Below are 104829 nucleotides of genomic sequence, written 5' to 3'. Positions count from 1 at the left end.
TGAATCACAAATCAGCCCGCAAGGGAATCCCTCATCGATTCAAAGCGGTCGAAAACCGCTCTAATTTAGTGCTTCCCCGAGGCTCGGTGGGGCAGCACCGGAGCAGCACCAAAAGCACACTTACCCGGTTCCCGTGATTTGCGTCTCGATGCGCAGGGGCGGGCGTCGTGGAACTTGGGGTCGGTCACACTATGACGTGCCGGGCGCGGGCCGCCGATGTCGAGCGGGTCGGTGCCGCTGTTGGAGATGCAATTGTGAGCACTCATCCGAAGCACACCGGCGAATACGCTCGCGGATGGAAAACAAACATCACTCTCATAGGCAGCAGAAAATCATCGCCTGCCTACAACCGTGCCGAAATAGTAAAGATCAAATCGTCCGATGTCGGTTCCACCATATCGAGACGAATTAAAGATATAGCCGAATTCGGCTCCTTGGGGTCCGAAGAACCCGCCTCTGATTTGGGAAATCTCTTGAGGATCGGGATTCAAGCGCGCGCCACCAAAGCCTGCAGTCGAAGCGTCAATCCCGGCTTCGTAGTCGATCGGACCGATTTCGACGTGCGCACCGTTCGCGTCGATCCCCCGCAAGGTTAGGCGGCTTGTGACAGTGCCGGTATTGAGATCGACGCGCAGGGTCGCGGTTCCACCATCCACATCGTAGACTTTCGCCGTTCCCGAACGCCGATCATAGATGACGCCATCGAAGGCGAAGGAAGTGAAATCGATGATCGGTTGGGTAGGTCGATCGTCAATGCGGGTGGGTACTCCAAGAATGCAAAAGGCCCGGTCACTATCCCGATGTGTCCCATCGGAATTCAAGGTGAGATCAAAGTCGGATCGACGGGCATAGGTGAGCAGCGATCCAGGATTCTCGATGGTAAACTCGGCCGACAAATTGTCGGGCATCGCTTTTTGGAACCTGATCGCTCCGGCTTCCGAAGCAATTCGATCCTCGGGAGCGAAGCTATAGAATGTAGAGGAATTGGGTTGGAGGAGACTATAAACCTGCGAGGTACTATCATAGCGGATGCGTCCCTCGGGTTCGAAGTCGGAAATTCCGCGCGGAATTGGCATATCCACCGCATCGAGTCCGGAAATCGAGGCACATGAAGTCGCATACCGTTGATCGCCGGTAAGTGAAGCAAAGATTGGATATGATTGCGTAGGTGTCGGCGTCGGGACCGGAGTAGGCGTTGGAGACGGTGTCGGTGTCGGTGTTGAATCACTGTCACCTCCGCCGCAGCTCGCAAGCAGGCAGATCGCCGCTGTCGCCGTGAGCAATCGCGTAAGCGCCATCAATATATTCTCTTGTCGTTTAACCCCGGTCCGTGTGGTGGTAGGGCCTCACGGTTGACAAAGAAACCCCCGCCGAAGCGGGGGGCTATGTTCGGAATTAGGTGTAGATCCTCGATCGGGGCGATATACTCCCACGACCTTGCCCACAAAATCCATGCCGACCGCCCAATCGCACAGGGGACCGTCGCAAAAGCCGCTCTGCAAACGATAGTGCCAGGTCGAACGCAGCCTTTCCTTTCGATACGAACCGCTTGGATCACCTCTCGGGTCGTCACCAACTGGCTGAACGGCCCAGCTCGCTTCAGGCCAAGGTGCCCGAATTCATCGCCGCCATGGACTTTTCATATGAAGACGCATCGGGAGTCTACCAAAGCAATGGGGTGACCAGTTGGGCAGCCTGTCCTCTCGCTTTGCACGACCAAATCTGAGGGTCACTACCCGGATGATATTGTGTCGTTCCGTCGCGCCTAGAGCCTTATAATGCGCGCTCCGTTTCGCCTCCGGCTGTGTCTTCAAGCTACCCGAGCGAAGGGGTCGGCGTGACGTGCGGCACGGTATGGCTCGACCTCCAGTTCCTTCTCGTGCCCGCGCGCCTTTGCCATATCGAAAGTCGTCTGCATGCGCATGAGCGTATCGGCGCTGATGCCAAAGGCCTTCTCGACGCGGATGGCCATGTCGGCGGTGAGCCCCTGGCCGGCGTTCAGCAGCTTGCTGAGGGTCTGGCGCGAAACGCCCAGGTGACCAGCCGCCTCGCCGACCTTGAGGCCGTGAGCCTCAACAACCTCCGTCTTGAGCCAGTCGCCCGGATGCGTCGCGAGCGAATGATGCATCTTAAGCGCCATGATAGTCCTCCAAATCCATATCGACGATCGCGCCATCTTCGTTGAACTTGAAGGTCATTCGCCAATTTTTCGTCGAGGTCATCGCGAAAACTCCGGCGCGGTTGCCGGTGAGAGGATGAAACCGGAAATTCGGCGGCGGCTTCAAATCCTCGATTGATCCAGCGTCGTTGACGAAGGCGAGCATCTTGCGCAGCCGTTCCAACTCCATAAGGCCCTTGGTCGTGCCGTTGGCAAAATAGTTCCAGAGCGCCTTATACTTGATGCTCTCGATCTCCATGCAGTCAATCCAGCGCAACTATGCTTACTGTCAAGTGTCGGCCGACAGTTTACGAGAACGTTGGCGAGGCGTGACGACATCGCCTCAGAGCTTGTCTTTCGGCTTGCGCATGGCTGCCATCACCGGCGTGGCATCGGCCAGGGCGATGGGAGCGGCGGGCTTGGTCTTGGATGCCTTGGGTTTGCGAACCTCGCGGTTGCTGCGTTTTTGCGATTTGGCCATGTCAAAAGGTCCTTGTGTCGTTGCGCGGATGCGAAAGTCTGGCCGGGCTGGGATTGCCATGCGGCAACGTCGCGGACGCTGGCACACTGCGAATAGCGTTGCAGCGCAAGCGTTTCGTGCCCGGGAACTGATCGAGACGCATCTTGTGCGCTCCTGCATCAAGCGGGGGCGCATTCCATCCCTCAGCCGCGAGAAGCTCGGATCGAAGTCTCGCGATGAAGCGCCTGTAGCATGGATGGGGGCGGCCCCGGCACGAAATCGCTGGCCTGTCTCGCCCGGTCAAACACCTTCCTGATTACAATCGGGGTCAATCCGCGTTTTCAGGGCGAAGGCTGCGGATTCGGCCTGTGATGAAAAGTTGGCTTTCGCGTGAATTCGCAAGAATTTTTTCTCTAATTATCTTGCCTGTTAACGAGATTAAATATTCAACCCTCATATATTTATAAATATAATTCGTAGAATTTCAATTTTCTAAATTATAAATAGGAATAAAGAAATATAAAATGGCACAATTTGGTGTTGTGCTTACTGCGGATTTGACCATTCATTAATCCGCATTGGATAGATCCGGCGTTCGAAAGCAACGTTCGGAAATGCGATGAACATCAGGAAGAAGATCGGGATCAGCACGCTGTTGGCGGCGCTGGGCATGTTGGTTCTTTCCGGGATCGGATTGTGGCGGATCAACACCACGATGCACAGCGATATCGAGGCGTCGACTCGCCGCAATGTGGAGACCGCCTCGGGCATCCTCGACCATTTCCACGCCATGGAAGCAGACGGCCGCATGACGCGCGAGCAGGCGCAGCGGGCCGCGCTCGATGCCATCAAGGCGCTGCGGTACAACGGGCAGGACTATTTCTGGGTCAACGACATGCGCCCGGTCATGCTGATGCATCCGCTCAAGCCCGAACTCGATGGCAAGGATATCAGCACGAATACCGACGCGACCGGCAAGGCGATGTTCCTGGAGATGGTCAAGGTCGTCCAGTCGCATGGCGAAGGCTTCGTCGATTACCGCTGGGACAAGCCGACCGGCGAAAAGGCCATGCCCAAGATCAGCTATGTAAAGGGTTTCGCGCCCTGGGGCTGGATGATCGGCACCGGCGTCTATGTCGATGATATCGACCGGGCCGTGCTGCAGCAGGCGCTGATCCTGGCCGTGCTCACCCTGGCGATCGCCGGCGGCGTGCTGCTGGGCAGCCGGCAGCTTGGCCGCTCCATCGTCGTGCCGATCGAGACGCTGACCGAACGGATGCGCTCGCTGGCCGAAGGGGATACCGATTCGAGCATTCCCGGCCTCGATCACAGCGACGAGATCGGCCGGATGTCGCAAGCGCTGGAAGTGTTCCGGCAAGCCGCGATCAGCAAGCGTGAGGCCGAACACAACCAGGCGGAAGCCATCGACCGCATCGGCGAGCACTTGCGCCAGCTCAAGGACGGCAACTTGTGCGGCCGCGTGGATGCAATGCCCGAAGGCTATGGCGAGTTGCGCGACAATCTGAACGACGCGCTCGACGGTCTGGCCGAGGCGATGGGCGCGGTGCGCAGCAATTCCGATGCGATCGCCTCGGGCGCGGCGGGCATCCGCGATGCCTCGCTCGATCTGGCGCGCCGCACCGAACAGCAGGCCGCTTCGCTGGAAGAGACCGTCAATGCGCTCTCTGCGGTGACGCAGGCCGTGCGCGAGACCGCGTCGAACGCGTCCCACGCCAGCGATGTCGTGACCGAGACCAACACCGATGCGCAGCAATCGGGTGAGATCGTGCAGCGCGCGATCGCGGCGATGGGCCAGATCGAACGGGCTTCGGCCGACGTGTGCGAGATCGTCGCGGTGATCGACGGGATCGCTTTCCAGACCAACCTGCTGGCGCTGAACGCCGGGGTCGAAGCCGCGCGGGCGGGGGACGCGGGCAAGGGCTTTGCCGTGGTCGCCGAGGAAGTGCGCGCGCTGGCGCTGCGGTCGGCCGATGCGGCGGGGCAGGTCAAGGCGCAGGTCATGGCCTCGGCCGCGCAAGTCAAGAACGGCGCGGCCCTGGTGGGCGAGGCCGGTGCCGCGCTGCAGCGCATCAGCGGCCGCGTGTCCGAGATGAGCACGCTGATCGGCACGATCGCCGGATCGGCCGAGCAGCAGGCCAACAGCGTGGTGCGGATCAACGAGTCGATGGGCAGCATGGAGCACATGACCCAGCAGAACGCGGCCATGGCCGAGGAAGCGACCGCCGCCTGCGCCAGCCTTTCGGCCAATGCCGACGCGCTGATGAACGAAGTTAGCCGCTTCGAGCTGGACGACGCCCGTTCGCACGCCGGGGCCGACACCGGCTGGTTCGCCGCGCGCGCCGCCTGAGCGCGCGTTTCCCGACACCTTGCCAAGCCTTTGATATCGCCGCCGCATCCGAAGCGGAATTGACACAACCGCGTCAATCCCCCTAAGCGATATCCGGTCGCGGCGAGAGTATCATGCGTAAAGGTTTGTTTCGTACCGAGCTTCCCGGAATCGGCGAATGCGCGCGAGTCGATATGAGCGCGGGAGACGCCGCCCCTTACCTGGAGCGGTCGTTCTACGAACTCCTGCACTTCCGTCCCCCGTTTGAGCAGCTTCCGAGTCGCCAGCAATTCGAAGGTATGCATGGCCCGGTCGGCGCTTCGGCCGTGCGCGGTTACTGAGCGCCCGCCCTAACTTTCGGCGCTCCCGACTTTCGACGTCTTCAGCTTTCGACAAAAGTGCCCGCCGCGCGGTCCTTGCGCGCCGTCAGGCCATTGAACACCGATCCGTTCATCGTGATCCACACGCCCGGCGGCGCCGACTGGCAGCAGGCGAAAGCCATGCCCAGATTGAACGAGGCATCGCTCTCGCTGAACCGCGCCGGGGCAAGCGCGCCGGCCAGCACGATCGTCTTGCCGGTGAGATGACCGAGCGCCCGCGCGGTCTGCGTCATCGTATCGGTGCCGTGGGTGATGACGACATGCGTTTCCGGGGCATCGGCGATGGTGGCGGCGATCAGCGCGCGATCCGCGTCGGTCAATTCCAGGCTGTCCTTGCGCATCAGTTCGATCACCCGGAACGGATGCGTTACGCGCGCGATCTTGAGCAGGCGGCCAATCACGCTCTCGGCGATCTGGTACTCGCTGAGCGCATCGAAATACTGCTTGTCGATCGTGCCGCCGGTGGTGACGACGAGGATGGGGGGAAGGGCCATGGTGCCGGCTTAACCCGGATGCGCGGGCCGGGGCAATCGGCCGGGATCAGCAAATGGGAAAGCAGATAGCCTTCTCCCCTTCGGGGGAGAGGGTTGGGAGAGGGGGGCGTATCGGCACACGCCCTCTCAACTTCGGCCAGCGAGCCATGCTCGCAAGCCTGCGTATCTCTCCCCTGAAGGCGAGAGAGTGGGCGACAAGCGTCACCTCTTCGCCATCTCGCCCATCGTCACGTAGTCCAGCTTGCCGGTGCCCAGCACCGGCAGCGCATCGAGCGGGCGGATGTCGCGCGGGAGCATCAGTTCGGTCACGCCGTTGGCACGGCCCCATTCGAGCAGGGCCCGGGGATCGGCATCCTTCGCGGTGGTGAACAGGACGAGCTGTTCGCCCTTTTTCGCGTCCGGCCGCGTGACGACGGCGTGCTCGGCGCCGGGCCAGACTTTCGCCGCATAGCCTTCCACCGCGGGCAGAGAGACCATCTCGCCGCCGATCTTGGCGAAGCGCTTGGCCCGGCCGCGAATGGTGACGAAGCCCGCCTGGTCGATGGTGACGATATCGCCGGTATCGTGCCAGCCATCGTCGGGCGGCTGGAGCTTGCCGGGCGCGCTGGCGAGCAGGTAGCCGGCCATGACGTTGGGCCCGCGAATATAGAGCCGCCCGCCTTCGGCGATGCCGGGCACATCTTCCAGGCGCGCCTCGATCGCGGGCAGCAGGCGGCCGACCGATCCGGCCTGGAAATGCATCGGCGTGTTCACCGCGATCACCGGCGCGGCCTCGGTCGCGCCATAGCCTTCCAGGATGCGCAGGCCGAACTTCTCCGCATAGGTCCGACGCGTCTCGTCACGCACCTTTTCGGCGCCGGCGAAGATGTAGCGCAGGCTGTAGAAATCATAGCCGTGGGCCATGCGGGCATAGCCGGCCAGGAACGTGTCGGTGCCGAACAGGATCGTCGCATTGGTGTCATAGGCGAGCGCGGGGACGATCCGGTAATGCAGCGGGCTGGGATAGAACACCGTGCGGATGCCGTTGAGCAGCGGCAGCAGCGTGCCGCCGGTCAGGCCGAAGCTGTGGAACACCGGCAAGGCATTGAGCACGATGTCGGCCGAGTTGAAGTCTATCCGCGCGGCAAGCTGCGCGCAGTTGGACAGCAGGTTGCGGTGCGTCAGCACCACGCCCTTGGGCGTGCCTTCGGAACCGCTGGTGAACAGGATCACCGCCGGCGCATCCGGGCCGATGCCCAGCTTGCGGTGCCGCGCGGCGGCGCGGCGCCCGGTCAGCATGGCCCACAGCTTCGCGCCCGCGCCGATCCCGGCGGCGAGATCTTCCAGGTAGAGCAGGCGGCGTCCGTCCGCTTCCAGGGCGGCGATCACCTCGCCCAGCTTCGCCTGCTCGACGAAGGCGCGGGCGGTGACGACGGTGCGGATATCCGCCGTTACGCAAGCCGAACGCAAGTTCGCCTGGCCCACCGTGAAGTTCAGCATCGCCGGCACCCGGCCTTGCGATTGCAGGCCGAAGAAGGCGACCGCGACGCCGCTGACGTTGGGCAGCAGCAGGCCCACGGCCTCGCCCTGCGTCGTGCCTTGCGCCAGCCGCTGGCCCAGCAGGCTGGCGGCGAGGATCAGCCGGTCATAGGACAGCGGCTCGCGTTTCACGTCTTCCACCACCAGCGCCTTGCCGCCGTGGAGATAGCGCGCCTCGCACAGCGCTTCGAACAGGGTGCGGTCGGTGTGCGAGGTGTCGAAGATCATCCGGCTCATCTCGTCATAGAGCCGGCGGCCGGCGATGGCGCGGCGCTCGCGCGCGCTCATCTCGCCCCCATGCGCATTGGCGATGGCAAAGCGGCGCGGCGCCAGCACGGTGAGCGTGATTTTGGGGAACCAGCGCTGGCGCACCTTGCCCTTCATCTTGGAGAAGGGCGAATATTGCGGCCCGTCGAGCCGCACCGGGATGATCGGCGCGTCGGCCTTGTCGGCCACCATGCCGGGCCCGTCGAACACTTTCATCAGCGCGCCGGTCACGGTGATGCGGCCTTCGGGGAAGATCACCAGCGTGCGTCCCTCGCGCACCGCCTTGACCATGGCCTTGGCCGCCATCGGATTGGTCGGATCGACCGGGAAGGCGTGGAACAGCTTGAGGAACGGCTTGACCCACACGCTCCGGGCGATCTGCGTGTTGATCGCGAAAGTCGGCTTGCCGGGCAGGAACGCGCCCAGCAGCACGCCGTCCAGGAAGCTCAGGTGATTGACCACCACCACCGCGCGCTCGCCGGGCCTGGGCATATGTTCGATGCCCGTCACCTCCACGCGGTAAAGCAGCTTGAGGACGATGCGGATCACCGCCTTGAACAGCGTTTCGGGCAGCAGCCAGATCGAGATCAGCGCCACCACCAGCGTCAGGAAGCCCAGCAGGCCGATCACGCCGGGCACGCTCAGCCCCGCCCCGAGCAGCGCGGTGATCGCCAGCACGACCACGACGGTGACGCCGGCATTGACGATGTTGTTCGCCGCGATCACTTGCGATCGCTCGTCGGCCGAGGGGCGAATCTGCAGGATCGCATAAAGCGGCACGATGAACATGCCGCCCGAAAAGGCGATCACGACCAGGTCCGCCATGATGCGCCATGCTCCCGGTGCCGCCACGAAATCGCGCACGCTGGCCCCGGCCGCGCGGATCTCGAAGCCGCGCGTGGAAAGCCACAGGTCGATCAGCCCCAGCGCCAGCACCAGCGCGCTGATCGGCACGAAGCGCGCCGAGACCTCACCCTTGAGCAGCCGGTTCACCGCCAGCGAGCCGACGGCGATCGTGACCGAGAAGATCACCAGGAACAGCGAGACCACTTCCTGCCGCGCGCCCAGCGATCCGCTCACCAGCGGGGCGAACATGCTCACCAGCACGGCGCCGGCGGTGAAGAACCAGCTTATGCCCAGGATCGCCAGCCACACGCCGCGCCCGTGCCGGGCCGCGCGCAGGATGTGCCAGGTGCCCTTGAACACGTTGTAGTCGATCGGATGGCCCCCGCGCGTCGGCGGGGCGACGGGAACAAGCAGGCTGAAGCCGAAGCCCGCCACGGCGATCGCCATCGCCGCCAGCCCGGCTTCCCAGGCCGGGATCACGCCCGCGAGAAGCTGGCCGCCCAGGATCGCCAGGAACGTGCCGCCTTCGATCAGGCCGGTGCCGCCCATGATCTCGTCCCGGTGCAAGTGCTGGGGCAGGATCGAATACTTGACCGGGCCGAACACGGTCGAATGCATCCCCATCAGGAACAGCGCGGCCAGCAGGATCGGAATCGACTGGAACCAGAAGCCGGCCAGCCCGATCGTCATGATGACGACCTCGGCTAGCTTGACCCAGCGCACCAGGCGCGCCTTGTCGATCCGGTCGGCCAACTGGCCGGCGAGCGCCGAGAACAGGAAATAGGGCAGGATGAACAGCCCGGTGGACACCACCGCGAGCAGTTCGGCCTTGTCCGGCTGCGCCGCGTAGAGGCCGAAATTCGCCAGGAACAGCAGTGCGAACTTCAGCAGGTTGTCGTTGAAGGCGCCGAGGAACTGCACGACGAACATCGGCCCGAAACGCCTTTTCGCCAGCAGCGATATGTCATGAGCGGACACGAATTTCTCCTCCGACTGGCTTTGTCAGCATTATGCGGCCCATCCTCAAAAGTCGTTAGTCGCACGGTTGCGAAGGCGTTGGCGAGGCGCAGGTGCGCCAGTGTGGCAAATCTCACCAGATCCCTGCGGCAAGCGTGCCGCCCATCTCCCTGCCCACGGCGCCGATTCTCCGTGCGCAGCGAGAGTTCGCATAAAATTACACAACGATCAATTAGTATATTATACATCGTTCAATTAACCCCCGCGCTTGCGCTTTGGCGCGTGCGCGGACATGCGTTCGGGCAAGGCGGAGTGAAGGTGAAAACATGGCCGTGAACGGATTTCCGGGCGAATTGCGGCTGGCGCCCTGCGGATGGGGCTGCCTGGCCGGCTGTCTGTTACGCGAAGGCTGAGGGATGGGCCGCCGTTCCGACCATACCCGGCCCGAACTGCGCGAGATGATTCTCGCCGAAGGGCACCGGCAGATCGCGCAAGTCGGCTTCGCCCGGTTTTCCGCGCGCGAGGTGGCCAAACGGATCGGCTATTCGATCGGCACGCTCTACAACGTGTTCGGCTCCTACGACCAGCTGATGCTGGCGATCAACGGGCGCACGCTGGATTTGTGGCTGGCGTTTCTGGAACAGCGGCTGGCGGATGTGGCTGACAGGCGGCTGGCGGCGGCGATATCGGCCTATTTCGATTTCGCCATGGGCCACCGCAACGCCTGGACCGCGCTTTACGATTTCCGCCTGCCCGAAGGCGAACCAATGCCTGATTTCTACCGCGAGAAAGTGGAAGCGATCACCGGCGTGATCGTGCGCGAGATCGCGGCGGCCTTGCCGGCGGGCCGCCAAGGCGATGCCCCGGCGCTGGCCCGCTCGCTGCTTGCCACGGTGCACGGGCACTGCTTCTTCACGCTGAACGGCACGTTCCGCGTGCTGGGCGAGACCGATCCGGCCGGCGCCGCGCTGGCGCGGGTGGAAGACGCGCTGGCGCGCTATGCCGGCTGAGACGGTCCGGCCTGATCGTCAGGCGCCTCGCCGTGGGCGCCATCAAGCTTCAGGAAAGCGATGAAATTGTCGATGAAGCGCTCGGCATCGCCGGGCGGGCGCGGGCAGGGGTCCATCAGCGCCTGCGAGCGATAGCCGACGATCGTGGTGATGGTGATCTGCGCCAGCGCGCGCGCCTCGTCTTCGGGAAAGCGGGTGGCGTAAAAGTCGGTAACGTGGCCCACCATCTTGGCCGGGCCGCGCGTCCAGAACACTTCGCCCAGTTCGGGAAAGCGCTCGCCCTCGCCCATGATCAGGCGGAACAGCCGCGCCGCGCTTTCGCGCAGCAGGCAATCGACGAAGCGCAGGCAGAACCGGCGCAGGGCGGGAACCGAGAAGCTCTGGCTGGTCAGTACGTCTTCGATATCCAGCGCGAACTGCGCCACCATGCTGTCCACCACCGCGCTGAACAGCTCTTCCTTCGAGCCGAAATGCGCCCACATCGTGGCTTTCGATCCGCCCACCGCATCCGCGATCGCCGACATGCTGGTGGCCGCATAGCCTTTTTGGAGGAACGAATCCTTGGCGACCTCCACGATCGCGGCGCACCGCTTGACTCGGTTCAGTTCCCGTTTGCCGACTTTCTCACCCATATGCGTACTAGCTGGTACACTTTTTGATTGACATCCGCAAGAGCCGCCGCGATTAAAACCGTACTGATGAGTACGAACATTTCCTTGCGAGTCGCCGCAGGCTCGATTCTCGCCCTGGCGGCGGGGCTCGCCGGGTGCACCGCGCCCGATCTGGGCGCCCGCCCGGACATGCGGGCACCCGCGACGCTGGAAAGCGCGCGCTCGCTTGCCGGCTCGGCGGGCCGGCAAGCGGCGGAATGGCCGCGCGAACGCTGGTGGACGGCCTATGGCGATCCGCAGATCGACGCGCTGGTCGATGAAGCGCTGGCGGCATCGCCCGATGTCGCCGCCGCCGCCGCGCGCATTCGGCAGGCGCGGGGCGCGGCCGAAATGGCCGGGGCCGAGGGATTGCCACAGATTTCGGGCCAGGGCTCGACCGGGGCCACCAAGCAGAGCTATAACAACGGCGTGCCCGCCGAATTCGTCCCGCGCGGCTGGAAGAGCACCGGCACGCTGGCGCTTTCGGGCGAGTTCGACCTCGACTTGTGGGGCAAGACGCGCGCCGCACTGGCTGCCGCGACATCCGAAACGCAAGCGGCCGAGGCGGATGCGCATCAGGCCGCGCTCATGCTTTCGACCAATGTGGTCTCCTCCTATTTCGATCTGGCCCGCCTGATCGAGCGCGACAAGGCGTTCGAGGCGGCGCTCGCCGCGCGCGAGACCGTCGCCGAGCTGACGCAGCGTCGCGTCGCCCAGGGCCTTGATAACCAGAGCCCCCTGCGGCAGGCGCGTGCCGCCGTGGCCAGCGCGCGCGTCGATCTGGCGGCCAATCGCGAGCAGATCGCGTTGCGCCGCCACGCGCTGGCCGCCCTGCTCGGCGCGGGGCCGGACCGGGGGCTGGCGATCACGCCGACGGCGCTGGCCAGCCTGCCCGAAACGCCGATCCCCGCCGATGCCGGCATCGCGCTGGCGGGGCGCCGGCCCGATATCGTCGCGGCCCGCCTGCGCGCGCAGGCGGCGGGATCGCGCATTGATTCGGCGCGCGCCGCCTTCATGCCCGATATCTCGCTGCGCGGCCTGATCGGCCTCACTTCGCTGGGCCTTTCCAACCTGGTCGACAGCGGATCGACTTACGGCAACGCGGGCGCGGCGCTGACGCTGCCGGTGTTCGAGGGCGGGCGGCTGCGCGGCCAGTTCCGCCAGGCGCGCGGCGGCTATGACGAGGCGGTCGCGGCCTATAACGACACGGTGATTTCCGCGCTGCGCGACGTGGCCGATGCGATCGCCAGCCGCGATGCCGCCGAAGCGCAGGAACGCGACACCCGCCAGGCGCAGACCGACGCGGAGGCCGCCTATGCCCTGGCCCTGCAACGCTATCGCGGCGGGCTTTCCAGCTATCTGGAAGTCCTGAGCGCGCAGCAGGCCGCGCTTGCCGCGCGCGAGGCGGCGATTGATGCCCATTTCCGAACCCTGGCCCGCGAGGTCGCGCTCAAGCGCGCGCTCGGCGGCGGGTTCGTTGACGCCACGAACGAAGAGGCTTCCCCGACATGAGCGAGAACGCGCCGGATGCACCGGCCGAAGACAACGGTGGCAATGGGGGCGGCAACGGTTCCGGCCGGGTGCTGAACGCCAATCGGCGCCGGCCGCTGCTGACGGGCCTGGCGATCGCGGTGGTCGTCGTCGGTCTGCTCGCCTGGCTTTACATCACCTTCATCGGCAGCCGTTCGGTTTCGACCGATAACGCCTATGTCGCGGGCGAAAACGCGGAAATCACGCCGCTCACCTCGGGCAGCGTGATCGAAGTCGCCGTGACCGACACGCAGCAGGTGAAGCGCGGACAAGTGCTTTTGCGGCTGGAAGACGCGGATCAGCGGATCGCCGTGGCGCAGGCCGAGGCGATGCTGGCCCTGACCCAACGCCGCTATCGCCAGTCGCTGGCGCAAGGTTCCGCGCTGGGCGCTTCGGCGGACGCGAAGGACGCGGCGCTTCCCGCGGCGCAGGCGCGGCTGGCCTCGGCGCAGGCCGATCTCATCAAGGCGCAGACCGATTATCGCCGCCGGGCCGCGCTCGTCGATGGCGGCGCGGTCTCGGCCGACGAAGTCACCGCCGCGCGCAACGCGCTGACGGCGGCGCAGGCGGCGGTCCAGGCGGCGCAGGCCGGCATCGGCCAGGCCCGCGCCGACGCGATCAGCGCGCGGCGCGACGAGACGGCGGCGATGGCGCTCGTTTCGGGCACCACGACCGATACCGCGCCCGAAGTCCGCGCTGCCCAGGCCCGGCTCGCGCAAGCGAAGCTCGATCTGTCGCGCACGGTGATCCGCGCGCCGATCGATGGCGTGGTGGCGCGCCGTTCGGTGCAGGTCGGCCAGAAGATCGAGGCGGGCAACGTCGCGATGGTGATCGTCCCGGTCGGCCAGCTCTATGTCGATGCCAACTTCAAGGAAGACCAGCTCGGCAAAGTGAAGCCGGGCCAGCGCGCGGTGCTGACTTCGGACTTCTATGGCAGCGGCGTCGAGTTCCATGGCCGCGTCGTCGGCTTTGCCGGCGGCACTGGCGCGGCTTTCGCGCTGATCCCGGCGCAGAACGCCACCGGCAACTGGATCAAGGTGGTGCAGCGCCTGCCGGTGCGGATCGCGCTCGATCCCAGGGAACTGGCCCGGCATCCGTTGCGCGTGGGCCTTTCCATGGATGCCGAAATCGACCTGACGGACAACGACTGATGGCTTCGGCCGCGCGGCCCGGCATGGCGCAAGGTGCTGGCGGCGCCACGAGCTTTTCGGGCGTCAGGCTGCTGATCGCGGGCCTGATCCTGGCATCGGCGAACTTCATCGTCGTGCTCGATCTGACGATCGCCAATGTCTCGGTCCCGCATATCGCCGGCGGCCTTGCCGTCTCGGTATCGAGCGGAACCTGGGTCATCACCTCCTATGCGGTGGCCGAGGCGATCTGCGTGCCGCTGACGGGCTGGCTGGCCAATCGCTTCGGCACCTTGCGCACGTTTATCGTCTCGCTGCTGGGCTTCGGCCTGTTTTCGGTGCTTTGCGGGCTTTCCAGCTCGCTGGAGATGCTGGTGCTGTTCCGTCTGGGGCAGGGGTTCTGCGGCGGCCCGCTGATGCCGCTGACGCAGACGCTGATGCTGCGCATCTTCCCGCGCGAGATGCATCCCCGGGCCATGGCGCTCTGGGCGATGACCGTGGTCGTCGGGCCGATCCTGGGGCCGATCTTCGGCGGCTGGATCAGCGACAACTGGTCCTGGGAATGGATCTTCTTCATCAACCTGCCGATCATCGGGGTGATCTTCTTCGGCGTGTTCAGCATGTTGCGCGGTATCGAGACGCCGACGCAGAAGCTGCCGATCGACGTGGTGGGGCTGGGCCTGCTGGTGGTCTGGGTCGGCTCGCTGCAGCTCATGCTCGACAAGGGGCGCGAGGAGGACTGGTTTTCCTCGCCCTTCATCGTGACGTGCGCGGTGGTTTCGGCGATCTTCTTCTGCGTCTTCCTGATCTGGGAACTGACCGAGGAACATCCGATCGTCGATCTCAAGGTGTTCCGCCATCGCGGCTTCACCGCCGCGACGATCTCGCTCACCTTGGCCTTCGGCACCTATTTCGCCTCGGTGGTGGTCATTCCGCAATGGTTGCAGACCTCGCTCGGCTACACCGCGACGCAGGCCGGCTATGCCATGGCGTTTAGCGGCGTGCTCGCGGTGATCGCCTCGCCGCTGGTGCCCCGGCTGATGCAGCGGGTCGATCCGCGCCTGCTGGTTTCGCTGGGCATCGGCTGGATCGGCATGGTCGCGTGCCTGCGGGCGATATGGTGGTCCACCGACGCGACGTTCTGGACGATCGCCATGCCGCAGTTGATCCAGGGAATGGGCGTGGCCTTGTTCATGGTGCCGCTGACCACGATCAGCCTGAGCTCGGTGGACCCGCGCGAGACCGCGTCCGCCGCCGGCATCGCCAATTTCGGCAGGACGCTGGCGGGCGCGATCGCCACCGCGACGATCACCACGCTATGGTCGGACATGGCGCGATCGGACGGGGCGGACATGGTCGGCTCGCTCAACGGCGCCGATCGGACCGTGTCGCTGCTCGAAGCGAACGGCTTCACCCCAGGGCAGGCCAAGGCCGCGCTGGCGCAGATCGTCGAGCAGCAGGGCATGGCGCAATCGACCACGCATGTCTTCGCGATCGCCTCGGTCGTCCTGTTCCTGGCCGCGCTGACGATCTGGCTGGCGCCGCGCCCGCGCCGGGGCACTCCCGCCGCCGCCGGCGGGCATTAGGGTTCTGCGCTGCTGACGGGGCTGCGGCGCCGGCCGCTCAGTTCGCCGCGCAGGCGCTGAGCACTGCCGTCGCGAGATCTTCCAGCTTGAGTTCGGCATCGACCGCGCCGGCGGCGACGGCCGCCGCCGGGGCCTGCGGCACGGTGGCGCTGTTGCGGTCCTGCGCGAGCGTGCGGCAGCCGGCGTCGCGCAGCAATTTCAGGCCCTTCGCGCCATCCTCGCCCATGCCGGTCAGCACCGCGCCGATGGCGGGCCGGCCGCCACGCGCGATCGAGCCGAACAGCAGCGTCGCCGAAGGGCGGAAGCCTTCCACCGGATCGCGCTCGACCAGGCGCAGCACCGCCGGATCGCCCGGTTCGACGACCACGTGCTTGCCCGGATCGCTGGCGATGTGGACAGTGCCCGGCGTCAGCGCCGCGCCGTCGGCGGCTTCCTTGACGGTGCAGGCGTAGTCCTTGTTGGCGCGGGCGATGAACGCCTGCGCGACGGCCGGCTCGGTCTGCAGCACGATCACTGTCGGCGGGCAGTTCGCGGGGAATTGTGCGAAGACCTCGGACAGCGCGTCAACCCCGCCCATCGAGGCGCTGAACGCCGCGATCGTGCCGTTGCACTGGAAGCTGTCGACATTTTCGGCCCGAACCACTTTGGCGCGCGGCTTGTCGCGCACGTTCGAATTGGCGGCCGCGAGCACGATCTTGCCCAGCTTGCCCACGGTCTTGGCGAATTGTTCGGGCGTGGCCTTCAGGGGCTTGGGAAAGCATTCGACCGCGCCCAGCTCGAACGCCTTGAGGCTGGTTTCGGTGCCGCTCTGCGTCAGGCTGGACAGCATGACCACGGGCAGCGGATTGCTGGTCATGATCTCTTCGAGGAAATCGATTCCACTCATCCCCGGCATTTCGACATCGAGCGTCAGGACATTGGGCATCACTTCGGCGATCTGGTCGCGCGCCTCGGCGGCGTTCGCGGCCGTGCCGACGACGCGGACATTCCGGGATTGTTCCAGGACGTCGCAAAACAGCGCGCGCATGGCCGCCGAATCGTCGACCACAAGTACGCGAGCATCATGCATGACGAAGACCTTTCGAGTTTGATTACGCGAAAGTGAATCTAGGCCCAACGCCATAGTAAATGCCTTCCGGTCGGTACGCGTTTCACCAGAGGCTGCTCGTAATCGCGCCTTTTCGCGCGATGGTTAATCCATGCGTCCCAGGCCGCGCTTCCGGCCGGGAAATGGAATGGACTGGAGAATCCCATGCTTGACTGGTTCGAGAAGACGGCCCCGATTCGATCCAAATTCAAGGCGCTGTTGATCGTCCAGTCGTTGCTGGCCGTTGTTGGCGTGATGACGACCTGGCTGGCCGGCGGCGGCCTGGGCCTGATGGTGATCGCGCTGGCGGCCATGGCGCTGACGGTGGCGACGATCGCGTTCGCCTCGGCCAAGATCTGCACGCCTTATGTCAACACCGTGGTGCGCATGGAAGCGCTGGCTGCCGGCGATACCGACAGCGTGATCCGCTACACCGAGTATGCCGACTGCGTTGGCCGCATGACCAAGGCGATGGCGCAGTTTCGCGACAATGCCGTCGAAGTCCAGCAGAGCCGCGTCGCGCAGGAACAGATCGTCGCCGCGCTCGGCACGTCGCTGCGCAAGCTGTCGGACAACGATCTGGATTGCGCGATCGGCACGGAATTTCCCGGCAAGTACGATGATCTGCGCCAGGACTTCAACCGCGCGGTCCATTCGCTGGCGACGACGATGAGTTCGGTGCGCGGCGCGGCGTCCAGCGTTTCGACCAGTGCTTCGGAAATCCGCGCCGCGTCGGATGATCTTTCGCTGCGCAACGAGCAGCAGGCCGCCAGCCTTGAGGAAACCTCGGCGGCGATGAGCCAGGTGACCGAAGACGTGAAGTCCACCGCCGCCAGCGCCAGCGAAGTGCAGCAGTCGATCGCCGACGCGCATCGCCAGGCATCCGAAGGCGGCGCCGTCGTGGCGCGCGCCACCGAGGCGATGTCCGCGATCGAGCGTTCGGCGCAGGAAATCACCCAGATCACCAATGTGATCGACGGGATCGCGTTCCAGACCAACCTGCTGGCGCTGAACGCCGGGGTGGAAGCGGCGCGCGCGGGCGATGCCGGCAAGGGCTTTGCCGTCGTTGCCAACGAAGTGCGCGCGCTGGCCCAGCGCTCGGCCGAGGCGGCCAAGGACATCAAGGCGCTGATCACCGCATCGACCGAGCAAGTCGCGGGCGGCGTCACACTGGTGGGCGAGACGGGCCGCGTGCTGGAAAAGATCGTCAACCGGGTGGGCGAGATCAGCGACCTGATCGGCGATATCGCCAGCTCTGCCGGGCGCCAGTCGATCAGCCTGCAGCAAGTCAATTCCGCGGTCAGCGAGATGGACCGCATGACGCAGCAGAACGCCGCGATGGTCGAGCAGTCGACCGCCGCCGCGCGCAGCCTGGCCAACGAATCGAGCGAACTGTCCACGCTGGTATCGCGCTTCCGCGTGGGCGGCGGCGATTACGAGCCGACCCAGGCCAAGCCGCGCGCCCGCGCCAGGGTCCGCGCGGCGCCGATGCCGGTGGCGGCGCCGGTGATGGGCAATCTCGCGCTGAAGCCCACTGGTCCGTCGAACGAGGACTGGAGCGAGTTTTGAGCGCCGCGCGTCAGAGGGGATCGGGATCATGACCAGCATTTCACTTCCGGCGCGCTGCGACCGGGCCGCCGCCGAAGCGCTCTGGCCGGAACTGGTCGCGGCGATGGGATCGGGCGCGACCGCGATCGACGGCAGCGCCGTCGCGCAGATCGGGCAGGCCATGCTGCAGCTTCTCGTCAGCGCCCGGCGCAGCGGCAACGGAGCGACGATCATCGCGTCGGCCGCGCTGCGCGAGGCGGCCCAACTCACCGGCCTTGAGGCCGAGCTGTTCGATGAAGGTGATCTATGAGCCCTGAGGAAATCCAGCAGATCTTCTTCGTCGAGTGTGAGGAATCGCTTGCCGCCGCCGAAACCGGGCTGGCCGCCTGCAAGGCCGGCACGCAGGACGCGGATACGATCAACGCGGTGTTTCGCGCGATTCATTCGATCAAGGGCGGCGCGGGCGCGTTCGGCTTTGCCGCGCTCCAGGCCTATACCCACACGTTCGAGACGCTGCTGTCGGATGTGCGCGAAGGGCTGGTGCCGCTGCGGCCCCAGCTTGTCGACTTGCTGCTGCGCGCGCTCGACACGCTGAGCGACCATGTCACCGCCGCGCGCGGCGGCGGCGAGGCGCCTGATGATGCCGCGCTGATCGTCGAGATGGAAGCGGCGCAGGCCAATGGCGGGGGCGCGGCGGGTGATGCCCCCGATGCGCCCACCCCGGACGCCGCGAGCCCGGCAACCGCCTCTGACGAGGCTGCCGATGACGAACCCGCGCCGATCGACATGATGGACCTCGACGCGCTGCTGGCCGATATTTCCGGCGGCTTCGAAAGCCAGCCCCAGGCCGCCGACGATCGCTGGAACGTCCACCTGCGCCCGCGCGCGGGTGCCATGCGCAACGGCAGCGAGCCGTTGCTGATGCTGCGCGAGATCGTCGCGATGGGCGGCGAATGCGTCGATTGCGATGTCAGCCAGGTTCCCGCGCTGGACGGGTTCGATCCGGCGCAGGGCTATCTCGGGTGGACTTTCGCGATGCCTGCCGAGGTGAGCGAGGACGCGGTGCGCGAGATTTTCGATTTCATCGGCGACGATTGCGCGCTGGAGATCGGCGAGGATGCCGTCATGCCGCCGGTGGTGATCGAGCCGGGGATGGCCCGGCCGGCGCCCGCGCCGGTGGCGGCCGAAAGCGCGCCGGTCGAAGCGCCGCCGCCCGTGGTGCATGAGGTGAAAGTGGAGGTGGAGGCCGCCCACGCACAGGCTCCCGCCGGCGCCGCGCCCGCCGCGCCGCCCGCGCCCGGCCAGTCGATCCGCATCGACCTGTTCAAGCTCGATCGGCTGATCGACCTGGTGGGCGAACTGGTGATCGCGCAGGCCATGCTGGTGCAGCGCCTCGATAACGCCAATGTCATGGCGTCCGAGGAGCTGGGGCTGCTCGAAAGCCTGACGCGCGATATCCAGGAAAGCGCCATGTCGATCCGCGCGCAGCCGATCGGCAGCGTGTTCAGCCGCGTGCCCCGGATCCTGCGCGATCTGGCGGCGAGCACGGGCAAGCACGTCAAGCTGGAAGTCATCGGCGAATCGACCGAGCTCGACAAGACCGTGATCGAGCGGCTGGGCGAGCCGCTGACCCACCTTATCCGCAACGCGGTCGATCACGGCATCGAAAGCGCCGAAGACCGCATCGCCGCCGGCAAGCCCCCCGAAGGCACGCTGACGCTTTCGGCCGAGCACCGTTCGGGCCGCATCCTCATCGCGATCGCCGATGACGGCGCGGGCATCAACCGCGAGCGCGTTTTCGCCAAGGCGGTGGAAAAGGGCATCGTCTCGCCCGATGCGCAGCTTTCCGCCGAGGAGATCGACAACCTGATCTTCGCGGCCGGCTTCTCCACCGCGCAGACCGTTTCGAACATCTCGGGCCGGGGCGTGGGCATGGATGTGGTGCGCCAGAACGTGAAGGAACTGGGCGGGCGCATCACGATTGAGAGCACCGAGGGCAAGGGCACCACCTTTACCCTGACGCTGCCGCTGACGCTGGCGATTTCCGATGGCATGATCGTCAATGTCGGCGATCAGACGCTGGTGGTGCCGCTGGCCCACGTGGTCGAAAGCCTGCGCCCCGGCGCGGACGACGTGCAGGGGCTGGGCGCCAGCCGCCACATGCTGAACGTGCGCGGGCGGTTCATTCCCGTGCTGTCGCTGCGCGAGGCGCTGGGCGCGTCGCAAGGCGCGACTTCGCCCGAGGAGGGCGTGCTGATCGTCGTCGATACCGAATCCGCCGGGCAGGCGGCGCTGCTGGTCGATGATATCCAGGACCAGCGCCAGTTCGTCATCAAGAGCCTCGCGACCAATTTCCGCCCGGTCGAAGGCGTCGCGGGCGCGACCATCCTGGGTGACGGGCGCGTCGCGCTGATCGTCGATGTCGATGGCCTGGTCGCCTGCGCGCTGCCCGCGCACGAAAGGCAGGCCGCATGAGCCGGGCCGCCGCCCTCAGCCAGTCGATCCCCGGCGTCAGTCCCGAGATCTATTGCCAGGCCGATTTCGAGGCCGTGGCCAGGATCGTGCATGACAACGTCGGGATCGTCCTGCCGCAAGGCAAGGCGCTGCTGGTCTATTCGCGGCTTGCCCCGCTGGTGCGGGAATCGGGCTGCGTCACGTTCGGCAATTTCGTCGAGCGGATGCGCGCGGACGAGGCCGAGCTGAACCGCGCGATGGCCGCGCTGACCACCAACCACACGTTCTTCTATCGCGAGGCGCATCACTTCGAGCATTTCGAGCACGAGTTGCGGCCCGATCTGATCGCCCGGCTCAAGGCGCATCAGCCGGTCCGGCTCTGGTCGGCCGGGTGTTCCAGCGGCGAGGAAGTGTGGTCGCTGGTGATGACCATGCTCGGGCCGGACCGGGCCGCGGGCCAGGCGCTTGCTCGCGCGGACTTGCGCGTGCTGGCCAGCGACGTCGCGCCCCACGCGATCCGGCGGGCCGAGGAAGCGGTCTATCCGGCCAAGGATCTCAAGCCCGTGCCCGACGCGCTGCGCCGCGCCTGGACCAGCGAAAGCGACGGCACGGCGGCGATCGGCGAGACGATGCGCGCGATCGTGCGCTTCCGTATGCTCAACCTGCTGGGCGAGTGGCCGATCAGCGGCAAGTTCGACGTGATCTTCTGCCGCAACGTGATGATCTATTTCGACAATCCCACCAAGGAGCGGCTGGTGCAGCGCTTCCTGGACGCGCTGACGCCCGACGGCTTTCTCTACATCGGTCATTCCGAGCGCGTCAGCGGCCCGGCATCGCGCCAACTCCAGCTTGTCGGCCCCACGATCTATCGCCGGAGGAACGCATGACCATCCGCGTCCTTGTCATCGACGATTCCCCCACGATGCGCGCGATCCTGATGTCGCGGCTCAGCGAGCAGCCCGATATCTCGGTGATCGGCACGGCGTCCAACGCCGCCGACGGGCGCGAGATGATCAAGCGGTTCAACCCCGACGTGGTGACGCTCGATATCGAGATGCCGGGCATGAACGGCCTCGATTTCCTGGAGAAGATCATGACGCTGCGGCCGATGCCGGTCATCATCGTCTCGGGCGCGACGCAGGAAGGCAACGAGACCACGGCGCGCGCGCTCGCGCTGGGCGCGGTCGATTGCTATTCGAAGTTCGATCCTTCCGGCAAGCTGGATATCGGCGACAACGGCCGCCTGGCCGCGCTGATCCGGCTGGCCGCGCAAGTGACGTTCAACCGGGGCCAGCAGGCTGCCGTGGCCAGCGTGGTGGAGCAGAGCCGGCGCTCGATCGACGGCGATATCAAGCTGATCGCGGTCGGCTCGTCCACCGGCGGGGTCGAGGCCTTGCAGATCCTCCTGTCCGAATTTCCCGACGATTGCCCGCCGACGATGATCGTGCAGCACGTCAATCCGCGCTTCGCTTCGGCGATCGCCCGCACGCTGGACAGCGCCTGCCCCGCCAGGGTGCAGATCGCCGAGGCGGACATGCCGGTACGCCCCGGCAATGTCTATCTCGCGCCCGGTGGGGACCAGCACCTCAAGGTGGGCGGAACCCGCACGCTGCGCACCAAGCTGCGGGCCGGAGAGCCGGTTTCCGGGCATTTGCCGAGCGTCGATGCCTTGTTCCTCTCCGTCGCCGAAGTGGTCGGCGCGCAGGCCGTGGGCATCCTGCTTACGGGCATGGGGGCCGATGGGGCCAAGGGCCTGCTGGCGATGCACCGGGCCGGCGCCCACACCATCGCGCAGGATGAGGCGACCTGCACCGTCTTCGGAATGCCCCGCGCCGCCATTTCGCTGGGCGCGGCGCGCGTGATCGCCCCGATCAACCGCATCGCGCGCCATGCGCTGACCAAGGCTGCCTGATCCATGGAACCGACGAACCTGACTCCGGCCAACACCACCCGGATCACCGTGCTGCAAGGGCAGTTCCGCGTCAGCGCGGGCCCCAGGGTGGAACTGAGCACCGTGCTGGGAAGCTGCGTCGCCACCTGCCTGTTCGATCCGAGCAGCGAGGTGGGCGGGATGAACCATTTCCTGCTGCCCGAGCCGCCCGCCAGCCATGCGCGCGGCGAGGTGGACGTGCACTACGGCGTCTACCTGATGGAAATGCTGATCAACGAGATGCTGGCGAACGGTGCCCGCAAGGAACGCCTGCGCGCGCATCTGTACGGCGGCGCCAATATCCGGTCGGGCATGGCCCGGATCGGCACGGCCAACGCCGATTTCGCGCGCGGCTTCCTGGAGCGCGAGCGGATCGAGCTGGTGCGCGAGGATCTGGGCGGCAACTGCGCCCGCCGCGTCGATTTCCGTCCGGCATCGGGCCAGGTGCGCTGCCGCGTGGTTCCGGCCAGCGATGCCCCCGATATCCAACCCCAACCCCGCCTGGTGGCCCAGCGCGGCGAAGTCGAACTGTTCTGAAGGAAAGCGAGACGTTCATGTCCAGGACAACGCGAATTCTGACTGTGGATGACAGCGCGAGCATGCGCGCGCTGCTCAATCATGCCCTGACCTCCAGCGGCTTCGATGTCGCCCAGGCCGACGACGGCGTCTCCGCGCTGGAATGGCTGGCGGTGAACGAGGTCGATGTGGTGATTACCGACATCAATATGCCCCGGCTCGACGGGTTCGGCCTGATCGAGCAGGTGCGCGGCGGCGCGCGCCATCGCGACCGGCCGATCCTGGTGCTCACCACCGAGAGTTCCGATGACAAGAAGGCCCGCGCCCGCGCCGCCGGCGCGACGGGCTGGATCGTCAAGCCGTTCGATACCGACAAGCTCGTCGCGGCCGTCCGCCGCGTCGCGCACTGATCCCGCAGGAGGACAAGGACATGCACCGCGAACTCATCACATTCGAAGTCTCCGGCCAGATCTTCGCGCTCGACATCATGGCGATCCGCGAGATCCGCGCCTGGACCCCGGTCACGCCGATGCCGCGCGTGCCGCACTACGTGGCCGGCGTGGTCAATCTGCGCGGTACCGTGCTGCCGGTGATCGATCTGGCCGCCCGGCTGGGCTGGGGCGCGACCGAGGCGACGCCGCGCCACGCGATCATCGTCTGCCAGGTGCATGGCCAGGCGCAGGGCCTGATCGTCGATTCGGTGAGCGATATCGTCACCATGCAGTCGGAGAATCTCCAGGCGCCGCCGACCGCGGGCCAGGACGAGGTGGTGCCCTTCATCGAAGGGCTCGCCGCGATAGAGGACCGTATGGTCATGGTGCTCGACCTGCCGGCGCTCAGTTCGTCGGGGGACGTCGCGATCGCGGCATAAACGCCATGACGACCCTCCCCAAATTCGTCGCCATGGCCGACGTCCTCGGCGAGCTTGGCGTGGAGATCGAGGCGCTGGGCGAAGTGCTGTGTCGCGATCCCACCTTCGCCGCGCAGCACTTGCGCGAGCTGCAGGCGATCGATCTCATCGCCCAGAAGCAGCGCGCGCTGGCCGCGCTGCTGGCATCGGGCTTTTGCGAGATGGAGATGCGCAAGATCACCATCGACACCCTGCGCCACCGCTTCTGCGGCTTCCTGGAAGAAGGCACCACGACTTGCCCGCTCGAATTCGATGACGATGGCGACGGCGAATTCGTGGCCTTCTGGGAGGAGGACTGAGGGGGAGCGCGCCGGTGCCGCAGCGAAATGCGCTCTTTTCGCGCATTTCGCGTACGCGCCGCCCGCGTTCGTGCATCGCAATTGACACACGCGCTTGCTATCGCGCGCGCATGACCGACGATGCCCGCCTCCACGCTCCGGCCACCGCGCGCAATCGCGGGCCGATCCTCGACGTGCTGCGCGGCGTCTTGCCGGCCGATGGGCTGGTGCTGGAAATCGCCAGCGGCTCGGGCGAGCATGTGGTTCATTTTGCCGCCGCGCTGCGCGATCTCGTGTGGCAGCCGTCCGATCCCGCGATCGAGGCGCGGCGTTCGATCGCCGCGTGGATCGCGGCGGAAGGGTTGAACAACGTGCTCCCGCCGCTGGCGCTCGACGCCGCCGTCGATCGCTGGCCGATCAACGCCGCGGACGCGATCGTGTGCTGCAACATGATCCATATCAGCCCGTGGGAAGCGACGCTGGGCCTGATGCGCGGCGCCGGGCGCGTGCTGGCGGCAGGCGCGCCGCTGGCGCTCTATGGGCCTTTCCGGCGGGGGGGCCGTCCGCTCGAACCCGGCAACGCCGCGTTTGACGAGGACTTGCGGCGGCGCGATCCGCGCTGGGGCCTGCGCGCCATCGACGATGTCGCGGCGGTGGCGGACGAGCACGGGCTGGTGCTCGATCGCGTCGTCGACATGCCGGCCAACAACGTCATGCCGATCTTCATCCGGCGCTGAGAGAGGGTTTGTTGGGGAATGCGCGGAAGAGCGCATTTCGGCGCGGCACCGGCTCACGCGCCCACCCGGCCGCCCATGCCAGTATACTTCCGTGGGAGGCCGGGTGGGCGCGTGGGCCGGTGCCGCCCTGCGCCAATAGCCGCATTTCCCAGCAAACCCCGATACCCGCCGCTCAGGCGGCCGGTGGGCTTTTCGGCGCGCGCAGCAGCAGCACCAGCGAGGAGGCGAAGATGCCGACCAGGCACAGTCCCCAGAAGGCATCGACATAGGATACCATCATCGCCTGGCGCACCACTTCGGCGCCGACCCGCGCGGCGTTTTCGGGCAGCGAGAAGTCGGTATCGGGCATGGCCATGCGCACCGCGGGATTGTCTGGCCGCAGCCCTTCGGTGAGGCGCGACTGCACCACCGCCTCGTTGCGGTAGATCAGCACCTGGATCAGCGCGATCCCCACCGCGCCGCCATAGCTGCGCACCAGCGTGTTGAGCGCGGCGCCCTCGTTGCGCAAGTGGGCCGGCAGCGTCGCGAAAGTCATGGCCGAAAGCGGCACGAAGATCATGCTGGAGCCGACCCCCTGGATCACGCCGGTGGTCACGACGATCCAGCTGTCGGACTGCAGCGAGATGTAGGAAAGGTGCCACATCGAATAGGCCGTGAGCAACATGCCCACGCCCACCAGGACGCGGAAATCGACCCGGTTGATCAGCCGCCCGATCGCCAGCATCGCGATCAGCACGCCCAGCCCGCGCGGCGCCATGGCCATGCCCACGTCCATCGTCGGATAGCCGAACAGGCTTTCCAGCATTTCGGGCAGCAGCGACATCGGGCTGTAGATCAGCACGCCCAGGAAGAAGCCGACGATCGAGCACAGCACGAAGTTGCGATCGGTGAACACCGCCGGGCTGACGAAGGGGTGCCTGGTGGTCATGCTGTGGACGATGAACAGGTAAAGCGTGATCGCCGCGATCGCGGCCTCGATCCAGATCTCGGTCGATCCGAACCAGTCGAGCACTTGCCCGCGATCGAGCATGAGCTGCAGCGATCCGATCGCCACCGCGAGCAGGCCGAACCCGGCGAAGTCCAGCCTGGCCGTGCGCGTGCCGGGATATTCCGGCATCGTCGCCGACAGGCCGATCCAGGCCATCACGCCGATCGGCAGGTTGATGAAGAAGACCCAGCGCCAGCTCAGGTGCTCGGTCAGATAGCCGCCGGCCAAGGGCCCGACCAGCGGGCCGGTGATCGCCGCCAGGCCGAAGATCGCCATGGCGCTGCCGTGCTCCTCGGGCGGATAGGCATCGAGCAGCGTCGCCTGGCTCATCGGCACCAGCGAAGCGCCGGCGATGCCCTGGAGAATGCGGAAGGCGATCAGCTCGTCAAGGTTCACCGCCATGCCGCACAGGCCCGATGCCACGGTGAAGCCGATGATCGAGAACAGCACCACGCGCTTGCGCCCGAAACGCCCCGCCAGCCAGCCCGTGAGCGGCGTGAAGATCGCCAGCGCGACGATATAGGACGTCAGCACCCAGGTGATCTGCTCGCGCGAGGCGGACGTGCTGCCCTGGATATGCGGCAGCGCGACGTTGGCGATCGTCGTATCCACCTGGTTCATGATCGCCGCGGCCATGACGAAGAAGGTCATCAGCCGCCGCGTGGCGGGGGGCATATAGTGCTGTGTCATCCAGGCTTCGGGGCCTCCGGCGCCGGGCCTAGCCGACCGTGGAGCGTACCGCAATCGTCCCCGCAAGCCACCACCTGCCCCCGGCCCGCCCGCCAACCGGCCGGTGCGACGGCCTCCCGCACCGGCAGCCTTGGCGCATTGCTTCGCGCGGCAGCGAGAGCTGCCCGGCCCCTGGCGCTGTTCTCATCCTTGCCGGCTTGTGCTTTGCTGGGCACCGAGATCGCATGACTGGGAGAGGCACGCCGCGATGATGGACAAACGCACACTTGGACAAGGGCTGGAGGTCGGCAAGCTCGGCCTTGGCTGCATGAGCATCAGCGGGGCCTATGGGCCCAGGCTCTCGCAGGAGGAAGCGAACGCGCTGCTGCGCGCCGCGTTCGATCTTGGCGTGACCCTGTTCGATACGGCCGAGATCTATGGCCCGTTCATTGGCGAGGAAATGGTCGGCCAGGCGGTGGCGCCGTTTCGCGATCGGGTGGTGGTCGCCACCAAGTTCGGCTTCAGGCTCGATCCGGCGGACGGCAGCAACCAGGGGTTCGACAGCCGGCCCGAGCATATCCGCGAAGTGGTCGATGCCTCGCTGCGCCGGCTGGGCATGGATCATATCGATCTGCTCTATCAGCACCGGGTCGATCCCGAAGTGCCGGTGGAGGATGTCGCCGGCACGGTGAAGGATCTGATCGCGGCGGGCAAGGTGCGCTGGTTCGGCATGTCCGAAGCCGGCGCCGACGATATCCGCCGGGCCCACGCGGTCCAGCCCGTGGCGGCGCTGCAAAGCGAATACTCGTTGTGGACCCGCTATATCGAGCCGGAAATCCTGCCCACCTTGCGCGAACTGGGCATTGGCCTGGTTCCCTACAGCCCATTGGGGCGCGGGTTCCTGACCGGCGACTTGCGGCCCGGCGCGATGGACCTCAAGGACTGGCGCGCCAATATGCCGCGCTTCAAGGATCAGGCGGCCGAAGCGAATTACCGGCTGGTGCAGGCGCTGCTGGCACTGGCCGAGGCGAAGGGCTGCACCGCCGGCCAGCTCGCGCTCGCCTGGGTGCTGCACCAGGGCGAGGATATCGTGCCGATCCCCGGCACGCGGCGGATAGAGCGGCTGGCCGAGAACGTGGCGGCCACCGCCATCGCGCTGACCCCGGCCGATCTCGCCGCGATTGAGCGCGCCTTTCCGGTCGAGCACGTGGTCGGCGGGCGCTACGCATGAGCGAGGCGATCGGGGAGGATGCCGATCCGGCCGAAGTGCTCGCCGCGCTGGAAGCGCGCGCCCGGCGCGTCGATACGCCTTGCGGCGAAGGCACGATGGCCTGGCGCATCTGGGGCGAGGGCGAGCCGCTGGTGCTGGCCCACGGCGCGCAAGGATCTTGGACCCACTGGGTGCGCAATATCGCGCGGCTGGCGGCATCGGGCCGCATGGTGATCGCCGCCGATCTGCCTGGCCATGGCGATTCCGCGATGCCGGAAACGCCCGATCACGCCGGTATCTCCAAAGCGCTCGCCACGGGCCTGCGCGCGATCCTGGGGGAGCGGTTGCCCGTCGATCTGTGCGGCTTCTCGTTCGGCGGGGTCGCTTTCGCCTATCTGGCGGCGCTCCACCCCGACGTGGCGCGGCACCTTGTCCTGATCGGCTGCGGCGGGCTCGATACGCCCAAGGGACAGATCCACCTCGGCCGCGTCGGCGGGCTCGCGGGCGAGGAGCGGATCGCGGCGATGACCGCGAACCTGCTGGGCCTGATGCTGCACCATCGCGAAAGCGTGGATGCCATGGCGCTGCACCAGCTTATGCCCAATGCCCGCAAGGCCCGGCTCAACGTGCCCGATCTGGTGGTGCCCGACCGGCTCGTGCAGATCCTTCCCGAAGTGCGCGTGCCGGTCGATGCGATCTGGGGCGAGCTGGACCGGCCGCATCCCCATCCGGCGCTGCAGGAAGCCGTGCTGCGCCGCATCCAGCCCGAAACGCAATTTCGCGTCATCGCCGATGCCGGCCACTGGGCGATGTACGAGCGGCCCGAGGCGTTCGAGCGGGCTCTGGGCGAAATCCTGAACGCGCCGCCCAGAACGGTCGGCTGAATTCGTCTGCGAATGGGCCGTCCGGCGCATGGCGGCACCGGCCCGTTCCCCCACCTGCTGTTCTTCCACAGTTAAATCGCGGGGTATCTTGCGTTGTATTGCGCGCTGGTGTTGATCGCTACTTGGGGAGAACGCCAATGACCCACAAGACTGACAATGGCGTTGACGCCGCTCAGAGTAAAACGCCAAAGCACGCCGCGCGCGAAAAGCCCGCGCGGCAGCCGCTTCGCCGCAAGTCCGGCAAGCCGGCCGCGCCGGATCAGGCAGCGACCATGGAAATGGCCGAAACCGCCGCGCCCGACAGGCCGGCCCGCAAGCGCGGCATGGGCAAGATGACCGCTCCCAGACGCAAGCGTGCCGCGCCGGTGCCCGCCGCGCATCCCTTGCCCGTTCCGGCCAACGATCCCGATGGGCCGCTGCCGCTGGCCGCCGTGGCGCCGGGCAGGGGCGTGCTTCTGGGCCCGGCGCCGGAGCCTCATGTGATGCCCGATGCGGCGCGGCCGATTCCGCGCAATCGCGCGCCGGTGCTGTATCGCAAGGGGCTGGTGGCCAATTTCGGTGACTGGCTGCGCTCCGCGGCCGAAGGGGTGGCCTGGCTGATGCCGCGCAAGCGCAAGCCGCAGCGGGTCGTCCAGCCCGCCATGCCGGCGATCGCCCGCGCCAACCGCGAGATTTCCAGCCTGCGGATCGAGAATGCCCGCCTGCGCCGCAAGCTCGACGCGCTGGAAGCGATCGAGCAGGGGCGCCAGGCGGTGGAGACCGCGCGGAAAGAGCCGGCGGAAGGTTAGGGCGGGGGCCGAAGCCCCCGCCCCCGCTTACCAGACGAGCGGCAAATGCTCCGGGCCGACGACGCCGCCGGGGCGGTATTCGATGTGCGCGCCCGGCTTCAGCGCGAACTGCGGGACGCGTTTGAGCCATTCCTGCAGCGCGATCTTCACTTCGAGCCGGGCCAGGTGCGCGCCCATGCAGCTATGCACGCCCACGGTGAAGGCCAGGATGGTCTTGCGCGGACGGTCGAAGTCCACTTCCTTGGGGTTGGGGAACACCTCGGGGTCGAAGTTGCAGGCCGGCAGCAGGCAGGTGATGCGATCGCCCGCCTTCATCTTCACGCCGCGCATCTCGTAATCCTGCGCCAGCACCCGGCCCGAGAACGTCACCGACCAGCGGCGCAGCAGTTCTTCCACCACCTTGTCGATATCGTCGGGCCGCGCGATGATCTCGCGCACCTTTTCGGGGTGCTCGGCCAGATAGAGCCAGACGTTGTTGAGCGTGGCGAACACCGTGTCGAGCCCGCCGATGAACAGGAAGCAGACGAAGCCGAAGATTTCCTTGTCGGACAGCGGCACGCCATCGGGCGCGGAATTGGCGATCAGGCTGACGACGCCGTCGTCCGGGTGCGCCTTCTTCTCGGCGATCGCCTGCTTGAGATATTCGGTGATGCTGCGCATCGACCGGCCCATGATCTCGCGATCGTTCGAGTGCAGCAGGTCCACCGCCCAGCTCACGAAGGTATCGCGCATGTCCTGCGGCAGACCCATGATGTCGAGGAACACCGAGACCGGCAGCGGCCGGCCGAATTCGGTGGTGAACTCGCACTCGCCCTTGTCGGCGAATTCGTCGAGCAGATCCTTGGCGCGCTGGCGGATCAGGCCTTCGAGCTTGAGCACGCCCTTGGGGCTGAACGTGGGATCGACGATGTTGCGGTACTTGCGGTGGTGCGGAGGATCGATCTCGATCGGGATGAAGTAGAAGTAATCATCCGGGTCGCGCGGGAAGGGCGTGGCGCCCTCGTTCGAGAAGATGTCCGGGTGGCGCAGCACGAACAGCGCGTCTTCGTGCTTGATCGCGGTCCACATGTTGCCGAAGGGCGAGACATCGTAGAACAGCGGCGGATAATCCTCATGCATCGCCGCCATGAAATCATGCGGCGCCTTCAGGAAATCCGGCCCGAACGTGATGCCGGCGGTGCGGATCAGCTCGGGCGGAACATGGTCGGGCACCTGGTCCATGCCAACGCGGCGGGGCAGGTTGGGCGGAACGGGGTGGGCTGCGTCGATCGCCATGGTTCAATCCTCTTCCGTTATGGTTTCAGTATTGGGTTTCGGGCAGGTGGACGACGAGCCCGTCGAGCGCCTCGGTCATTTCGATCTGGCAGCTCAGCCGGCTGTTCGGCTTCACTTCGGCCGCCGCCGATTCGAGCAGTTCCTCCTCGGCCTGCGAGGAAGGGCCGCCGACCCTGCCGGTCCAGGCTTCGTCGACATAGCAATGGCACGTCGCGCACGACAGGCCGCCGCCGCATTCGCCGACTATGCCTTCGACCCCGTTGTACAGCGCGCCGCGCATGACGTTCTCGCCCAGCGGCACGTCAAACACCTGCGATCGGCCGTCATGCTCGATATAGGTTACTTTCGGCATCCATCCCTCCTACCAGTTCCTGTTCTTGAGAACAGTGTTCTCGAACTTAGCCGCTCCGCCGGCGACTCGTCAATCCGAAGTTACCGCCCGTGTACTTTTTTGCGCAAGCAGCGCTTCATGCGCTGGACCGCGCCGAAGACTGCGCGTACGCCTCGTGACATGGAGAGGGGCAAAGCAAAAAATGCAGGAATACTGCACACGATCGGCGAGGATGAGCCGGATCGCGCGCGGATGATCCTGAAAGCGGCTTATGAGCTGCTTGACGAAGGCGGGCTCGAAGGGCTGACGATCCGCGCGGTGCTGGGCCGGACCGGGCTGGCGCGGCGGGCGTTCTATGAACGGTTCGGGTCCAAGGACGATCTCGTCCTCACCGTGTTCGAACAGACCCTGCACGGCGCGGCCCGCGAATTCCGCGAAATGGTGGGCCCGGTGGCCGATCCGCTGGACGGGCTGCGGATCATCGTATCCAGCCTGGTGCTGGGCCAGCTCGGCTTCCAGGGGACGGAAAGCCCCGGCCGCAGCCGGCGCAGCGCGGCGTTGAGCCGCGAGCACTTGCGCCTGGCGGAATCGCGTCCGCACGAATTGCAGCAGGCGCTCAGCCCCTTGCGCGGCCTGATTGCCGAGCAGGTCAGGAAGGGGATCAGCCTCGGGACGTTCCGGGATGCCGATGCCGATCTCCAGGCGCGGCTGATCTACAACCTGGTGGCCACCACGGTGCACACCGAACTGCTGGCCGAGGAAGGCGGCTGCCCCAATCTGGTCCACCGCGAGAGGCTGCTGGAATCGATCTGGGAATTCTGTCGCCGCGCGATCATCGCCTGATATCCGGGGCCTGATATCCGGGCGGTGGCTCACCGCCCGGACCAGCACTGCCCTGGACCAGCACCGGCAGCTTCAGGCCACGACTTCGGGAATCATCGCGAACATCCGCTTGATGTCGGCGGGATGGGCCAGCCCCGTGCCCGCGTTCAGCACTGCCGCCGATCCGGCCGCCATGCCGAAGCGGAAGGCCTCCACCTCGTCCTTGCCGCACATCAGCGCATGGACCATCCCGGCCACGAAGCTGTCGCCCGCGCCCACCGCGCTGGCCGCCTCGATCTCCAGCGCCGGCAGGTAGATCGTGCCTTCCTTGCGCGCCAGCACCGCGCCTTCATGCCCCATGGTAACGGCCACCAGCCTGGCCTTGCCCGATGCGATGATCTCCATCGCGGCAGCGGCGACCGCGTCGGCGGTGTCCAGATCGTAGCCGACGAGCTGTTGCAGCTCGCCCTGGCTGGGCTTCACCAGCAGCAGGCCGCCGGCATCGATCGCGGCGGCAAGCGCCTCGCCCGAACTGTCGACCACCAGTTCGATGCCGCGCTCCTTCATCAGATGCCCGGCGCGCGCGTAGAAATCGATGGGGACGCCGGGGGGCAGCGATCCGCTCATCACCATGACGCCGCAGTCCGCCTCGCCCAGCGCATCGAGGCAGGCGTGCCATTCGTGCTCGGCCACGGTGGGGCCTTGCGGCGTGTAGCGATATTCCTTGCCGGTCTCCATCTCCAGCACGGCGGAGGCGACGCGCGTCGGCTCCTCGATATGGATGCGCGTGCGGACCAGCAGGTGCAGGTCGATCAGGCCGTCCAGCGCGGGCCCGGTCGCGCCGCCGGCCAGATAGAAGCAGCGCGCGTTGCCGCCCAGGCGGACGAAGACGCGGGCCACGTTGATCCCGCCGCCGCCGGGGGCGTACTGCTCGTTGCGCGTGCGGATCTTGTGGGTGTGGCGGACGCGATCGACTTCATAGGAAACGTCGATCGTGGGGTTCATCGTCAGTGTACCAAGGCTTTGCATCGTGACCAGTCTGATCCTTTCGAGAGGCTGGAGCTTGCCGCGCGATTGGGTCACGTTCCTTGCAATAGGTCAAGAACCCGCCTGATTGGGCAGGGGGCCGAAGCGGCATCGCAATGCGCGGCAGGCGCATCGCGCCGGCCAGGCCTCAGGCCGCGTCGCGCTTGGCGGCGAAGGAGAGCTTGTCGGCGGGTTCGGCCTTGCCGAACAGGTAGCCCTGGCCTTGCGCGCAGCCTTCGCCGCGCAAGTATTCGCACACGCCCTCGCGCTCGATACCCTCGGCGGTCACGGTCAGCCCCAGGCTGCGGCCCAGGCTGATGACCGCGCGGATCACCTCGCGCGAATTCATCTCGTGCTCGAGGTTGAGGATGAACGACTTGTCGATCTTGATCTTGGTGAAGGGGTAGTTGAGCAGATAGCTCAGCGAGCTGTAGCCGGTGCCGAAATCGTCGAGCGAGATGCCGATGCCGAACGAGCGCATGTTGCGGATGATGGCCGAAGTGCGCGGCCCCTTTTCCATCAGCACCGCCTCGGTGATCTCCAGTTCGAGCCGTTCGGCGGCAAGGCCGGTGGCAGACAGCACGTTGATCACGGTGGCCAGGATATTGCCGTTACGGAACTGCAGCGGCGAGACGTTGACCGCGAGCCGGATATGCGTGGGCCAGTGCATCGCTTCGCGGCACGCGGTTTCGAGCACGAACTTGCCCACCGTCTCGATCAGGCCGACTTCCTCGGCCAGCGGGATGAAGACATCGGGCGAAACCTCGCCGCGCACGTCGTGGCGCCAGCGGGCCAGTGCCTCGTAACCCACCACTTCGCCCGATTCGAGATCGACGAAGGGCTGGTAATGCACCTTCAGGCGATTGTGCTGGATCGCTTCGCGCAAGTCGAAGATCAGCTTGATCTTTTCCTGCGCCGCCACATCGAAGCCGGATTCGAAGCTGCGGCAGGTGCCGCGCTTCTCGCCCTTGGCGGCATAGAGGGCAAGGTCGGCATAGCGCAGCAGGGTTTCGGCGTTGGAACTGTCCTGCGGCGAAATCGCGAAGCCCACCGTGGCGCCGATATGGATCATGTTGCCGCTGACATAGAATGGTTCCGACAGCGCGGTGATGATCGCGCGCGAGACCAGTTCGGCCTGGGTGCGGCTGAAATTGCGGAAGATCACCGCGAATTCGTCCCCGCCGATCCGGCAGAGCAAGGCATCGGGCGGGATCAGCTCGCGCATCCGGTGCGCCGCGTCGGACAGCAACCCGTCGCCGAACTGGTGGCCGTAGGTGTCGTTCACCGCCTTGAAGTGATCGAGATCGACCAGCGCGATCGTGACGGTCTCGTCGAAGGAGGCGGTCGCGAGCACTTCTTCGAGGTGCTCGCGGCAGTGGGAGCGGTTGGCCAGGCCGGTCAGCTCGTCATGCCGCGCCATGTGCGCCATGCGCCGTTCGATGCGGCGGCGCTCGGTGATGTCGAAGACCGAGACGATCGTGGTCGCATAGCCTTCGAGCCGCGACAGCCGGGTCGACAGGACGCATTCCACTTCCGACCCGTCTGAGCGGTTCATCGACCAGATGCGGCTGGATTCGGCGCAGTCGCAAGCCAGCGCCTCTTGCGCCTCGGGCCAGTCGGCCTCGCCGAACAGCGCGCTGGCGTGCATCCCGGTAAGCGCTTCCAGGCCGAAGCCGAAGAAACGGCACGCCGCCTCGTTGGCCTGGCGGATGATCCCGGTGGTCAGGTCATAGACGATCAGGACCACGGGATTGCGTTCGAACAGCAGGCGGAAGGTTTCCTCCTGCTTGCGAATCTCGGTGATGTCGATGCGCACGCCGATGGTGCCGCCGCTTTCGGTCTTGCGCTCCTCAATCATGATGCAGCGCCCGTTGGCCAGGCGCTGTTCGTGGCGCGTGCCGGGCCTTTCCATCAGCGAGAGACGGTCGGCGATCCATTCTTCCTCGCGGCCGGTCGCCTCGGGATAGTCGCCGCGCTCGACGCCGATCCGCAGCGTATCGGCCAGCCGTACGCCCGGAGCCAGAAGATCCGCCGATCTCTCGTAGATCTCGGCGTATTTCTGGTTCCACAGGATGTAGCGTCCTTCTTCGTCAAGAAAGACGATGCCTTCGGGCAAGACGTCGATCGCCTCGCGCAGGCGTTGCTCAGCGCGACTTGCCGCCCGCATCGCTTCTTCCAGCGACTGGAGCGAACCCTGGTCAAGCTGACCGCCACAATTGCTTTCCGTCAGTTCGATCTTCACGTTTTCGCCCCGCAATCAGGGTATCTACTAGGGCAGAGCGGTTAATATTTCTGCGATGTGACTGGGTGCGTGATACGTATCGCGAACAAATCGCATTTATGCGCCCGGCAAGCGCGTGGCCCTGGCGAGAATCCCCAGCAATCCGGGCCACAGGCCGAGCAAGGCAAGGCCGCAGGCCAGCGTCGCGCGTCGTTCCGTCGCCCGCTGCAGCAGCATGGCGCGGCGGACCTGCGGGGAAAGGATGCGCACGATCCGGCGGTGATAGGCGGCTGGCGGCAGGCCGGCGGCCAGGCTTTCGGCCGCGACGAACGCGCCGCGCAGCGCGGCGGCCATGCCGTCCCCGGTCAGCGACGCGGTCATCGCCGCCTGGTCTCCCAGGCGATAGGCGTGATCGCCGGTGGCATCCGCGTCGCACAGGTAGCCGTAAGGCAGGTTGGCGATGGTAAGCGGCCGGGCGAACAGCGGTTCGGCTTCCGCCAGCCGCCGTTCGAGCCAGGGCTCGCGCAGGATGCGGGCCAGCACGCCGTCCCAGCCGCCGCCCAGATCGGCCAACGCCGCGCTGCGCAGGATCAGGCACAAGTTGAGCACGCCGGGCGCCACGCGCTGCAATCCGGCATAGCCGCCGTCGAATACGACCAGCTCGATCGCGCTTCCCACCTTGCCGGCAAGCGCGGGCGGCGCGCGCCAGTGCATCTTGAAGCCGACATAGCCGCCGCGCGTGGCGGGCGCGCCGCGCGCCACGCCGCGCACGTCATGCTTGCCCGATGCCAGCAGGATCGCCGAGGCGGGCAGGGCGGCATCGCCCACGCGCACATGCCCGGCGGCGATGCCCGAGACGCGCTGGCCACGCCGCACTTGCGCGCCCGCGCGCGCGGCCAGTTCCAGCAGCGCCTCGTCCAGCACGCGGCGGCTGAGGCCGCGCGCGGCGAAAGGCAGGGGCGCTTCGATCAGGCGATGGCCGGAAGCGAGGCGGATGCGGTCCATCGCCACGGCGCCGAGCCGATCGAGATCGAGGCCAAGGCATTCGAGATCGCGGCACGCCTCGACCGAGAGGAATTCGCCGCAGACCTTGTCGTGCGGGCCGCTCTCGCGTTCGAGCAGCACCACGGGCCGGCCTTGCCGCGCCAGCAGTGTCGCCGCCGCGCCGCCGGCCAGCCCGCCGCCGACGACGATGCAGGGGTTCACCATTTGCGCCGCGCGACGCAGTAGCGGAACGGAAAACGCCAGCGCACTTGCGTCACATGGCCCAGCCCGGCCTGCCGCAGCAGCGCGTCCCAGTCGGCGCGGCGGAAGCTGCGCGCCACCGACAGCGGCCCGTCGTGCCGCACGAAGCGGTGCCAGCGCATGGCCCCGGAAAGCAGGCGGAAGCCGTGATAGGCCAGCGCATGGCGGTGGAGATCGTTGACGAACCAGCCCAGCCGGCTGTTCGCTTCCATCCAGCCGAGGAAACGGACGATTTCCGCATCGGTCATGTGGTGGGTGACAAGCGAGCTGATGACGAGGTCGGGCGGATCGCCGGCCGGCCAGGCGAAAGCGTCACCAGTGCGATAGGCGATGGCAAGGCTCTGTGGCGTCAGCGCGCGCGCCGCGGGCTCGCTGCGCGGGTTGAGGTCGATGCCGACCAGCCGCGCCTTCAGGCCGCGCGCGGCCAGCCGCCGGGCGATCGCGCGCAGCATGTCGCCCGCGCCATAGCCGACATCGAGGATCAGCGGCACGCGGTCCGCCGGCGCATGGGCGAGGCCGGCGGTCACGAAGCCGAGCGTCGGCCCGCGCGCCAGGGTGAGCGTGTTGACTTGCGCCAGATCGGCCATGCAATCGGCGAAATCCGCGTAATCGACATCGGGCGCGTCCATCATCTCGGGAGCGCGCGAGCGGTGGGTGAAGCGGGCCATCGTCACACCATGGTGAAGCGGAACGTCTCGGCGGCAAGGCCGGGACCAAAGGCCATGCCCAGGCCCCTGCGCCCGTCGCCGCCCTCGCGCCGCGCGGCGATCATCGCGGCCAGCACGAACATCAGCGTTGCCGACGACATGTTGCCATGGCGGCGTAGCACCTCGCGCGAGGGGGCGAGCGCTTGTGCGGGCAGCTCGAACCCGCGCTCGACCGCGTCGAGGATCGTGCGGCCCCCGGCATGGACCGCCCACAAGTCATAGTCCGCCGGCGAATGGCCGCGCAGGATGCCGCCATCGTCGTTGCGCGCGCGTTCGTGCGCCAGCGCCTCGGCGATGCGGCCGGGCACGCGCCCGTCAAGATGCATGACGAAGCCCTGATCGCCGATCCGCCAGATGATCATGTCGTCCGACGCCGGGATCGCCGCCGCGCGAAAATCGGTCAGCGCGATGCCGTGCGGCCGCGCCGTGACCAGCGCCGCGCTGGCCCCGTCGCCGAACAGCAGCATCGCCAGCAGCTCGTCCAGCTTGCGGGTGTGCCGCAAGTGCAGCGAGCACAGCTCGACGTTGACGACGAGGACTTGCGCCTCGGGCCGCGAGCGTACCGTGTGATGCGCCAGCCGCAAGGCGTTGACTGCGGCATAACAGCCCATGAAGCCCACCATGGTGCGCTCGGCGGCAGGGTCGATGCCGGACTTGCCAATGATGATCTGGTCGAGCCCCGGCGCGACGAAGCCGGTGCAGCTTGCCACGATGACATGGGTGATGCCGCGTGCGGCGATATCCGGGTCCAGCGCGGCGATCGCCTGCAGGGCAAGCGCGGGGGCCCATGCCTCATAGCGTTCCATGCGCCGCGCGGTGCCGGGGTAATCGCCCGGCCGGTAGAAGCCCAGCGTATCGGTGGCGCCGCCTTCCGCAAGCAGCACGGGTTCAAGGAACGAATAGCGCGCTTCGATGCCCGATCGGGCCGCCATCCGCTCGTAAAGCGAAAGCAGCTTGGGATCGTCGAGAAACTGCCGGGCGGCGGCATGGAAGGCGCCGTGCACCTCGTGCGGGGGAACCGCCGTGCCGATGGCGTTGATATGCGCCACGGTCATGGCAGGCGGCACGGCAGGGCGGTTCGCATTCGGTCTCGATCCTTGCCCCGCACTCGTTCCGGCACCATGCACCCGAACGCGGCGTCAGGCAATCGCGGCCCGAAGGCGGGCCGCGCCGCTCAGGAATTGGCCGCGCGGCTGACGCTCAGGCTGGGCGCCCGCGCGGGCCGCCCGAAGTAATAGCCCTGCGCTTCCTCGCAGCCTTCCTTCTGCAGCACTTCGAGCTGGCGTTCGGTCTCCACCCCTTCGGCCAGCACCGGGATCTCCAGGCTCTTGCCCAGCGCCAGCACCGCGCGGATGATCGCCCGGGCCTGCGCGCTGTTTTCCGCGCGCAGGAGGAAGGACTTGTCGATCTTGATCTTGTCGAACGGGAACGAGTGCAAGGTATCGAGCGAGGAATAGCCGGTGCCGAAATCGTCGATCGCCACGCTCACGCCCATCGCCTTGATCTGGCGCAGGCAGTGCAGCGCGCGCAGCTTGTCGGCGATGATCGCGCTTTCGGTGATCTCCAGTTCGAGCCGGCGGGGCGAAAGGCCGGTTTCCAGCAGGATCGCGCGCACCGTATCGGCCAGGTCGGCCTGGCGGAACTGCACGGGCGAGAGGTTGACCGCGACTTTCTGCTCCTTGGGCCAATGCTGCGCCTCGATGCAGGCCTGGCGCAGCACCCAGGCGCCGATTGTCAGGATCTCGCCGGTCTCCTCGGCGATCGGGATGAAGTCGTTGGGCGATATCACGCCGCGGCGCGGGTGGTGCCAGCGCAGCAGGGCTTCGTAGCCGCTCAGCTCCCCGGTCTGGAGCAGGCGCTGCGGCTGGTAGAGCAGGGTGAACTCGTGCCGGTCGACCGCGTTGCGCAAGTCGTTGGCCAACTGGCGGCGCTGGCGCGCGGTTTCGTCCATGCCCGGCTCGTAAGTGCAGATCCGCTCGCCGACAGCGCCTTTCGCGCGATACATCGCCAGGTCCGCGTTGTTGAGCAGCGTCTCGCGATTGGGCCCGTCCGACGGATAGACCGCGATGCCCAGGCTCGCCCCCAGCGAAAGCCGCTGGCCGTTGCATTCCACCGGCGCGATCAGGCAGGCGTTGAGCCGGGTGATGAAGTCGGCCAGTTCGTCGTCCCGCGCGAACAGCTTGTAGGCGGCGAATTCGTCGCCGCCCAGCCGTGCCGCCAGCTCGCCTTCGCGCAAGTCGTCGGTCAGGCGGCGGGCGATCGTCTGCAGCACGAAATCGCCCGCGGCATGGCCGTGCGTGTCGTTGATTTCCTTGAAGCGGTCCATGTCGATCGCGACCACGGCGACTTGCGCGCCCGCGCGCATCGCGGCCTCGATATCGCCATCGAGCGCGAGGTTGAACCGGGTGCGGTTGGCCAGCCCGGTCAGCCCGTCGTGCAGCGCCATGTGGGTGATCTTCGCTTCGGACTGGCGCTGTTCGCTGATGTCGTCGAACGTCGTCACCCAGCCGCCGTCGGGCAGCGGGCGGTTGGCGATCGAGAGATAGAGCGATTCGCCGAAGCGGCTGACCGTGGGCGGGCTGCGCGGATCGGCCAGCGAATCGTGGATCATCTTGCGCGCCCGCCGGACGCGCTCCTCCGTGGCGGGAATGCCAAAGCGCACCCGGTTCGAGACATGGATGAAGTCTTCCAGCGAAAGGCCGATCGGGCAATCCGCCTCGCTGAGCCCCCACAGTTCGAGGAACCGGCGATTGCGCAGCACCAGCCGCTCGCCCGCATCGAACACGCAAAGCCCCTGGTGCATGTTGGACAGCGCCGCATCGAGATGCCGCGTCGTTTCGGCGATCAGGTCCTGCTGCTGCTTGAACTGCGATATATCGCGCGTGATGATCGCGAAGCCCGGATCCTGCCCTTCGTCGCCGGCGATCGCCTCGATCAGCGTGCTGGCCCAGAAGCGGCTGCCGTCGCGCCGCAAGTACCAGCCGCTGCCGCTGAAGCGGCCTTCGGCACGCGCCTGCGCCAGCATCTGCGAAGGCAGGCCGGCGGCGCGGTCTTCCACGGTGTGGAGATGCGCCAGCGCCAGGCCGATCGCCTCCTCGGCGGCATAGCCGGTCAGGCGCTCGGCCCCGGCATTCCAGTTCGAGATGCGGCCGTCGCGGTCCAGCATGTAGATGGCGCAATCGGCGATGCCTTTCACCAGCAGGCTGAACTGCCGCTCGCTCGCCTCGATCGCCGCGCTCGACCGGCGGCTGATCAGCAGCGTGACGATCGACAGCACGAACAGCCCGATCGCGACCGCGCCGATCCACCCGGCCAGCGTTTCGGGCGAGATCGCGCCGCCGGAAACCGCGCGCCGCGCGGGGATCAGGACCAGCGCGGCCATCGCGGTGAAATGGTGCAGGATGACGGCAAGGCCCAGCAGCAGCCCTGCCGTCACGGCGCTGGGCTGGCCGCGCCGCCGCAGCGCGAAGCGCAGCGCGGGATAGATCGGCGCGATTGCCAGCGGCAGCGAGACGAGCGCCAGCGCCACATGCCAGGCGAACCTCACGGGGATGTCGAGCGCGGCCAGGCCAAGGTAATGGGTGGCAGCGATGCCGGTGCCGATGACGAGCGCGGCGAGCAGCGCGCCGCGCCGGCCCGGCACGAACAGCGCCGTGAGGAAGCCGATCGTGGTGGCGGCGATGGCGGCGGCCAGCGAGGCCAGGATCAGGCCGATCAGATAGCGCGCGGCAAAGCCGGAATCGAAGCCGAGCAGTGCGATGAAATGGGTCGCCCAGATGCCGAAGCCGGTAAAGACGCCTGCGCCCAGTCCCCAGTTGCGCCGCGCCGCGCCGCGCGAAAGCCGCGCCTGGCGCAGCAGCATCACCGCGGTCGTGGTCGCGAACAGGCAGACGAGCAGCGCCAGCGGGAGCATCCCGTGGCGGTGGTGATCGTGCAGGGATAGATAAAGGTCGATCACGCGGGGGCCCAGACTGGATGATTGCGGTCTTGGCCCTAAGCGGATCGGATTGACACTTGCGTAAGCGGGACTTTCGGTAACTACCGAACCGGCGGATAAGATTGGCCGGCGATCGCGGGCGCGGCGCGGCACAAGCGAATGGCCCGCCGCGCGCCATCAGGGCGACACGCGACGGGCCACGTTTTCCTCCCCAGGAAAACTCTTCGCGGGGCCTCTGCCCCGCCTCAGCGGCGCACGGCGCTGCCCAGGCGATGGTAGAGGTTCGAATACTTCGATGAGACCGGGTCGTCCTCATGCGCTTTCAGGTAGAACAGCACCGCTTCCTGCAGCAGCTTGAAATCCTCGTTCGAAAGCACGGCGCGCGAGCGGGCCGGTTCGTGCGTAGTGGTCGTCATCATACGTCTCCTTCCTTGGCTCGCGCGGATCAGGCCGCGAATTGGTTCATCGTGTTGTGGGCGCCGCCGGCCTTGAGGGCCGCCTCGCCGGCGAAGTATTCCTTGTGGTCGTCGCCGATGTCGGAGCCGGCCATGTTCTGGTGCTTCACGCAGGCGATCCCCTGGCGGATCTCCTGGCGCTGGACATGCTTGACGTAGCCGAGCATCCCCAGCCCGCCGAAGTATTCCCGGGCGAGATTGTCGGTGGACAGAGCCGTGGTGTGATAGGTCGGCAGCGTGATGAGGTGGTGGAAGATGCCCGCCTCGCGCGAGGAATCGCGCTGGAAGTGGCGAATGCGCTCGTCCGCCTCGATCCCCAGATCGGTGCCGTCGTAATCGGCGCTCATCAGCCGGTCGCGGTCATACTCCGAAACGTCGTGGCCTTCGGCCTTCCAGGCATCGTAGACCTGCTGGCGGAAGTTCAGCGTCCAGTTGAAGCTGGGCGAGTTATTATAGACCAGCTTGGCGTTGGGGACGACTTCGCGGATGCGGTTCACCATGCCGCCGATCTGGCCGATGTGCGGCTTCTCGGTCTCGATCCACAGCAGGTCCGCGCCGTTCTGCAGCGCGGTGATGCAATCGAGCACGCAGCGATCCTCGCCGGTTCCGGGGCGGAACTGATAGAGGTTCGAAGGCAGGCGCCTGGGCCGCATCAGCTTGCCGTCGCGGCTGATCAGGACATCGCCGTGGCCAAGCTGGCTCGCGTCGACTTCCTCGCAATCGAGGAAGCTGTTGTACTGATCGGCGATATCGCCCGGCTGGCGGACATAGGCGATCTGCTTGGTCAGCCCCGCGCCCAGCGAATCCGTGCGGGCGACGATCAGCCCTTCATCGACGCCAAGCTCCATGAAGGCATAGCGGACCGCGCGGATCTTCGCGAGGAAGTCCTCGTGCGGGACCGTGACCTTGCCATCCTGGTGGCCGCACTGCTTTTCGTCCGAGACCTGGTTCTCGATCTGGATGCAGCAGGCACCGGCCTCGATGAACTTCCTGGCGAGAAGATAAGTCGCTTCCGCGTTGCCGAAGCCCGCGTCGATATCGGCGATGATCGGCACGACGTGCGTTTCATAGGTGTCGATCGCGTGCTCCAGCCGCTTGGCCTCCATCTCGTCGCCGGTCGCGCGCGCCTTGTCGAGCGCGCGGAACATCATCCCCAGCTCGCGCGCGTCGGCCTGCTTGAGGAAGGTGTAGAGTTCCTCGATCAGCGCGGCGACGCTCGTCTTCTCGTGCATCGACTGGTCGGGCAGGGGGCCGAACTCGCTGCGCAGCGCGGCGACCATCCAGCCCGACAAGTAGAGGTAGCGGCGCTTGGTGGACGCGAAGTGCTTCTTGATGCTGATCATCTTCTGCTGGCCGATGAAGCCGTGCCAGCAGCCCAGCGACTGGGTGTAGTGCGCCGGATCGGCATCGTAGGCGGCCATGTCCTCGCGCATGATCCGCGCGGTATAGCGGGCGATGTCGAGGCCCGTGCGGAAGCGGTTCTGCAGGCGCATCCGCGCGACCGATTCGGCCTCGATGCCGTGCCAGGTCGGTTCATGGCCGATCGCGCGACCGGCTTCGGTGATGGTTTGCTGGTAAGTCACGATTCGCATTCCTTCGGGCGGGTGTTGTTCCGATGGACGCGTTCTATGCGCGGAAATCCGCGAAAAAAACGGCTGGCGAAGTGCGTCTGTCAAACCTTACAAATAATTGTTGTAAAGTTGTGTGCCTATGACATCATGACAAGGTATGGCGGAAACCAGACCTCTCTACCTCGGCCCCCGCTTGCGCCGCCTGCGGCGCGAACTGGGCCTGACGCAGCAGGCCATGGCCGGGGATCTGGAGATCTCGCCATCCTATGTCGCGCTGCTCGAACGCAACCAGCGCCCGGTCACGGCTGACCTGCTGCTGCGGCTGGCGCGGTCCTACGGGCTCGACATCACCGACCTGGCGAGCGAGGATGGCGCGGATTATGCCCGCCGGATCGAGGATGTGCTGCGCGATCCGATCTTCGCCGATATCGATCTGCCCTCGCTGGAAGTGGCGGACCTGGCGATGAGCTTCCCCGGCGTGTCCGAAGCGCTGCTGCGGCTCCACGGCGCCTACACGCGCGAGCAGCAGGCGCTGGCCGAGCAGCGCTTCGCCGGCAGCGATGCCGAGGAGACCGATCCGGTGAGCGAGGCCCAGCGCTTCCTGGCGGCCCGGCACAACCATTTCCCCGATCTGGATGCCCGCGCCGAGGAACTGGCGGCCGAGATCGCCGCCGAGGGCGGATCGCGGCCCTGGCTGGCGAAGAAGGGCGTGCGCGTGCGGTTCGTGCCGCCTGATGTGCTGGTCGATTCGGTGCGGCGGTTCGATCGGCACAACCAGCAATTGCTGATCGCCGACACGCTCGATGCCGCCAGCCGCCATTATCAGCTTGCCGCGCATATCGCCTATACCGCGATGCGCAGCGCCATCGCGCAGGCCGCGCGGGCCGGGACTTTCGCCAGCCGGACGGCCGAGACGCTCGTGCGCCGGGCACTGGCCGGCTATGGCGCGGCGGCGCTGATCATGCCTTATGCCCGCTTCGCCAGGGCAGTGGGGGAACGGCATTACGATATCGAGGCGCTGAGCCGGCTGTTCGGCGCGAGCTTCGAGCAAGTCGCCCATCGCCTCACCACGCTGCACCGGCCGGGCGAGGAGGGCGTGCCGTTCTTCTTCATCCGCATTGACGAGGCGGGCAATGTCTCCAAGCGGCTCGACGGCGCGGGCTTCCCTTTCGCCGCGCATGGCGGCGGCTGCCCGCTGTGGAGCGTGCACCAGGCGTTTCGCCGGCCGGGCGAGATCATCACGCAGTGGCTCGAATTGCCGGACGGCCAGCGCTTCTTCTCGATCGCGCGGACGGTTTGCGCGGGCGGTGGCAGCCATGACCGGCCGCGCGTGCTGCGCGCGGTGGCGTTGGCCTGCGGGGCCAGGGAGGCGGGCCGGCTGGTCTATGCGCAAGGCGTGGACCCGGCGCAAGCTGTGGCGACGCGGGTGGGCGTGACCTGCCGGCTGTGCAACCGCCCCGAATGCACCGCACGCTCCGCCCCGCCGATCGGCCGTGAGATCGTCAGCGACGAATATCGCCGCACGGTCCAGCCTTTCGCCTTTGCCGACAGCTAGGCGGCGGGGAGTCCGTCGCCGGACAAAAATACGCAATTTCGATAAAGTATTTGCCATAGCGAATTTATCGGCCAAATTCAGGGGCCCCGCGCAGGCTGGATCGGGTCGCTCCCGCGTCGTGCCGGCACGCGAAGGGCTTGGCTGACGCGAATGGGCAAGGCATCAAGCGCGCAAGCTGGGGATGGAGAGAGGACGGATCGAGGTGAGCAGCGACAGGGCGGTTGCCCCGGAACCGGCGGAAGCGAAGACTTTCCCGCAACTGATTCGCGCGGCGGCGGCGGCTTACGGCGATGCGGTGGCGATCGCCATCGAGGATGACGCCGCCGATGCCGAAGCCGCGACATTCGCCGAACTCGATTCGCGTTCCGCGCTGATCGCGCGCGGCCTGATCGCCAAAGGCATCGGCAAGGGCGCGCGCGTCGGCTTCATTTTCCGCAACGGCCCGGATTTCGCGCTGATGCTGGCCGCGATCGGCCGGATCGGCGCCGTGGCCGTGCCGATCAGCACGATGATCCGCGCCAACGAACTGGTCCGCGTGCTGCGCCAGTCCGACATCCAGGGGCTGGTGATCCAGCGCGCCATGCTGGGCAAGGACTATGCCGAGCGGATCGGCGAGGCGCTGCCCGAACTGGCCGGTCATCCGGGCGGTGACTTGCGGCTGGGGCGCGTGCCCTATTTGCGCTGGATCGTATCGAGCGGGCCGGGCTTGCCGGCGGCGATCCGTCCCATGGCCTTCCTGACCGGCGCGGCCGAAACCGTGGGCGAGGATCTGCTGCGCGAGATCGAGGCCGAAGTCCACCCGACCGACCAGTTCGTCGAGATATACACGTCCGGGTCGATGGCCTTGCCCAAGGGGGTCAAGCACCTGCACGGCCCGGTGCTGTTCCGCGCGCGTACGCTGGCCGGAATGCTGGGGATCGCGGCTGGCGGGCGCTGCATGGCGCAATTGCCGATGTTCTGGGTGGGTGGGATGATGCTCTACCTGTTGCCGAGCTGGATGGCCGGGGCCACCACGATCTGCACCGAGCGCACGCTGAGCAACAGCCGCTTCGCCATGGGCAGCGTTCTGGCCGAGGAAGACCTCAAGCTGATCCAGGGCCCTAGGCCGTGGTGGGGCCTGGGCATGAGCGAGACGCTGGGGCCTTATTCCTGGGGCGATGATTTCCGCGCGCCGGGCTATCCGGTCTGCGCGCCGATGGACCATTTCGGCCCCGGCTACGAGATCCGCGTCGCCGACGAGAACGACCAGCCGGTCGGCGATGGCGAAGTGGGCGAGATGCAAGTGCGCGGCTATCCGGTCACGCCCGCGCTGCACAAGGTGGAGCGGGCGGAGCATTTCACCGCCGACGGCTATTTCCGCACGGGCGACATGTGCCTGGTGGAGGATCGGCCGCAAGGGCGGCGCATCCATTTCGTCGGCCGCAACGGCGACATGATCAAGGCGGCCGGATCGAACGTTTCGCCCGCCGAGGTCGAAATGGAGATGCAGCAGCTCGAAGGCGTGCACAATGCCTATGTCGTCGGACTGCCCGACAAGGAGCGCGGCCAGCTCGTCGTGGCGGCGGTGGTCCCGCGCGAAGGGGTGGAACTCGATTTCGCCGCGATCGAGCGCGCGCTGCGCCAGCGTCTGTCCAGCTACAAGGTGCCGCGCGCCTATGTCGCGATCGCGCGCGAGGACGTGCCGCTGCTTCACAGCAACAAGGTGGCGCGCCGCCAGATCGCGAGCATGATGGCCGAGCGGCTGGGCCGGGTGTGAAAAGTGGTTGGGAAATGCGCGGAAGAGCGCATTTCGTTGCGGCACCAACCCGATACCCCACCTTGCCTTTCACAAAGTATCATTCCGATGGGAAGCCGGGTGGCCCAGCGGGCTGGTGCCGCCATGCGCGTTTCGAAACACGCTTGCGGTGCTATTGACGGGGGGTGATGGAGCACCTAGGCCGCTAAATTCGAAATAGCGAAAGAGAATATGTCGCGTTCTTCGCCCGGTGTCCGGCGTGTTGCCGCCATCCTCAATTTCATCGCCGATCATCCCGGCCAGGCTTTCGCCCTGACCGATCTGGTCCGCGCGCTGAAGCTCAGCCGCGCCACGTGCCACGCGCTGCTGACCGGGCTGGTCGATGTCGGCTATCTCTATCGCACCGGCGACAAGACTTACGTGCTGGGCCCCGCGCTCGCCGCGATCGGCCGGACGGCGGCGGACCATTTCTCGCCGCTGCAAGTCGCGCAGCCGGAAATGCGCGCGCTGGCCGATGAATTCGATGTCGTGTGCGGCGCCTATTTCCTGGAAGGCGATGTCATCCACTTGCGCGACCGCGCGGCATCGCTCAGCCATGTCGGCTATCCGGTGCCGCTCGGCACGCGGATGCCCTTGCGCTCGGTCCAGGCCATCGCCTTCTACGCCCGCGCCCCGCGCGAGGCCGATGCCTGGCTGGACCGGACCGACCCGCGCCCCAGCCCGGAACAGGTCGACCTGATGACGCGCGGCATGGAATTCGTGCGCGAGCATGGCTTCATCGCGCTGGTGCGTCGTCCGGGCGCGGCGCAAGTCGATCCGGGCGCGACCTCGCTGCTCGATGCCAGGACCGACGAACTGCCGGTGATCCCGCTGCTCGAACTTCGGCCGGACCAGGCCTATTCGCTGATGGCGATCATGGCGCCGATCTATGACGCGCGCGACAAGGTGACGATCGCGCTGGTCATGGCGGGCTTCCACCTGTCGCAATCGGCCGGGCAAGTGGAACGGGCCGGACAGCGGCTGCGCGAGGCTTGCGAGCGCATATCCAGGTTCCTTTCCGGCAATCTTGGCGACGACTGAGCGCGGTTGTTCGAGAGGCGGCCGGGCGTCGCTGCAAATCCCGTCTTTTTTCGCGCATTTGGCATCGAGCGCGCTGTCCGGCGCCCGGCTTGACCGGCGAGCGCCCGCGTCTTATGCAAATAGCCGAAAATATATTCGCGATAGTGAATATGTATGAACGGCCAGCAAAGGCCGCCGGCTGGGAGAGAAATGCGTGTCCGATGTCATCGTTGCCCCCGAAACGCGCGATCTAGACGATCTGGCGCGCGATCTTGCCGCATGGCTGGCGACGCGGCTGCCGGGGGCATCGGGCATAAGCGTGGAGAACCTGGCCTATCCGCGCGGCGCCGGGCAATCGCACGAGACGATCCTGTTCGACGCGCGCTGGACGCAGGGCGGGCGCGAGCACCGGCAGGGCTGCGTCGTGCGGATTAGGCCCGATCGCTTCACCGTGTTTCCCGATACCCTGTTCGAGCAGCAGTATCGCGTGATGAAGTTCCTGAGCGATGGCGGGCATGTCCGCGTCGCCCGGCCGCTGTGGTTCGAGGAAGACCCGGCGATCCTGGGCAAGCCCTTCTTCGTCATGGAAAGGAAGCAGGGACGGGTGCCGGTCTCGATCCCGCCTTACGCGCGCAGCGGCTGGCTGGCCGATGCCACGCCCGAACAGCGCCGCGTGCTGTGGCGCAACGCGGTGGGCCAGCTCGCCGCGATCCAGAACGTGCCGCTCGATGAGCTGGGCTTCCTGGAAGGGCCGGAAGGCGCGCGCCGGGGATTCGCGCAGGAATGGAACAAGTATGAACGCTTCACCAGCTGGCTGGAGGAGGTCGCGCCCCAGCCGGTGCTGCGCGCGGCGCTGGCCCGGCTGAAGGAAAACTGGCCCGCGCACCGGCCCGAAGGGCTGGTCTGGGGCGACGCACGCATCGGCAACATGATGTTCGACGAGAATTTCGATGTCGTCGCGGTGATGGACTGGGAGCAGCCGTCGCTGGGCGGGGCGCTGCACGATCTCGCCTGGTTCTGCGTGCTGGCCGAGACGATGCACGGCCCGCGCTCGCAAGTCGGTGCCTATCTGGAAGGCATGGGATCGCACGACGAGACGGTGGCGCTGTGGCAGGCGCTTTCGGGCAAGTCGGCCGAGGACTTGTCGTGGTATGAGGATTTCACCCATTTCAAGATGACCTGCACCGGCATCCGGCTGAGCCACTTGCGCGGCACGCCGACGATGGACGAGCAGGCGATGGCCCGGCGCCTCAAGGTGGCCTGACGGCAGGCCCGCGCGCTAGTCCCGCTGCGCGCGGTCCAGCATGTCCATGAAATCGCGCGCGGCCTCGCGGTCTTCCTCGGTCTTGAAGGCGACGTCGAGATCGGGCGCCGCGCCGAACATGTGCATCAGCGTCCACAGCGCGAAGCGGCGGCCGCGATCCTTTTCCATGCCCAGGTCCACCGCCATGCGTTCGATCCCGGCGGCAAGCGCGGCGGGCGCGATCGCCGCGGGATCGGCGGTGCCGAAATAGCGGCGCAGCTGGTCGTCGAAATCCATGTCAGAACATCACCAGCACGGCGCGCGCCACCAGGAACATCAGGCAGAAGCTGGACAGCGCGAAGACGGCGAAACGGGCCATGACCTTGTTCACCGTCGCCTGGATCAGCGAATGGATCACGCGCAGCACGACATAAGCCCAGGCGATCTGGGCATTGAGCCCGTCCCCCGCGCCAACCAGCGCGAGCACGATGGCGACGGCGTAGAACACCGTCGGCGCTTCGTGCAGGTGGTTGTAATTGTGCGCTTTCCACATGACTTGCGGCGGCAGCACCTGATCCAGCCCCTTGGTCGGATCGTGGACCAGATCGTCGGGATCGACCTTGGCCGCGCTCAGCGCCGGAATGCGCGTGCCGTAAAGCCAGAACCACATCACCATGGTCCAGGCGGCGAGCGCGACCACGGGTTGCAGGATTGCCATGCCGATCATCGGGTTCCCCTCTCGTCAGGGGGCAAGCGTCGGCCCGCCGCTCCGGCTTGTCAATCGTCGCTCGCCAGCACCTGGGCGAAGGCGGCGCGATCGGTGTTCCCGCCCGACAGCACCACGACGCCGCGCGGCCCGGGCGTGACCTTGCCCGCCAGCACCGCCGCCAGCGCCGCCGCGCCGCCCGGTTCGATCACCAGCCGCAGCCGGGCGAAAGCCAGCCGCTGCGCCGCGCGGACTTCAGTCGGCGTCACCACCAGGCCGAACGGGCAGCGCGCCTTGAGGATCGCGAAATTGACCGGCTGGGTGGCAAGCGTCTGCAAGGCGTCGCAGGCGGTGGGCGGCGGATTGGGCCCCACCGGCACGATCGTGCCCGCTGCCAGGCTGCGGCAGACATCGTCCCAGCCCTCAGGCTCGACCGGCACCACCGCCGCGTCCGGGCAGGCCAGCGCAAGCCCGCCAGTCAGCCCGCCGCCGCCGCACGGCGCGACGATCAGGTCCGGCCCGCCGCCCGCGAGGCGTTCCATCTGGCCCAGCAGTTCGTGGCCGATCGTGCCTTGTCCCTCGATCACCCAGGGGTCGGCGAAGGCGTGCACCAGCGTTGCCCCGCTTTCGGCGCAAAGCGCGGTGGCGATCTCCTCGCGCGATTCGCTGTAGCGGTCATAAAGCACCACTTCGGCCCCCAGCGCGCGTGTCGCCGCCAGCTTCACCGCCGGGGCATCGCGCGGCATGACGATCCGCGCCGCGATGCCCAGCCGCCGCGCCGCCCAGGCCACGCCTTGCGCATGGTTGCCGCTGGACACGCCGACGACGCCGCGCCCGCGCTCGTCCTCGGAAAGGTCGCTCAGCCGGTGCCACGCGCCGCGAATCTTGAACGCGCCCACCGGCTGCAGGCATTCGGCCTTGCACCACACGGTCGCGCCGTCGATTTCGAGCGGCAGCAGCGGGGTTTGCGGCAGGATCGCCGCGACCTTTTCGGCGGCGCGTTCCACGCCGGCGCGGGTCGGTTCACGCATGTGTTGAGTTGTCATGGATGCCGCCTATATCCGGGCGTTCGTTCTGTCGGCAATGTCCGAGGCAAGGAGAGGTGCGAGTGAGCAAGGTTCTGGTGATCGGCGCGGGCGGGGTCGGCTCGGTCGCGGTGCACAAGATGGCGATGAACCCGGATATCTTCAGCGATATCCACCTTGCCAGCCGCACTGTCGCCAAGTGCGAGGCGATCGCGCAATCGGTGAAGAGCCGCACCGGCGTGGACATCACCCCTTACGCGATCGACGCCGACGATGTGGCCGCGACCAGCAAGCTGATCGAATCGATCGGCCCCGAACTCGTCGTCAACCTTGCGCTGCCCTATCAGGATCTGGCGATCATGGATGCCTGCCTTGCCACCGGCGTCGATTACCTCGACACCGCGAACTATGAGCCGCGCGACGTGGCCAGGTTCGAATACAAGTGGCAGTGGGCCTATCAGGAACGGTTCCAGCAGGCCGGGCTGATGGCGCTGCTCGGCTCGGGCTTCGATCCGGGTGTCACCAGCGTCTTCGCGATGTGGCTCAAGAAACACAAGTTGAAGACCATCCGCACGCTCGACATCCTCGATTGCAATGGCGGCGATCATGGCCAGCACTTCGCCACCAACTTCAATCCCGAGATCAATATCCGCGAAGTGACCGCGCCCGCGCGGCATTGGGAGAACGGCCAGTTCGTCGAGACCCCGGCGATGAGCACCAGGCAGAGCTTCGACTTCGAAGCCGTCGGCCCGAAAAACATGTACATGATGTACCACGAGGAACTGGAAAGCCTGGCCCGCTTCGTCCCCGAGATGGAGCGCGCGCGTTTCTGGATGACCTTCGGCGATGCCTATATCCAGCACCTGACCGTGCTGCAGAACGTGGGCATGACGCGGATCGATCCGGTGCTCTACAACGGGGTGGAGATCATCCCGCTGCAGTTCCTCAAGGCCGTGCTGCCTGAACCCGCCAGCCTGGGCCCGACCACGAAGGGCAAGACCAATATCGGCGATATCGCCACGGGCGAAGCGCTTGACGGCAGCGGCGAGAAGACGTTCTACATCAAGAACATCTGCGACCACGAAGACGCCTATGAGGAAACCGGCAACCAGGCGGTGAGCTATACCACCGGCGTTCCGGCGATGATCGGCGCGGCGATGATGCTCACCGGCAAGTGGCGGGGCGAGGGCGTGTTCAACATGGAGCAGTTCGATCCCGATCCCTACATGGCGATGCTCAACGAGCAGGGCCTGCCGTGGACTTGCGAGGAACTGGACGGGCCGCTGCCGTTCTGACCCGCGTGAACTGGAGCCTGATATTGCCCGTCGTGATGCTGGCGGGATCGAACCTGGTCATGAACGTCGCGTGGTACGGGCATCTCAAGGTGCCCGATCGTGCGCTCTGGCTGGCGATCCTGCTGAGCTGGGGCCTGGCCTTGTTCGAATATTGCCTTGTGGTGCCGGCGGTGCGGATCGGCTCGGCCGCCTATACGCTGCCGCAGTTGAAGACCATCCAGCTGTTCATGTCGGCCAGCACGTTCGTGCTGATGGCGTGGTATGTCTTCGGCCAGAAGCCGAGTCTCGCCCAGCTTGGCGGCTTTGCGCTGATCGTGTGCGGCGCCGCGCTGATCTTTTCGGGGAAGTAAGCCATGGAAACCAGAGCCGGCGATCCTGGGGCCTTCGCCCAGTTCGACCTGTCGCGCGTCGATAGCCCCGCCTTCGTGGTCGATGCCGCGAAGCTGCGCGCGAACTTGCGCGTGCTGGCCGAGGTGGGCGAGCGTTCGGGCGCGAAAGTGCTGTCCGCGCTCAAGGCCTTCTCGATGTGGTCGGTCGCGCCGATCGTGGGTGAATATCTCGATGGGGTATGCACGTCCGGCCTGTGGGAAGCGCGGCTCGCCAGCGAGTTCTACGATGGCGAGATCGCGACGTATTGCGCCGCCTACAAGCCGGAGGATCTGGACGAGATCCTGCGCCTGTCGGATCACGTCATCTTCAATTCGCCCGGCCAGATCGAGCGGTTCTGGCCGATCATCGAGAACGCGCGCAGCCGGGGCGAGGATTTCGATATCGGCCTGCGCGTCAATCCGCTGCACCCCGAGGGCGATGTGCCGCGCTATGACCCTTGCGCGCCGCATTCCCGGCTCGGCTTCCCGATCGACCAGCTCACCGACGCGCATATCGAACTGATCGACGGCATCCACATGCACACCTTGTGCGAGCAGGATTTCGAGCCGTTGCGGCGCACCTGGGACAAGGCGTTCGATTTCCTCGAACCATGGTTCGGCCAGTTCAAGTGGATCAACCTGGGCGGCGGCCACCACATCACCCGCGCCGATTACCAGCGCGACGAACTGGTCGAATTCCTGATCGACTTGCAGGACGATACCGGCGCCGAAGTCTATCTGGAGCCGGGCGAGGCCGTGGCGCTCGATGCCGGCATCCTTGTCGGCACGATCCTCGATGCCGGCTGGAACGGAATGCCGATCGCCATCACCGACATTTCGGCGACGTGCCACATGCCCGACGTGATCGAGGCGCCCTATCGTCCCGCCATGCTGGGCGAGGAGCCGATCCCCACCGACGATCTGGTGGACGAAGGGCAGGGCGGCCGGGTGCGCCTGGGCGGCCCCTCATGCCTGGCGGGCGACGTGATCGGCGACTATGCGCTGCCCGTGCCCTGCGAGCCCGGCCAGCGCTTCGCCTTTCTCGACCAGGCGCATTACTCGATGGTCAAGACCACGACCTTCAACGGCGTGCCGCTGCCCTCGATCTGGCTATGGGATTCCGCAACCGACGCGCTCGAATGCGTCCGCCGCTTCGAGTACGAGGATTTCCGCGACCGCCTGAGCTGACGTATATCCCTCCCCCTGGACGGGGGAGGGAGAGGCAGGCTTGCTCGCCAGCCAAACTCGGGAGAGGCGCGGCCACCCCCTCAGTAATTGCCCCGCGCGCGCTCGTTCAGCTCCGCGGCAAGGTCGGCCAGCGCGCCGAACTGGGTGATGGTGCGCTCCAGCAAGTGCCGGTCGTCCTGCGCCTCGATCGAGCCGCTTTCGAACAGGTTGCCGGTTTCCAGCAACACCACCAGCGATCCTCCGTCGAACAGCGCGCGGATGTTCTGGCCGGCATAGGCCTGCTCCACCGCCACCAGCCGCTCGATATAGGCGGGATGGACCAGATAGCGTGCTTCCACCGGATCGTTCGACCAGACGGTGAACTGGTCCTCGAACCGGGGATCGACCATGTCGCAGCGTTGCAGCGTGACATCGCCGAACGTCAGCTCGGTCTTGTCGCTGCCCAGTCCGAACCAGTTGCGCCGCGTCTGCTCGCGCTCCACCAGGGTGACGCCGTGGAAGCGCCGCGCGAAGCCGATGGTGATCACGCTGCCGCGAAACTTGGTGACGGTCTTGCGGTTCTTGCCCGAGCCTTCACGCCGCGTCAGGTGCGCTTCATAAAGCTGGAAAGAGCGATCGCCCACGGTGCCGCGCCACAGGTCTTCAAAGCGGGAAGCGTCATGGCCGGGCAGGAGCTGGAACTGGCTGGCGCGGCGGAATTCCTCGCCCGGCGTGGCTTCGGGGCTGTAATCCACGTCGAGCGCGCGGGCGATGGCGCCGTTGATGCCGCCCTTGATCGCGGCGATCACCGGCTGCTTGGCCATTTCGCCCCAGGCCCAGCCGCCCGCCGCGACCGCGCCGCCGAACCACAAGGCCTTGCCCAGATCGAAGCCGCTGAAGACCAGCACCGCGACAAAGATCACGCCCGCGCCGATGAAGCCCCAGCGCCGCCGCCGCTTCGCCGCGGCTTTCGCCGCCGCGCGGGCATCGCCCTGGCCGGCCAGCCACTGGCCCAGTTCGCCCGCCAGCAGCGCATCGGCATCGGGCCGCACGATCATGGGCGTTGCCAATCGCGGCGGACGTGATAGCGCCTCGGGGCGAAACGCTGAAGGATCTCGCCGAATGTCGACGATTATCGTCCTGGTTGTGCTCGCCGTGATCGCCATGGTGCTGATCGGCATCTATAACCGGCTGGTGGCCTTGCGCCAGACTTGCCGGCAAGGCGTGGCGGACATCGACGCGCAACTGCGCCAGCGGCACGATCTGGTGCCCAATCTGGTCGCCACCGTTAAAGGCTATGCCACGCACGAGAAGACCACGCTCGACAGTGTGATCGAGGCGCGCAACCGGGCCACGGCCAGCCCCTCGCCGGATTCCGAAGCGCAGTTCAAGGTCTCGCTCGACCGGCTGCTGGCGCTGGGCGAGGCTTATCCCGATCTCAAGGCCAATGCCAATTTCCAGGCGCTGCAGGGCGAGCTGGCCGACATCGAGGACAAGCTGGCGGCCGCGCGCCGGGCGCTGAACGCGGCGGTATCGCGCTATAACGCGGGGATCGAATCGTTCCCGGCGGTGCTGTTCGCCGGCGCGCTCGGCTTCCGGCATGAAGATTTCAACGGGCTCGACGCCAGCGAGAAGGGCGTCGTCGATCAGGTTCCGCAAGTCCAGTTCTGAACCTCGCGACCGGAGGCCGGCGGCTTGCCGCGTGGCCGGAAACGATTCGCCCCGGCCGTCCGCGCGCGCCGTTTCGGTGCCCGAATCGGTCACAAATCAGTCGCGCGCGGTTCATCTCTGTGTCATCGTTTAGCTCGTGCCAAGGCTATGACCTGCAAGGGTTTTCACGCAATTCCGGCCTTTCGTGGGCAAAGCGCTTCCGGCTCTGTGACAGTTTTATGAACTAGCGTGATTTTAACTTGCACTTCGCACTTGCACCCCTATATCCCCGCTCCGCTGCCCCAAGGGGACTTCCAAACCGCAAGGCAGCTTTTCGCTAACTTATCCGTTGGGGGTCCCTTGAGTTGCACAATCATCTTGATGCATCGGCTGTAGCCAGGGCGTTCGCGCCCGACGAACCCGTTATCCTGAATCGCCCGCACGCTGCTGCGCGCGCTGCCCGCTTCTTTGCCGAGAAGTTCCCGGGCCGCTCGCTCTATGCCGTGAAGGCCAATCCCTCGCCCGAGCTGCTGCGCGTGCTGTGGGATGCCGGGATCACGCATTTCGATGTCGCTTCGATTGCCGAAGTGCGGCTGGTCCGCGCCACGCTGCCCGAAGCGACGCTGTGTTTCATGCACCCGGTGAAGACCGCCGGGGCCATCCGTGAAGCCTATTTCGATCACGGCGTGCGCACCTTCAGCCTCGATACGCATGAGGAACTGGAAAAGATCGTCACCGCCACGGCCGATGCCTCGGGCGAGCCGGCGGCGGATCTGCGCCTGTGCGTGCGGCTGCGCGTCTCGTCCGAATATTCGGAGCTGAGCCTCGCCTCGAAATTCGGCATCGACCTTGCCGATGCTGCGCCGCTGCTGCAGGCCACGCGTCAGGTTGCCGACTGGCTGGGCGTGTGCTTCCACGTCGGCAGCCAGGCGATGACGCCGTTCGCCTATGTCCAGGCGCTCGTCCGCGTGCGCGCGGCGATCGTCGACGCATCGGTCACGGTCGATATCGTCGATGTCGGCGGGGGCTTCCCCTCGGTCTATCCGGGCATGGAGCCGCCACCGCTGGAAGATTACTTCGACGTGATCCACCGCGCCGCCGAATCGCTGCCGGTGTCCTATTCGTCGGAGCTGTGGTGCGAGCCGGGCCGGGCGCTTTCGGCCGAGTACAACTCGCTGATCGTCAAGGTCGAGAAGCGGCGCGGCAACGAACTGTACATCAACGACGGCGCTTACGGCGCGCTCTACGATGCGGCGCACGTCGGCTGGCGTTTCCCGGTGAAGTGCCTGGCCGATGCGCGTTCGGACGAGGAGGAAGGCTTCTCGTTCTATGGCCCGACCTGCGACGATGCCGATTTCATGGAAGGCCCTTTCATGCTGCCGGCGGACATCAAGGCGGGCGACTATATCGAGGTCGGGATGCTCGGCGCTTATGGCGCGGCGATGCGCACCGCCTTCAACGGCTTCGGCCAGGGCGGCGCGGTGGACGTGACCGACGAGCCGATGGAAAGCCTCTACACCGGCGAGCGGGCCGATCCGCGCGTTTCGGACAACGTCGTCAGCTTGCGCTGAAGCCGGGCTGCCGCTGAAAAGGGAAAAACCCCGCGAGGCCCATGTCTCGCGGGGTTTTTCGTCTGGCTGGATGCGCTTTTCGGCGCTGGTGCCATGCTCCAATGCGATGCTGGGCACATTTCCCAAGCGGCTCTAACCAAATCTTAACCCCGCGCCGCTGACCTGTCCGCCTTATCGGGAGACAGGCGATGGCCATCGCGGCGCATCTGGACGAGACCGCGCAGCCGGCTGGCGGACGGCGCGAACCGCGCAGGAATCTGCGGCTTGAGACGCTGGGCGCGCTCGCTTCGGGCGAAGCCGCCAATGTCCTTGTCCACAATGTCTCGACCACCGGCCTGCTGGTGGAAAGCGATATCGCGCTGACCGTGGGCGAGGCGATCGCGCTGGAATTGCCCGAGGCGGGCGCGACCCTGGCGCATGTGATCTGGACGAGCGGGCGGCTGTTCGGCTGCCAGTTCGATACGCCGATCGGCACGGCGGCCCTGAGCGCGGCGCGGCTGCGCAGCGCGGTCGGTGAGCCGATCGAGCTTGGCGAGCGGCCGGCGGCCGGGCCCGAGGAATCCTTCGGCATGCGTCTGCAGCGCCTGCGCGCGCAGGCACGGCTCAGCCTGGCGGCGCTTGCGGCCCGGCTGGGCGTCAGCAAGCCGACGGTCTGGGCCTGGGAGCAGGGCCGGGCGCGTCCGGTTGAAAGCCGGATGGCCGAACTGGCCGAGGCGCTGAACGTGTCGCTGGGCGAACTTCTGCCCGAACGCGACGATACCGGCCGGCGCGAACTGCTGGCCCGCAGCCGCGAGGACATCGCCACAGCCTTCGGGACGAGCCCCGACAGGGTCAGGATCCTGATCGAGCTGTAAGCCGCTGTCGGCGGCGCGCGTTCCGGTCACGGCATTGGCGATTCGGCTTCGTTATACGAGTCGCGCCGGCCGGGCGGCGACACGCGGCCATCGTCTTCGTTTTTCCGGCCGAAAAAGATGCCGGTTTCCCGTGTGTTTCGTCGAAATGTGTTCGCACGATCACGACTCATCTTCTCAAGAAATGGAATCGTGATAAATGGATTATTAATATGGCAGTTTGTTAGTTTAGTAAGTTAACAAAGCTAACGAACTGGTATTGGATTAGTATTGGGTCGCGAAGTATATTCTCTAAATAGTTTTCTATTCCAATTCATCTGGCTGGCCGGACCGGGCGGTGCGAGGCGTTGTCTCGATCCCGCTTCGGGCCGGGGGCAACGGGCGCTGGGGGGCGCTGGCGATTGTGGGTTTCGAGTTCACGCATCAGGAGGGCTCGGCCCTTTACGGACTGGTCGCGGCCGGCACGACGGACGTTATCCTGAAAACCGATCGCGAAGGCCGCATCCTCCATGCCTCCACGGCGCTGGAGCATCTGGGCTTCGCTCTGCCGGACACGGCGAACGCGCCGCACCTGCTCGATCTGGTCGCGCCTGCATCGCTCGCGGTGGTCCGCGCCGAGCACGAGGCCGCCGTCGCCGGGCACGAGAGCACCGACTGGGTCGAATTCGCCGCCCGGACCAACGATGGCCGCCAGCATTGGTATGCCATCCGTATGCGCCCGCTGTTGAACGACGCGCGGCAGGCTTACGGCGTGCTCAGCATCATGCGCAGCCTGGACGAGCGCCGCGACCTGGAAGAGCAGCTTTTCACCGCGGCGTTGACCGACCCGCTCACGGGCCTGACCAATCGCCCCGCCTTCGTGTGGATGCTGGGCCATTTGCTGGACACGCACGCCAGGGGCAGCCTGGCGCTGTTCGATATCGACCACTTCAAGGCGGTCAACTTGCGCTATGGTCCGTCGGCGGGCGATGAAGTGCTGGTGGCCATCGCCGGATTCCTGCGCAGCCTGGTGCGCCCGCAGGACATCGTCTCACGCGTGGGCGGCGAGACGTTCGGCGTGCTGCTGCCCGATGCGCCGCCTGACGAGGCCGAGGCGATCTGCCGCCAGATCGTCACCAGCCTTTCGCGGATCGGCCACAAGGCCAGCGGCAACGATGTGTGGCTGACGATCAGTTCGGGCCTGTCGGCGATCGCGGGCACGGCGGACGGCACGATCCGCCGGGCGGAGCTGGCCCTGTTCCATGCCAAGGCGCAAGGCGGCAACCGGCTGGAGCGTGACAGCGAGAAGCGCTTTCCGTGGATGGACAAGCTGCGCTAGGGGGCGATCCGCCGTGGCAAGCCCGTGCGGGCCGGCCGGATCGCCTGTCAGGCGGCCAGCCGCATTTCCAGACGGTCCCAGATCTCTACGAGCGCCTCGGTCAACTCGCGCATCATCGCTTCGGTGTGCGCGGGGCCGGGGGTGAAGCGCAGGCGTTCGGTGCCGCGCGGCACGGTCGGGAAATTGATCGGCTGCACATAGACGCCATATTCGGCGAGCAGGATGTCGCTGATCTTCTTGGCGCGCACCGGATCGCCGACCATCAGCGGCACGATGTGCGTGGTGGAATCCATCACCGGCAAGCCCGCTTCGCGGAACATCGTCTTCAGCGTCGCGGCGGCGGCCTGCTGCCCGTCGCGCTCCGCGCTTGACCCCTTGAGGTGCTTGACCGCCGCGAGCACGCCCGCGACCAGCACGGGCGAAAGGCTGGTGGTGAAAATGAAGCCGGGCGCGTAGGAGCGGATGCAATCGATGATCCGCTGGTCGGCCGCGATATAGCCGCCCATCACGCCGAACGCCTTGCCCAGCGTGCCTTCGATGATGGTCAGGCGGCTGGCCGCGTCGTCCCGCTCGGAAATGCCGCCGCCGCGCTTGCCGTACATGCCCACGGCATGGACTTCGTCGAGGTAGGTGATGGCGTTGTACTTGTCGGCCAGGTCGCAGATCGCGTGGATCGGAGCGACGTCGCCATCCATCGAATAGACGCTTTCGAACGCGATCAGCTTGGGCAGATCGGGATCGGTCTCGGCCAGCAGCTCCTCAAGATGTTCCAGGTCGTTGTGGCGGAACACCTTCTTTTCGCAGCCCGAGTTGCGGATGCCGGCGATCATGCTGGCGTGGTTCAGTTCGTCGGAGAAGATCACGCAGCCCGGCAGCAGGCGCGCCAGCGTCGAGAGCGTGGCATCGTTCGAGACATAGCCGCTGGTGAAGAGCAGGGCGTTTTCCTTGCCATGCAGGTCCGCCAGCTCGTGCTCAAGCTCGATGTGGTAATGCGTGTTGCCGCCGATGTTGCGCGTGCCGCCCGATCCGGCGCCGACATTGTGCAGCGCCTCTTCCATCGCGGCGATCACCTTGGGATGCTGGCCCATCGCGAGGTAATCGTTGGAGCACCATACGGTGATCGGCTTGGGCCCGTTATGCCCGGCAAAACAGCGCGCGTTGGGATAGGCGCCCTTGTTCCTCAGGATATCGATGAAGACCCGGTAGCGGCCCTCTGCGTGCAGGCGTTCGATCGCCTGGTCGAAAACTTGGTCGTAGTTCACGAAGGATTTGTCCCGCGTTGTCCGACGTTCCGCCGGCCCGAATTGCGCGGCCCTATCCCATTTCCATGCCTATTTCCAGCGCCTTATCGATGCCAAAATCGTGCCTTTTTGCGCTGGCTCAAATTGGAACCCGCGCACGAACCTGTCCGGCAACGAAACATCGTGGCCTTCGACGATCGCCAGCCCCGGCGCCTGGCGCTCCAGCGCGCGCACGGTCTTGAGCCAGTCGGCCATCGCGGCGCGATCCAGGCGCGGTTCGCCACTGGTCATCCAGCGCGCGGGAAGCGTGATTTCCTGCCAGCTTCCGGCGATCGGCGCGATATCGCCGGTGAACAGGTATTCGCGGGCATCGGCCGTCTGGACGAAGAGCATCCGGGTGCCCGCCGGCAAGCCCGTGGCCGGGATCAGGACGACGCCGGGCGCGACCGCCACCGGCGCCTGCCCAGTGGCCTTTCCGGCTGGCGGGCGCGGGCCTGCGCCTGCTCCGGCGCCGAGGGTCACGGTCATCGCCGCCTGGGCCACCGCCCGGTCGATGCGCGCTTGCGCGGCCGGCCGATAGCTTTCCACCGCAAGCCGGCGCGCGCGTTCGGGCGGCAGCCCCGCGTCGATCGTGATCGGCGCGCGGCCGGGCATGACAAGCTGGAACGCATAGATCGCCAGCGGAATGTCCCGCAGCCCCATGCCGGCGGCGACGAGATTGCCCGAAACCTGACGCGTGCCGACGAATTCGTAGCGGATCTGGCTTGGCCGCGCGCCGGGGATCTCCCGCGCCAGATCGCGCAGGCGGGCGATCGTGACCGGCCGGGGCCGGGCGCCGACGGCCGTGCTGTCGAGCAGGAACCAGTAATAAGGCCCGCCCGTGACGATGATCAGCGCGGTGAGCCAGCGGTTCACCGCGCGCATCAGAACACCTCGATCGCGCTGAGGCCGTATTGCGCCAGCGCGGGCGCATAGGCATGGATTTCCGGCGCCGCGGCGGTGAACAGCGCGATATCCGGCACGGCGCGGGCAAAGGGTTGCCCTTGCGTCAGCCGCGCGATCTGACGCGCGATCCCCGCCGCGCCATGGACGAAGCGCACGCCCGGGCCCATCGCTTCGGCAAGCTGGGCTTGGAGCAGCGGGAAATGCGTGCAGGCCAGCACGACGGTGTCGATTTCCCCGCCGCCCGGCATGGCGCGCAGGCCATCGGTGGCGGCGGCGATATGCGCGGGATCGACCGGCGCGCCGCGCAGCAGCGCCTCGGCCGCCTCGACCAGCCCCGGCGCGGCATGGCGCAGCAGGCGCTTGCCTTGCGCGAACTCGGCCTCCAGCCGGTCGACATAGCCTTGCCGGATCGTCGCCTCGGTGCCCAGCAGGCCGATCACGCCGGTGCGCGTCATCGCGGCGGCGGGCTTGATCGCGGGCACGGTGCCGACGATCGGCACTTCCAGCACATCGCGCACCATGCCCAGCGCAATGGTGGAGGCGGTGTTGCAGGCGATGCAGACGAGGCGCGGCCGTAGCCGCTCGGTCATCCGGCCGAGCAGGCCGGCCACCCGCGCGGCGACTTGCGCCTCGGTCTTGCTGCCATAAGGCAGGCCGGCGTTGTCGGCGGCATAGATCACTGGCGCCTGGGGCAGCAGCGCGCGCAGTTCGGCCAGCACGGTCAGGCCGCCCACGCCCGAATCGAACAGCAGGATGGGCGCCGCGGGATCGACGGGATTGTGCAAGTGACGCGGCATCCTCTGGTTTATCTGGACCCGCGCTCTGTTAGCGGCAGCATCGGGCCAAGAGCAACAACCCTTCGCCTATTCGCGACGAGCGGCTAAGGGATGCGCATGAACTGGATTCTCGCGCTGCTGGGCGGCTATGCCCTGGGATCGGTCCCTTTCGGCCTGATCCTCACCCGGATCGCCGGGGCCGGGGACTTGCGCGCGATCGGATCGGGCAATATCGGCGCGACCAACGTGCTGCGTACCGGCCGCAAGGGACTGGCGGCGGCGACGCTGCTGCTCGATCTGCTGAAGGGCCTTGCGGCGGTGCTGATCGCGGCGCGCTGGCTGCCCGGCACCGAGGTGGTCGCCGCGATCGCCGCCTTTCTGGGCCACTGCTTCCCCGTGTGGCTGCGCTTTCGCGGCGGCAAGGGCGTGGCGACCACCGCCGGCATCTGCTTCGGCCTCGCCTGGCCGGTGGGGCTGGTCTACGCCGTGACCTGGCTGGCGCTGCTGGGCGTGACGCGGATCTCCTCGCTGGCGGGGATGACGGCGGCGATCGCCGCGCCGATCGCGGCGTTCTCGCTGGGGCATCGCGCGGCGGCCGGCGGGCTGCTGGTGATCGCCCTGGTCGTGCTGTTCCAGCACCGCGCCAACATCGCCCGGCTGCGCGCCGGGACCGAGCCCCGGATCGGCGGTGGCAAATCCTGATGCGCGCGGCCTGATGAGCGAGGCCGCGCTATCGCGGGACGAGGCTTTCGCCCGGCTGCGCCTGCTGCGATCGCCCCATATCGGCCCGGTCAGCTATGCGCAGCTCCTGCGCCGGTTCGGCACGGCGGCGGCGGCGCTGGATGCGCTGCCCGATCTCGCGCGGCGCGGCGGCAAGCCCTATACGGTGGCGCCCGAGGCTCTGATCGCGCGGGAAATCGCCGCGACCAGGCGAGCCGGCGCGCGTTATCTGTTCCATGATTCGCCCGATTATCCCGCGCTGCTGGCGCGGGCCGAGGGCGCTCCGCCGATCCTCACCTTTCGCGGCGATCCGGCCATCGCGGCGCGGCCCGCCGTGGCCGTGGTCGGCGCGCGCAATGCCTCGGCGGCGGCGGTGAAGCTCGCGCGCGATTTCGCGGGCGGGCTGGCCGAGGCGGGCTTCACCGTGGTTTCGGGCCTGGCGCGCGGGATCGACGGCGCGGCCCATCGCGGCGCGCTGGCTGCCGGCGAGCAGGGCGGATCGACCATTGGCGTGATCGCCAGCGGCATCGACATCGCCTATCCGCCCGAGCACGCCGACTTGCAGGAAGAGATCGCCCGGTCCGGCCTGCTGCTGGCCGAGCAGCCGCCGGGGACCGAGCCGCTCGCGCGCCATTTCCCTTCGCGCAACCGGATCATCGCCGGGCTGGCGGCCGGCACGCTGGTGGTGGAGGCGGCGCCGAAGTCAGGCTCGCTCATCACCGCGCGGCTGGCGGGCGAGCAGGGGCGCGAGGTGATGGCCGTTCCCGGCTCGCCGCTCGATCCGCGCTCGCATGGGTGCAACCAGCTTATCCGTGACGGGGCCGTGCTGGTGCAGAGCGCGGCCGATGTGATCGAACTGCTGTCCGGCTTTGACGGCACGCCGCGATCGACGTTTCGCGAAGCCGCTCCGGCGTACCTTGCGGCGGATGAGCCGCTGGCCGACGAACCGGCCGATATCACCGGCCTGCTCACCACCGCGCCGGTCGCGATCGACGAACTGATCCGGCAGTCCGGGCAAGGCGCGGCCGCCGTGCAGCTGGCGCTGCTGGAACTGGAAATCGCCGGCGGGCTGGTGCGGCACGCCGGGGGACGGGTTTCGCTCGCCTCTTGACGCGAGGCTGGCGGGCGACCCACCTTGTACGTGTGTATATGCGGGCGCACGCGAGCGGACGCCTGGGGGTAGTCAGGAAGTTATTGATGCAACTGGTAATTGTCGAGTCGCCGGCCAAGGCGAAGACCATCGAGAAATACCTTGGCAAGGACTACAAGGTTCTTGCCTCCTACGGTCACGTGCGTGACCTGCCCGCCAAGGACGGTTCGGTGCGGCCCGACGAGGGCTTCGCGATGGACTGGGACCTTTATGGCGACAAGCAGCGCCAGGTAAAGGCGATCACCGACGCGGCCAAGGAGGCGGACCGGCTGATCCTCGCCACCGACCCCGATCGCGAGGGCGAGGCGATTTCCTGGCACGTGCGCGAATTGCTGGCCAAGCGCCGCGCGCTGCCCAAGGACGTGCAGCGCGTCACGTTCAATGCGATCACCAAGGAAACCGTCACCAAGGCGATGACCCAGCCGCGCGAGCTGGATCAGGACCTGATCGACGCCTACCTGGCGCGCCGCGCGCTCGATTACCTGTTCGGCTTCACGCTTTCGCCCGTGCTCTGGCGCAAGCTGCCCGGCGCCAAGAGCGCGGGGCGCGTGCAATCGGTGGCGCTGCGCCTGATCGTCGAGCGTGAGCGCGAGATCGAGGCGTTCACGCCGCAGGAATACTGGTCCGTCGCCGCGATGATGGAGCAGGATGGCACCGCGTTCACCGCGCGGCTCGTCACGTTCGAGGGCGAGAAGCTCGACCGGCTGAGCCTGGGCGACGAAGGCATCGCCATGCGCGCCAAGGCGGCGGTGGAAGCCGGCGCGTTCAAGGTCGAGGGCGTGGAGACCCGGCCGCACAAGCGCAATCCGCAACCGCCGTTCACCACTTCGACCTTGCAGCAGGAAGCCGCGCGCAAGCTGGGCTTTTCGGCCAGCCAGACGATGCGGGTGGCGCAGTCGCTCTACGAGGCGGGCGCGATCACCTATATGCGGACCGACGGCGTGCAGATGGACCCTTCGGCCATTTCCGCCTGCCGCAAGGCAATTTCCGACCGTTATGACGGCCACTACCTGCCCGAGCAGCCGCGCCTCTATTCGACCAAGGCGAAGAACGCGCAGGAAGCGCACGAGGCGATCCGGCCGACCGAGTTCACCCGCGACCGCTTCGGCTCGGGCGACGAGGCGCGGCTCTATGACCTGGTCTTCAAGCGCGCGATGGCCAGCCAGATGGCCTCGGCCAGCCTGGAGCGCACCACCGTCACGCTGCGCGACGGGGCCGGCCGCAACGAGCTGCGCGCCACGGGCCAGGTGGTGAAGTTCCCCGGCTTCCTCGCGGTCTACGAGGAAGGGCGCGACCAGAAGGACGATGACGACGAATCGGGCCTGCTGCCATTCATGAAGGCAGGCGACATGCCGGCCAAGAAAGGCGTTTCGGCCGAGCAGCACTTCACCCAGCCGCCGCCGCGCTATTCGGAAGCGAGCCTGGTCAAGCGGCTGGAGGAACTGGGCATCGGCCGGCCTTCGACTTACGCCGCGACGATCCAGGTGCTGAAGGATCGCAGCTACGTTCGCACCGAGAAAAACCGTTTCTTCGCGGAGGAATCGGGCCGGTTGCTCACAGCGTTTCTCGAACGCTTCTTCGAGCGCTATGTCGCTTACGATTTCACCGCCGGCATGGAAGAGGAACTGGACGACGTTTCGGGCGGGCGCGCCGAATGGAAAGCGCTGCTCGAAGCCTTCTGGCGCGATTTCAAGCCCAAGTCCGACGAAGTGATGGAGCGCAAGCCCTCCGAAGTCACCGAGGCGCTGGACGAGTTCCTGTCCGACTACCTGTTCCCGCCCAAGGCCGACGGCACCGATCCGCGCCTGTGCCCCAAGTGCGGCGAAGGCCGGCTGAGCTTGCGCGGCGGGCGCTATGGCGCCTTCATCGCCTGCTCGAACTACCCGGAGTGCAAATATACCCGCAAGTTCGCGCAGCCCGGCGGCAATGGCGAGGCGGGCGACGACGAAGGGCTGGGCAAGGACCCCGAGACGGGGCTGGAAATCACGCGCCGCGCCGGCCGCTTCGGCCCCTATCTCCAGCTGGGCGAGGGCAAGGAGGCCAAGCGTTCGTCGATCCCCAAGGATATCGACGAATTGACGCTGGAATGGGCGCTCAAGCTGCTGAGCTTGCCGCGCACGATCGGCAGCCATCCCGAGACGGGCAAGGAAATCACTGCCAGCATAGGGCGTTATGGGCCATACCTGGCCCATGATGGCAAGTATGCCAAGCTGCGTTCCACCGCCGAGGTGTTCGAGACCGGGATGAACGCGGCGGTTTCCATGCTGGCCGAAGCGGCCAATCGCGGCGGCCGGGGGGCGCGCGCCACGGCCGAGCCGATCAAGGCGCTGGGCCCCCATCCGACCAGCGGCGGCGAGATGAAAGTCCTGGCCGGGCGCTTTGGCCCCTATGTCACCGACGGCACGACCAACGCCACGTTGCCGCGCGAGATGAAGCCCGAGGATCTGTCCGAGGCCGAGGCGATCCGCCTGATCGACGAGAAGGCCGCCAAGGGACCGGCGAAGAAGGGCGCGAAGAAGAAGGCGGCGCCCAGGAAGGCCGCGACCAAGAAAGCCCCGGCCAAGAAGGCGCCCGCGAAGAAGAAGGCCCCGGCCACGGAAGCGGCCGAATGAGCGAGAAGTTCGCGCGGCACCGCCAGCCGTGGAAGCCGGAGGAGCTGCAGAAGCTGCGCGCGCTTTCGGGCAAGGGCAAAGGGCTGAAGGAAATCGCCAAGGCGCTCAACCGCACCGAGGAATCGACCAGGGACGCCGCGCGCGAGCACGGCATGACGATCGCGAAACTGCGTTAGGGCGCGTCCCTGCGGGATGCCCCGTCAGCGCCGGGGGCGCGGCGTGGTTTCGGGCGGCGGCCTGCTTTCGGGCTTTGCCGCGACAGGCGGTTTCAGCAGGGTTTCGGCGATGGCGGCGGCGGTGGCGCGCATCCCTGCGGGATTGGGGTGCCACTGGATGCCCAGCGCCGGGTTGTGGTCCGGCGGGGCACCGTTGGTCCACGGCTCGGGATCGCAAGGCGTGTGATCGCGTGAGGCTTCGTCCATGCGCACGATCAGCGATCCGGTCTCGCGCGCGACGCGGGCGGTGATCTGGGCGAGCCGCTCGGCCAGCGCGCGCGCGGCATCGGCCCTGACCGGCGCGATCGGCGTCGCCTTGCACAAGGTCGAGGGCACCAGCGTCAGGAACGTCACGAAGACCAGCCTGGCTTGCGGCGCGCGCGCGTTCACCTGCATGGCGATCTCGCGCAAGTTGCTTTCCAGCTTGAGGAATTCGGCCTCGGTGATCTGGCGCGCCGGCGGGCAGGGCGCGGCCTTGCCGGGATTGGCCCTGATCGCCAGCTCGCAGCTCGTCGCGCCGAACAGGCCGCCGACGTAATTGACGTCGTTGCCGCCCACCGTCAGCGTCACCAGCCGGGTCTGCGGCGTCAGCGCGTCGATCTGCGGCGGCAGTTCGTTCCAGCGCTTCAGCACGTTCTCGGTCGTCGCGCCGCTGCACGAGGCGTCATGCAGCGTCAGCTCCAGCTCGGTCGCCAGCAGCGTCGGGTAATTGACCATCGACTGGCCGCAGCGGGGCGGCACGCCGGGCCGGGGCATCGGCAGGCCGGGGCCGGCGGCGAACGAGGCGCCCATCGCGACATAGCGCGCGCCGCGCCAGGGATTGGGCTCGGCCCTGGCGAAAGCCTGGGTGATCGTCATCGGCAGCAGCGCCGCCAGCGCCAGGACGATTGCCGATCGTTTCATTTCACCCAGTCCAGCCCCATTTCCTCATAGATGTCGCGCGCGTCCGCCCAGGCTTCCTCAACCTTGACGTGCAGGAACAGGTGGACTTTCTGGCCAAGGATTTCGGCAAGTTCGTTACGCGCCGCCTCGCCGATCGCCTTGATCCGCGCGCCGCGCTTGCCCAGCACGATAGCTTTCTGGCTGTCGCGCGCGATGACGATCTGCTGGCGGATCTCCACCGAGCCGTCCTTGCGCTGGACATAGCTTTCGGGCCGCACCGCGCTGTCATAGGGCAGCTCGTCGTGAAGCTGGCGGAACAGCTGCTCGCGTGTGACTTCGCAGGCCAGCAGGCGTTCGCTGGCGTCGGACACCTGGTCTTCGGGATAGTGCCACGGACCTTCGGGCATCAGCTCGGCCAGCCGCGCCTTCAGCTCGGGCACGCCGTCGCCGGTCAGCGCGGAAATGAAGAACACTTCATCGAAGCTGGCCGCGCCGGTCAGTTCCTCGGCCAGCACCAGCAGCGGCTCCTTGTCGCCGGCATCCACCTTGTTGAGCGCCAGCAGCTTGCGCTCGGGCCGGTCCTTCAGGATCTCCAGCAAGGGCTCCAGCTCGTGCCGGCGCTGCTTGACGCTGTCCACCACCAGCAGGATCGCGTCCGCCGCCTGCGCGCCTTCCCAGGCGGCGGCGACCATGGCCCGGTCCAGCCGGCGCCGGGGCGCGAAGATGCCGGGGGTGTCGGCCAGGATGATCTGCGTCTCGCCCAGCAGCGCGATGCCCAGCAGCCGGGCCCGCGTGGTCTGTGCCTTGGCTGAAGTGATCGCCACTTTCTGGCCGACCAGCGCGTTGACCAAGGTGGATTTGCCCGCGTTCGGCGCGCCGATCACAGCGATGAGGCCACATTTTTGCGTCATGATCCGGGTGTTCCGTTAAGCCATTGCCGTATCCCCATGCCCGGCGCGCTCATGCGAACCGCCTCAGGAATTCCTCGGCCGCCTGCGTTTCGGCGTCCTGCTTGCTGTTCGATGTCGCCTGGGCCTCGCCCACGCCGTGGACCGCGACTTCCACGGTGAAGCGCGATGCATGGTCGGGGCCGGAACGGTCGACCAGGCGGTATTCGGGCATCCGCCGCTTGTTGCCCGCCGCCCATTCCTGCAACGCCGATTTGGGATGCTTGCGATTGCCTGTCTTGCCTTCGACCGCGCCGGTCCACAGCCGGCGGACCATGGCCCGCGCCGCGTCCCAGCCCCGTTCGAGGAAGCAGGCGCCGATCAGTGATTCCATCACGTCGCCCAGGATATTGTCGCTGTCCTGCCCGCCGTCGTCGCGTGCCTGCTTCCCCAGGCGGATATGCGGCCCCAGCCCGATCTCGCGCGCCATCGCCGCGCAAGTGGCGCGGCTGACCAGCGCGTTGAGCCGCTGCGAGAGGCGCCCTTCGGCGGCATCGCTCAATTCGTGCAGCCATTCCGCGATGGCAAGGCCCAGCACCCGGTCGCCCAGGAATTCCAGCCGTTCGTAATCGCGCTTTTCGCCCGTGCTGCCATGGGTCAGCGCTTCCAGCCAGAGCGCTTCGTTCTCGGGCTCCTGGCCGGTCTGGGTGATAAGGAAGGCGCGGGTCTCTGCCGCCAGCACCTAGAACGTCCCGCCGATCCGGCTCCACCGCGCCGAAGTGAACCAGGTCCATGGCTTGAGCCATTCGGACCCGCCATCGGTGGAGAACATCATCACGCTGGCCTTGCCGACCAGGTTTTCCTGCGGGACGATGCCGATGCCTTGCCCCTCGACCGCGGGAAAGCGGCTGTCCAGCGAGTTGTCGCGATTGTCGCCCATCAGGAACAGGTGGCCCTGGGGCACGGCATAGACTTCGGTATCGTCCTGCGGCGTCTGGCCCAGATCGAGCACGTTGTAGCTCTTGCCGCCCGGCAGCGTCTCGCGGAACTGGGGATACCGGCAGACCGAACTGCCATCGGGCAGCGTGGCTTCGAACTGGATCGCATAGCAGCGCGTGTTGGCGCTGACCGGCAGGAGAAAATCGCCGATCCGGCGCTTGGGCACGGCCTTGCCGTTGATGAACAGCTGGCCGCCGCGCACCTGGATCCGGTCGCCCGGCAGGCCGATGACGCGCTTGATATAGTCCACGTCGTTGCCGGGTGGCGCCTTGAAGATGGCGATGTCGCCGCGCGTGGGCTGGCTGGCGAGGATGCGGCCCGGAATCAGCGGCACGCTGAACGGCAGCGAATATTTCGAGAAGCCGTAGGACCACTTGGAGGCGAGCAGATAGTCGCCGTTTTCCAGGCGCGGCAGCATCGATTCGCTCGGGATGTTGAACGGCGAGAAGATGAAGCTGCGGAAGACCAGCACGATCACCACGAGCTTGAGCAGGAAAACCAGGAAGTTCTCCTGCTTTTCCTCGGGCTCGGCGTGATCGGCGGGCGGTTCCTTGGCCGGGGCGGGCGCGGTTTCTGTCATCGTCGAACCCATGTTGTCCGCGCACCCCCGCGTCAAGTGCATTGACCGCATCGGGGGGTGATCCGGCCCCGATCCGGCTTGGCCTTCGCAAGCGCAACATGCATAAGGCCGGCGCAGATCACGGCAAGGGGGTGTGATGAGCGAATCGATTTCCACGGCATGGCAAGCGCTGGCGAACCTGCCCAAGCCCAGGCTGGCCGAACTCTTCGCCGCCGATCCCGCGCGGCTCGCCAAGCTTTCCGCCCGGCTTGAGCTGCCCGAGGACGGGATGCGGTTCGACTGGTCCAAGACCCACCTCGACGATGCGCATATCGCCGCGTTCGAGGCGCTGGCCGAGGCGATGGATTTCGCCGGGCGGCGCGCGGCGCTGTTCGCCGGCGAGATCGTCAACGTGACCGAGGGGCGCGCGGCCGAGCATACCGCGCAACGCGGCGTCGGCAACGCGGAGAGCGTGGCCCGGGCCATGGGCTATCATTCGCGCATGGCCGCGATCGTCGAGGCGATCCACCGGGGCGCGATGGGCGATGTGAAGCATCTGATCCACGTCGGCATCGGTGGCTCCGCGCTCGGCCCGGCGCTGGCGGTGGACGCGCTGGCGCGCGACGGGGCGATGATGGACGTCCATGTCGTCTCCAATATCGACGGCTGCGCGCTTGAGGCGGCGTTCGCCGCCTGCGATCCGGCGGCGACGATGCTGGCGGTCGCGTCCAAGACCTTCACCACGATCGAGACGATGACCAATGCCGAAAGCGTGCTCGACTGGCTGCGCGGCAGTGGCGTGACCGATCCTTACGGCCGGGTCGTCGCGCTGACCGCCGCGCCCGAAAAGGCGATCGAATGGGGCGTGGACGAAACGCGCGTGCTGCCCTTTTCCGAAAGCGTGGGCGGGCGCTATTCGCTGTGGTCCTCGATCGGCTTTCCCATCGCCATCGCGCTGGGCTGGCCGGATTTCGCCGAGCTGCTCGAAGGCGCGGCGACGGTGGACCGGCATTTCCTGGAGACCGACGGCGCGGCCAACCTGTGCCTGCGCGCCGCTTTCGCCGACCAGTACTACACGCGCCTGCGCCGCTGCCAGACGCGCGCGGTCTTCGCTTATGACGAGCGTCTGGCGCTGCTGCCCGACTATCTCCAGCAGCTTGAGATGGAATCGAACGGCAAGGCGGTGACGGCCGAGGGCCAGCCCGTTGACGGGCCGACCGCGCCGATCACCTGGGGCGGCGTGGGCACCGACGCGCAGCACGCGGTGTTCCAGTTGCTGCATCAGGGCACGAACCTGGTGCCGGTCGATTTCATCGCCGCGATCACGCCGGGCGACGATCTCGCGCCGGCGCATCATCGCATCCTCCTGTCCAACTGCTTCGCGCAAGGCGCCGCGCTGATGGCCGGCAAGCCGAGCGAGGATCTCGCGCGCGCCTATCCGGGTGACCGGCCTTCGGCGACGATCCTGCTCGACGCGCTGACGCCCGCGAGCTTCGGCGCGCTGATCGCCTTTCACGAGCACCGCACTTTCGCCAACGCGGTGCTGATGGGGATCAATCCGTTCGACCAGTTCGGTGTCGAGTTGGGCAAGGCGATCGCCAAGCAGATCGAGCAGGGCGGCGCCTCGTTCGATCCCTCGACCGAGGCGCTGCTGGCGCAAGCCGGGATCGCCTGACCGCAAATCGGGCCCGATCGCTCAGGCCCGATCGCTCAGGCCCGGTATTCCAGGCCCTCCGCCCAGTCGCCGTGGCCCGGCGGCATCGCTGCTGCCGTCTCGCGCCGGGTGCTGGCCGCGCCGATCAGCCGATCGAGCAGGCGCTGGCCGAAACGCCAGTCACCCAGGCCGGAATCGGCATTGATATGGCCGCGCTCGCCCGCGTCGACGAATTCGCTGTTCCACCGCCGCGCCAGCGCCTTGGCGGTGTTGAAGCCCATCCACGGATCGTCGCGGCTGGCGACGAGGATCGAGGGGAAGGGCAGGGCATCGCACGGGGTCGGCGCGAAGCGGGCGATCCGTTCGTCGAGCGGGAAGAAATCGGCCTCGGGCGGCGCGACCAGCAGCGCGCCGATCACCGGATCGCACCAGCCGGGCTGCTCGAACTTCGCCCACCACGCGGTGAGCAGGCAGCCAAGGCTGTGCGCGACCAGCACCACCGGCTGTCCGGCACGGTGGATCGCGAGGTTCAGCTTGTTGATCCAGGTGTTGCGGTGCGGATCTTCCCACAGGCCGAGATCGACCTTGCGGCAATCAGGCAGTTCATTCTCCCAGCGCGTTTGCCAGTGGTTCTCGCCGCTGCCGGACAGGCCGGGGACGAGCAGCACGGCCGGCCGGGTGGAGGCGGCGGCAGGTTTGCTGTTGTATGCCATTGTCATGCTCCATCGAACGTGCGCGGAGTGGCGAGTCGCGATCGGCCATCCGCAGAGTCAAAGTAACTCTACCATTGAAATAGACAATAGCCTTGCGGTGATCGGTGGGCAGATTTCGACAGGCCGTGGCCTGCCCCGCGTCCACCGCATGGCTTGGCAATCGTGCGTCGCATCGCCCATATGCGCCGCGCAACAGGAGGCCGCGTGATGTCCGACTACGATTATGACCTTTTCACCATCGGCGCGGGATCGGGCGGCGTGCGCGCCAGCCGCGTGGCGGCGGCGCACGGGGCGAAAGTGGCGGTCGCGGAGGAATACCGGGTCGGCGGCACATGCGTGATCCGGGGCTGCGTGCCCAAGAAGCTGCTGGTCTATGGATCGCATTTCGCCGAGGAACTGCAGGACGCGGCGCATTACGGCTGGACGGTGGCCGGCATGTCGTTCGACTGGGCGACCTTGCGCGATACGGTGCTGCGCGATGTCGACCGGCTCAACGCCGCCTATACCCAGACGCTGGAGAACAACGGCGTCGAACGCTTCCTCGAACGCGCGACGATCACCGGGCCGCATTCGGTGCGGCTGGCCAGCGGGCGCGAGATCACCGCGAAAGTGATTCTGGTCGCGGTCGGCGCCTGGCCGGTGCTGCCCGAGTTTCCCGGCGTGGAGCACTGCATCACTTCGAACGAGGTGTTCCATCTGCCCGAACTGCCGCGCCGCGTGCTGATCCAGGGGGCGGGCTATATCGCGATGGAATTCGCCGGCATCTTCAACGCGCTGGGCAGCCAGGTGACGGTGGTCAACCGTTCCGACCAGATCCTGCGCGGCTATGACGAATCGCTGCGCGACCGGCTGCTGCAGATCACCATGGCGCGCGGCATCGAATACAAGTTCAATTGCCCGATCACCGAGGTGGTCCGGCAGGACGACGGATCGTTCCTCGTCACCGCGGGCAGGAAAGACCCGGTCGCGGTCGATACCGTGCTGATCGCCACCGGGCGCAAGCCCAACACCGCCGGGCTCGGGCTGGAGAATGCCGGCATCGTGCCGGGCGAAAAGGGCGAGATCCCGGTCGACGAGCACAGCCGCACCACCTGCCCCAGCATCTATGCGGTGGGTGACGTGACCGATCGGGTGCAGCTCACCCCGGTGGCGATTCGCGAAGGACAGGCCTTTGCCGACACCGTCTTCGGCAATATGCCCCGGACGGTGGATTACACCTGCATCCCCAGCGCCGTGTTCTCGCAGCCGCCGCTCGCGGGCGTGGGGCTGACCGAAGGGCAGGCACGCAACCGCCATGGCAACGTCAAGGTGTTCACCTCCGATTTCCGGCCGATGAAGAACGTCTTTGCCGGACGGATGGAACGCGGGCTCTACAAGCTGGTGGTCGATGCCAATACCGATCGGGTGCTGGGCGTCCACCTGATCGGCCCCGAAGCGCCCGAGATCCTGCAGGCCGCGGCGATCGCGGTGAAAGCCGGGCTGACCAAGGTCGATTTCGACGCGACCGTGGCGCTGCATCCCTCGATGGCCGAGGAACTGGTGCTGATGAAGTGAGCCGGCCAGGAGTTTTGGCGGACCATCCGCCGCGCGAATGTCTACCGGAAAGGGAGTGTTGCAAGGAACTCAAGCACAGGTGTTCGGCACGCAACCGCGGCCTTGCAAGCGGCGGAATTGCTGGGCACCATTAGTTTAACCGGGCGATTAAACCTATTGACCTGAGGCCCGCAACCTGCCTTAGGCACTGGCACGATTTCATGCCGAATTTCGTGTCGAATTTTCATGCCGAATTTCGTGTCGAATTTTCATGCCGAATTTCGTGTCGAATTTTCATGCCGAATTTCATGTCGACAAGGGACTGTGGATGTCAGCCAATATCGCGGAAATGCAGAAGCGCCGGGCCGGTGCCAGGATGGGCGGCGGCCAGCGCCGCATTGATGCGCAGCACGCCAAGGGCAAGCTCACCGCGCGCGAACGCCTCAAGGTGCTGCTGGATGAAGGCAGTTTCGAGGAAGTCGATACTTACGTCGAGCATACCTGCGTCGATTTCGGGATGCTGGAGCAGGAGAAGATCCCCGGTGACGGCGTGGTCACCGGCTCGGGCACGATCAACGGCCGGCTGGTCTTCGTCTATTCGCAGGACTTCACCGTGTTCGGCGGCGCCGTTTCCAAGACCCACGCGATGAAGATCTGCAAGATCATGGACGCGGCGATGAAAGTCGGCGCGCCGGTGATCGGCCTCAACGATTCCGGCGGCGCGCGCATCCAGGAAGGCGTGGACGCGCTGGGCGGCTATGCCGAGATCTTCCAGCGCAACGTGCTGGCTTCGGGCGTCGTCCCGCAGCTCAGCCTGATCATGGGGCCTTGCGCGGGCGGCGCGGTCTATTCGCCGGCGATGACCGACTTCATCTTCATGGTGAAGGACAGCTCCTACATGTTCGTCACTGGCCCGGACGTGGTCAAGACCGTGACCAACGAGGTCGTCACGCAGGAAGAGCTGGGCGGCGCGATCACCCATTCCAGCAAGACCTCGGTTTCCGACCTCGCGCTGGAAAACGACATCGAGGCGCTGCTCGCCGCGCGCGACTTCTTCGATTACCTGCCCTTGTCCAACCGCGAGGACGTGCCCGAGCGGCCTTGCGCCGACCCGTGGGACCGCATCGAGGACAGCCTCGACACGATCATCCCGCCTTCGGCCAACCAGCCTTACGACATGCATGAGGTCATCCGTAAGACCGTGGACGAGGGCGAGTTCTTCGAAGTCCAGCCGACGTTCGCGGGCAATATCATCATCGGCTTCGGCCGGGTCGAGGGGCGTACGATCGGCGTGGTGGCGAACCAGCCGATGGTGCTGGCCGGCGTGCTCGACATCGATTCCTCGCGCAAGGCGGCGCGCTTCGTGCGCTTCTGCGATGCCTTCAACATCCCGATCATCACTTTCGTGGACGTTCCCGGCTTCCTTCCGGGCACCGATCAGGAGCACAACGGCATCATCAAGCACGGCGCCAAGCTGCTGTTCGCCTATGCCGAGGCGACCGTGCCGAAAATCACCGTCATCACCCGCAAGGCCTATGGCGGCGCTTACGACGTCATGAGCTCCAAGCACTTGCGCGGCGATCTCAACTACGCCTGGCCCACCGCCGAAATCGCGGTGATGGGCGCCAAGGGCGCGGTCGAGATCATCTTCCGCGGCCTTTCGGGCGAGGAAATCGCCGAGAAGACCAGGGAATACGAAGACCGCTTCGCCAATCCTTTCGTCGCGGCCAGCCGTGGCTATATCGACGAAGTGATCTATCCGCACTCGACGCGCCGCCGGATTGCCTTGGGGCTGCGCAAGCTGCGCAACAAGCAGCTCGAAAATCCGTGGAAGAAGCACGATAACATACCGCTCTAAAGCGCCGGAGAGACCTGAAATGGCTGAATTGGAAGAAATCTATATCGTCAGCGGCGTGCGTACCGCGATCGGCGACTTCGGCGGTTCGCTCAAGGGCTTCCTGCCATCCGAGCTGGGTGGGCTGGTCGCCACCGAGGCGCTGAAGCGCGCGGGCGTCGAGCCGGAAGCGGTCGAGCACGTCGTGATCGGCCAGGTCATGCCGACCAGCGCGCGCGACGAGATGCTCAGCCGCGTGATCGGCATCAACGCGGGCGTGCCGCTGTCCACCCCGGCGCTTACGCTCAACCGGCTGTGCGGCTCGGGCGTCCAGGCGATCGTCTCGGCCGCGCAGATGATGAAGCTTGGCGAAGCCGCGATCACGCTGGCGGGTGGCGCGGAATCGATGTCGAACGTGCCTTATCACGACCACGGCGTGCGCTGGGGCCGGAAGATGGGTAGCAACACCCAGGAAGACGCGCTGACGCTCGGTCTGTCTGACGCCATCAGCGGCAATCACATGGGCATCACCGCCGAGAACGTGGCCGAGCGCCACCAGGTGACGCGCGCGGAGATGGACGGCCTTTCCGTCACCAGCCACCAGCGCGCCAGCCGCGCGATCGCGGAAGGCCGCTTCAAGGAGCAGATCCTCCCGGTCGAGATCAAGACTCGCAAGGGCACGGTGGTGTTCGACACCGACGAGCACCCGCGCGCCGATACCACGCTCGACGTGCTCGCCGCGATGCGCCCGGCCTTCAAGAAGGACGGCAGCGTCACCGCCGGCAATGCCTCGGGCATCAACGACGGCGCCGCCGCCGTGGTGCTGGCGACCGGCGCAGAGGTCGAGAAGCGCGGCCTCGCGCCGATGGCGCGGATCGTCGCCTGGGGCCATGCCGGGGTCGAGCCTGAGTACATGGGCGAAGGCCCGATCAAGGCCGTGCCGATCGCGCTGGCGCGCGCCGGCCTTTCGCTCGACCAGATCGACGTGATCGAAAGCAACGAGGCGTTCGCGGCGCAGGCCTGTGCCGTCGCCAAGGCGCTCGGCTTCGATCCCGAGAAGGTGAACCCCAATGGCTCGGGCGTCTCGCTCGGCCATCCGGTGGGCGCGACCGGCGTGATGCTGACGATCAAGGCGATCTACGAACTGAAGCGCACCGGCGGCCGGTACGGCCTCATCACGATGTGCATCGGCGGCGGCCAGGGCATCGCCATGGTCATCGAGAACGTGGAGTAACACAGATGCAACTCGGCAGGATGAACCACATCGGCGTCGCCACGCCCGATCTCGACGCCTCGATCGCGTTCTATCGCGACGTCATGGGGGCCACCGACATCACCGAGCCGTTCGTGCTGGAAAGCCAGCAAGTGCGCGTCTGCTTCGTCAACACGCCGGGCGAGGGCGGCACCCATGGCACCCAGGTGGAGCTGCTGCAGCCCACTTCGCCGGATTCGGCCGTCGGCAAGTGGCTGGAGAAGAACCCGCTCGGGGGCCAGCACCACATCTGCTATGAAGTGCCCGATATTCACGCGGCCAAGGCCTGGTTCGAAAGCCTGGGCAAGCGGGTGCTTGGCGAGCCGCGCATCGGCGCGCACGGCACGCTCATCTTCTTCGTCCACCCGAAGGACATGGGCGGCCAGCTCACCGAGATCATGGAGACGCCCGGGGAGGCGCATTGAGAGCGATGGGAATGGCACGCAGATATGCCGCAAGGGTTGCGCTGGCCTGCCTGGCCGGCACTCTCGCGGCGTGCCAGCCCCCGGCGCGGGACAGCGACGCGCAGGCGACCGAAACCGCCGCCGCTGACGCCGATGCCTCCGACGCGCCGGCCGAAGTCGTCACCGATACGCAAGTGGCCGATGCGCCGTTTGGCGCGGTGCGGATCGAGCAGGTCGCCATTTCCAACGCCAGCCACGCCGATTCCGGGCGGCTGGCGATCTCCTACCTCGATGGCGACAAGGTGGTGAAATCCTATCCCAAGGCGGTCGAGCTTGGCAGCTTCGGGGCGATGAGCGGGTTTCGCATCGATCGCAGCTTTTCGGACTATCCCATGGTGATCGCCGAGGGCGGCGGCACCTGGCAGGGGCAGACCTGTGCGTGGACGGTGCTGACCGAGCTTCGCCCCGATGGCCCGGTCAAGGTGGCCGAGTTCGAAAGCGATTATGACAACAGCGGCGCGGTCGAGCGCTCGCCCACGTCGATCAAGGGCGAGATCACCGATGTGATGCCGGACCAGTCGTTCAAGGTCGCGTTCACCGGCACGCGCAATTTCACCGCCCTTTACGTGCGTGATGGCGACAAGGGCTACAAGCTTCAGGGCAGCAAGGACCAGCAGCTCACGGGCTGCTGAGAATGGAAAGAATGACGTCATGAGCGAGAAACCGACGATTCAGGACTGGCAGGCCGCGGCGGACAAGGAGGTCAAAGGCAAGGACCTGACCTGGCACACGCCCGAGGGGATCGCGGTCAAGCCGCTCTATACCGCCGGGGACGTCACCACCGATCCGGGCCTGCCGGGCTTCGCGCCGTTCACGCGCGGGGTGCGCGCCTCGATGTACGCGGGCCGCCCGTGGACCATTCGCCAGTACGCCGGCTTTTCCACCGCCGAGGAATCGAACGCGTTCTATCGCCGCAACCTGGCGGCGGGCCAGAAGGGTCTTTCGGTCGCTTTCGACCTTGCGACGCATCGCGGCTATGACAGCGATCACCCGCGCGTCGTCGGCGATGTCGGCAAGGCGGGCGTGGCGATCGATTCGGTCGAGGACATGAAGATCCTGTTCGACGGCATTCCGCTGGGCGAAATGTCCGTCTCGATGACGATGAACGGCGCGGTGATCCCGGTGCTCGCCTTCTTCATCGTCGCGGGGCAGGAGCAGGGCGTTCCCACCGCAGCGCTTGACGGGACCATCCAGAACGACATCCTCAAGGAGTTCATGGTCCGCAACACCTATATCTATCCGCCCGAGCCCTCGATGCGGATCATTTCGGACATTTTTGCCTATACTTCGGCCAACATGCCGAAATTCAACAGCATTTCGATCTCCGGCTACCACATGCAGGAAGCCGGCGCGACGCAAGTGCAGGAACTGGCCTTCACCATCGCCGACGGCATGGAATACGTGAAGTACGGCGTCGCCTCGGGCCTCGATATCGACAAGTTCGCCGGCCGCCTGTCATTCTTCTTCGCCATCGGCATGAACTTCTTCATGGAGATCGCCAAGCTGCGCGCCGCGCGCGTGCTGTGGCACCGGGTGATGACCAGGCTGGGCGCCAAGTCCGAACGCTCGAAGATGCTGCGCACCCATTGCCAGACCTCGGGCGTCTCGCTGCAGGAGCAGGACCCCTACAACAACGTCATGCGCACGACGATCGAGGCGATGGCGGCGATGCTGGGCGGCACCCAGTCGCTGCACACCAATGCGCTGGACGAAGCGATCGCGCTGCCGACCGATTTCTCCGCGCGCATCGCCCGCAATACCCAGATCGTCATCCAGGAAGAGACCGGCATGTGCAATGTCGTCGATCCCCTGGGCGGCTCCTACTACATCGAGGCGCTGACGGCCGAACTGGTCGACAAGGCCTGGGAGATCATTGAGCGGGTCGAGGCCGAAGGCGGCATGGCCAAGGCTGTGGCGGCCGGCTGGCCCAAGGCGATGATCGAGGAAGCCGCCGCCGCGCGCCAGGCGCGGGTGGACAAGGGCGAGGACGTCATCGTCGGCGTGAACAAGTACCGCCTCGCCAACGAGGACGCGCTTGAAACGCTGGAAGTGGACAACCACAAGGTCCGCGAAGCCCAGATCGCCCGGATCAGGCAGGTGCGCGCCACGCGTAACGAGGCCAAGTGCCGCGCCGCGCTCGCCGCGCTGACCGAAGGGGCCAAGGGCACCGGCAACCTGCTCGAACTCGCGGTCGAGGCCGCGCGCCACCGCGCGACGCTGGGCGAGATTTCCGATGCGATGGAAGTCGCCTTCGATCGCTACGGCACGTTCCCCACCCCGGTGAAGGGCGTCTATGGCGGCGCCTACGCCGGCGACAGCCGCTACCAGCAGGTGCTCGACGGGGTCGAGGCGGTGACGCGCCGCCTGGGCCGCAAGCCGCGCATGCTGGTCGCCAAGATGGGGCAGGACGGCCACGATCGCGGTGCCAACGTGATCGCCTCGGCCTTCAGCGACATGGGTTTCGATGTGACCAGCGGCCCGCTGTTCCAGACGCCCGAGGAAGCCTGCAAGCTCGCGCTGGAGAAAGGTGTCGACGCGGTTGGCGCCTCCTCGCTCGCGGCCGGGCACAAGACGCTGATCCCCGAACTGATCGGCCATCTCAAGGAAGCCGGGCGGCCGGACATCAAGGTCGTCGCTGGCGGCGTCATCCCGCCGCAGGATTATGAGTTCCTGCGCGAGGCTGGGGTGCAGGGCATCTATGGCCCCGGCTCGAACGTGGTCGAATGCGCCGCCGACATGCTGCGGCTGCTGGGCCACAATATGCCGCCCGTGGGAAGCGAGCTCGAAGCGGCCGAGTGACGCGCCGCTCATGAGCCTGGGTTTCTCCGTCGAGACGCTTCTGCCTGCCGCACGGGTTTCCGGCCCGCTGCGGATGGGGCTGGTGCGTCTGGACGAGAGCGAATGGCTGGAGCCCGCGCCCGATCTGGCCGCGCGCAAGGCAGCATTCGATGCCCATCCCGAAAGCGTCGCGGTGCTGCCCGAGGCCGAGGCCGGCATTGCCGAGCTGGGCGCGCTGCTGGGCGTGGCGGGCGGGCTGGAAGCGGCGGCGCGCGCGGTGTGGGAAGACCTGTGCATCATGACGCAGGACCAGCCGGGCGGCCCGTTTCGCCTGACCGGCGCGGCGGTCGCCTTCCCGACCGACTGGCGGCTGGCCGAAAAGCTGGGGCGGCCGCTCCATGCCGTGCACGAGCCGATCCACGGCTATGCCGAGCAGCTTTCCAGCGGTGTCGACAAGTTCATGGACGGCTTGCAATCGCACAACCTGTTCGGCCGCACCAATGCCTTCGTCATGCCCAGCGATGCGCTGCGCTATATGCCCACGGGCGATCCGGCGCTGCGCTTCGCCCATGTCACCGCCGAGAATGCGGGCGAGACGCTTTTCGTGCGGTGCGAGCGGGAGACGCTGCGCCGCCTGCCCCGGTCGCGCGCGATCGTCTTCACCATCGGCATCTACCGCGCGCCGCTGGGCAGCCTGGGCGATGCAGCACTGGCGCGGCTGGCGCAATCGCTGGAAGGCTATGGCGAGGGCGAGTTGGCCCGCCGCGCCGCGCCGCACTATGCCGATGCGCTGGCCGGCTATGCGGCCCGCCGCGCCGGCGGCCGGCAAGCGGCCTGAACGGGAAGGAGAGCGATATGACCCAGAAACTCGATACGCTGGCAGTGCATGGCGGCACCGGGCCCGATCCCACCACCAAGGCGCGGATCACGCCGATCTACCAGACCGCCAGCTATGTGTTCGACGATGTCGATCACGCCGCGCGGCTGTTCAACCTTCAGGAATTCGGGAATATCTACACCCGGATCACCAATCCCACCAACGGGGCGCTGGAAGGCAAGATCGCCGCGCTGGAAGGTGGCGTCGGTGCGCTGGCGGTGGCATCGGGCCATGCCGCGCAGTTCATCGTGTTCCACACCCTGATGGAGCCGGGCTGCGAGATCGTCGCCGCGAAGAAGCTCTATGGCGGCTCGCTCAACCAGCTGGGCCAGTCGTTCCGCAAGATGGCCTGGCACACCAGGTTCGTCGACGCCGACGATCCGGCCGAGGTCGCCGCCGCGATCACCGACAAGACGCGCGCGGTGTTCATCGAAAGCCTCGCCAACCCCGGCGGCGTGGTGCAGGATATCGCCGCGATTGCCGAGGTGGCGCACGCGGCCGGCGTGCCGCTGGTGGTGGACAACACCATGGCCACCCCGGTGCTGTGCCGCCCGATCGAGCACGGGGCCGACATCGTCGTCCATTCGGCAACCAAGTTCCTCAACGGCCACGGCAATTCCATCGGCGGCCTGATCGTCGATTCGGGCCGGTTCGACTGGAAGGCATCGGGCAAGTACCCCTACCTGACCGAGCCCAATCCCTCGTACCACGGCATGGTGTTCAGCGATGCGCTGGGCGATCTGGCCTTCATCGTCGCCTGCCGCGCGCTGGGCCTGCGCGATCTTGGCCCCGCGCTCGCGCCGATGAACGCGTTCCTGGCGCTGACCGGCATGGAAACGCTGCATTTGCGCATGGAACGCCACTGCGCCAACGCGCTGATGCTGGCGACCTGGCTCAAGGCCCATCCCAAGGTGAACTGGGTGTCCTATGCCGGGCTGGAAGGCGATCCCTATCACCCGCTGGCGCGCAAGTATCTTGATGGCAAGGGCGGAGCGGTGTTCACTTTCGGCGTGAAGGGCGGCTATGGCGCGGGGGTGAAGCTTGTCTCCGCGGTCAAGCTGTTCAGCCACCTTGCCAATATCGGCGATACCCGTTCGCTGATCATCCACCCCAGTTCGACCACCCACAGCCAGCTTGACGAGGAAGGCCTGGCCGAAGCCGGCGCGGGCGCCGACGTCGTGCGCGTGTCGGTGGGCATCGAACATATCGACGACATCATCGCCGACATGGCGCAGGCGCTGGACCAGATCTGACTATGACCGAACCCCGTACCGACTGGACGCGTGAGGAAATCGCGGCGCTGTTCGACCTGCCGTTCACCGAGCTGGTGTTCCGCGCCGCCGAGGTCCACCGCCGCTTTCATCGGCCCGATGAAGTGCAGCTTTGCACGCTGCTGTCGATCAAGACCGGCGGCTGCCAGGAGGATTGCGGCTATTGCGCGCAATCGGTCCACGCCGATGCCGGCGTCAAGGCGACGAAGCTGATGGATGCGCGCGAAGTGCTGCAGCGCGCGGCGCAGGCCAGGGACGCGGGCAGCCAGCGCTTCTGCATGGGCGCCGCCTGGCGCAACCCCAAGGACCGCGACATGCCCAGGATCGTGGAGATCGTGAAGGGCGTGCGGGCGATGGGCCTGGAAACCTGCATGACGCTGGGCATGTTGACACCGGCGCAGGCGGACATGCTCGCCGAGGCGGGGCTCGATTACTACAACCACAATATCGACACCTCGCCCGAACGCTATGGCGATGTCATCACCACGCGCACTCTGGAAGACCGGCTGGAAACGCTGGACAACGTGCGGACCGCCGGGATCAACGTCTGCTCGGGCGGGATCGTCGGCATGGGCGAGACGCGCGCGGACCGCGTCGGCTTCGTCCATACGCTGGCGACGCTGCCGCGCCATCCCGAAAGCGTGCCGGTGAACGCGCTGGTGCCGGTGAAGGGCACGGTGCTGGGCGACATGCTGGCCGACACGCCGCTGGCGAAGATCGACGATATCGAGTTCGTGCGCACCGTGGCGGTGGCGCGCATCACCATGCCGATGAGCATGGTGCGCTTGTCGGCGGGCCGCGAATCGATGGCGGAGGCGACGCAGGCGCTGTGCTTCATGGCCGGCGCCAACTCGATCTTCACGGGCGATACCCTGCTGACCGCGCCCAACGCGGGCGACGATGCCGACGCGGCGATGTTCGCGCGCCTTGGCCTCAAGCCCATGCAGGGTGAGGAGCCGATGCGCGCTGGCGGCACCATGCGAGAGGCGGCCGAGTGACGCCACGGCGGCTCCTGCCGGTTCCGGCGGCGCTGGCGGCGTTGCCGCTGGCCCTGTCGCTGGCCATGCCCGCCTCGGCCGCCGCGCCGGCGGCCGAGGCGGTGGTCGCGCGGCCGATCACCGTGGGCGAGGAACTGACCTGGCAATCGCGCGTCATGGGTGAGGAGCGCAAGCTGGCGATCTACCTGCCGGCCGGCTACGCCAGCGGGCAAGGTACGTTCGCGTTCCTCTACGTGATCGATGGCGGGATCGATCAGGATTTTCTGCATGTTTCGGGCACCACCGCGCTCAACACGATGCTCGGGCGTTCGCAGCCGGTCATCGTCGTCGGGATCGAGACGAGGGATCGCCAGTCCGAGCTGACCGGGCCCACGGCGGCGGCCGACCTGCTCAAGGACTATCCCGATGCCGGCCATGCCGACCGCTTTCGCCGCTTCGTGCGCGAGGAAGTGATGCCGATGGTTTCCGCGCGCTATCGCGGGAACGGCAAGCGCGGGGTGATCGGGGAATCGCTCGCGGGCCTGTTCATCGTCGAAAGCGCGCTGCGCGAGCCCGGCCTGTTCCAGCGCCACGCCGCGATCAGCCCCAGCCTGTGGTGGGACGACGCGCGCCTCTCGCGGGAGGCGGCCGAACTGCTCAGGGGCAGGGCCCGGGCGCCCAGGCTCTACCTCAATCTCGCCAGCGAGGGCGGGGCGATGGAGCAGGGCTATGACCGGCTCGTCACGGCGCTGGCGGCCAGGGAGCCGATGGGCAATCGCTGGTGCGCGCTCAAGCGCCCCGACCTTGCCCATTCGACGATTTACCACACCGTCAGCCCCGAGGCGATGCAATACCTCTTTCCCGGCGATGAAAAGCCGCTCGCGGGGCAGGAGCCGCCTTGCGCGCCCCGGGCGGAGCCGGCGCCGTGATGCTGCTGCCGCTCCTTGCCGCCACCGCCGCGCCGCCCGATGCGGGCTGGAACTGCGCCGATCCGGTCGCGCAGCAGGAAATGAACTGGTGCGCGGCCGAGGAATACCGCCGGGCCGACGATACGATGAACGCGCAGTGGCAGCGGACCGTGGCGTTCATGAAGGAACGCGATACCGGGCTGGACCGCGCGGATGACAAGGCCGCGGGATACTTCGCAACCCTGCTCGCCGCGCAGCGCGCCTGGCTGAAATACCGCGATGCCCATTGCGCCGGCATGGGATTTCTGTTTCGGGACGGTTCGATGGAGCCGCTGCTCGTCGCCACGTGCCGGACCAGGCTGACCGAAGAACGCACCACCCAACTCAAAGACCTGATCGAGCAATAGCGCATGGAGGTCTTCGTTTGCCCACTGTCATGCGGATCGGTCCCTGCCGCTTCTATTTCTTCAGCCACGAGCCGAACGGGCCGCCGCATGTCCACCTCGACCGCGACATGGCAACCATCAAGGTCTGGCTCGATCCGGTCGAAACCGCTAGGAGCCGCGGGTTCCGCGCAGGAGATTGGTGGCATTGTCGCGATGGTGAAGGAAAACCAGGCCAAGCTGATGGAGGCATGGCATGAATATCTCGGCTAGGCTGACCGACGAACGCGTGCTTGATGTCCATTGCGACGAGCATCGTCTGATTGTCGACCTGATGGACGGCCGCACCATCGCCGTGCCGCTGGCATGGTATCCGCGCCTGCTGCACGGCGCCCCGGCGCCGAAGGCGGCCTGAGCCGGATCATGGATGACCTTCTTCCACCCCGTCATGCTGGACCTGTTGCGGCAGCCATTGCACCGCTCGCGCTTCTGGCGCGCGGCGGGCGATGGCGACCGGAACAGGTTCGGGGTGACACAGCATTGGGCGGCTCGCGCGCTATCGCCGCTGCCCAAGCATCTGATTTCTGATTGAAAGGCCTGCGAGTGTTCAAGAAAATCCTCATCGCAAACCGTGGCGAAATCGCCTGTCGCGTCATCAAGACCGCGCGCCGCATGGGCATCCAGACGGTCGCCGTCTATTCGGATGCCGATGCGCGCGCGCCTTTCGTGCAGATGGCGGACGAAGCCGTGCATATCGGCCCGGCCCCGGCGGCACAGTCCTATCTGATCGCCGACAAGATCATCGCCGCCTGCAAGCAGACCGGCGCCGATGCGGTGCATCCGGGCTACGGCTTCCTGTCCGAGCGGACCTCGTTCGCCGAGGCGCTGGCGGCCGAGGGCATCGAATTCATCGGCCCCCCGGTTAATGCGATCGCGGCGATGGGTGACAAGATCGAATCGAAGAAGCTGGCCAAGGCGGCCGGCGTCAATGTCGTGCCCGGCTTCGTCGGCGAGATCGAGGATACCGAGCACGCGGTGCGCATCTCGGACGAGATCGGCTATCCGGTGATGATGAAGGCCTCGGCCGGCGGCGGCGGCAAGGGGATGCGCCTGGCCTATAACGAGAAGGACGTGCGCGAGGGCTTCGAGGCGACCAAGCGCGAGGGCCTCAATTCCTTCGGCGATGATCGCGTGTTCATCGAGAAGTTCATCCTCAACCCGCGCCACATCGAGATCCAGATCCTGGGCGACAAGCACGGCAACATTCTCTACCTCAACGAGCGTGAATGCTCGATCCAGCGCCGCCACCAGAAGGTGGTCGAGGAAGCGCCTTCGCCCTTCGTCACGCCCAGGATGCGCAAGGCCATGGGCGAGCAGTGCGTCGCGCTGTCGCGCGCGGTGGGCTATTACAGCGCCGGCACGGTGGAACTGATCGTTTCGGGCGCGGACCCGACGGGCGAGAGCTTCTACTTCCTGGAAATGAACACGCGCCTGCAGGTGGAGCACCCCGTCACCGAATGCATCACCGGCATCGACCTGGTCGAGCAGATGATCCGCGTGGCCGCCGGCGAAAAGCTGGCGATGACGCAGGACGACGTGAAGATCGACGGCTGGGCGATCGAGAACCGCATCTACGCCGAAGATCCCTATCGCGGCTTCCTGCCTTCGACCGGCCGGCTGGTGCGCTATGATCCGCCGGTGGACGGCTGGGCCGACGACGGCGCGGCGAACGGCCGGCGCGGGATCGACGGCGTGCGGGTGGACGACGGCGTCTATGAAGGCGGCGAAGTCTCGATGTTCTACGATCCGATGATCGCCAAGCTGATCACCTGGGGCGAGACGCGCGACGAGGCGGCCGACAAGCAGATCGCCGCGCTCGATGCCTTCGAACTGGAAGGGCTGGGCCACAATATCGATTTCGTCTCGGCCATCATGCAGCATCCGCGCTTCCGCTCGGGCGAGCTGACCACCGGCTTCATCGCCGAGGAATATCCCGAGGGGTTCCACGGCGCCCCGGCGTCGGACGAGCTGAAGACCCGGCTGGCCGCGATGGCCGCCTTCGTCGCCACCGCGCGCGCCGACCGTTCGCGCCGGGTCGACGGCCAGCTGGCCGAGCCGCTCGATCCGCCGTCCGAATGGACCGTCACCATCGACAAGTCGCCGTACGAAGTGGTGATCGCCGAGGACGAAGTCACGGTGAACGGCACGCCTGTCGATATCGAGATGGAATATACCCCCGGCGATCGCTTTGCCCTGGCCGAAGTCGATGGCGAGCAGATCGGCGCGAAGCTGGCGCTCACCCGCACCGGCTTTCGGATGACCACGCGCGGCGCGATCCACAAGGTCGATGTCCTGCCCACGGTGATCGCCGCGCTGGCCGGGCACATGATCGAGAAGATCCCGCCCGATCTCTCACGCTTCCTGATCTGCCCGATGCCCGGCCTGCTGGTGAACCTGCATGTGGCCGAGGGCGACAAGGTGGAGATCGGCCAGCCGCTGGCGGTGGTCGAGGCGATGAAGATGGAGAATATCCTGCGGGCCGAGAAGGCCGGCACGGTCAAGCAAGTCCGCGCCAAGGCCGGCGACAGCCTGGCCGTCGACGCGGTGATCCTGGAACTGGAGTGACATGCATCTGGATCATGACCCGCAAGCGCCCGCCGGCGCGGAGATCGGCTTCGACGATTTCCTGCGGGTCGATATCCGGGTGGGCACGATCGTCGCGGCCGAAGTCTACGAAGGCGCCCGCAAGCCGAGCCTGAAGCTGCGGATCGATTTCGGCCCCGGCATCGGCGTGAGGAAGAGCGTGGGCCAGGTGGCCGCGCTCTATGCGCCGGCCGAGCTGATCGGCCGGCAAGTCGCGGCGGTGGTGAACTTCCCGCCGCGCCAGATCGGCAAGGCGCTGTCCGAAGCGCTGACGCTGGGCTTCGCGGACGAGGCGGGCAGGGTGGTGCTGTTTGCGCCCGACACGCCGGTGCCGAACGGCTCGCGGCTGTTCTGATGTCCGGTTTCGCCGCGGTGATCGCCGCCGCCCGGCCGGTGCCCCAGGGCCTGTGCGTCGATATTCCCGAGACCTGGCATCAGGGGCGCACGGCTTACGGCGGGTTTTCCTCGGCGCTGGCGCTGGTCGCGGCGATGCGCGCGGGGACGGCGCTGCCGCCGCTGCGCTCGGCGCAGATGGCGATGATCGCGCCGCTTTCGGGCCAAGTGGCGGCGACCGCGCAAGTCCTGCGCCAAGGGCGCAACGCCACCTGGATCGAGGCGCGGATCGCGGGCGAGAAGGGCGTGGGCTTTTCCGCCAGCTTCGCGTTCATGGGCCCGGTCGCCAGCACGCTGGCGATCGACCACCGGCCGATGCCCGCGGGCGTCAACCCGCCCGAACAGGGCGCGGCGCTATCCACCGAGCGGGGCGTGGCCTTTCTGCGCAACCATTTCGACGTGCGCTTCGCGCTGCCGCGCGCCGCGGCGAAACAGCCCGAGATGTGCTGGTGGGTGCGCCCGCGCGAGCGTGATGGGCTCGATCCCATGGTCGAACTGCTGCTTTGCGCCGATGCCTTGCCGCCCGGCGTGATGCCACTGCTCGCGCCCGGCGTGCCGGTCAGCACCATGCACTGGCAAGTCAACCTGCTGGCCCCGGCGCCCACGACGCGCGATGGCTGGTGGCTGCTGCGATCGACCGGCGATTACGCGCAGGCCGGCTGTTCCAGCCAGCGCATGGCGATCTGGAACACCCAAGGCGTGCCGATGGCGGCGGGCACCCAGTCGATCGCGCTGTTCGGGTAAGCGGCGCTATTCTTCCAGCTTCGCCGAGAACTTGTCGTCGAACCGCAGGTTGCTTGGCTGCCAGCCGCTGGGGGACTTGAACACCGCCACGATCCAGCGCGTCAGGAAGCGGTCATGCTGGCAGATATACAGCCGGGCCGCCGCCCAGTGGCCGGTATTCTGCTGCTCGACCAGTTCGCAGGCGCGGATGGGCCCATAGGCCGTCATCGCCGCTTCCGCCTGCACGCCCAGGAAACCAACGTCGGTCGGCTTGCTGCGCATCATGTCGCTGCGATTGAGCAGCGTCGAGATCGCGTCCTTCGCCTTGCCGGCGATCAACCCGTCGATCATCGGCTGGACCAGCGCGTCGATCTGCGCGTTGTCGGCGGCGCTCAGCGCGGTCTGTGCCGATGCCGGCGCGGCCACGCATGACAGCGCCAATGCCCATGCCCATCGCTTTTTCATGACCCATGTCCCCCCTCGTTCCTGCCACCGTCATATCCGGTCAGGCATGGAGGGCGCAACGGGCTGCGGAGACGGGCGGCTCAGTCGCCAACGTGCGCGGGTTTGCCCTTGCGCCTGGTCTTGGCGAAATCCTCAAGCTGCTTCTCGCTCATCGATTCGTACATCTCGCGCGAGGCGCCCTTGAGGCTGCTTTTCTTCTCTTCGCCGCGCTTGGCGGCAAGCGCGGCTCCGGCGGCCATTTGCTGGGCCTTGGATCTGGCGGGCATGATGCGTCTCCCGGTAAGGGCGTTCCTGAAACGGGAACGCGCGCGTCACTGCGGAGTTGCAGCCGGGCTTTACGCCCTGTCGCGGGCGAGCCACCGGGCGCCGCGCCTAGTCCAAGGCGTCGCGCGACAGTTCGTAGTCGAGGAAGAAGGCGACGTCGTCGAGCGAGACCTCCCGATCGAGGAAGGCGTGGCCGATGCCGCGCATCAGCACGAACGGCAGCGTGCCTGCGTCCATCTTCTTGTCGTGCAGCATGTGGCGCACCAGCGCCTTGCCGTCGCAGGCAAGGCCCAGCCGGGCGATCTCGGAGGGCAGGCCGCTGGCTGCGATATGCGTGGCGACACGCTCGGCGCTGGCTTGCGGCATCAGTTCGCGCCGCGCGGAATAGCGCGCCGCCAGCACCATGCCGAGCGCCACCGCTTCGCCGTGCAGCAGCCGGTCGGAAAAGCCGGTCTCCGCTTCCAGCGCATGGCCGAACGTGTGGCCCAGGTTGAGCAGCGCGCGGCGCCCGCTCGTCTCGCGCTCGTCCTCGGCGACGATCCGGGCCTTGGCCGCGACGCTGTGGGCCACGGCATATTCGCGCCGGGCGCCATCGCCCGCCAGCAGCCCTTCGCCGTTCTCCTCGCACCAGGCGAGGAAGTCGGCATCGCCGATCAGGCCATACTTCACCACTTCGGCATAGCCGGCGCGCAGTTCGCGATCGGGCAGGGTATCGAGCACGGCCAGATCGGCCAGGACCAGCGCGGGCTGGTGGAAGGCGCCCACCAGGTTCTTGCCCGCCGGCGTGTTGATCGCGGTCTTGCCGCCGACGCTCGAATCGACTTGCGCCAGCAGCGAGGTGGGCAACTGGATGAAGTGGCAGCCGCGCTTCACGATCGCGGCGGCAAAGCCGGTGAGATCGCCGATCACGCCGCCGCCCAGCGCGATCACATGATCGCCGCGTTCCACTTCCAGCGCCAGCAGCCAGTTGACCGTGGCGGCCAGTTCGTCCCAGCTCTTGGTCGCCTCGCCCGGCGGCAGGATGCGCCAGTGCGGCTCGTGCCCGTGGTCGCGCAGCGCCTGCTCCACCACGTTGCCCCAGGCCTGATGGACGTGGGCGTCGGTGACGATCGGCACGTCGCGCTTGCGCAGGCGGCCCCGGCAATGCGGCACCAGTTCGGCCAGCAGCCCCGCGCCGACGCGCACTTCATAGGGACGCCCGGCGACGTCGACGGGAATTACAGCCATTGTCCGATGCCCTGAATGACCTTGGAGACGGTGTTGACGTGCGGCCCGCTGCTGCTGACCACGTGGATCGGCGCCTGCGCGTAGGCCGGCCGGCGTTCCTCGCGCAGCCGCGCCAGGATCTCGCGCGGGTTGCCGTCCTTCAGCAGCGGGCGATTGTCCTTGCGGCTGGTGCGTTCGACCAGCGTATCGAGGTCGCTGTCCAGCCAGACCGCGATCGCCCGTTCGAGAATGAGCGCGCGCGTTTCCGCGTTGCAGAACGCTCCGCCGCCCGTTGCGATCACCACGCGCGGGCTGTTGCCGCCCAGCAGCCGGGCGATCACGCGCCGCTCGCCATCGCGGAAATAATCCTCGCCGTAATTCGCGAAGATTTCCGGGATGGTCATCTGCGCGGACTTTTCGATTTCCTCGTCGGCATCGACGAACGGGCAGCCCAGGATCGCGGCGAGGCGCTTGCCCACGCTGGATTTGCCCACGCCCATCATGCCGACCAGCACGACCGGCCGATCGAGGCGCCGGGCGATGGCGTCGATTTCCGAAGCCGAGGGGCGGGGTGGTTGAACGTCCATTGCAGCCTTGCCTATAGTTGGGCTAGGTCGCAGCGCAAGCATCGGTGAAGGAAGGTTCGTGACGGTCGGAATGCGCTGGGGCTGGTTGCTGGGAAGCCTTGCGGCCTTGACGATCGTGGTGCTGGCCTATGCCTGGATCGATGGCGGACGGGAGCCGGTCAGGCCCATCGCCGTGCCCGTTCCCGTGCCGGAGATCGCGCGATGAAGGCGCTGCACCTGCTGGCCGGCGCGGCGCTGGCGCTGACCTCGGCCTGGGCGGTGGCGCAGGAAGCGCCGGAATCGATCCTGCCGCCCGGCTTCAACGATCCCACGCCGGCCCCGCCGCCCGCGCCCGCAAATGCTCCCGCATCCGGCGCGTCGGCGCCTTCGGGCGGCGGGCCGCGCACCGTCGCGGTGCCCGTGGTGCAGGGCGCGCCGGGGCGCGGCGCGGCCGTGCAGGCCCTGCCGCCGGCCGGAGCGCCGATTGGCGAGGATGTGCTGGCGCGCCTGCCTTCGCTTGACGAGCTGGCGCGCATGACGCCCGAGGATTTCCAGGACGTGCTGGGTCTCAAGCCCAATTTCGACGTGCCGCCCGGTTCGCGCCGGGCGATGACGCGCATCGGCCTGATCGACGAGGAGGAGGGCGGGTTGCCCGCCACGTCGCTGTCCGGCCAGAACGCGCGGCTGGTGCGCGTGGCGCTGGCCGGCAATCGCGGCGGGCTGGTTTCGCGCTGGGGGCATATCCTGCTGCGCCGCGCGCTGGCATCGCGGCTGGATGCGCCGCCGAACATGGCGCCGCAGGAATTCCTCGCGCTGCGCGTCGCGCTGCTGCTGCGCATGGGCGAGCCTGACGCGGCGCGCGCGATCCTGCAGGATATCGATCCCGGCAACATCACACCCGATCTCGCCGCCGTCGCGCTGCGCACTTACACCGAAGCGGGCGATTTCACCGGCCTGTGCCCGGTGATCACCGCCAACAGCCGCGCGCTCGATGATCCGCAGTGGCAGGCGTCCAAGGCGATCTGCAGCGCGTTTCGCGGGAACGGCTCGGCCGCGATGTCGCAGCTCGATCGCTCGCTGTCGCGCGGCGAGATGCCGCGCATCGACCTGCTGCTGGCACAGCGCTATGCCGGTGCCGCCGGGCGCAGCCGCCGCGCGGTGACGATCGAGTGGGACAATGTCGACGAATTGACGCCGTGGCGCTTTGGCCTGGCAACGGCGGTCGGGCTCCAGCCACCGGAAAAGCTGATGAGCGAGGCCGGGCCGCGCTATATGTACCTGACGGCGCTCGCGCCCGCAGCCGGGCTCCAGCGCCGCGCCGCCGCCGCCGATCGCGCCGCCGCCGCCGGCGTGCTGTCGAGCCAGGCGATGGTCGATCTCTACAGCCAGATCTACACCGATCCCGACAGCAGCGGCGTCTGGTCGGAACGGGCCGAGGCCCTGCGCGATGCCTATCTGCTGGCTGATCCCGGCGCGCGGCTGTCGGCGATCCAGAAGGTCTGGGACGGCGCCAGCGGCGAGAAGGAGAAATACTCGCGCCAGGTGCTCACCGCCTTTGCCGCCGCGCGCCTGCCGCAAAGCGCGGACCTGGCCGACAGCGCCGTGCCGCTGATCGCCTCGATGCTCACCGCCGGGCTTGATGGCAATGCCATGCGCTGGGCCGGCGTGGTCGATGCCGGGAGCGAGGGCTGGGGCCTGCTCGCGCTGGCCGCGCCCAGCCGGTCGAGCGCGGTGGACAGCGGTTCGGTCGACAAGTTCATCAGCAACGATGAAAGCGCCGAACGGCGCAAGTCGGGCTTCCTGGTCGCCGGGCTGGCCGGGCTGGGCCGCATCGATGAAGGCACTGCCTCGGGCTATTCCGCCGATCTCGACCTCAAGCTGGGCGAAGCGACGCGCTGGACCACCGCGATCGACGGCGCGGCGCGCAGCCGGGATGTCGTCACCGTCGCGTTCCTGGTCGGGCTGGGGATGCAGGGATCGGGCTGGGACCGGATGAGCCCGCGCTTCCTCTATCACGTCGTTTCGGCGCTGCGGGAAGTGGGGCTGGAAGCCGAAGCCCGCATGATCGCGGCCGAAGCCGTGGCGCGGGCCTGATCGCGGTCGATGGCGCCCGCCCGCCCTGCACCCGATGCGCTGGCGGGCGAGGACTGGATCGAACGCTTCCTGGCCATGCTCGCGGCCGAACGCGGGGCCGCCGTCAACACGCTGGCCGCCTATCGCCGCGATCTGGAAAGCGCGCGTCAGGCGACGGGCGATCTGGTCCGGGCCGATGGCCCGGCGCTGGCCGCGCTGGGGGAGCGCTGGTCCGGCCTTGCCGCCTCCAGCCTGGCTCGCCGATGTTCGGCGCTGCGCCAGTTCTTCGGCTTCCTGGTGGACGAAGGCGCGCGCGGGGACGATCCCTCGCCCGCCCTGCCGCGCCCGCGCACCCGGCGCCCCTTGCCGCGCATCCTCTCGCACGCGGAGGTCGAACGCTTCCTCGCCCGCGCCGAGGAGGATGCGGCGGCCGGCCGGCCCGAGGCGGTGCGGCTGCTGGCCCTGCTCGAACTGCTTTACGGCTCGGGCCTGCGCGCCAGCGAGCTGGTCTCGCTGCCCCTGGCGGCGGTGCCGCGCGACGCGCCGTTCCTGCATGTAACCGGCAAGGGCGGGCAGCAGCGGCTGGTGCCGGTCGGCCGGCGGGCCGGCGCGGCGCTGGCGCGCTGGCTGGCGCTGCGCCCGGCGGGATCGAAGTTCCTGTTCCCCTCGCGCGGGGCCAGCGGGCACCTGACGCGGGTGCGGCTGTTCCAGCTTTTGCGCGATCTGGCCGTTCGGGCGGATATCGATCCCGAGAAAGTCTCGCCCCACGTGCTGCGCCATGCCTTCGCCACGCACCTGCTGGAAGGCGGGGCGGACTTGCGCGTGCTGCAGACCTTGCTGGGCCATGCCGACATCGCCACGACGCAGATCTATACCCATGTCGAAAGCGCGCGGCTGGTCGCGCTGGTCAATGCCCGGCATCCGCTGGGCCCCGGCCAGCAAGCCGCCGCGCGGGCCGGTGAACCGGCGGCGAAAGGGGAACCAGCCGGATAGCCGCCGGTTGTTGGAGCGAATATCGGGCAGGACGGCAGACAGGAGGGACCACAGATGCCAGGCAACCACGAGATAACGCGCAAGGCGCTGGCGCTGTCATCGGCGGCCCTGCTGGCGCTGGCGGCGCCCGCCTGCACCACTCCCGGCGCCAGCGCCGAAGGCACGGCGGGAACCCCCGCCACCGTCGATACGATCAGCCAGGGCGACAAGACCCAGGGCGCCGAGGCGCATCCGCAACTTGTCGCCGAATTCGGCGGCGCCGTCACCGGCCCCCAGGCCAGCTATGTGGAAACGGTGGGCAAGACCATCGCGGTGCAATCGGGCCTCAGCAACGCGCGCGGCGATTTCACCGTCACGCTGCTGAATTCGCCGGTGAACAATGCCTTCGCCATTCCCGGCGGCTATGTCTACGTCACCCGCCAGCTTACCGCGCTGATGAACAACGAGGCGGAACTGGCCGGCGTGCTGGGGCACGAGGTGGGCCATGTCGCCGCGCGGCATTCGGCCAAGCGGCAGAAGGCGGCGACGCGCAATTCGGTGATCGGCGTGCTGGGCACGATCCTGTCGGGCGTGTTGCTGGGAGACAGCACGTTCGGCCGGCTGGGCCAGCAGGTCTTCTCGCAAGGCTCGCAACTGCTGACGCTGCAATATTCGCGTACGCAGGAACTGGAAGCGGACAATCTGGGCATCGAATACTTGCGCCGCGCGGGCTACGATCCCCGGGCGATGTCCACCGTGCTGGAAAGCCTGGCGCGGCAGAACGCGCTGGAGGCGCGGCTGCGCGGCACCACCAGCCAGGTGCCCGAATGGGCCTCCACCCATCCCGATCCGGCTTCGCGCGTGCGCGATGCGCTGGTCCGCGCCGGCACCGCCGCCAACGGCATGACCAATCGCGACACGTTCCTCACCCGGATCGACGGCCTCGTCTATGGCGACGATCCCCGCCAGGGCATCGTCGATGGCGCGCGCTTCACGCATCCCGACCTGCGCCTGGCGTTCGAGGCACCCACTGGCTTCTACATGGTGAACGGCACGCAATCGGTCTCGATCAGCGGCGAATCGGGCAAGGCGGAGTTTTCCGCCGGCGCCTATAACGGCAGCCTCGATGCCTATATCCGCGCCGTCTTCGCCAGCCTCACCGAAACCAACCAGCAGCGCATCGTGCCCGAGGTGATCCAGACCGCGACGGTCAACGGCATCCCCGCCGCCTATGGCAGCGCGCGCGTGCAGGCCAGCAGCGGCCCGGTGGACCTGGTGGTGTTCGCTTACGATTTCGGCGGCGGCAAGGCCTATCACTTCGTCACGATCACGCAGGCGGGCGGGGCCGGGGTGTTCAATCCCATGTTCAAGTCAATGCGCCGGATCTCGGCGAGCGAGGCGGGGGCGGTGCGGCCGCGCGTGCTCGATGTCGTGACTGTAAAATCGGGCGACACCGTGCAGTCCCTGTCAGCCCGCATGGCCTATGACGACGCGAAGCTGGACCGCTTCCTGGTGCTGAACGGGCTGAAGGCCGACCAGCGGCTGGTTCCCGGCCAGAAAGTCAAGCTCGTCACGTATTGAGCCGGGTGCGGCCATGCCCGCGCGAACGAAAAAGGGCGGCAGGTTTCCCTGCCGCCCCCTTATCATTCAAGACTTTGACAGCGATTACGCGGCGTCAACCGGCTCAGCCATCTTTTCCGAAGTCTTGTTGAAGGTGTCGGTCAGCTGCGAGCCGAGGCCCTGCATGGCGGCGATCGCGGCAACGGCGATGAGGGCGGCGATCAGGCCGTATTCGATGGCGGTGGCGCCTTCTTCGTTGCGGCGAAGCTTCTTGAGGAATTTCATGTCGTGTCTCCTGGTTTGCAGTCTTCAGTACCCGGTCCGTCGTGCATCTGCATTTCGAACATTCGCCGGGTTATTCCAAAAAGCTTTAGAAAGGTTTAAGCGTCACTTCGAAGTTGCTTCGCGAGAGGTGTCGGACACGAAGTTCCACATCTTGGAGTTCTCTTCGGCCACGCCGCGAACCGCGGCGATCAGGCCCAGCACGATCATCGCGCAGATCAGGCCGAACTCCACGGCCGAGGCGCCGCGGTCATCCTTGCGCAGTTCCTTCAGGATAGTGATGAAACTCATGATCGGTGCACACCTCGGCATTTTCCGCATCTGGGTACTCAGGGCAGCGTTAATTTTCTTCTAAACCGGGACAAACACTTGCAAGAAATCTCGACACCGCTGCTCGTCTCGGCGGTCGCGCTGATCGGTCCGGCGGGCACGGTCTTCATGCAGCGGCGGCATTTGGCTTCGGTGCATGGCGGCCTATGGGAATTCCCCGGCGGCAAGGCCGAAGCCGGCGAGCACCCCGAGGCGACCGCGATTCGCGAACTGGCCGAGGAACTGGGCATCCACTTGCGGCGCGAGGATCTGGTGCCCGCCGGTTTCGCCGCCGGGCAAACCCACGATGCGCGCCGGACGCTGGTGATCCTGCTTTATGCCTGCCGCCGCTGGCAAGGCGAGCCGCACGGCCACGAGGCCGAGGAGACCGGCTGGTTCGACCCCGCCGCGTTGGCCGGCCTGGCCATGCCCCCGCTCGATTATCCGCTGGCGGCCCAACTCCACCGCGCGCTGGTGAAGGCCGCCCTGTTCTGAACGCTCGATCGGCCATGCGCGCAGGACCGCCCACTCCCGCGCCACGGCGACGGCTGGCCGCGCGAGCGGTCCCTCAAGCCGCCCGCCATGCGAAAGCCGTTTTAGGCGCTTGCAAAACCTCCGGCTCCTATCTATGTGCGGCCCTCCAACGCGCCCGTAGCTCAGCTGGATAGAGCATCAGACTACGAATCTGAGGGTCGGACGTTCGAATCGTTCCGGGCGCGCCATTTTTCAAAGACTTAGCGAAAATGTTTCCCCCTCGTGGGGCTCCTAGGTATCAGCCTAGGTAACATTTCAACTTGGCTCGTTGTTTCTCGACACGCCACGCACCAGGTACGTAGTGCGCTAATCCGCATGGGTCCGTTTGGCGCCGCTCCTGCCGAATCACGTTGGATGCCGCCGTTGATCGCTATGGCGAAGGGCTTTCGGGACAGAGGCCCCGCTGTTTGCCCTGAATGGATAAAGCGCGTTCGAGGGCCGTTCCTTTGCGGACACCGATGTCGAGAACGTCGTGCTCAGCACCGTTGAGCCGCAAAGAGGGGATGCTTCTCTAAACTCTTGAGCCTGGCTGCGGCTCAGGTGCGCGCGTTCAGCTACTGCACCAACCCAATCCAATCCGCCCGCAAGCGATCAATGCCAGCAACAATGCCTTCGACGATGACCGCATAGCCGATAAGATCGTCGGTAAGTTCCTCGCTTTCGACGATCCAAACCTCGTCCGATTTCGTGGTCAGGATCATTCCGCGTCTCCCGCGGCTCAGCATTCCCGACACGCGTATTCGACCGGAACTCACAACTACCCCCTGCTCAAAAGCGCCAATGGCGCAGCACGTCGCGCACATAGGCCGGTGTCTCGCCATTGCGTGGAATACCGCCGGCTCGCTCGACGGCGCCAGGCCCTGCGTTGTAGGCAGCGAGGGCCAGATGCACTACCCCGAACTTGTCGAGCATCTGGCGAAGATACCGCGCCGCACCGAAAATGTTGGCCATTGGATCGAAGCGGTTTGAAACGCCAAGGTCGCGGGCGGTCCCCGGCATCAACTGACCCAGGCCTGCGGCGCCCGCCTTGCTGATCGCCAAGGGATTATACCGGGATTCCGTCCATACCAGGGCGTCGAGAAGGCCACTCGGTAGCGAATACTGAGCCTCCGCAGCGTAGACATGGGGAAGGTAGTTTGCCCGTCGAAAGCCCGACGGGCCGACTGCTTCTGGCTTCGCATAACGATAGGGAAGGTACGTCCGGCCCGCCTCGACAACCGGGATGCCGGACGAAGCTGGCGGGGGTTGTCGCCAGATTCCATGTTCGACCAGTTGGAAACCGTTGGCTCCCTCGGCCACGCGGAGGCCGTCAGGTCGAAGGTCAGGCGCGCCTGCAGCCTCAGCAGCCATTTGCTCCTGCGCGTGGGCCGGCACGACGAATGCCAATCCCGTCAGTATCGAGGTTATCGCAACCCACTTCACTGTCATTTTCCGATTCCTTATTTGGCCGAATCGGAGGGAACATATATAGAACATTGTATGTAGGAAAACGCATTGGCAGCGGCGCAGAGCGGAGGCTGCGCGGGTGGAGGCATGTCAAGATGGAGCTGCCTCATGTCCCAAGTTCACGGCGCGTCACTCGAAGCTCGCGCCAGGAAGATCGTCGAGGCACTGGGTGGCACCTGGTCGCGTTCGCGCGGCATGTGTTGCTGTCCGGCCCATGCAGACCGCACCCCCTCGCTGAGCATCACGCTCGGTAAGCGTGCGATCCTGGTCCATTGCTTCGCCGGTTGCGCCAACGAGGCGGTCATCACCAGCATGGCCAAGCTGGGCGTGCGGATCTCGGACCTGTTCGACGGTCGGGGCGGTCCGATCGCCTCGGAGCCACGCGAGGAAGTTGCCGATCGCAATGCGCTACGACTGTGGCGCGAGGCCTCGATCCTCCCAGATAGCCCGGCCGCGCGCTATCTCTCGGCAAGGGGCATTACGATCGGATCTTCCGAGCTGCGCTTTCATGCGCGCATGCCGTTGGGGCCGAAGGGCGCGGTGCGGTTCTTACCGGCTCTGGTGGCAGCGGTACGCAACGACGCCGGCATTCTGGCGTTGCACCGAACCTTTATCGATACCGATAGCGACCGTCTTGCCACGTTCGAGCAGCCCAAGCGCGCGCTAGGCAGTCCCGGCTCAGGCGCCGTGCGCCTGGCTAACCCGCGCGGTGGTCGCCTTGGTCTTGCCGAAGGAAATGAGTCCGCGCTCTCGGCCATGCAGTTGTTCGACATTCCCTGTTGGGCAACGCTCGGCAACGAGCGGTTCGGTTTGGTCACGATCCCGGAGTCGGTGCGCGAACTCCATCTCTTCGTTGACAACGATGCGGGAGGTCTGCTCGCAGAAGAACGCGCGCACGAAGCCTATGCCTGCGAGGGCCGCCGTATCGTCACCCGGCGTCCTGAGCGGGCGAACGACGACTGGAACGATGTGCTGATGGGACGATTGCGGGCGTCGGCTTGAGCATCACAGAGAGGAAAGATGGCTTGGGGCCTTTTGAGGCCCCTGATCGGACTTGGGCCTCGTCAGGAGGTTCCCATGTCTCATGCTTCATCCGCTTTCGCATTTTCACGCCCCGTCGAGCCGCAAGCCTTGACGACGGCCAGGTCGCTTGCTGCCCGGATCAGTGCCGATCAGGCCATCTCCCGCGCCGTGCTGAACGCCACAATGCGCGAGCATTTCGGCGGCAGTGATGCGCAAGGCCGCTGGTCGGTGCGAGATGCCCACGCTGCGCTGGAACTGGCGCAGGTGCTCTTCCTCCAGGACCAGCCCGAACTCGTCACCACCATGTCGCCCGAATTGGCCGACCGAACCTTTGCACATCTGGAAGCGCTGGTGCCGAGACAGACCACTCGCAGCGACGAGCAGATGGAGTGGCAGCAGTTCGCGACGCCGCCCCGTATCGCCTGGCTCGCCGCGCGGGCCTGCCAGATTTCCGCCGAAGAATTGGTGCTCGAACCCTCGGCCGGAACCGGAATGCTCGCGGTCTGGGGCGCGAAGGCCGGTGCTCGTCTCGCGCTGAACGAAATTTCGCCGCTGCGCCGTGAGTGTCTTGGGACTCTTTTTCCGGCAGCGCGCGTCACCGCCCTCGACGGTGAACTGATCGACGAACTGCTCGATCCGCTGGTCGCACCCAGTGTGGTGCTGATGAACCCGCCCTATTCCCATGGGATCGAGCGCGGCCAAGACGGACGCACCGGTGCGCGTCACTTGCGCTCAGCCTGGAAGCGGCTGCTCCCCGCCGGCCGCCTCGTCGCAATGATGCCCGACTGGTTTGATCTGCCGCGCTTCCTCGCCGGGATCGTCGGCCCGGTGGCCCTGCGGCTCAACGCCACGGTCGAGCGCGGCTTCGTCAAGCAGGGCACCTCGATTACCACCCGGCTCTTGGTGCTCGACAAGGCAGATGGCGGCGACAGCCCGATGATCGCCAAGCCGGCGAACTTCACCGAGCTGTGCCTGTTGGTCGAAAAGTTGCCCGATCGGGCGGCGCGTATGGCCGAGCCGATCATCGCGGCGCGACCGGCGTTGCCGCTGCGCCTGATTGCGTCAGCAAGGAAGCCGGTTCCGCTTGCACTTCGCCCCGTCGCTGCGGCCCCGTCTATCCTGCCGCTCGCTTACCAGCCGCTCGAAGCGCCGGCCCCGATCGCCGAGCAGATCGGGCACTATCTCCCCTACCGGCCAAGCCGCATCGCGATTCAGGGCGCGGTCGAGCATCCGACCCCACTAGTTGAATCGGTCGCGATGGGCTCGATCACCGCGCCGGTGCCTGAGGCGGTGCCCCAGCTTCCCTCGGCAGTGGTCGGCAATGGTATACTCTCGGTCGCCCAGGCCGAGACCCTGATCTACGCCGCGAGCGCCCATGCCCGCGATCTCTCTGGTCGGTTCGAGCCCGAGGATAAAGGCTGTGCCTTGAAGGCGAGCGCCGAAGGCAAAGTCTTCCGCATGGGGTACTTCCTTGGCGATGGGACGGGTGCGGGCAAGGGCCGCCAAGTCGCCTCGGTTATCCTTGATCGCTGGGTGAGGGGAGAACGCCGCCACATCTGGATATCGAAGAACGAGGCCTTGCTCGAAGACGCGCGCCGTGACTGGACAGCGCTCGGTGGCCTGCCGATTGATGTCCAGCCACTCGGCCAATGGAAGCTCGGGACGCCGGTTGGGATGCGCGAGGGCATTCTTTTCGTCACCTATCCGACCCTCCGCTCAGGCCGCAGTGATGCGACCCGGCTCGAGCAGATCCTCGACTGGGCAGGCGACGACTTCGATGGCGTGATCGTCTTCGATGAGGCCCACGCCATGGCCAATGCCGCGGGCGGCGAAGGATCGCGCGGAAAGGTCAAGGGCTCGAACCAGGGAATCGCGGGGGTGCGCCTCCAGAATCTCTTGCCCCGCGCCCGCGTGCTATATGCTTCGGCGACCGGCGCGTCGGACGTCAACAATCTCGCCTATGCGACCCGGCTTGGCCTCTGGGGACCGGAAACCGCCTTCGCCAACCGCGAGGCCTTCGTCGCCGACATTCGCGATGGCGGCATTGCCGCAATGGAACTGGTCGCCCGCGATCTCAAATCGCTAGGGCTCTACACCGCGCGAGCGCTGTCGTTCGCCGGGGTCGAATACGAGATCCTCGAACATTGCCTCTCCGTCGACCAGATCGCGGTCTTCGACGCCTATGCCGAAGCCTGGGCGATCATCCATGCCAACCTGCGCGATGCTCTGGCGGCGACCCGGATTGTCGATGCCGACAGCGGAGATACCCTGAACTCCGGGGCCAAGGCGGCGGCGCTCTCGATCTTCGAGGGCACCAAGCAGCGGTTCTTTGCGCAATTGCTGCTCTCGATGAAGTTGCCGAGCCTGCTACCGGCAATCGATACAACACTTGCCGAAGGCAATGCCGTGGTGGTGCAGCTCGTCTCGACTGCGGAAGCCATGCTCGATCGCCGCCTCGCCGACCTTACCGATGCCGAACGTGAAGCGCTTGAGATCGACCTTTCTCCCCGCGAATACGTGATCGACTACCTCACCAAGAGCTTTCCGGTGCGGTTGATGGCCGTATTCAAGGACGAGAACGGCAATCCGCGCTCCGAGCCGATGGTCGACGATGCTGGCGCCCCGGTGCTGTGCCGCTCGGCGCTCGACGCGCGCGACCGAATGATCGAGCAACTCTGCGCGTTGCCGCCGATCGCCACCGCGCTCGATGCGATCATCGAGCGGTTCGGGGCCGACCAGGTAGCTGAGGTCACCGGGCGAACCCATCGGCTGATCGTCGGACGCGACGGGCGCCAGCAGCTTCAATCCCGTAGCCCCCGTGCCAATGTTGCCGAGACACAGGCGTTCATGGACGGCTCGAAGAAGGTTCTGGTCTTCTCTGACGCCGGCGGTACGGGCCGCAGCTATCATGCCGACCTTGCGGCAAAGAACCAGGCGCGCCGCGTCCATTTCCTGCTTGAACCGGGCTGGCGCGCCGATGCCGCCATCCAGGGACTCGGGCGGACCAACCGCACCAACCAGGCCTCGGCGCCGCTGTTCCGTCCTGTCACCACCGATGTGCGCGGCGAGCGGCGGTTTATCTCGACCATAGCGCGACGGCTCGACAGCCTCGGCGCGCTAACCCGCGGTCAGCGCCAGACCGGCGGGCAGAACCTGTTCGATCCCGCCGACAATCTCGAAAGCTCCTATGCCAAGGAGGCGCTTCACCGCTGGTTCGGCTTGCTGTTCATCGGAAAGCTCGACGCCGTGAGCCTCGCGCGGTTTGAGGAACTGACCGGACTCAGGATCGAAGGCCCCGACGGATCGATGGTCGACGACCTGCCGACGATCCAGCGCTGGCTCAACCGCATACTCGCGCTGCCGATCGCTCTGCAGAACGGCATCTTCGACGAGTTCCTCGGGTTGGTCGAAGCGCGGATCGATGCCGCGCGGCGGGCGGGCACGCTCGAACTCGGGGTCGAGACCATCGCGGTCGAGCATTTCGAGGTGCTCTCCGACACCCTGCTGCGCACCGATGCGCTCTCGGGCGCGACCACGCACCTCCTCGAACTCGAGATCGCCCGCGCGCTGAAGCCCTTGGGCCTCGCACGGCTTGAGGAGCTCTATGGTCTCTCGGGCGAGCGCCAGCAGTTGCTGCGCAATGCCCGTTCGGGCCGGATCGGGCTGTTGGTTCCGGCACGCAGCCTACTTGCCGACGACGGCACGCGGGTTGCCCGTTTCGAACTGGTCCGGCCCTTGAAGCACGGCCACCTAACCGCCGAGCAGCTTGAGGAAAGCAACTGGGAGCCAGTCGATTTCGCCGAGTTTCGCCGCCTCTGGCAAGCTGAGGTCGGTGAAGCCGCTGCGAGCCACAAGCGCGAACGACTGCATCTCGCGACTGGGATGCTGCTTCCGGTCTGGGACAAGCTCCCTTCCGACTATGTTCGGGTCAGTCGGATCTCCGCTCGCGACGGGCGCTCGCTACTGGGTCGCGAAGTGCCACTCCACTGCGTTCCCGAAATCTGCCAGGCCCTGGGTCTGGAGGACGAACATGCGTTCTCGGCCGATCAGATCGTCGACGCTGTGCTCACCGGTGGCCGGCCGATGCAGGTCAAGGGCCGCGAGGCGCTCACCCTCAAGCGCAGCCTGGTCAACGGGACTCAGCGGCTCGAGCTTGCCGGTTGGTCGGCGGCGCGGCTTGACTGGTACAAGGCGCAAGGCTGTTTTACCGAGATCATCCGCTATCAGACGCGGTTGTTCGTGCCGACGACAGGCGCTGCGGGTATCCTCGCGCGGCTTGGCCAGTAGCTGCGGAACATATTGCCAAATGGCAACCAATGGAATATATAGTGCCATATGGAGACTTGCCATGCTGGCTTTGCAACCCGTTGATACTACTGCTCCGGCGTTTCGTCCGGATCCGATTACCCAGGACGAAGCTGCCGCTATGTTCAGGGCGGTTCTCAACCTCTTTGGCAAGTGGGAACTTACCGACGAACAGGCGGCGACGCTGCTTGATATGCCGGTGCGCTCCTATCGGCGCTGGAAGGCTGAAGGGCCCGGCCGGGTCTCGCGTGATGGCGCGGCTCGCCTTTCCAACCTGATGGGCATTCACAAGGCGCTACGGATTGTCTTTTCGGACGCCCAGCGCGGTTATGCCTGGATCAAGGCAGAAAATAGCGCCTTCGCCGGATCGAGCGCACTTGATGTCATGCTCGGCGGTGAACTCACCGACATCATGCGCGTGCGCCGCTACCTCGACGCCGAGCGCGGTGGCTGGTGACGGATCAAGAGCAAGGCCCTGTTTCCCATGTTGAGTGGAAAGGCGCTGTCCGGATCCTCCGCAGCGCCTTTCCGCCGATCGACCTGTTCGAGGACATCGCCGACCCCGCCGACTGGCCGCTGCTGATCTCGGCAGAGCAAAAGACCAATCCCCGGATCATGGCGACCATCGGCAATCTGGACCTTGTGCCAGCGGACCGGCGGGTAGGCGGAAACGGTGCGTCTTATCTGATGGCGCCGTTCACCCATGTCAGCGTGGACCGGCCAAGCCGCTTCACCGATGGCAGCTATGGCGTCCTCTATGTCGGAAAAGCCTTCGAGACCGCTCTCTTCGAAACCATCCATCACCATGGCCGGTTCATGGCCCGCACCGCCGAAGAGCCCGGTTGGACCTCTCAATTCCGCGAGATCGTCCTTTCGGTCAGTGCCGATCTGCACGACCTGAGGGGAACTGAGCCCGCCAATCCAGCCCTTGATCCCGACAGCTATGTGGCGTCCCAGAGGCTTGCGGCAGCCCTTAAAGCGGGTGGGGCCGATGGCATGGTCTATCCGAGCATCCGGCATCCCGGAGGGGAATGTGTCGGACTGTTCTACCCTGACTGCGCATCAGAACCCGTTCAGGGGCGCCATCTCGACTATCATTGGGATGGGACGCGCGTCGATCTGGTGCGCGACGCGGGGACGGGCGCGGTCTTTCGTGTGATCGATCTACCGGCGGATGAGTAGCGGTCCGATGATCGCAGCATGGAGTTGCTACGGATGGGAAAGCGGAATCTCGCGATAGTGGGAACGCATGTGGACTTCTTCGCCAACATTTTCGACGAGAATGTTGGGGCCGATCCCTCCCATGTTTCCCGCTGCGCTTCGCCTCAAGATGCTGCGACCAGCTACTTCAAAGACATCTTTGAGAACTCGAACGGCCGCATTCGTTCGGCCGTGGTCGCCGTTTGGCCAGTCACATCGCCCGTCGAGCACCGCATCATCTTTGATGCGGATGCCGTTCTGACACCGTGCATGGAGCCTGATGCCGAACCCGGCGAGTTTGATGTCTTTCTGGACGTCCGCGCGCGGATGTAGCGTACTGCTGCGCGGCCTGGCTTGGTGTCCTCAAGCGTGAACCCGTCGCGACGAGAATGAGCCCTTCAGCTAAATTGAGCAGAGGGGAGGAGGCTTTGCCCTGATTGAGCCAGTTGGGCGTCGATGGTCGATGCGCTGGGCTCGCAATCAGGAGTATGTGCCATGATCAAGACGATCCCGCTGAACAAGCTGGTTCCCTCGCCGCGCAATGTCCGCCGCCATAACGACCCGGCGGCCGACGCCGAGCTCAAGGCCAGCATTGCCGCGAGAGGCCTGCTGCAGAATCTCATCGTGCGTCCGAGCGCCAAGGGCAAGTTCGAGGTCGAGGCCGGCGAGCGCCGCCGTAAGGCGATGCTGGCGCTGGCGGACGCCAAGGTGTAGCGCGACGATTACGGAGTCCGGTCGGCGTCAATTTTGATGGCCGATAGGTGGCCGCGCCG

Annotated in this window: 101 protein-coding genes, 1 tRNA gene and 1 pseudogene; 64 read left to right on the top strand and 39 right to left on the bottom strand. The window is 66.7% G+C overall.

Translation table 11 applies throughout. From position 1 onward, the window contains the following. Positions 1-332: 332 nt before the first annotated feature. The 4 genes from PYV00_RS22440 to PYV00_RS22425 all read right to left on the bottom strand — a co-directional run bounded on the left by PYV00_RS22440 (position 333) and on the right by PYV00_RS22425 (position 2639). Positions 333-1076 (bottom strand): transferrin-binding protein-like solute binding protein, encoded by a 744-nt coding sequence (locus PYV00_RS22440; RefSeq protein ID WP_342803833.1) that lies wholly within the window; start codon positions 1074-1076, stop codon positions 333-335. Between the two features lie 734 nt (positions 1077-1810). Continuing rightward, on the bottom strand, positions 1811-2140 hold the full coding sequence (locus tag PYV00_RS22435) for a HigA family addiction module antitoxin (protein WP_275230553.1): 330 nt from the start codon (positions 2138-2140) through the stop codon (positions 1811-1813). Continuing rightward, the gene (locus PYV00_RS22430) at positions 2130-2417 is read right to left on the bottom strand and encodes a type II toxin-antitoxin system RelE/ParE family toxin (protein ID WP_275230552.1); all 288 of its coding nucleotides are present in this window, start codon (positions 2415-2417) and stop codon (positions 2130-2132) included. The genes PYV00_RS22435 and PYV00_RS22430 overlap by 11 nt, the downstream gene beginning before the upstream one ends. Before the next feature lie 84 nt (positions 2418-2501). Further along, positions 2502-2639, bottom strand: coding sequence for a hypothetical protein (locus PYV00_RS22425; RefSeq protein ID WP_275230551.1), 138 nt, complete (start codon positions 2637-2639; stop codon positions 2502-2504). Positions 2640-3237: 598 nt separating this feature from the next. Between PYV00_RS22425 and PYV00_RS22420 the strand changes: the two genes are divergently transcribed. Further along, complete coding sequence (locus PYV00_RS22420; protein WP_275230550.1) at positions 3238-4986, top strand: methyl-accepting chemotaxis protein; 1749 nt, start codon at positions 3238-3240, stop codon at positions 4984-4986. A gap of 361 nt (positions 4987-5347) precedes the next feature. On the opposite strand, the gene PYV00_RS22415 is transcribed toward PYV00_RS22420, so the two are convergent. Further along, positions 5348-5839: an asparaginase domain-containing protein gene (locus PYV00_RS22415; protein ID WP_275230549.1), complete on the bottom strand. Its 492-nt coding sequence runs from the start codon at positions 5837-5839 to the stop codon at positions 5348-5350. A gap of 201 nt (positions 5840-6040) precedes the next feature. Continuing rightward, a complete protein-coding gene (locus PYV00_RS22410; protein ID WP_275230548.1) occupies positions 6041-9448 on the bottom strand; it encodes an acyl-[ACP]--phospholipid O-acyltransferase in 3408 nt (1135 codons plus the stop codon). Between the two features lie 395 nt (positions 9449-9843). Between PYV00_RS22410 and PYV00_RS22405 the strand changes: the two genes are divergently transcribed. Then, positions 9844-10437, top strand: coding sequence for a TetR/AcrR family transcriptional regulator (locus PYV00_RS22405; protein WP_275230547.1), 594 nt, complete (start codon positions 9844-9846; stop codon positions 10435-10437). Here PYV00_RS22405 and PYV00_RS22400 read toward each other — a convergent pair. Next, positions 10425-10961: a TetR/AcrR family transcriptional regulator gene (locus PYV00_RS22400; protein WP_428981672.1), complete on the bottom strand. Its 537-nt coding sequence runs from the start codon at positions 10959-10961 to the stop codon at positions 10425-10427. The two genes, PYV00_RS22405 and PYV00_RS22400, sit on opposite strands and share 13 nt — an antisense overlap. A gap of 174 nt (positions 10962-11135) precedes the next feature. On the opposite strand from PYV00_RS22400, the gene PYV00_RS22395 reads away from it, so the two are divergent. Genes PYV00_RS22395 through PYV00_RS22385 form a run of 3 tightly spaced genes read left to right on the top strand, consistent with a single transcriptional unit; the run spans position 11136 to position 15330 of the window. Continuing rightward, entirely contained in the window at positions 11136-12599 is a 1464-nt protein-coding gene (locus PYV00_RS22395; RefSeq protein ID WP_275230545.1) for an efflux transporter outer membrane subunit, read from the top strand. Next, positions 12596-13768 (top strand): HlyD family efflux transporter periplasmic adaptor subunit, encoded by a 1173-nt coding sequence (locus tag PYV00_RS22390; protein WP_275230544.1) that lies wholly within the window; start codon positions 12596-12598, stop codon positions 13766-13768. Before PYV00_RS22395 ends, PYV00_RS22390 begins: the two co-directional genes overlap by 4 nt. Further along, positions 13768-15330 (top strand): DHA2 family efflux MFS transporter permease subunit, encoded by a 1563-nt coding sequence (locus PYV00_RS22385; protein ID WP_275230543.1) that lies wholly within the window; start codon positions 13768-13770, stop codon positions 15328-15330. The genes PYV00_RS22390 and PYV00_RS22385 overlap by 1 nt, the downstream gene beginning before the upstream one ends. Before the next feature lie 37 nt (positions 15331-15367). Here the strand turns inward: PYV00_RS22385 and PYV00_RS22380 are convergent, their stop codons facing one another. Then, entirely contained in the window at positions 15368-16399 is a 1032-nt protein-coding gene (locus PYV00_RS22380; RefSeq protein ID WP_275230542.1) for a chemotaxis protein CheB, read from the bottom strand. A 183-nt stretch (positions 16400-16582) separates the two neighbouring features. On the opposite strand from PYV00_RS22380, the gene PYV00_RS22375 reads away from it, so the two are divergent. The 10 genes from PYV00_RS22375 to PYV00_RS22330 all read left to right on the top strand — a co-directional run bounded on the left by PYV00_RS22375 (position 16583) and on the right by PYV00_RS22330 (position 24790). Next, entirely contained in the window at positions 16583-17986 is a 1404-nt protein-coding gene (locus PYV00_RS22375; RefSeq protein ID WP_275230541.1) for a methyl-accepting chemotaxis protein, read from the top strand. A 28-nt stretch (positions 17987-18014) separates the two neighbouring features. Next, a complete protein-coding gene (locus tag PYV00_RS22370) occupies positions 18015-18275 on the top strand; it encodes an STAS domain-containing protein (RefSeq protein WP_275230540.1) in 261 nt (86 codons plus the stop codon). Then, positions 18272-20440: a chemotaxis protein CheA gene (locus tag PYV00_RS22365; RefSeq protein WP_275230539.1), complete on the top strand. Its 2169-nt coding sequence runs from the start codon at positions 18272-18274 to the stop codon at positions 20438-20440. Before PYV00_RS22370 ends, PYV00_RS22365 begins: the two co-directional genes overlap by 4 nt. Continuing rightward, positions 20437-21306 (top strand): CheR family methyltransferase, encoded by an 870-nt coding sequence (locus PYV00_RS22360; RefSeq protein ID WP_275230538.1) that lies wholly within the window; start codon positions 20437-20439, stop codon positions 21304-21306. Before PYV00_RS22365 ends, PYV00_RS22360 begins: the two co-directional genes overlap by 4 nt. Next, positions 21303-22331 (top strand): protein-glutamate methylesterase/protein-glutamine glutaminase, encoded by a 1029-nt coding sequence (locus tag PYV00_RS22355; RefSeq protein WP_275230537.1) that lies wholly within the window; start codon positions 21303-21305, stop codon positions 22329-22331. The genes PYV00_RS22360 and PYV00_RS22355 overlap by 4 nt, the downstream gene beginning before the upstream one ends. Before the next feature lie 3 nt (positions 22332-22334). Beyond that, positions 22335-22886 (top strand): chemotaxis protein CheD, encoded by a 552-nt coding sequence (locus PYV00_RS22350; protein ID WP_275230536.1) that lies wholly within the window; start codon positions 22335-22337, stop codon positions 22884-22886. A 17-nt stretch (positions 22887-22903) separates the two neighbouring features. Beyond that, positions 22904-23275 carry a response regulator gene (locus tag PYV00_RS22345; RefSeq protein WP_275230535.1) on the top strand — a complete coding sequence of 124 codons (372 nt, stop codon included), beginning with the start codon at positions 22904-22906 and terminating at the stop codon, positions 23273-23275. A gap of 20 nt (positions 23276-23295) precedes the next feature. After that, positions 23296-23736 carry a chemotaxis protein CheW gene (locus PYV00_RS22340; protein ID WP_275230534.1) on the top strand — a complete coding sequence of 147 codons (441 nt, stop codon included), beginning with the start codon at positions 23296-23298 and terminating at the stop codon, positions 23734-23736. Between the two features lie 5 nt (positions 23737-23741). Beyond that, positions 23742-24074 carry a hypothetical protein gene (locus PYV00_RS22335; protein WP_275230532.1) on the top strand — a complete coding sequence of 111 codons (333 nt, stop codon included), beginning with the start codon at positions 23742-23744 and terminating at the stop codon, positions 24072-24074. Positions 24075-24184: 110 nt separating this feature from the next. After that, complete coding sequence (locus PYV00_RS22330) at positions 24185-24790, top strand: DUF938 domain-containing protein (protein ID WP_275230531.1); 606 nt, start codon at positions 24185-24187, stop codon at positions 24788-24790. Between the two features lie 172 nt (positions 24791-24962). On the opposite strand, the gene PYV00_RS22325 is transcribed toward PYV00_RS22330, so the two are convergent. Further along, positions 24963-26468: a DHA2 family efflux MFS transporter permease subunit gene (locus PYV00_RS22325; protein WP_275230530.1), complete on the bottom strand. Its 1506-nt coding sequence runs from the start codon at positions 26466-26468 to the stop codon at positions 24963-24965. Positions 26469-26718: 250 nt separating this feature from the next. On the opposite strand from PYV00_RS22325, the gene PYV00_RS22320 reads away from it, so the two are divergent. The 3 genes from PYV00_RS22320 to PYV00_RS22310 all read left to right on the top strand — a co-directional run bounded on the left by PYV00_RS22320 (position 26719) and on the right by PYV00_RS22310 (position 29329). Further along, the gene (locus PYV00_RS22320; protein WP_428981673.1) at positions 26719-27678 is read left to right on the top strand and encodes an aldo/keto reductase; all 960 of its coding nucleotides are present in this window, start codon (positions 26719-26721) and stop codon (positions 27676-27678) included. After that, a complete protein-coding gene (locus tag PYV00_RS22315) occupies positions 27675-28541 on the top strand; it encodes an alpha/beta fold hydrolase (protein ID WP_275230528.1) in 867 nt (288 codons plus the stop codon). The genes PYV00_RS22320 and PYV00_RS22315 overlap by 4 nt, the downstream gene beginning before the upstream one ends. A 137-nt stretch (positions 28542-28678) precedes the next feature. Further along, the gene (locus tag PYV00_RS22310; RefSeq protein ID WP_275230527.1) at positions 28679-29329 is read left to right on the top strand and encodes a hypothetical protein; all 651 of its coding nucleotides are present in this window, start codon (positions 28679-28681) and stop codon (positions 29327-29329) included. Between the two features lie 27 nt (positions 29330-29356). Here PYV00_RS22310 and PYV00_RS22305 read toward each other — a convergent pair whose 3' ends face one another. Both PYV00_RS22305 and PYV00_RS22300 read right to left on the bottom strand, forming a co-directional pair. Further along, positions 29357-30604 carry a cytochrome P450 gene (locus PYV00_RS22305; protein ID WP_275230526.1) on the bottom strand — a complete coding sequence of 416 codons (1248 nt, stop codon included), beginning with the start codon at positions 30602-30604 and terminating at the stop codon, positions 29357-29359. 25 nt (positions 30605-30629) lie between these two features. Further along, complete coding sequence (locus PYV00_RS22300) at positions 30630-30956, bottom strand: 2Fe-2S iron-sulfur cluster-binding protein (protein ID WP_275230525.1); 327 nt, start codon at positions 30954-30956, stop codon at positions 30630-30632. Between the two features lie 231 nt (positions 30957-31187). Here PYV00_RS22300 and PYV00_RS22295 point away from each other — a divergent pair, with 231 nt between their 5' ends. Then, the gene (locus PYV00_RS22295) at positions 31188-31778 is read left to right on the top strand and encodes a TetR/AcrR family transcriptional regulator (RefSeq protein ID WP_275230524.1); all 591 of its coding nucleotides are present in this window, start codon (positions 31188-31190) and stop codon (positions 31776-31778) included. A 72-nt stretch (positions 31779-31850) separates the two neighbouring features. Here PYV00_RS22295 and PYV00_RS22290 read toward each other — a convergent pair whose 3' ends face one another. The 8 genes from PYV00_RS22290 to PYV00_RS22255 all read right to left on the bottom strand — a co-directional run bounded on the left by PYV00_RS22290 (position 31851) and on the right by PYV00_RS22255 (position 42931). Then, positions 31851-32786, bottom strand: a complete 936-nt coding sequence (locus PYV00_RS22290; protein ID WP_275230560.1) for a 1-phosphofructokinase family hexose kinase — start codon at positions 32784-32786, stop codon at positions 31851-31853. Positions 32787-32931: 145 nt separating this feature from the next. Next, positions 32932-35025, bottom strand: a complete 2094-nt coding sequence (locus PYV00_RS22285; RefSeq protein WP_275230523.1) for a putative bifunctional diguanylate cyclase/phosphodiesterase — start codon at positions 35023-35025, stop codon at positions 32932-32934. Between the two features lie 96 nt (positions 35026-35121). Beyond that, entirely contained in the window at positions 35122-36213 is a 1092-nt protein-coding gene (locus tag PYV00_RS22280; protein WP_275230522.1) for an NAD(P)/FAD-dependent oxidoreductase, read from the bottom strand. After that, entirely contained in the window at positions 36207-36917 is a 711-nt protein-coding gene (locus PYV00_RS22275) for a methyltransferase domain-containing protein (protein ID WP_275230521.1), read from the bottom strand. The genes PYV00_RS22280 and PYV00_RS22275 overlap by 7 nt, the downstream gene beginning before the upstream one ends. A 2-nt stretch (positions 36918-36919) precedes the next feature. Next, positions 36920-38011, bottom strand: coding sequence for a type III polyketide synthase (locus tag PYV00_RS22270; protein ID WP_275230519.1), 1092 nt, complete (start codon positions 38009-38011; stop codon positions 36920-36922). Between the two features lie 119 nt (positions 38012-38130). Then, positions 38131-40914 (bottom strand): bifunctional diguanylate cyclase/phosphodiesterase, encoded by a 2784-nt coding sequence (locus PYV00_RS22265; protein ID WP_275230518.1) that lies wholly within the window; start codon positions 40912-40914, stop codon positions 38131-38133. A 224-nt stretch (positions 40915-41138) separates the two neighbouring features. Further along, positions 41139-41309: a hypothetical protein gene (locus PYV00_RS22260; RefSeq protein WP_275230517.1), complete on the bottom strand. Its 171-nt coding sequence runs from the start codon at positions 41307-41309 to the stop codon at positions 41139-41141. A 29-nt stretch (positions 41310-41338) separates the two neighbouring features. Further along, positions 41339-42931: an isocitrate lyase gene (locus PYV00_RS22255; RefSeq protein ID WP_275230516.1), complete on the bottom strand. Its 1593-nt coding sequence runs from the start codon at positions 42929-42931 to the stop codon at positions 41339-41341. A 145-nt stretch (positions 42932-43076) separates the two neighbouring features. Here PYV00_RS22255 and PYV00_RS22250 point away from each other — a divergent pair, with 145 nt between their 5' ends. The 4 genes from PYV00_RS22250 (at position 43077) to PYV00_RS22235 (ending at position 48532) form a co-directional block, all read left to right on the top strand. Further along, entirely contained in the window at positions 43077-44474 is a 1398-nt protein-coding gene (locus tag PYV00_RS22250) for a helix-turn-helix domain-containing protein (RefSeq protein ID WP_275230515.1), read from the top strand. Positions 44475-44676: 202 nt separating this feature from the next. Then, positions 44677-46230 carry a class I adenylate-forming enzyme family protein gene (locus tag PYV00_RS22245; protein WP_275230514.1) on the top strand — a complete coding sequence of 518 codons (1554 nt, stop codon included), beginning with the start codon at positions 44677-44679 and terminating at the stop codon, positions 46228-46230. Positions 46231-46440: 210 nt separating this feature from the next. Next, the gene (locus PYV00_RS22240) at positions 46441-47289 is read left to right on the top strand and encodes an IclR family transcriptional regulator (protein ID WP_275230513.1); all 849 of its coding nucleotides are present in this window, start codon (positions 46441-46443) and stop codon (positions 47287-47289) included. 193 nt (positions 47290-47482) lie between these two features. After that, complete coding sequence (locus PYV00_RS22235; protein WP_275230512.1) at positions 47483-48532, top strand: phosphotransferase family protein; 1050 nt, start codon at positions 47483-47485, stop codon at positions 48530-48532. A gap of 15 nt (positions 48533-48547) precedes the next feature. Here PYV00_RS22235 and PYV00_RS22230 read toward each other — a convergent pair whose 3' ends face one another. From PYV00_RS22230 to PYV00_RS22220, 3 genes are read right to left on the bottom strand one after another with little or no spacing between them, the layout of a single operon-like run. Then, positions 48548-48808 (bottom strand): hypothetical protein, encoded by a 261-nt coding sequence (locus tag PYV00_RS22230; RefSeq protein ID WP_275230511.1) that lies wholly within the window; start codon positions 48806-48808, stop codon positions 48548-48550. A gap of 1 nt (position 48809) precedes the next feature. Then, positions 48810-49238 (bottom strand): MAPEG family protein, encoded by a 429-nt coding sequence (locus tag PYV00_RS22225; protein ID WP_275230509.1) that lies wholly within the window; start codon positions 49236-49238, stop codon positions 48810-48812. 50 nt (positions 49239-49288) lie between these two features. Further along, the gene (locus PYV00_RS22220) at positions 49289-50263 is read right to left on the bottom strand and encodes a threonine ammonia-lyase (protein WP_275230508.1); all 975 of its coding nucleotides are present in this window, start codon (positions 50261-50263) and stop codon (positions 49289-49291) included. Positions 50264-50325: 62 nt separating this feature from the next. On the opposite strand from PYV00_RS22220, the gene PYV00_RS22215 reads away from it, so the two are divergent. From PYV00_RS22215 to PYV00_RS22205, 3 genes are read left to right on the top strand one after another with little or no spacing between them, the layout of a single operon-like run. After that, the gene (locus PYV00_RS22215; protein WP_275230507.1) at positions 50326-51537 is read left to right on the top strand and encodes a saccharopine dehydrogenase family protein; all 1212 of its coding nucleotides are present in this window, start codon (positions 50326-50328) and stop codon (positions 51535-51537) included. Between the two features lie 5 nt (positions 51538-51542). Next, entirely contained in the window at positions 51543-51887 is a 345-nt protein-coding gene (locus PYV00_RS22210; RefSeq protein ID WP_275230506.1) for a DMT family protein, read from the top strand. A 3-nt stretch (positions 51888-51890) separates the two neighbouring features. Next, positions 51891-53093, top strand: coding sequence for a carboxynorspermidine decarboxylase (locus tag PYV00_RS22205; protein WP_275230505.1), 1203 nt, complete (start codon positions 51891-51893; stop codon positions 53091-53093). Positions 53094-53173: 80 nt separating this feature from the next. On the opposite strand, the gene PYV00_RS22200 is transcribed toward PYV00_RS22205, so the two are convergent. Beyond that, positions 53174-54130 carry a DUF3137 domain-containing protein gene (locus PYV00_RS22200; RefSeq protein WP_275230504.1) on the bottom strand — a complete coding sequence of 319 codons (957 nt, stop codon included), beginning with the start codon at positions 54128-54130 and terminating at the stop codon, positions 53174-53176. Between the two features lie 64 nt (positions 54131-54194). Here PYV00_RS22200 and PYV00_RS22195 point away from each other — a divergent pair, with 64 nt between their 5' ends. The 4 genes from PYV00_RS22195 to PYV00_RS22180 all read left to right on the top strand — a co-directional run bounded on the left by PYV00_RS22195 (position 54195) and on the right by PYV00_RS22180 (position 58462). Beyond that, on the top strand, positions 54195-54743 hold the full coding sequence (locus PYV00_RS22195) for a LemA family protein (RefSeq protein WP_275230503.1): 549 nt from the start codon (positions 54195-54197) through the stop codon (positions 54741-54743). A gap of 344 nt (positions 54744-55087) precedes the next feature. Next, positions 55088-56293, top strand: coding sequence for a type III PLP-dependent enzyme (locus PYV00_RS22190; RefSeq protein WP_275230502.1), 1206 nt, complete (start codon positions 55088-55090; stop codon positions 56291-56293). Between the two features lie 188 nt (positions 56294-56481). Then, entirely contained in the window at positions 56482-57147 is a 666-nt protein-coding gene (locus PYV00_RS22185; RefSeq protein ID WP_275230501.1) for a helix-turn-helix domain-containing protein, read from the top strand. A gap of 334 nt (positions 57148-57481) precedes the next feature. After that, a complete protein-coding gene (locus tag PYV00_RS22180) occupies positions 57482-58462 on the top strand; it encodes a GGDEF domain-containing protein (RefSeq protein WP_275230500.1) in 981 nt (326 codons plus the stop codon). Positions 58463-58509: 47 nt separating this feature from the next. On the opposite strand, the gene hemA is transcribed toward PYV00_RS22180, so the two are convergent. The 3 genes from hemA to murI form a co-directional block, all read right to left on the bottom strand. Next, on the bottom strand, positions 58510-59724 hold the full coding sequence (gene hemA / locus PYV00_RS22175; protein WP_275230499.1) for a 5-aminolevulinate synthase: 1215 nt from the start codon (positions 59722-59724) through the stop codon (positions 58510-58512). A 69-nt stretch (positions 59725-59793) separates the two neighbouring features. Next, positions 59794-60627 carry a hypothetical protein gene (locus PYV00_RS22170; protein WP_275230498.1) on the bottom strand — a complete coding sequence of 278 codons (834 nt, stop codon included), beginning with the start codon at positions 60625-60627 and terminating at the stop codon, positions 59794-59796. Next, a complete protein-coding gene (gene murI / locus PYV00_RS22165; RefSeq protein WP_275230497.1) occupies positions 60627-61433 on the bottom strand; it encodes a glutamate racemase in 807 nt (268 codons plus the stop codon). Before murI ends, PYV00_RS22170 begins: the two co-directional genes overlap by 1 nt. 108 nt (positions 61434-61541) lie before the next feature. Between murI and plsY the strand changes: the two genes are divergently transcribed. The 4 genes from plsY (at position 61542) to PYV00_RS22145 (ending at position 66082) form a co-directional block, all read left to right on the top strand. Further along, positions 61542-62126 carry a glycerol-3-phosphate 1-O-acyltransferase PlsY gene (gene plsY / locus PYV00_RS22160; RefSeq protein ID WP_275230496.1) on the top strand — a complete coding sequence of 195 codons (585 nt, stop codon included), beginning with the start codon at positions 61542-61544 and terminating at the stop codon, positions 62124-62126. A gap of 13 nt (positions 62127-62139) precedes the next feature. Beyond that, complete coding sequence (gene dprA / locus PYV00_RS22155; RefSeq protein ID WP_275230559.1) at positions 62140-63255, top strand: DNA-processing protein DprA; 1116 nt, start codon at positions 62140-62142, stop codon at positions 63253-63255. Between the two features lie 86 nt (positions 63256-63341). After that, positions 63342-65906: a type I DNA topoisomerase gene (gene topA, locus PYV00_RS22150; protein ID WP_275230495.1), complete on the top strand. Its 2565-nt coding sequence runs from the start codon at positions 63342-63344 to the stop codon at positions 65904-65906. Next, positions 65903-66082, top strand: a complete 180-nt coding sequence (locus PYV00_RS22145) for a hypothetical protein (protein ID WP_275230494.1) — start codon at positions 65903-65905, stop codon at positions 66080-66082. The genes topA and PYV00_RS22145 overlap by 4 nt, the downstream gene beginning before the upstream one ends. Positions 66083-66106: 24 nt before the next feature. On the opposite strand, the gene PYV00_RS22140 is transcribed toward PYV00_RS22145, so the two are convergent. From PYV00_RS22140 to lepB, 4 genes are read right to left on the bottom strand one after another with little or no spacing between them, the layout of a single operon-like run. Then, positions 66107-67024: an SGNH/GDSL hydrolase family protein gene (locus PYV00_RS22140; RefSeq protein WP_275230493.1), complete on the bottom strand. Its 918-nt coding sequence runs from the start codon at positions 67022-67024 to the stop codon at positions 66107-66109. After that, positions 67021-67914, bottom strand: coding sequence for a GTPase Era (era, locus tag PYV00_RS22135; protein WP_275230492.1), 894 nt, complete (start codon positions 67912-67914; stop codon positions 67021-67023). The genes PYV00_RS22140 and era overlap by 4 nt, the downstream gene beginning before the upstream one ends. A 49-nt stretch (positions 67915-67963) precedes the next feature. Continuing rightward, entirely contained in the window at positions 67964-68632 is a 669-nt protein-coding gene (gene rnc, locus PYV00_RS22130) for a ribonuclease III (RefSeq protein ID WP_275230491.1), read from the bottom strand. Next, positions 68633-69469, bottom strand: a complete 837-nt coding sequence (gene lepB, locus PYV00_RS22125; RefSeq protein ID WP_275230490.1) for a signal peptidase I — start codon at positions 69467-69469, stop codon at positions 68633-68635. A gap of 136 nt (positions 69470-69605) precedes the next feature. On the opposite strand from lepB, the gene pgi reads away from it, so the two are divergent. Beyond that, positions 69606-71123 carry a glucose-6-phosphate isomerase gene (pgi, locus tag PYV00_RS22120; RefSeq protein WP_275230489.1) on the top strand — a complete coding sequence of 506 codons (1518 nt, stop codon included), beginning with the start codon at positions 69606-69608 and terminating at the stop codon, positions 71121-71123. A 35-nt stretch (positions 71124-71158) separates the two neighbouring features. Here the strand turns inward: pgi and PYV00_RS22115 are convergent, their stop codons facing one another. After that, positions 71159-71815 carry an RBBP9/YdeN family alpha/beta hydrolase gene (locus PYV00_RS22115; protein ID WP_275230488.1) on the bottom strand — a complete coding sequence of 219 codons (657 nt, stop codon included), beginning with the start codon at positions 71813-71815 and terminating at the stop codon, positions 71159-71161. A 207-nt stretch (positions 71816-72022) separates the two neighbouring features. On the opposite strand from PYV00_RS22115, the gene gorA reads away from it, so the two are divergent. The 17 genes from gorA to PYV00_RS22030 all read left to right on the top strand — a co-directional run bounded on the left by gorA (position 72023) and on the right by PYV00_RS22030 (position 87872). After that, on the top strand, positions 72023-73369 hold the full coding sequence (gene gorA, locus PYV00_RS22110) for a glutathione-disulfide reductase (RefSeq protein WP_275230487.1): 1347 nt from the start codon (positions 72023-72025) through the stop codon (positions 73367-73369). A 307-nt stretch (positions 73370-73676) separates the two neighbouring features. Continuing rightward, entirely contained in the window at positions 73677-75206 is a 1530-nt protein-coding gene (locus tag PYV00_RS22105; RefSeq protein ID WP_275230486.1) for an acyl-CoA carboxylase subunit beta, read from the top strand. Between the two features lie 28 nt (positions 75207-75234). Beyond that, the gene (bktB, locus tag PYV00_RS22100) at positions 75235-76416 is read left to right on the top strand and encodes a beta-ketothiolase BktB (RefSeq protein WP_275230558.1); all 1182 of its coding nucleotides are present in this window, start codon (positions 75235-75237) and stop codon (positions 76414-76416) included. Between the two features lie 5 nt (positions 76417-76421). Beyond that, positions 76422-76859: a methylmalonyl-CoA epimerase gene (gene mce, locus PYV00_RS22095; protein ID WP_275230485.1), complete on the top strand. Its 438-nt coding sequence runs from the start codon at positions 76422-76424 to the stop codon at positions 76857-76859. 11 nt (positions 76860-76870) lie between these two features. Further along, complete coding sequence (locus tag PYV00_RS22090) at positions 76871-77530, top strand: hypothetical protein (protein WP_275230484.1); 660 nt, start codon at positions 76871-76873, stop codon at positions 77528-77530. 19 nt (positions 77531-77549) lie between these two features. After that, positions 77550-79697: a methylmalonyl-CoA mutase gene (gene scpA / locus PYV00_RS22085; protein WP_275230483.1), complete on the top strand. Its 2148-nt coding sequence runs from the start codon at positions 77550-77552 to the stop codon at positions 79695-79697. 10 nt (positions 79698-79707) lie between these two features. Next, positions 79708-80514, top strand: a complete 807-nt coding sequence (locus tag PYV00_RS22080) for a heme-dependent oxidative N-demethylase family protein (protein WP_275230482.1) — start codon at positions 79708-79710, stop codon at positions 80512-80514. A gap of 17 nt (positions 80515-80531) precedes the next feature. Next, a complete protein-coding gene (locus tag PYV00_RS22075; RefSeq protein WP_275230481.1) occupies positions 80532-81806 on the top strand; it encodes an O-acetylhomoserine aminocarboxypropyltransferase in 1275 nt (424 codons plus the stop codon). Between the two features lie 2 nt (positions 81807-81808). Next, entirely contained in the window at positions 81809-82822 is a 1014-nt protein-coding gene (gene bioB, locus PYV00_RS22070; RefSeq protein WP_275230480.1) for a biotin synthase BioB, read from the top strand. Then, positions 82819-83730, top strand: coding sequence for an alpha/beta hydrolase (locus PYV00_RS22065; protein ID WP_275230479.1), 912 nt, complete (start codon positions 82819-82821; stop codon positions 83728-83730). Before bioB ends, PYV00_RS22065 begins: the two co-directional genes overlap by 4 nt. After that, entirely contained in the window at positions 83730-84116 is a 387-nt protein-coding gene (locus PYV00_RS22060) for a lysozyme inhibitor LprI family protein (RefSeq protein WP_275230478.1), read from the top strand. The genes PYV00_RS22065 and PYV00_RS22060 overlap by 1 nt, the downstream gene beginning before the upstream one ends. Positions 84117-84145: 29 nt before the next feature. Beyond that, complete coding sequence (locus tag PYV00_RS22055; RefSeq protein WP_275230557.1) at positions 84146-84352, top strand: DUF4160 domain-containing protein; 207 nt, start codon at positions 84146-84148, stop codon at positions 84350-84352. Continuing rightward, a complete protein-coding gene (locus PYV00_RS22050; RefSeq protein WP_275230477.1) occupies positions 84349-84507 on the top strand; it encodes a DUF2442 domain-containing protein in 159 nt (52 codons plus the stop codon). Before PYV00_RS22055 ends, PYV00_RS22050 begins: the two co-directional genes overlap by 4 nt. Positions 84508-84519: 12 nt before the next feature. Beyond that, the gene (locus tag PYV00_RS22045) at positions 84520-84684 is read left to right on the top strand and encodes a hypothetical protein (protein ID WP_275230476.1); all 165 of its coding nucleotides are present in this window, start codon (positions 84520-84522) and stop codon (positions 84682-84684) included. A gap of 11 nt (positions 84685-84695) precedes the next feature. Continuing rightward, positions 84696-86717, top strand: coding sequence for an acetyl-CoA carboxylase biotin carboxylase subunit (locus tag PYV00_RS22040; protein WP_275230475.1), 2022 nt, complete (start codon positions 84696-84698; stop codon positions 86715-86717). A 1-nt stretch (position 86718) separates the two neighbouring features. Beyond that, positions 86719-87090, top strand: coding sequence for a tRNA-binding protein (locus PYV00_RS22035; RefSeq protein ID WP_275230474.1), 372 nt, complete (start codon positions 86719-86721; stop codon positions 87088-87090). Then, a complete protein-coding gene (locus tag PYV00_RS22030; RefSeq protein ID WP_275230473.1) occupies positions 87090-87872 on the top strand; it encodes an acyl-CoA thioesterase in 783 nt (260 codons plus the stop codon). The genes PYV00_RS22035 and PYV00_RS22030 overlap by 1 nt, the downstream gene beginning before the upstream one ends. Positions 87873-87878: 6 nt before the next feature. Here the strand turns inward: PYV00_RS22030 and PYV00_RS22025 are convergent, their stop codons facing one another. The 4 genes from PYV00_RS22025 to PYV00_RS22010 all read right to left on the bottom strand — a co-directional run bounded on the left by PYV00_RS22025 (position 87879) and on the right by PYV00_RS22010 (position 90373). Then, on the bottom strand, positions 87879-88316 hold the full coding sequence (locus tag PYV00_RS22025) for a hypothetical protein (protein WP_275230472.1): 438 nt from the start codon (positions 88314-88316) through the stop codon (positions 87879-87881). Between the two features lie 80 nt (positions 88317-88396). Continuing rightward, a complete protein-coding gene (locus PYV00_RS22020) occupies positions 88397-88582 on the bottom strand; it encodes a DUF3008 family protein (RefSeq protein ID WP_275230471.1) in 186 nt (61 codons plus the stop codon). 106 nt (positions 88583-88688) lie between these two features. Next, complete coding sequence (aroB, locus tag PYV00_RS22015; RefSeq protein ID WP_275230470.1) at positions 88689-89807, bottom strand: 3-dehydroquinate synthase; 1119 nt, start codon at positions 89805-89807, stop codon at positions 88689-88691. After that, on the bottom strand, positions 89798-90373 hold the full coding sequence (locus PYV00_RS22010) for a shikimate kinase (RefSeq protein WP_275230469.1): 576 nt from the start codon (positions 90371-90373) through the stop codon (positions 89798-89800). Before PYV00_RS22010 ends, aroB begins: the two co-directional genes overlap by 10 nt. 58 nt (positions 90374-90431) lie before the next feature. Between PYV00_RS22010 and PYV00_RS22005 the strand changes: the two genes are divergently transcribed. The 4 genes from PYV00_RS22005 to PYV00_RS21990 are packed head-to-tail and all read left to right on the top strand — an operon-like array spanning position 90432 to position 94978. Then, positions 90432-90578, top strand: a complete 147-nt coding sequence (locus PYV00_RS22005) for a hypothetical protein (RefSeq protein ID WP_275230468.1) — start codon at positions 90432-90434, stop codon at positions 90576-90578. Then, entirely contained in the window at positions 90575-92446 is a 1872-nt protein-coding gene (locus PYV00_RS22000) for a hypothetical protein (RefSeq protein WP_275230467.1), read from the top strand. Before PYV00_RS22005 ends, PYV00_RS22000 begins: the two co-directional genes overlap by 4 nt. 9 nt (positions 92447-92455) lie before the next feature. Then, on the top strand, positions 92456-93418 hold the full coding sequence (locus tag PYV00_RS21995) for a tyrosine recombinase (protein ID WP_275230466.1): 963 nt from the start codon (positions 92456-92458) through the stop codon (positions 93416-93418). 54 nt (positions 93419-93472) lie between these two features. After that, on the top strand, positions 93473-94978 hold the full coding sequence (locus tag PYV00_RS21990) for a M48 family metalloprotease (protein ID WP_275230465.1): 1506 nt from the start codon (positions 93473-93475) through the stop codon (positions 94976-94978). A gap of 84 nt (positions 94979-95062) precedes the next feature. Here PYV00_RS21990 and PYV00_RS21985 read toward each other — a convergent pair whose 3' ends face one another. Both PYV00_RS21985 and PYV00_RS21980 read right to left on the bottom strand, forming a co-directional pair. Then, positions 95063-95242 carry a Flp family type IVb pilin gene (locus PYV00_RS21985; RefSeq protein ID WP_275230464.1) on the bottom strand — a complete coding sequence of 60 codons (180 nt, stop codon included), beginning with the start codon at positions 95240-95242 and terminating at the stop codon, positions 95063-95065. A 102-nt stretch (positions 95243-95344) separates the two neighbouring features. Continuing rightward, positions 95345-95530: a Flp family type IVb pilin gene (locus tag PYV00_RS21980; RefSeq protein ID WP_275230463.1), complete on the bottom strand. Its 186-nt coding sequence runs from the start codon at positions 95528-95530 to the stop codon at positions 95345-95347. 78 nt (positions 95531-95608) lie between these two features. Here PYV00_RS21980 and PYV00_RS21975 point away from each other — a divergent pair, with 78 nt between their 5' ends. Both PYV00_RS21975 and PYV00_RS21970 read left to right on the top strand, forming a co-directional pair. Then, entirely contained in the window at positions 95609-96043 is a 435-nt protein-coding gene (locus PYV00_RS21975) for an NUDIX domain-containing protein (protein WP_275230462.1), read from the top strand. Between the two features lie 150 nt (positions 96044-96193). Further along, a tRNA-Arg gene (locus tag PYV00_RS21970) sits at positions 96194-96270 on the top strand. Positions 96271-96636: 366 nt separating this feature from the next. On the opposite strand, the gene PYV00_RS21965 is transcribed toward PYV00_RS21970, so the two are convergent. Together PYV00_RS21965 and PYV00_RS21960 are read right to left on the bottom strand one after the other, a co-directional pair. Further along, entirely contained in the window at positions 96637-96807 is a 171-nt protein-coding gene (locus PYV00_RS21965) for a DUF5818 domain-containing protein (protein ID WP_275230556.1), read from the bottom strand. Between the two features lie 43 nt (positions 96808-96850). Continuing rightward, a complete protein-coding gene (locus PYV00_RS21960) occupies positions 96851-97510 on the bottom strand; it encodes a lytic transglycosylase domain-containing protein (protein ID WP_428981670.1) in 660 nt (219 codons plus the stop codon). A gap of 126 nt (positions 97511-97636) precedes the next feature. On the opposite strand from PYV00_RS21960, the gene PYV00_RS21955 reads away from it, so the two are divergent. The 6 genes and pseudogenes from PYV00_RS21955 to PYV00_RS21930 all read left to right on the top strand — a co-directional run. Beyond that, the gene (locus PYV00_RS21955; RefSeq protein WP_275230461.1) at positions 97637-98530 is read left to right on the top strand and encodes a DUF7146 domain-containing protein; all 894 of its coding nucleotides are present in this window, start codon (positions 97637-97639) and stop codon (positions 98528-98530) included. Positions 98531-98605: 75 nt separating this feature from the next. Next, positions 98606-102838: a strawberry notch family protein gene (locus PYV00_RS21950; RefSeq protein ID WP_275230460.1), complete on the top strand. Its 4233-nt coding sequence runs from the start codon at positions 98606-98608 to the stop codon at positions 102836-102838. Between the two features lie 61 nt (positions 102839-102899). Further along, positions 102900-103313: an MbcA/ParS/Xre antitoxin family protein gene (locus tag PYV00_RS21945; RefSeq protein ID WP_222886698.1), complete on the top strand. Its 414-nt coding sequence runs from the start codon at positions 102900-102902 to the stop codon at positions 103311-103313. Further along, complete coding sequence (locus PYV00_RS21940) at positions 103310-104038, top strand: RES family NAD+ phosphorylase (protein ID WP_275230459.1); 729 nt, start codon at positions 103310-103312, stop codon at positions 104036-104038. The genes PYV00_RS21945 and PYV00_RS21940 overlap by 4 nt, the downstream gene beginning before the upstream one ends. Before the next feature lie 69 nt (positions 104039-104107). Beyond that, the gene (locus tag PYV00_RS21935) at positions 104108-104389 is read left to right on the top strand and encodes a hypothetical protein (protein ID WP_275230458.1); all 282 of its coding nucleotides are present in this window, start codon (positions 104108-104110) and stop codon (positions 104387-104389) included. Positions 104390-104551: 162 nt separating this feature from the next. Further along, positions 104552-104767: pseudogene (locus PYV00_RS21930) on the top strand (ParB/RepB/Spo0J family partition protein); the annotation flags it as partial. Between the last annotated feature and the right edge of the window lie 62 nt (positions 104768-104829).

The organism is Novosphingobium album (ex Liu et al. 2023) (genome assembly GCF_029076845.1).
Lineage (GTDB): Bacteria > Pseudomonadota > Alphaproteobacteria > Sphingomonadales > Sphingomonadaceae > Novosphingobium.
The sequence above is the reverse complement of the archived record's forward strand: the minus strand, read 5'-3'. Positions and strand labels throughout refer to the sequence as shown.

Bases quoted from the DNA above. Each gene is read 5' to 3' on its own strand.
- PYV00_RS22440 (WP_342803833.1), bottom strand. From the start codon at position 1,076: ATGCCAATTCCGCGCGGAATTTCCGACTTCGAACCCGAGGGACGCATC.
- PYV00_RS22435 (WP_275230553.1), bottom strand. From the start codon at position 2,140: ATGGCGCTTAAGATGCATCATTCGCTCGCGACGCATCCGGGCGACTGG.
- PYV00_RS22430 (WP_275230552.1), bottom strand. From the start codon at position 2,417: ATGGAGATCGAGAGCATCAAGTATAAGGCGCTCTGGAACTATTTTGCC.
- PYV00_RS22425 (WP_275230551.1), bottom strand. From the start codon at position 2,639: ATGGCCAAATCGCAAAAACGCAGCAACCGCGAGGTTCGCAAACCCAAG.
- PYV00_RS22420 (WP_275230550.1), top strand. From the start codon at position 3,238: ATGAACATCAGGAAGAAGATCGGGATCAGCACGCTGTTGGCGGCGCTG.
- PYV00_RS22415 (WP_275230549.1), bottom strand. From the start codon at position 5,839: ATGGCCCTTCCCCCCATCCTCGTCGTCACCACCGGCGGCACGATCGAC.
- PYV00_RS22405 (WP_275230547.1), top strand. From the start codon at position 9,844: ATGGGCCGCCGTTCCGACCATACCCGGCCCGAACTGCGCGAGATGATT.
- PYV00_RS22400 (WP_428981672.1), bottom strand. From the start codon at position 10,961: ATGTCGGCGATCGCGGATGCGGTGGGCGGATCGAAAGCCACGATGTGG.
- PYV00_RS22395 (WP_275230545.1), top strand. From the start codon at position 11,136: ATGAGTACGAACATTTCCTTGCGAGTCGCCGCAGGCTCGATTCTCGCC.
- PYV00_RS22390 (WP_275230544.1), top strand. From the start codon at position 12,596: ATGAGCGAGAACGCGCCGGATGCACCGGCCGAAGACAACGGTGGCAAT.
- PYV00_RS22385 (WP_275230543.1), top strand. From the start codon at position 13,768: ATGGCTTCGGCCGCGCGGCCCGGCATGGCGCAAGGTGCTGGCGGCGCC.
- PYV00_RS22380 (WP_275230542.1), bottom strand. From the start codon at position 16,399: ATGCATGATGCTCGCGTACTTGTGGTCGACGATTCGGCGGCCATGCGC.
- PYV00_RS22375 (WP_275230541.1), top strand. From the start codon at position 16,583: ATGCTTGACTGGTTCGAGAAGACGGCCCCGATTCGATCCAAATTCAAG.
- PYV00_RS22370 (WP_275230540.1), top strand. From the start codon at position 18,015: ATGACCAGCATTTCACTTCCGGCGCGCTGCGACCGGGCCGCCGCCGAA.
- PYV00_RS22365 (WP_275230539.1), top strand. From the start codon at position 18,272: ATGAGCCCTGAGGAAATCCAGCAGATCTTCTTCGTCGAGTGTGAGGAA.
- PYV00_RS22360 (WP_275230538.1), top strand. From the start codon at position 20,437: ATGAGCCGGGCCGCCGCCCTCAGCCAGTCGATCCCCGGCGTCAGTCCC.
- PYV00_RS22355 (WP_275230537.1), top strand. From the start codon at position 21,303: ATGACCATCCGCGTCCTTGTCATCGACGATTCCCCCACGATGCGCGCG.
- PYV00_RS22350 (WP_275230536.1), top strand. From the start codon at position 22,335: ATGGAACCGACGAACCTGACTCCGGCCAACACCACCCGGATCACCGTG.
- PYV00_RS22345 (WP_275230535.1), top strand. From the start codon at position 22,904: ATGTCCAGGACAACGCGAATTCTGACTGTGGATGACAGCGCGAGCATG.
- PYV00_RS22340 (WP_275230534.1), top strand. From the start codon at position 23,296: ATGCACCGCGAACTCATCACATTCGAAGTCTCCGGCCAGATCTTCGCG.
- PYV00_RS22335 (WP_275230532.1), top strand. From the start codon at position 23,742: ATGACGACCCTCCCCAAATTCGTCGCCATGGCCGACGTCCTCGGCGAG.
- PYV00_RS22330 (WP_275230531.1), top strand. From the start codon at position 24,185: ATGACCGACGATGCCCGCCTCCACGCTCCGGCCACCGCGCGCAATCGC.
- PYV00_RS22325 (WP_275230530.1), bottom strand. From the start codon at position 26,468: ATGACACAGCACTATATGCCCCCCGCCACGCGGCGGCTGATGACCTTC.
- PYV00_RS22320 (WP_428981673.1), top strand. From the start codon at position 26,719: ATGGACAAACGCACACTTGGACAAGGGCTGGAGGTCGGCAAGCTCGGC.
- PYV00_RS22315 (WP_275230528.1), top strand. From the start codon at position 27,675: ATGAGCGAGGCGATCGGGGAGGATGCCGATCCGGCCGAAGTGCTCGCC.
- PYV00_RS22310 (WP_275230527.1), top strand. From the start codon at position 28,679: ATGACCCACAAGACTGACAATGGCGTTGACGCCGCTCAGAGTAAAACG.
- PYV00_RS22305 (WP_275230526.1), bottom strand. From the start codon at position 30,604: ATGGCGATCGACGCAGCCCACCCCGTTCCGCCCAACCTGCCCCGCCGC.
- PYV00_RS22300 (WP_275230525.1), bottom strand. From the start codon at position 30,956: ATGCCGAAAGTAACCTATATCGAGCATGACGGCCGATCGCAGGTGTTT.
- PYV00_RS22295 (WP_275230524.1), top strand. From the start codon at position 31,188: ATGATCCTGAAAGCGGCTTATGAGCTGCTTGACGAAGGCGGGCTCGAA.
- PYV00_RS22290 (WP_275230560.1), bottom strand. From the start codon at position 32,786: ATGCAAAGCCTTGGTACACTGACGATGAACCCCACGATCGACGTTTCC.
- PYV00_RS22280 (WP_275230522.1), bottom strand. From the start codon at position 36,213: ATGGTGAACCCCTGCATCGTCGTCGGCGGCGGGCTGGCCGGCGGCGCG.
- PYV00_RS22275 (WP_275230521.1), bottom strand. From the start codon at position 36,917: ATGGCCCGCTTCACCCACCGCTCGCGCGCTCCCGAGATGATGGACGCG.
- PYV00_RS22270 (WP_275230519.1), bottom strand. From the start codon at position 38,011: ATGACCGTGGCGCATATCAACGCCATCGGCACGGCGGTTCCCCCGCAC.
- PYV00_RS22260 (WP_275230517.1), bottom strand. From the start codon at position 41,309: ATGACGACCACTACGCACGAACCGGCCCGCTCGCGCGCCGTGCTTTCG.
- PYV00_RS22250 (WP_275230515.1), top strand. From the start codon at position 43,077: ATGGCGGAAACCAGACCTCTCTACCTCGGCCCCCGCTTGCGCCGCCTG.
- PYV00_RS22240 (WP_275230513.1), top strand. From the start codon at position 46,441: ATGTCGCGTTCTTCGCCCGGTGTCCGGCGTGTTGCCGCCATCCTCAAT.
- PYV00_RS22230 (WP_275230511.1), bottom strand. From the start codon at position 48,808: ATGGATTTCGACGACCAGCTGCGCCGCTATTTCGGCACCGCCGATCCC.
- PYV00_RS22225 (WP_275230509.1), bottom strand. From the start codon at position 49,238: ATGATCGGCATGGCAATCCTGCAACCCGTGGTCGCGCTCGCCGCCTGG.
- PYV00_RS22220 (WP_275230508.1), bottom strand. From the start codon at position 50,263: ATGACAACTCAACACATGCGTGAACCGACCCGCGCCGGCGTGGAACGC.
- PYV00_RS22205 (WP_275230505.1), top strand. From the start codon at position 51,891: ATGGAAACCAGAGCCGGCGATCCTGGGGCCTTCGCCCAGTTCGACCTG.
- PYV00_RS22200 (WP_275230504.1), bottom strand. From the start codon at position 54,130: ATGATCGTGCGGCCCGATGCCGATGCGCTGCTGGCGGGCGAACTGGGC.
- PYV00_RS22195 (WP_275230503.1), top strand. From the start codon at position 54,195: ATGTCGACGATTATCGTCCTGGTTGTGCTCGCCGTGATCGCCATGGTG.
- PYV00_RS22185 (WP_275230501.1), top strand. From the start codon at position 56,482: ATGGCCATCGCGGCGCATCTGGACGAGACCGCGCAGCCGGCTGGCGGA.
- PYV00_RS22170 (WP_275230498.1), bottom strand. From the start codon at position 60,627: ATGCGCGCGGTGAACCGCTGGCTCACCGCGCTGATCATCGTCACGGGC.
- plsY (WP_275230496.1), top strand. From the start codon at position 61,542: ATGAACTGGATTCTCGCGCTGCTGGGCGGCTATGCCCTGGGATCGGTC.
- dprA (WP_275230559.1), top strand. From the start codon at position 62,140: ATGAGCGAGGCCGCGCTATCGCGGGACGAGGCTTTCGCCCGGCTGCGC.
- topA (WP_275230495.1), top strand. From the start codon at position 63,342: ATGCAACTGGTAATTGTCGAGTCGCCGGCCAAGGCGAAGACCATCGAG.
- PYV00_RS22145 (WP_275230494.1), top strand. From the start codon at position 65,903: ATGAGCGAGAAGTTCGCGCGGCACCGCCAGCCGTGGAAGCCGGAGGAG.
- PYV00_RS22140 (WP_275230493.1), bottom strand. From the start codon at position 67,024: ATGAAACGATCGGCAATCGTCCTGGCGCTGGCGGCGCTGCTGCCGATG.
- era (WP_275230492.1), bottom strand. From the start codon at position 67,914: ATGACGCAAAAATGTGGCCTCATCGCTGTGATCGGCGCGCCGAACGCG.
- lepB (WP_275230490.1), bottom strand. From the start codon at position 69,469: ATGACAGAAACCGCGCCCGCCCCGGCCAAGGAACCGCCCGCCGATCAC.
- pgi (WP_275230489.1), top strand. From the start codon at position 69,606: ATGAGCGAATCGATTTCCACGGCATGGCAAGCGCTGGCGAACCTGCCC.
- PYV00_RS22115 (WP_275230488.1), bottom strand. From the start codon at position 71,815: ATGGCATACAACAGCAAACCTGCCGCCGCCTCCACCCGGCCGGCCGTG.
- gorA (WP_275230487.1), top strand. From the start codon at position 72,023: ATGTCCGACTACGATTATGACCTTTTCACCATCGGCGCGGGATCGGGC.
- PYV00_RS22105 (WP_275230486.1), top strand. From the start codon at position 73,677: ATGTCAGCCAATATCGCGGAAATGCAGAAGCGCCGGGCCGGTGCCAGG.
- mce (WP_275230485.1), top strand. From the start codon at position 76,422: ATGCAACTCGGCAGGATGAACCACATCGGCGTCGCCACGCCCGATCTC.
- PYV00_RS22090 (WP_275230484.1), top strand. From the start codon at position 76,871: ATGGCACGCAGATATGCCGCAAGGGTTGCGCTGGCCTGCCTGGCCGGC.
- scpA (WP_275230483.1), top strand. From the start codon at position 77,550: ATGAGCGAGAAACCGACGATTCAGGACTGGCAGGCCGCGGCGGACAAG.
- PYV00_RS22080 (WP_275230482.1), top strand. From the start codon at position 79,708: ATGAGCCTGGGTTTCTCCGTCGAGACGCTTCTGCCTGCCGCACGGGTT.
- PYV00_RS22075 (WP_275230481.1), top strand. From the start codon at position 80,532: ATGACCCAGAAACTCGATACGCTGGCAGTGCATGGCGGCACCGGGCCC.
- bioB (WP_275230480.1), top strand. From the start codon at position 81,809: ATGACCGAACCCCGTACCGACTGGACGCGTGAGGAAATCGCGGCGCTG.
- PYV00_RS22060 (WP_275230478.1), top strand. From the start codon at position 83,730: ATGCTGCTGCCGCTCCTTGCCGCCACCGCCGCGCCGCCCGATGCGGGC.
- PYV00_RS22055 (WP_275230557.1), top strand. From the start codon at position 84,146: ATGCGGATCGGTCCCTGCCGCTTCTATTTCTTCAGCCACGAGCCGAAC.
- PYV00_RS22050 (WP_275230477.1), top strand. From the start codon at position 84,349: ATGAATATCTCGGCTAGGCTGACCGACGAACGCGTGCTTGATGTCCAT.
- PYV00_RS22045 (WP_275230476.1), top strand. From the start codon at position 84,520: ATGACCTTCTTCCACCCCGTCATGCTGGACCTGTTGCGGCAGCCATTG.
- PYV00_RS22035 (WP_275230474.1), top strand. From the start codon at position 86,719: ATGCATCTGGATCATGACCCGCAAGCGCCCGCCGGCGCGGAGATCGGC.
- PYV00_RS22030 (WP_275230473.1), top strand. From the start codon at position 87,090: ATGTCCGGTTTCGCCGCGGTGATCGCCGCCGCCCGGCCGGTGCCCCAG.
- PYV00_RS22025 (WP_275230472.1), bottom strand. From the start codon at position 88,316: ATGAAAAAGCGATGGGCATGGGCATTGGCGCTGTCATGCGTGGCCGCG.
- PYV00_RS22020 (WP_275230471.1), bottom strand. From the start codon at position 88,582: ATGCCCGCCAGATCCAAGGCCCAGCAAATGGCCGCCGGAGCCGCGCTT.
- aroB (WP_275230470.1), bottom strand. From the start codon at position 89,807: ATGGCTGTAATTCCCGTCGACGTCGCCGGGCGTCCCTATGAAGTGCGC.
- PYV00_RS22010 (WP_275230469.1), bottom strand. From the start codon at position 90,373: ATGGACGTTCAACCACCCCGCCCCTCGGCTTCGGAAATCGACGCCATC.
- PYV00_RS22000 (WP_275230467.1), top strand. From the start codon at position 90,575: ATGAAGGCGCTGCACCTGCTGGCCGGCGCGGCGCTGGCGCTGACCTCG.
- PYV00_RS21995 (WP_275230466.1), top strand. From the start codon at position 92,456: ATGGCGCCCGCCCGCCCTGCACCCGATGCGCTGGCGGGCGAGGACTGG.
- PYV00_RS21990 (WP_275230465.1), top strand. From the start codon at position 93,473: ATGCCAGGCAACCACGAGATAACGCGCAAGGCGCTGGCGCTGTCATCG.
- PYV00_RS21985 (WP_275230464.1), bottom strand. From the start codon at position 95,242: ATGAAATTCCTCAAGAAGCTTCGCCGCAACGAAGAAGGCGCCACCGCC.
- PYV00_RS21980 (WP_275230463.1), bottom strand. From the start codon at position 95,530: ATGAGTTTCATCACTATCCTGAAGGAACTGCGCAAGGATGACCGCGGC.
- PYV00_RS21965 (WP_275230556.1), bottom strand. From the start codon at position 96,807: ATGCTGAGCCGCGGGAGACGCGGAATGATCCTGACCACGAAATCGGAC.
- PYV00_RS21960 (WP_428981670.1), bottom strand. From the start codon at position 97,510: ATGACAGTGAAGTGGGTTGCGATAACCTCGATACTGACGGGATTGGCA.
- PYV00_RS21955 (WP_275230461.1), top strand. From the start codon at position 97,637: ATGTCCCAAGTTCACGGCGCGTCACTCGAAGCTCGCGCCAGGAAGATC.
- PYV00_RS21950 (WP_275230460.1), top strand. From the start codon at position 98,606: ATGTCTCATGCTTCATCCGCTTTCGCATTTTCACGCCCCGTCGAGCCG.
- PYV00_RS21945 (WP_222886698.1), top strand. From the start codon at position 102,900: ATGCTGGCTTTGCAACCCGTTGATACTACTGCTCCGGCGTTTCGTCCG.